Here is a 115343-nt window from a genome sequence, read left to right on the forward strand (position 1 = left end):
CCGTGACTATATTCAAGCAACGTTCCGCCGTGAAGATACTGCGGGTGGTTATACCTACACATTACCAGAGTACCAACAAGGTATTTCACAAGTAGGTACCGTGGTGAGCTGGCCATTAAGTGATAATTGGGGCTTTGTCGGCTCTTATTATTACGATACAAAACAGCAACAATCCGCCAGCCAACTTGTCGGATTACAATACAATGCCTGCTGCTGGGCGGTAAATTTAGGGTATGAACGTAAGATTGTGGGTTGGCAAAAAGAGAAGTTCAACAGCGAATATGACAATAAATGGTCTATCAACGTGGAACTTAGAGGCCTAAATAACAATCATAGTTTAGGTAGTCAGGAGATGTTGAAACAAGGTATTATTCCTTATCAACGTGCTTTCTGATAACAAACAACATAACGATCACGATTAGCCCGCATATGCGGAATAAAAGTCAATTTTATAGGACCATTATGAAGAATTGGAGAACGCTTATTCTGGGACTGATGTTCGCAAGCTCTGCAAGTTTAGCTGCGCCACAGCAAATGGATAAAGTGGCTGCGGTTGTCAACAACGGAGTTGTACTTGAAAGCGACGTCCAGAATATGATCAATACAGTGAAGTTGAATGCACGTAATGCAAATCAACAAGTTCCTGATGATCAAACCCTGCGCCAGCAAATCATCGACCGTTTGGTTATGGATAACATCATGTTGCAGATGGCTAACCAAATGCAGATTAATATCCCTGAAGAAGCCGTGAATGCAACTATTGCGGATATTGCTCGCCAAAACAATTTAACCTTACCGCAGATGGAAAAACGTCTGACTGCGGATGGCATCAATATGGGTAAATACCGCAGCGAAATCCGTAAGGAAATGCTGTTAGCGGAAGTGCGTAACAACGAAGTTCGCCGCCGTATCACCATTTTGCCTCAAGAAGTTGATGCATTAGCTGAGCAAATGGATTCTCAAATGAACGCCCAGAAAGGCGTAAATTTAAGTCACATTCTGATCCCTCTGCCAGAGAACCCAACGCCTGAACAGTTATCAAAAGCAGAATCGTTAGTTGATAAAATCTTAACTGACCTGAAAAAAGGCTCTGATTTCGGTAAATTAGCGATTGCTTATTCTGCTGACCCTCAAGCACTGAAAGGCGGAAACATGGGTTGGTCACGTCTGCAAGAGCTGCCAGTAGTCTTTTCTGACCAACTGAAAAACTCGAAGAAAGGCGATATCGTTGGTCCAATTCGTTCCGGTGTAGGCTTCCATATTTTACGTGTTAATGACGTCACTGGTGATACTCACCAGCCAATTTCCGTCACCGAAGTGAAAGCGCGTCATATCTTACTGAAATCATCACCAATTATGGATGATGCAACAGCAAGACAAAAACTGACTCAACTGGCTCAAGAGATCCGTAACGGCAGAATTTCATTTGAAGAAGCGGCTAAAGAGAACTCCGAAGACCCAGGTAGTGCATTAAAAGGTGGGGAATTAGGCTGGAATATGCCTGATGTTTACGATCCTGCATTCCGTGATGCACTGATGAAACTGAAAAAAGGTGAAATCAGCCAACCTGTACCTTCAAGTTTCGGCTGGCACTTAATTCAGTTAGAAGATACTCGCAGTGTCGATAAAACCGATGCCGCGAAGAAAGATCAAGCGTACCGTTTACTGTTCAATCGTAAGTTTAACGAAGAAGCGCAGACTTGGATGCAAGAACAACGCGCTGCAGCTTATGTGAATATCGTGGATGGTCGCCAAAGCCAATCTAATGATGAACAAGCAAAATAAGCCAATCGTCATCACCCCCGGTGAACCTGCCGGGGTAGGTCCAGATCTTCTGATCCAACTTGCTCAGCAGGCATGGCCTGCCGAGCTTGTGGCTTGCGCAGATCCAGACCTACTTCTTCAACGCGCTAAAACACTCAATTTACCATTAACCTTACGTGGATATGATGCAAAACAGCCACAGACTTCTGTCGCTGGACAATTGTCGATTGTTCCCGTTTCACTGAGTGTACCGGCAGAAGCTGGAAAACTCGACGTTCGTAATGGTGAATATGTTACCGAAACTTTAGCGCGCGCTTGTGATGGCTGTTTGAATGGTGAGTTTTCTGCCATCGTAACGGGGCCTGTTCACAAAGGCATTATTAATGACGCGGGTATTCCATTTAGTGGACATACCGAATTTTTCGCAGATAGAAGCCACTGCGACCGCGTTGTGATGATGCTCGCCACACAAGAATTACGTGTCGCTTTAGCGACTACGCACCTGCCGCTAAAAGATGTCTCCGAGGCAATTACCCAACAAAGCTTGCATGAAGTGATCACCATTTTACATCATGACTTACAAACCAAGTTTGGTATTGAAAACCCGCACATTTATGTTTGTGGGCTTAACCCTCATGCCGGAGAAGGCGGACATATGGGAATGGAAGAGATTGAAACCATCATTCCAGCCCTAGAAATCTTGCGTAAACAAGGCATTACCTTAATCGGTCCTTTACCCGCAGACACGCTTTTCCAACCCAAATATTTAACTGATGCAGACGCCGTATTAGCGATGTATCACGATCAGGGGCTACCTGTGTTAAAATATCAAGGTTTTGGCAGAGCGGTAAATATTACTCTTGGTCTGCCATTTATCCGTACTTCCGTCGATCACGGCACAGCGCTTGAATTAGCAGGTACGGGTCAAGCCGATGCGGGCAGCTTCATCACCGCATTGAAATTAGCTATCCAAATGACACAAAAGAATTCATGAATAATCGAGTCCATCAGGGGCACCTTGCCCGCAAACGTTTCGGGCAGAACTTTTTAACTGACCAATTTATTATCGACAGTATTGTAGATGCAATGCACCCACAACCAGGACAAGCCATTGTAGAAATTGGTCCGGGTCTTGGTGCATTAACTGAACCTGTTGGTAGCCGCATGGATAAAATGACGGTTGTCGAACTTGACCGCGACCTTGCCGCTCGTCTGCACGTCCATCCACAACTGAAAGACAAACTGACCATCATCCAGCAAGATGCGATGACCGTAGATTTTGGTGAACTGGCGAAACAAGCTGGACAGCCAATACGCGTATTTGGTAATTTGCCTTATAACATCTCAACACCGTTGATGTTCCACCTCTTTACATTCACCAACCAAATTTCCGACATGAATTTCATGTTGCAAAAAGAAGTGGTTAATCGATTAGTAGCAGGCCCAGGAAGCAAAGCTTTCGGTCGTTTAAGCGTAATGGCGCAATATTACTGCAATGTTGTTCCTGTGCTTGAAGTCCCACCTACCGCCTTTGCGCCACCACCAAAAGTGGACTCAGCGGTAGTAAGATTGATCCCTCACAAGGAAAATCCATACCCAGTGAAGGATATTAAAGTATTGAGCCGTATTACGACTCAAGCATTTAATCAACGTCGTAAAACTATCCGCAATAGTCTTGGGGATTTATTCAGCGTTGAGCAGTTAACCGAACTGGGTATCGACCCAGGAACGCGCGCTGAAAATATCTCCGTTGAGCACTATTGTAAGATGGCAAACTATCTGTGTAATTTATCGGAATAGAGAATCTGAGGAGGCACTATGCTGAATGATCCCAATGTGAGCATCCAAGTTCAAAGTGTCTACATAGAAAGCCAATCCCAGCCCGACATTGCCCGTTTTGTCTTTGCGTATACTATTTGTATCCGCAATTTAGGGCGAATTCCTATACAGCTAATGAGCCGTTACTGGCTCATTACCAATAGTGATGGCCGTAAAACTGAAGTGCAAGGTGAAGGTGTGGTTGGTGAACAACCCGTAATCCTACCGGGCAAAGAATATCGCTATACCAGTGGTGCAATATTAGAAACGCCAATGGGTACGATGGAAGGCTATTACGTTATGCTGAGCGATCAAGGAAATCACTTTCATGTTGATATTCCTGCATTTCGTCTCGCAATCCCAACACTGATTAATTAATTATGTCCACATATATTGTAGGTGATATACACGGTTGTTATCGTGAGCTGCGAGAGCTTCTCGATAGCGTGAATTTCGATCCACAGCAAGATACATTGTGGCTAACGGGTGACCTTGTTGCTCGTGGGCCCGATTCATTGCAAGTCTTACGCTATGTGAAAAGTTTAGGCTCAGCAGCACGCCTAGTGTTAGGCAACCACGACCTACATTTGATTGGCATCTACTGCAAAATCAGTCGCAATAAGCCTAAAGACCATCTTGATGAGCTACTCAATGCGCCCGATATCGATGAGTTAATCAACTGGTTACGTCGCCAACCACTTTTACAAGTCGATGAAGAGCAAAAAATGGTCATGACCCATGCTGGTATTACGCCGCAGTGGGATCTTGAAACCGCAAAAATGTGCGCTCGCGAAGTGGAAGCCGTGCTTTCTAGCGATGCATATCCGCTGTTTATTGACTCTATGTATGGAGACATGCCAAACAATTGGTCTGAAAGTTTGATGGGACTGGCGCGTTTGCGCTACAGCACCAATGCCCTCACCCGCCTGCGTTATTGTTTTCCAAATGGGCAACTGGATATGATCTGCAAAGAGAGCCCAGCTAAAGCGCCTGCGCCACTGAAGCCATGGTTTTCTCTACCAAGTCAATTCCCTGAAGATTACGCTATTTTCTTTGGCCATTGGGCATCACTGGAAGGAAAATTTACACCAGAACATGTGTATGCAATGGATACAGGCTGCTGCTGGGGAGGGGATTTAACGCTGCTTCACTGGGAAACTAAAACATTCCATAGACAGAAATCTCACCAAAAACGTCGCAAAGAGTGAGTGTTTTATCTAGAAACCAGAATAATAGATAGCAAAATGGCACCTAACAGTGCCATTTTTGTTGACTAGACCAACGACGGTTAAACGCGACGAGTCAGAACTTCAATGCAGAAACCATGGCTATTCGCTTCGTCTGCTTCATGATATTCAGTGAAAATAGAGTCCCATTCATCAGGCTCGTAAGCAGGGAAATGGGTATCCCCAATCACTTCAGCATCCACGTGAGTCAAATAGAGTTTATTCGCCATTGGCAGGAATTGTTGGTAAACCTTACCACCACCAATCACCATAATCTCATCAGCACCTTCAACTGCCTTCGCGGCCTCTAATGCTTCTTCAACTGATTTAACCCAGATAACGCCAGTTTCTGTGCCTGCTTGACTGCTCAAAACAATGTTGACACGCTGCGGTAAAGGACGACCTAACGCTTCATAAGTCACGCGTCCCATAATCACAGGTTTATTCAATGTTTGACGCTTAAACCACGCCAAATCACCTGGTAAATTCCAAGGCATCGCATTTTCCATGCCGATAACCTGATCGAACGCCATTGCTGCGATTAAGCTAATATTCATCTAACCACCTTAGAAACGAAATATAAAAATTGTGCACACTATACGGAAACAGACATACTTCGTCGACTAAATTTAATCTTCCTTAAATACCACTCAATCCCTTATACTCGAACGACTCAAGTCAATGCACTAAACGATGTTTACAACGCTTTTAGTCCCTTATTACTCAGTTTAGTTCAACCTAAAATAAAGAGATTACATTATGTATCAGACCAGTATCATGGTCGCGACGATTGCCGCCCTTGGCATGATCTCACCGGGTCCAGATTTCTTTTTAATTATCAAGAATGCAGCGCGTTACCAACGTTCCGCAGCCATGATGACCGCCCTCGGTATTATCGTTGCTATTGCACTTCATATGTCTTACTGCGTGGCAGGGCTTGCCGTGTTGATCACCACAACACCATGGTTATTTAACATTCTTAAATATGCTGGTGCGGCGTATTTAATCTGGATTGGGATTAAAAGCCTAATGCCGCAAAAAGCTCAAAGCGTAGACTTAACTGCCAATCAGCATGAGCATGTCACATTCAAAAAAGCCTTTATGCAAGGTTTCTTGTGTAACGTCTTAAATCCTAAGGCAACTTTATTCTTCTTAGCGATTTTTACTCAAGTGCTTAATGTGGATTCGACATTCTCAGAAAAGCTCTGGTTCGCCTTTATTATTTGGGGTCTTGCAGTGATTTACTGGCCAATTTTGGTGTGCTTAATTCAAAGTGCGCCCGTTAGAAAAGGGCTAGCGAAAGTACAAAAATATGTGGATAAAGTCCTAGGCGTGGTGCTAGTCGCATTCGGTATACGCGTAGCATTAAGCTAATTTTTAAAGTAAAAAAGCCCGCTAATTGCGGGCTTTTTTACAGACTTTCAATTAGTTGCTACCATCTTCAGGTGTAATAACCAACTGCCCCGCCGAGCCTAAATCTGCTTTTTCGAGGTTTTGGCTATAAAATAGGAATGGGAAATGGTTGTAAGACGGTTGTAGCATCTGCACAAGTAGCTCACAGCGCCCATCAATCCAAACGGTATCTTTCCATCCAAAGTTATCTGGCTGAGCCGGCTGCCCATTACAGTTGATCACTTTAAAGCGAACACCTTCAATGTGGAAAGATTGAGGCTGTTGGCTACTCACATTCCAACGTTCCCAACTGCCTTGGCGAGAAGTAATATCTACACGCCCCGTCTCCAATTTCATGCCATTGATACCTACAGGATCATTTAGCTGGATATCACGGTTAGTAATCGAAGAGGTAATTTGTGTCGTATCCAAGACTAATTGTTTTGGAACATCGTCCGTCACCAATGACATTAATCCCGTCGCTTTAATGGTTAATATGTTGGTGGAAATTAAATTATTCGACGGTTCAAACAACCCTTTAACGCGATCCATCAACGAAGCAGATTCCCCAGCCGTAATGGTCAGCTCAGCCGTTTTCGCCATATCAATCAGTACTTCACGGCGTTCTCCCGGCGCAAGTGAAAGTTCTTGAACGCTGGCTGGCACCGTGAGCAATCCTTGGTCTGACGCTATCATCACGAAAGGACGACCGTCGCTGATTTTCATCACATAGCGTCTGGAGTTAGAGGCATTTAATAATCGTAAACGCACCCAACCGCGAGACACTTCGATATAGGGATCTTGCACCCCGTTAACCACTAATGTATCCCCGAGGAATCCATTCTCATCCATGTGATACTCAGGAACGCCAAAATTATCCAAACGTTTATCTTGAATAATAATCGGGAAATCATCTACGCCGTAATGTTTCGGTAGACGTAACTCTTTTGTGGAATCATCATCAATGATCCACATTCCCAGTAAACCATTGTAGATTTGCTGCCCCATTTTACCTTGGGTATTCGCGTGATACCAAAGCGTGGCCGCATTTTGGCGAATAGGGATCACGGGAGACCAATCTGCATTTGGCGAAATTTGTCTCGCTGCACCGCCAATTTGCGTGCCGGGGATCTGCAACCCGCTAATCGTCATTGAAACAGCATCAGGTAATCTATTGCTATAGATTAGCTTGAGATCATCACCATTTTTTACGCGAATAGTGGGCCCTGGGTAAGAACCATTAATCCCTAAAACTTCCGCAGAATATTTACCATCAAAAGACCAATGGATTTTTTGTAATGTTAAAAAGAGTGGCTGTCCCGAACGGGATTCTAACAAGGGTGGAACAGGGAGTGCGGTCGTTCCTTCTGCACTCGCATAAGTTGATACCTGCAATAAGCACACAGCCAACCCGCTAATCAGCAATGATCGGCAACGACTGAATAACATAGATTCTCCGCTAAATAAAAACCAGCAAATTATTTTAATAAATCATTATAAGTTAGTGATTTATACGAGTATTTTTAGGTATATGCTGGTAATACCACTATTTGGAATTCAATAATTTATCTTGCGACAAATTTGCGAGTCATCATATCGCGAAAGGGCATAGAATTCTAAAAATATATGTATCAATAATTGAAATATAATAAATTTGAATGGTAATAATTACGGATGAGATTAAATAACGGCGGGAATAGTGTAATAAAAGTCTCACAGTGAAAATGACATAGCCAAAATAACACAGAGGGAAGTTTTGAATGAACTTCCCTCTGTCGATACCAGTTAATTTAGTAAAATCATTGAGTTTAGTAAAATTATTGAGATTAGCGTTTATTCAACTCTTCAACTTCTTTATCTAACTCTTTGATCTTCGCTTCCATCAAATCATGGCAATATTCCGATAGCTCACGAACCTGGTCTTTAGAGTATTTCGAGGTATCAATCGGATCCAACATTTCAATAATTACATGACCATTATTCCAACGGTTCAAGCTAATTTTGTTTTGTGTGGTAGACACACACACAGGCACAATTGGTACGCCAGCAGCAATCGCAGCATGGAATGCACCCGTTTTAAATGGCAGTAAGCCACGTCCACGGCTACGTGTGCCTTCAGGAAACATCCAGACTGAAATCTTACGAGATTTAATCTGCTCAGCAACTTGGGAAATGGTGTTATGGGCTTTTGAACGGTTACCACGGTCAATCAAAATATTTCCCGTGATCCAGTATAAGAAGCCAAAGAATGGGATCAAAACAAGGCTCTTTTTACCCACGGTAACGGTTCTTGGTTGAACACCATTCGACATAGTGACCATGTCATAGTTATTTTGGTGGTTACCGATATAAATACTTGGGCCGTAATCCTTCGCTTTTTCCGGAACGCGGTCAATCATTTTAATACCGAACACATGGGACAAACGCCCAAACATACGACCAAACGTCATCACATGTCTTGGATTTCGTGGGCTAAATAGGCAGTAGATACTGCCACCTACACACACACAAATCGTAAATATGATCACAATGATAGCTCTAATTAGCGCTAGCATAATATTCCTTAACTTATGAAAAGGGCTTTAACCAAGCCCTTGAATTATTGTTATTTTTACTCTGTATCCACAGAATCAACATCAATACGTTCAATGTTATGTAAACCACGCGGTAACGATGTTCCTTTACGTCCACGCTCTGCACGGTATTTCTGTAAGTCTTCTGATTTAAATTTCAGTTTACGCTTACCAAAATAGAGTGTGATCGAGGCTCGAGGTGGGATCACCATTAACCAAACCAGTAAGTCTTCACCACTTGCGGCTTGCGCCCCTGTGATGTTAATGATTTTATTCCCCTTCCCTTTGGATAATTGAGGGAGGTCAGACACAGGGAATAATAACATGCGACCGGCTTTCGTGATGGCTAATAACAAATCTTCTTTTTCGTTATTTAGCTCAATCGGCGCCATGACTTTTGCATTTTCAGGCAACGACATCAACGCCTTACCGGTTTTATTCTTCGTCACCAAATCATTAAAGGTGCAAATAAAACCATAACCCGCATCAGACGCCATTAAGTATTTCTGCTCTTCCGGCGCCATCAGCACATGCTCAATCGTCGCTCCAGGTGGAAGTGTTAATTTCCCGGTTAACGGCTCACCTTGACTACGTGCAGAAGGTAATTCCAGCGGGTCGACAGAATAGCTACGTCCTGTGGTATCAAGGAATACCGCCGCTTGATTAGACTTACCACGGGCAGCACCTTTGAAGCTATCCCCTGCTTTGTAGCTCAGATTACTTGGCTCGATATCATGCCCTTTCGCACTACGCACCCACCCCATGTCAGACAGGACGACAGTAATCGGCTCCGATGGCAGAATTTCATGCTCGCTAAGTGCTTTAGCTTCTTCGCGCTCTTGCAGCGGCGAACGACGATCATCACCATAAGCTTTAGCATCTGCCTGAATCTCTTTTTTAATCAAAGTATTCAGACGAGCCTCTGAGCCTAAAATTGCTTGTAACTCATCACGCTCTTTGGCTAATTCATCCTGTTCACCGCGAATTTTCATCTCTTCGAGTTTCGCTAAGTGACGCAGTTTTAATTCTAAAATCGCTTCGGCTTGGGTATCCGTAATATTAAAGCGCGACATTAAGACGGCTTTTGGCTCATCTTCATTACGAATGATTTCAATCACTTCATCGATATTCAAATAAGCGATGAGTAAACCATCCAAAATATGCAGGCGTCTTAATACTTTTTCTAAACGGTGGTTTAAGCGATTACGTACCGTCTGACGACGATACGTGATCCACTCGGTGAGGATCTCCACCAGCCCTTTCACTGCTGGGCGGTTATCTAAGCCAATCATGTTTAAGTTAACACGGTAGCTTCTTTCAAGATCTGTCGTTGCAAATAAGTGGGTCATCACTTGATCGAGATCCACGCGGTTGCTGCGCGGAACGATCACTAAACGCGTTGGGTTTTCATGATCCGATTCATCACGCAGATCTTCGACCATTGGCAGCTTTTTCGCACGCATCTGGTTCGCAATCTGCTCAAGGATTTTAGCGCCGGAAACTTGATGAGGCAGCGCGGTGATTACCGCATTACCATCTTCTTTTTCCCATACCGCACGCATACGCACTGAGCCACGACCGTTTTGATAAACCTTACGGATATCTTCCGGTGAAGAGATAATTTCAGCTTCCGTTGGGTAATCAGGCCCCGGAATAAACTGCATGATCTCATCAAGATTTAACTTTGGTTTTTCCAGTAGCGCCACCAGCGCACTTGCCACTTCGCGGGCATTGTGTGGTGGAATATCGGTCGCCATACCCACGGCGATCCCCGTAGTACCATTTAATAAAATATTTGGCAGACGGGCAGGCAACATTTTCGGCTCATTTAATGTGCCGTCAAAGTTAGGTACCCAATCAACGGTACCGTGACCTAATTCGCTGAGCAGAACTTCTGCATATTTTGATAAACGAGATTCGGTATAACGCATCGCTGCGAAGGATTTCGGATCATCCGGAGCCCCCCAGTTACCTTGACCATCGACCAACGGATAACGGTAGGAGAATGGCTGCGCCATTAACACCATCGCTTCATAACAGGCGATATCACCGTGTGGATGATATTTACCTAATACGTCACCGACGGTTCTGGCTGATTTCTTATATTTTGCCGTGTTGCTCAGCCCCAATTCGGACATAGCATACACAATTCGGCGCTGAACAGGTTTAAGTCCATCGCCGATAAATGGCAACGCTCTATCCATGATGACGTACATCGAGTAGTTCAGATAGGCGTTTTCAGTAAAGGCATGAAGCGGTAAACGCTCCACACCGTCATGAGTAATTTCACTCATTCAATACGTTCCTTACTCTTATTCATCCGATTATGATCAGACCTCAATTTCTGCCGTATCGCCTTTTTCTTGCAGCCAGTTACGACGATCTTCCGAGCGTTTTTTAGCCAGAAGCATGTCCATCTTCGACATAGTTTCTGTGTAATTATCATCATCGATAGTTAACTGAACGAGGCGGCGAGTATTTGGATCTAACGTCGTTTCACGCAATTGTGGCGGGTTCATTTCACCCAGTCCTTTAAAGCGCTGGACGTTTGGTTTGCCTTTTTTACGGCTTAATCTTTCCAATACCGCATTTTTTTCACTTTCGTCTAATGCGTAGTAAGTCTCTTTGCCTAAATCGATACGATACAGTGGCGGCATTGCCATATAGACATGCCCCTCTTTCACCAATTTAGGGAAATGGCGCACAAACAAGGCACACAACAATGTGGCAATGTGCAGTCCATCGGAGTCCGCATCCGCGAGAATACAGACTTTTCCGTATCGTAGCTGAGAAATATCTTCACTATCAGGATCCATACCAATCGCGACAGAAATATCGTGAACTTCTTGGGAGGCTAAAACCTCATCTGAAGAAACTTCCCACGTATTGAGGATCTTACCGCGCAGCGGCATGATGGCTTGATATTCACGATCACGCGCTTGCTTCGCCGACCCGCCCGCCGAGTCCCCTTCCACTAAGAACAGTTCTGTCATGGAGAGATCTTGAGAGCTACAATCCGCTAATTTACCCGGCAATGCTGGGCCACTCGTAAGTTTCTTACGCACCACTTTTTTCGCCGCACGCAGACGACGCTGGGCGCTAGAAATCGCCATTTCAGCCAATTGCTCAGCGACTTGGACGTTCTGGTTTAGCCATAAGCTAAAGGCATCTTTCACCACGCCAGAAACAAACGCTGCACATTGACGAGAAGAAAGGCGCTCTTTCGTCTGCCCTGCAAATTGCGGATCTTGCATTTTCACCGATAAAACATAGGCGCAGCGATCCCAAATATCATCCGCAGATAACTTCACTCCGCGCGGCAAAATATTACGGAATTCACAGAATTCGCGCATCGCATCGAGTAAGCCTTGGCGTAACCCATTAACGTGAGTACCGCCTTGCGCTGTTGGGATCAAGTTAACATAACTTTCCGTCAGTAGCTCACCACCTTCAGGCAACCATAATAGCGCCCATTGAGCGGCTTCAACTTCCGCAGAGAATTCACCGGTAAACGGCTTGGCAGGCAGTGCTTCAAAGCCATCCACCGATTCCATTAAGTAGTCGGTTAACCCATCGCTGTAGCACCAGCTTTGCTCAGTTTCATTGAGCAGATCCTTAAACGTAATTTGTACGCCAGGGCATAAAACGGCTTTAGCTTTTAAGTTATGCGTTAAACGCGAAACAGAGAAACGCGGGCTATCAAAATAGCTTTCATCAGGCCAGAAATGGACACTGGTTCCGGTGTTACGTTTGCCACAAGTACCAATGACTTGTAAATCTTCGACTTTTTCGCCATTTTCAAACGCAATTTGATAAACCTGACCATCACGGCGAACCGTGACTTCAATACGCTTTGATAACGCATTGACCACGGAGATACCTACACCGTGCAAACCACCCGAAAATTGATAGTTTTTATTGGAGAATTTTCCCCCTGCATGCAGTTGCCCTAAAATCAGCTCAACCGCGGAGACTTTCATTTCTGGGTGGATATCAACAGGCATACCACGCCCATCATCAATCACTTCGAGGGATTGATCAGGGTATAAAATCACTTGGATGTGTCCGGCATGTCCAGCTAAGGCTTCATCGACACTGTTATCAATTACTTCTTGAGCCAAATGGTTCGGTCGGCTGGTGTCGGTATACATGCCAGGACGACGGCGAACAGGCTCCAAACCACTGAGAACTTCAATGTCCTCTGCGTTATAACTAGATTGAGTCATGTTGTCATTCTGCGGTAATAGATGATTAATTGAACTATACCCTAAATAATTCAAGAAGATTGGGGTTATTCAATCAGTAGATTACTGTTGATAATAACAGTGTATTGGCGTTTTCGCACTATTTCTCTGCGTTATCAACCAGAGACAAAAAGCGAATGATCTGCGGGAAATAACGTTCAAACCCAGCAAATGCATGATCCCCATCCGGTTCCACCGTTTGCTTACACTCTGAAAGATAGGCAACGGCTTGACGATAATCAAGTACCTCGTCCCCCATTTGCTGCAATAACCAAAGTAAGTTTGGCGAACGTATCTTTTCGAGATGCAGAGCCTTCAACTCATGCATATGTTTGGGTTCTAACACATACGTTTCATGGGTATATGGATTGGTGTTTTCTCCAAGATAGTCACTGAGTAAATCAAACGGGCTCACCGCCGGATTCACTAATACTGCGGGAATTTGATAACGCTCAGAAAAATAAATGGAGAAATAACCACCCAGTGAGGAACCCACTAAACCGATTGTTTCATGCTGATGTTCCGCAAGGATATCATCGAGTAGCTTAGCTGCTTGCTGAGGAAAATTAGGCAATTGCGGAACAATCATGTTGATCTGAGGATAATGCTCTGCCAACCACTGTTTCAGATTATTCGCTTTCTCAGACAGTGGTGAGCTATTAAACCCGTGGATATACAATAATGTTGCCATTAGTAACCATCTGAGTCAAAGTCAGGGCTAAATTCCTGAGTATTTAAACGATAAACTTGGGTTTCAATCACTTTTTCCCCTTGCTCATTCACCGTTAGCTCCAGATAACGCCAGCCCGGAGCAACCGTATCTAAAGCAAAATTGGTGCAGTGAGGCTTGAACTGTACACAGGTCGATGGTGTTGCTAATAAACGGATACCGTGCCAATTCTCATCCATCTCTTGGTGAATATGCCCACACAGCATCGCTTTCACATTAGGGTAGTTTTTAAGATAGTCCGCCAAAATATGTGAATTTCGTAAACTGTGCTGATCTAACCAAGTGCAGCCAGAAGGTAATGGATGATGATGCAGCATAATCAGTGTCGTGCGTGTCGGCTGCTCGTCTAAACACTGTTTCATCCATTCCAGTTGCTGCTCAGAAAGCTCACCGTGAGCAACATCTTGTAATTGGCTATCTAGCATTAAAATTTGCCAGTCATCACCAATAAAGACCTGCTTCGCACTCGAAATACCGGCAATTTTTAAGGTGCCTACCATCGCGGGGGGATAATCATGATTTCCCGGTAGCCAAACGCAAGGTGCAGGAATACGCTCAATCCCAGCCGCAAAATGTTGATAGGCCTTAGGTGATTGGTCTTGAACGAGATCCCCTGTGGCGACGATTAAATCGACAGGTAAGTTTTGTTCTGCAATCGCATCAAGTACCGCCTGATAGCTTCGGTAAGTATTGATCCCTAAAAGGGTGTTTTCCGTATCAGCAAAAAGATGCGTATCAGTAACTTGTAATATTCTAATAACTTTAGGGTTATTAGCAGTCACTTTAAGCTGGCTGTCCAAAGTCTTCCTTTTTCCTTAAAAATAGCGCTAAGTATTATCACCTAAACCATGAAGTGCGTAGGTCACTGATTTTAACCTAACTATCCATTAAATATCTGCTAATCAGCACACACTTCACTAGATTAATGGTTATTTAAATCAGTTTCACCCATTTTTCATGCAGCTTTTGATGATTCAATTGTAGCCATTGAATGGCAATCACGGTGGCCGCATTATCAATTTTACCCTCTTCAACCCATTGATAAGCTTGCTCTCGGCTCACTACATGCACTCGAATATCTTCATTTTCCGAGGCCAAGCCATGAATGCCTTTTGCCAACGAACTATCGACCTCTCCAACAAAAACATGAATCCGCTCGCTAGTGCCTCCAGGGCTTGATAAATAGCTAATCGATTTTTCTATACGTCCAATGGTGAGACCCGCTTCTTCCGTTGATTCGCGGCGAACCACCTCTTCGGGGGATTCATTCTCTTCTATCATTCCCGCCACTATCTCTAGCAACCATGGCGTTTCGCTTGATTCGAAAGCAGGGAATCGAATTTGCTCGATTAACACAACATTATCGGTTTGTGGATCATAAGGCAGTATTGCCCCCGCATGCCCTCTTTCAAACACTTCGCGAACAATTTCTTTACTCCAGCCACCTTCAAATAATCGATGTTTAAATCGGTATTCAATCATTTGAAAAAAACCGTTAAATAATTTACGCTTAGATATAATTTCAATATCATTTTTACTGTATTTAATCGGGTTTTCGATTTTATTATTCATTGATAGTCTCCTAATCCCTTCATTTTTATACTAACAAAGATGGAAGGATGAAATCAGTTTTTAAGGTTTTTTAACCTTAGATGAGGTAATGTTTAAACTAATTGAGACTAAATGGCACAAAAGGCTACCGTTTTCCGTGCCACACCTCTGTTACAATGTGCGCCATTATTCAAATTTATGAGCAACAATAGGGTCTGTTTTGAGAACGGTCTCTCTTTTCAGAGTTCCAACAGCCTATCATCGTCCGTAATATGATAAGTTTTAGACAACAGGCTCCATATAATTTGCTGTTTAATCAAGGAATCCAAATGAAGAAACTGCTTCCCCTTTTTATTGCGATGAGTTTTGTGGGTCTCAGTGCTAATAGTTACGCAGAAGATTTACTTCAGGTTTACCAAAAGTCCAAAGACAGTAACCCGGAACTCAGAAAGTCATTTGCTGAACGTAATCAAGCTTTTGAGAAAATCAACGAAGCACGTAGCCCGCTGTTACCGCAATTAGGTTTAGGCGCTGGAGCAACTTATGGCAGCGGTTACCGTGATGCAAGCAATACCGAAAGCACGGGTCTTAATGCGTCATTAAAATTGACCCAGACTGTGTTTGACATGTCAAAATGGCGTCAGTTGGATCTTCAAGAAAAAACCGCAGGAATTTCTGATGTTACCTATCAGACAAGCCAGCAACAGCTTATTTTAGATACTGCAACGGCTTATTTTAACGTACTGAAAGCCATTGATGCATTATCTTACATCCAAGCCAACAAAGAAGCGGTTTACCGCCAGTTAGACCAAACAACGCAACGTTTTAACGTCGGCTTAGTCGCAATCACTGACGTGCAAAACGCCCGTGCAAATTACGATAGCGTGATTGCACAAGAAGTCGCTGGTCGCAATGATTTAGTTAACGCAGTTGAAAAACTTCGCCAAGTCAGCGGTGTTTACTATAGCCAGTTAGCCTCTTTAAATATCGACCGCTTCAAAACTGCTAATCCAGACGATGTTGAGTCTATCTTAAAAGAAGCTGAGCAACGTAACCTGAGCTTACTGAGTGCTCGCTTAGCACAAGACGTTTCTCGTGAAAACATCCGTTTAGCAGAAACTGGCCATATGCCAACCGTTGGCTTAGATGCATCAACTAGTGTTGCAAACACCTACCAGCATGGTAGTGGTTATGATCGTTCTGGTGGCGCAAATAACAGCTACAATGGCCAAAACAGTATCGGCTTAACATTAAGCCTGCCATTATATTCTGGCGGAGCAGTAAGTTCACAAGTTGAACAAGCACAATATGGTTTCCAAAGTGCTAGCGAACAACTGGAAAGCGTTTACCGTAACGTTATCCAATTAGTTCGTTCTTCTTATAACAACGTGACATCATCAATCAGTAGCATCAACGCTTATAAACAAGTTGTTGTTTCAGCGCAAAGCTCATTAGATGCAATGGAAGCTGGCTACCAAGTAGGAACTCGTACTATCGTTGACGTGTTAACAGCAACAACTGCGCTGTATCAAGCGAAGCAAAACCTGTCTAATGCCCGTTACGATTATATGATCAACCAGCTGAACATCGAATTTGCACGTGGTACGTTAAACGAAGATGATATTGCGCGTTTAAATGCCAGCTTAGGTAAAGAGATCCAAACTTCACCTGACAGCATTATTCGCAACTCGACCGCACCAAAAATTAAATAATCATTTAATTAAGTCGATGAAAATAGCTCGCCCAAATGGCGGGCTATTTTTTTAGCCCTATCATCCAAGCGCTTATTTTGAAATAACGCGAATTTATCTGTCCTCTATATAATGAATAACTTACTGTATTATTTATCCATCTAACTCTTAAAATTCAGTCAATTCTGACTAAACTTAATTGCAACCATAGTCAAAAAATAATCATAATTAATTTATTGATATCAAAGAAAAATAGGAATTACTCAGCATTAGATTTCACCAACAATATGCAAAAATGGAATCAATTTCGCTAAATCCATCATTTCCCATTATTTGTGCAGCATTTGTACTTTAATTTTTATCCTATATCCCCTATTCTAAGGGCAACATCTCGAACCCCTTACTTATTATTCATTCAAGGTAATTACCATGACCATGAAGCGTACCAAAAATATTAATCAGAACGCCTTCCGTAAGTCTTGGCGCTCATACCGTTTAGCCCCTGTCGCTGTGGCGGTCAGTGCTGTATTTATGCTGTCTGCGTGTGAAGAGAGCGATGAAACTGTGTCTCTGTACACTAACGCGCAAGACTGTAGCCAAGCAAATCCATCTCAAGCAGACCAATGTACCCTTGCGTATAACAACGCATTGAATGAAGCCGCTAAAACAGCGCCAAAATACGCAACTCAAGAAGATTGCGTGGCCGAATTTGGTGAAGCGATGTGTACTCAGGCGCCAGCTCAAGCAGGCATCGCAGGTACAAGCACACCAGCAACCGGTGAGCCAGCTGCTCAACCACAAAGCAGTGGCAGCATGTGGATGCCATTAATGATGGGCTACATGATGGGCCGTATGATGGGCGGTAGCGCACCATCTCAACCACTGTTTAGCTCTAAAAACCCAGCCAGCCCAGCAAATGGTAAATTTGTTGATGCGACGGGTAAAAGTTATGGTCCTGCCGTTGCTGGCGGTCGTTCAATGAGCGTACCAAAAACCGCTATGGCACCAAAACCTGCCACCACCTCCACCATTACGCGTGGCGGCTTCGGTGACACAGTCAACAAACAAGCGACAGCGCAACGTTCATCTTCGTCCGCGAAATCCAGCTCATCCTCTTCCCGTTCAATGGGTGGTTGATAAGTAATGAAACGTGTTCCTATTGTAGAGCGTCCTAACTGGCGTGAAAAAGCGGATGAGTTTGGTTTTCACTTTCACACCATGTACGGCGAGCCGTACTGGTCTGAAGATGCCTATTACCAATTCACGCTAGCGCAAGTTGAAGAAATTGAAGAAGCCACCGCTGAAATTCACCAAATGTGTTTAAAAGTGGTTGAGCGCGTTGTTGAAAGCGATGAATTACTCGCTCGCTTCCAAATTCCTAAACACTGTTGGGAATTTGTCCGTAGTTCGTGGAAAAGTGAGCAGCCTTCATTATATTCCCGTCTCGACTTAGCTTACGATGGCGTAAATCCACCTAAGTTACTGGAAAATAACGCAGATACACCAACGTCACTGTATGAATCAGCGTTCTTCCAATGGATTTGGTTAGAAGACCAAATCGAAGCTGGAAAACTGCCAGAAAATGCTGACCAATTTAACAGTATTCAAGAGCAGCTGATTGAGCGTTTTGGTGAGCTTAAAGATCAATACGGTTTCCGCTTGCTACATATGGCTTGCTGCCAAGATACCGAAGAAGATCGTGGCACGGTGCAATATCTGCAAGACTGTGCAAACGAAGCTGGCGTAGCGACCGAATTCCTATATATGGATGAAATCGGGCTGGGTGAAAAAGGTGAATTCACCGATACACAAGATCAGGTCATTAGTAACCTGTTCAAACTGTATCCATGGGAATTTATGCTCAGAGAAATCTTCTCAACCAAACTGCAAGATGCGGGTGTACGTTGGTTAGAGCCAGCTTGGAAAAGTATTATTTCCAACAAAGCGTTGCTGCCAATGTTATGGGAAATGTTCCCTGATCATCCAAACTTGTTACCAGCTTACTTTGCGGATGGTAACAAACCAGAGCTTGAAAGCTATGTGATTAAACCGCTATTTTCTCGTGAAGGTGCGAATATTCGCGTCATCGAAAATGGCAAAGAAATCGCTTCTGCGGATGGTCCTTATGGTGAAGAAGGGATGATTATCCAGCAATTCCACTCACTGCCAAAATTTGAAGGCAGCTACACATTAGTGGGAAGCTGGTTAGTTAACGACCAACCTGCGGGCATCTGTATTCGTGAAGATAAAGAACTGATTACTCAGGATTTATCACGTTTTTACCCACATATTATTATCGACTAATATTTTGTTAGTTTGATAAAACAGGGTGTCTGATAAAAAGAAAGCGGCAACGAGCTATTTCGTGCCGCTTTCTTATTTTTTATTCTCAGTATTAACCAATCTGAAAGCATAAACTGATTCGAAAGTATTAACCGATTTGCACTGACAACATGCTCAGCGATGCAGAAACAATGCCTTCCACAGGCGTACTTATCCCTTCTTCACCATCCCAAGTCCCTAAAATAGGTAAGATAGGTAAAAAGTGTTCTGGAGATGGATTCGATAATTTACCATCTTCACGATCTAACCCTTTTGTGAGTGGATGCGGCTGCTCGTGACTGTGTAAATTGTCATACACAAACTGCTCAAAAGAGGTCGCCCAAGGATAAGGCGCTGCATTAGCATTTTGCCAATCCATCGCTCTTAAATTATGAACCACGTTACCGCTGCCCATAATCAATACCCCTTCATTTCGTAATGTCGCCAGCTTTTTCCCCAGCTCATAATGCCAAGCTGCGGGTTTCGTACCATCAATGCTGAGCTGAACAACAGGGATATCCGCTTGAGGATACATACGGACTAAAATTTCCCATGTGCCGTGATCAAGCCCCCACTCCTCTTTATCTTGATGAATTGGTTCTGGAGACAGTAATTCAGCCACCTGTTTAGCCAGTTCTGGAGAACCCGGTGCTGGATACTCTATTTGGTATAAAGCTTCAGGGAAACCACCAAAATCATGGATAGTTTTCGGTTTAATCATCGCCGTGATCGCCGTTCCACGGGTATACCAGTGTGCTGAGATCACCAAAATCGCACGCGGTCTAGGCAAGGTTTTGCCCAGTTTTTCCCATGCTTCAGTGTACGAATTATGATTAATCGCGTTCATCGGGCTACCATGACCGATAAATACCGCAGGCATTCGATGGGTTAAGTGTTGGTTATTTGTCGACATGATGACCTCAATTCCACTAGAAGGATAATGAATATCAGCATACCCTTTTTTAGAAAAAACACAGTGGGGGAATTATGAGAATGATCATCAAAAAATTTGAAGAGGCCACAAAGGTGTGCAACTTTGTGGCCGATGACTCTGTATGCAAAACGTTTTAAAAACCTAGCAAATTAGCTGGCTTTTTTTTCCACCTGAAGGCGGTAGTTCACTAAGTCTTCGATAGTCACAACGGTCATGTTGTGCTCACGAGCAAACTTCACTACATCTGGCGCACGCGCCATGCTGCCATCATCGTTGGTTAACTCACACAGTACTCCAGCGGGTTTAAAACCTGCCAGTACAGCTAAGTCAATTGTCGCTTCGGTATGACCACGGCGAGTTAATACCCCACCTTCACGAGCGCGCAGAGGGAATACGTGGCCTGGGCGGTTAATATCCGCAGGTACCGCATTATCCGCAATTGCGGTTTTAATCGTCGTGATACGATCAGCCGCAGAAACGCCTGTCGTTACGCCTTTTGCCGCTTCGATAGTGACCGTAAAACCGGTTTGGTTTTGGCTGGTGTTTTTTTCCACCATCATCGGAATATCAAGCTGCTTACGGCGTTCTTCCGTAATACACAGGCACACAATGCCGCTGCTATAGCGAATGGTCATTGCCATTTGCTCTGTGGTCATGGTTTCTGCTGCAAACACTAAGTCACCTTCATTCTCACGATCTTCATCATCGAGAACTAAGATACCTTTGCCTTGGCGCAGGGCTTCAATTGCATTTTCAACACGCTCGGTTGGATTACCGAATTCGGAAAGTAGCGTCTGATTCATGGTAAAAACCTTCTTAAATTAACAATATTTGAGTTACCAGAACCAGGGCAGTCTTAGGAGTACGAGAAATGAATAAACACAACGACTTAACAGCCGTTTCGCCATTCAATATGTAGAACAATGTTGCACCTAAAAGGTACAAGCATGCAGATACAGTGATTCTCTCCCATCCGGACTATAACCGTCGGCTCCAGATTCACACTGGATCTGCTGACCTTTCCTATCCATGACAATAACGCCAAAGATAACAAAGCGCTCGCGGGCTTCATGCGCGATGCATGTTACCGCCGGTGGGGACTTTCACCCCGCCCTGAGATTACGCAATCAATATAACTCCAATAATTCAATGGTGCAACGAACAAACGACAAAGTGGAAACTTACTCACACTTTTCGCCAATAAAAACAAGATGAAAGGCTGGGTTTTTATAATAATGTTAGAAGGTGGTTTATTCGTAACGCCGCAGGTATTACACTACCCCACATTATTTATTTTGAAACTGAAGTTATTTTGAAACTGAAGTTATTTTGAAACTGAAGTTATATTGAAACTGAAGGACCCGCGAATGCTCGATCCGAAAAAAATTGAACAAGTTGCCCGCCAAATTCAAGGTGCATTACCAAAAGGCGTACGTGACTTAGGTGAAGACTTTGATAAAAAGCTTCGTTCACTGCTGCAATCTCAGCTTGGTAAATTAGATTTAGTTAGCCGTGAAGAGTTTGATATTCAAACACAAGTTTTGCTGCGCACTCGCGAAAAACTGATGAAAATGGAGCAGCGCGTTAGCGCACTTGAAGCCCGTTTTTCAGATGAAAAAGTGATTGAAGAAAAACAAGAAGATTGATTCAGTCACAAACAAAAAAGCCTAACTTCTGTACGCATTTAAATGCAGACAAAAAGCTAGGCTTTTATTAAAACCAATTAACTTTTAATTATTTGGTTTTCATAATATTTTTGATGATATTAGTGGTTGAAATACCATCTTCGAAATTCAGAACCATCACTTGCCCACCAGCAGCCCACACTTCCTTGCTACCAGCAATCTCATCTGGTTGATAATCCCCACCTTTTACTAAGATGTCAGGCAGAATTTCTGAGATCAAACGCTGCGGTGTATCTTCCTCGAATGACACAACCCAATCCACAGCACCCAATGCACCCAACACAATCATACGTTGGTCTAATGGATTGACTGGGCGAGTTTCCCCTTTCAAGCGGCGGGTCGATGCATCACTGTTTACCGCAACAATCAGGCGATCACCCAATTTACGTGCATTTGCCAGATACGAAACATGTCCTGCATGCAGAATATCGAAACAGCCATTGGTCATCACTACGCGCTCATCACGAGCACGCGCATCGGCCACTGCTTGCTTCAGCTGGCTTTCGGTCATTACGCCGAAACCATTCTCTGCACGACCACGGATCGCATTTTCTAATTCGATAGGGGAAACTGTTGAAGTCCCTAATTTGCCAACCACAACACCCGCTGCGGCATTTGCTAATGCACAAGCTTCATGCAATGGACGACCTGATGCAATTGATGCCGCCAATACGCCAATGACCGTATCGCCAGCCCCTGTCACATCAAAAACTTCTTGTGCTTCAGTCGGTAAATGTAAAGGTGCTTCATTACGGCGGATCAAACTCATGCCTTGCTCTGAACGAGTAATCAACAGTGCTGATAACTCTAAAGATTCCAGGAGCTGCATCCCTTTTTCTTCAACATCTTTATTATCTTTGCAACGACCCACAATCGCTTCAAATTCAGACATATTTGGCGTTAACAGGGTTGCTCCACGATAACGTTCGAAATTGTTGCCTTTCGGGTCGATAAGAACAGGTACGCCCGCTTTATTCGCCAGCGCAATCATCTTCTCAACTTCGGTTAATGCACCTTTCGCATAGTCCGACAGCACCAACGCGCCAATATGTGGCAGAGCTTGTTCGATGCGCTCTAGCATTGGCTGCGCATCCACATTTTCGAACCCTTCTTCAAAGTCGAGGCGGATCAGCTGCTGGTTACGGGATAAAACACGTAACTTAGTAATGGTTGGGTGGGTTGGAATGGCCACAAAATCACAGCGGACATTTACGCCATTCAGGTTCTCAGTCAGCGCTTTTGCCGCATCATCAATCCCTGTCAAACCTACTAGGCGAGAATTTGCGCCCAGTGACGCAATGTTCATTGCCACGTTTGCAGCGCCGCCCGGGCGCTCTTCCACCATGGTCACTTTAACAACCGGAACCGGCGCTTCAGGTGAAATACGATTTGTAGGTCCATGCCAGTAGCGATCTAACATGACATCACCAACAACCAATACACCTGCTTGCTTATAATCAGGAAGGGTTACTTTCATCCCGCACTCCAGTTATGAAAAGAAAATCTGAAATTAATTGCCGCTAATACTAGCATATTGCGCGATATCGCCTAAATAATTTGCTAGCTAATCAATTACTCAAGCCATTTTTTCCAGCTGGCAAGCACCAAAGCTCGTTGAGTCGCAAATTGCTGGCTATCTACCCGACTCGGTAAAGATTGTAACGCTAAATGGTGTAGCTCGTTACGCATCGTGACATACGCCTGCGTTAAGCCATATGCCTCTTCTTCTGGCATAAAATCATACTGCGCCATTAACTCAAAAATGCGCACATTATCAGACCAGCGAGTCAGCGCTGGATTATCAATAGCAAAACGCAGCACTAAATATTGAGCGATAAACTCAATGTCAGTGATCCCGCCAGGATCGGCTTTTAAATCAAACTCATTCTCCTGATGGCTTCCCAAATGCCGATGCATTTTCAGGCGCATATCCCGCACCTGCTCACGCAGCACATCCGGCTCTCTCGGCAGACATAAGGTTTCATGGCGAATTTGCATGAATTTTTGCTGCAGCGAACTATCACCAAATACCATACGAGCGCGGATCAGCGCTTGGTGCTCCCACGTCCATGCATCATTTTTTTGGTAGTCATCGAAAGATTGGATTGTACTGACCAACATGCCCGATTCACCGGAAGGTCTTAAGCGAGCATCCACTTCGTACAATACCCCAGAAGCCGTGCGGGTGCTAAAAAGATGAATAATACGCTGTGCAACCCGCAGATAAAATTGACGAGCTTCAATGGAACGATCCCCTGTTGTCACCGCATTCATTGGGCAGTCAAACAGAAAAACCAAATCTAAATCTGAGCTATAACCCAGCTCCCAGCCACCTAATTTACCATAGCCCAGTACCGCAAATCCGTACTGTTTTTCATCGAACTTATCTTCATCAAACTTAGCTAAGTGATCTGGTTCCCCATAGCGCTTGACCATCATTTGCCATGCTTGGCGCACCACTGCATCAATAATCGCTTCAGCCAAATACGTTAAGTGGTCACTCACTTTCATCACAGGGAGCACACCCGAAATATCTTCGGCGGCAATACGCAATAATTGTGCCTGTTTAAATTGGCGGAGCGCTTCTAGCAATTGCTCTTCGTCATCTTCTGGCACACGCATTAAATATTGGCGTAATTCATCGCGGTAGGCGGTGAGCGGTAATGGCTGATACAAGGACTGAGGGTCGAGTAATTCATCCAACAAAAGCGGGTGACGAGCTAACTGCTCAGCAATCATTGGCGAAGCCGCACATAAGCGAATAACGTGAGTTAGCACTTCGTCAAATTCGAGCATCAACTCTAAATAAGTTGTTCGGCTAACAATGCTCAACAATAATGGCGTGATGCGTTCAATCACTCGCCCTGCATCTTCGCGCTCACCCACTTTTGCCAACAACTTTGGCATTAACTCATCAAGAACATCACGACCACGGGGGCCAATAGTGCGCTTATTAAGATCATGGCGGAACAGGTTAATTCCGTGGATCATTTTTTCTGCGACGAGTTCATCTTTTGACGGTAAATAACTTGCCAGCTCCTCTTTGGAAAGCTCACTTTGCCAGAGCGTAATGTACGCTTCATGGCACTCTTCCACTTTGTCTTCCTCACCATCGCTACCAATTTGCTCTGCGAAAATTTGGTGTACCGTTGCCATTTTTGCACTCAGTTGCTGATAAAAATCAGCCCAATTCGCAAATCCCATCCCCCACGCTAAACGCGCCTGATTTAAAGCATCATCGGGCAATGTCTGGGTTTGTTGGTCATCGATACTTTGCAATAAATTCTCTAACCGACGTAGGAAGATATAGCTGCCTTGCAGTTGAGTAACTTGCTGTGCTGGTAATAATGCAAGTTCTTCAATGCCTTGTAATGCGGTAAATAAAGATTGTGACTGTAACGCGGGTTCTCGTCCGCCTCGGATTAACTGAAAAACTTGGGAGATAAATTCAATTTCGCGAATACCGCCAGCGCCTAATTTGATGTTGTTGACCAATCCACGACGACGCACTTCTCGCTCAATCATATTTTTCATATTACGTAGGGATTGGATAACACTGAAATCAATATAACGACGATAGACAAACGGGCGTAATAATTTACGCAAGGTATCCGCATAATGGACGCTGTCAGGCCCCATAATACGGGCTTTGACCATCGCATAGCGCTCCCAGTCACGCCCTTGTTCTTGGTAGTAATCTTCCAAAGCAGAAAAACTGAAGACCAATGGGCCGCTATCACCAAATGGGCGTAAGCGCATATCAACGCGATACACAAAACCGTGAATGGTGACTTGGTCAAGAACGCGGATCAGCTTCTGCCCTAGGCGCGTAAAAAACTGCGCGTTATCCAGCTCTTTACGCCCGCCTTGAGTAACTCCATTTTCAGGATAAGCAAAAATCAGGTCGATATCAGACGAAAAATTTAATTCCCTGCCACCCAATTTCCCCATCCCAAGCACTAATAGTGGCTGCGGGTTTCCAGTACGATCACACGGCGTTCCCCACAAGAGGCAATAGGTTTTGTATAGCCAGTCTCGCGCTGCAACAATCAATACCTCAGCCAGTTCGCTAAGTTGCACAATGGTATCGCGCTGGGAACATAATTCTAAGGTTTGCATCCAAGCGATACGCACTAACATATGATGACGAAAAGTGCGTAAAACCTGCATCAAATGATCTTCATCCGTCACCGATGCTAACGCTTCTTCCAGCCATTCCCCATAGCGAGCCCATTCATCACCTACCGGCGGCAGTGTTCGAATATGCTGTAAAAATTGGGAATGGGTGAGAACCTGCTTCAACGCAAAATCACTGAATGCGAGAAAATTCAGTTCAGATTCATTTAACGGAAGCAACTCAGAAGATTGCTCCGTAAACTGCTGAATAATACGTTGGTGTTGGTTCTGCAAAAACTCGGAAGAAAGCGGCATAGATTCAGTACCTATTCGACATCAGTATATGTTAAGGCAGTTAACCACTGAATAAAGGCTAGTTTGCATTTTAGCCATTGGCTACTGTAACAAAAGCCTTCTGCACTGACCGTTTCATCAGTCACATCCAAACGTAATTGTTCCAGAGGGAGATCGTGAACAAAATGCGGTGCAGAGTTTTGGTAATGCACTAAGAAAGCCTGAACAAAGCGTAAAAACTCACTAAGCCCATGACGTGCATGTTCACCACCTGCTAGCCAATACTGTTCATGTTGCTGGCAAAGTTGCTGCATGTGCAACAGTGACTTTTCAATCGGCTGTTCTTCATAATCAAACACAGATTCAGGACGCACTAAAGGTACAGGCTCATTCGCCAATAATGAGTAGCCTCGCGCCGCTTTACTCAGGGAGGATAAACTCAGACCATCGATATCTGCGAATTTCTTCGCTAAATTCAGTACGTCCGCTACAAAGCCTTGTTTTAGTTCCAATTCAAATTCTTGAATCGGTAAATCTTTCGCACCCGCAGAGACTTCCCCTTGGTCGAAAACAATTTCAATTTCACTATCTTCGAATTTCACCAACCATGTTTCGCGAGTGAAATTAGTGCTAAACAAAACTTCTAACTCATCCTCTAGTTGCGCGATATCCGTTCCTTCAGGCCAGATTTCTGCCGGAAATGCCGCAAGATTGATTTCAGGAGAATCAATTTCCACGTTGAACTCTGGGCGCTGGTGTAATCCGCTAATCACTTGCCCAGCCGTTTTCATCGTCATCTCATAACGACCATCACAACCCCGAATACGCAACCCCATATCCCATTGGCGTAGCTGTCTTTGTGCCGTATCAAAATAGATATTAGTCAGCTTGCGAGGCGCAGAGTGTTGTGGTGAAAGCGTCGAAATACACTGACGAACAGCATCAATAGCAGAACTCTGAGCCGCTAACTTGAGTTCAACTTCTATGTGGTTCATACATTTCCTTATTTAATAATTTTACTGCATCCATATTACCCCAATCCCTGAGAGCAGAGAAAAGAAACCGCACGGAAACCAAAAATTCTACAAATATAAATTCCCTTAGAGGGTTGTTTCAATAACATGCTTAAAAATTGTATTATCCAGTGACTTAGGAAGGTTCTCATTCTCATTCAACATTTACACAACTCTATGCTTTAACGTTTGCACCAATAGGCTTTACTTATTAGTATTTAATTAATAAGACACTCATTCACCGTGAAAAGATAAAAACACTATGCGAAAAATTCCACTTTTACTTGTTTCAATCATGGGGTTAGGCCTTTCAATCACAGCAAACGCTGAAACACGCTACGTTTCTGAAGATTTATCGACTTATGTCCGTAGTGGTCCAGGCACCAACTACCGCATTGTTGGCTCGCTAAACGCAGGTGAATCCGTTGAACTGATTTCAGTGGATAATAAATTTGCTCAAATTAAAGATGGCAAAGGCCGCACCGTTTGGATACCAACGGATCAGCTCAGCGACATCCCAAGTATGAAAAGCCGAATTCCGCAGTTAGAAGCTGAAAATCAAAAGCTTCGTCAACAGTTAGATAACATTGACAATACTTGGAATACCCGCACCGCAGACATGCAGCAAAAAGTGGCTGATAATGATAGTGAAGTGCGTCAGCTCAAAGCAGAAAATGAAAAACTGAAAAACGAACTCATCAAAGCAGGTAAAAAGTTAGATATTGCTGAAGTGAATCTGGATGATCGTCGCCGTGAGTTAATTTTACAGTGGTTTATGTACGGTGGTGGCGTGGCAGGTGCTGGCTTAATTTTAGGGCTACTTCTGCCTCACATTATTCCACGCCGTAAAAAACGTAATGATGGTTGGATGTAAGAGAGCCTAAATGAAAGTCTATCTCGTCGGTGGAGCGGTACGTGACAAATTACTTGGATTACCTATCTCAGATAGAGATTATGTGGTGGTGGGTACCACGCCAGAGGCGATGCTAGCCCAAGGCTTTCAACAGGTAGGCAAAGATTTTCCCGTCTTTTTGCATCCAAAGACTCATGAAGAGTACGCCCTTGCCAGAACGGAACGAAAAATCGGTTCTGGCTACACTGGGTTTAGCTGTTATAGCGCACCAGACGTCACTATCGAAGATGATTTACTGCGCCGAGATTTAACCATCAATGCCATCGCCCAAAGCGATACAGGGGAATTGGTCGATCCCCATCATGGTGTGCGTGATCTCAAAAATCGCGTTCTGCGCCATGTCTCTGATGCTTTTTTGGAAGACCCATTGCGCGTATTGCGTGTGGCACGTTTTGCCGCTCGCTATTATGTTCAAGGCTTTCGAGTTGCCCCAGAAACCATGGCGTTGATGCAGTCCATGTCGGAATCAGGAGAGCTATCCCATCTCACCCCTGAGCGCGTCTGGACAGAAACGCACAAAGCGCTGATGTCCAATTCACCGCAAGTTTACTTTGAAGTTTTACGTGAATGCGGCGCACTTGCCGTTCTATTTCCTGAAATTGATAACCTATTCGGCGTACCAGCCCCTGAAAAATGGCATCCAGAAGTAGACACAGGGATCCATATTTTGATGGTAATGCGCGTGGTGGCAACATTATCGAAAGATATTGATGTGCGCTTTGCTGCGTTATGCCATGACCTAGGTAAAGGACTTACGCCTAAAGCGGTCTGGCCGAGTCATCCACAGCATGGGGAAGCCGGGATCCCCCTGATTATCGACTTATGTGAGCGGTATAAGATCCCAACCAGCACCAAAGACCTCGCCTGCCTTGCTGCAAAATATCACGATATGATCCATGTGATTAACAAGCTCAGCGCTGCCGATATTGTGGGGATCTTTGATGGATTAGATAGCTGGCGTAAACCTGAGCGTATTTCTCAGCTTAGTTTAGTGAGTGAAGCGGATGCCAGAGGTCGCGGAGGGTTAGAAAAACAAGCCTATCCTAAAGGGATATTTTTACGTCAATCCTATGAGATAGCCAAAGCGGTTGCAGTAAAATCAATTATTGAGCAGGGCTTTCAAGGCGTACAAATCCGAGAGGAACTGACTAAACAGCGTATTCAAGCAGTTGAAGAGTGGCTAAAAATACAAAAAGTGATGATTTAAAATAGCTGAAAATATTGGCGGTACTTCGACCGCCAACATCCACGATGCAATCCCCATTAACTGGTTTTTGTACCACGTTCAATCAGCACGCCCATATTGGCAGCACGAGCAACAGCCCCTGGTTTAGACACTCGAATACGAACCCAAGGTGTGAAAAATTCATTCATCAGCAGTTGAGCAACCTCTTCTGCAACTCTTTCAACTAACCCAAATTTATTCTGTTCTAAATAGCTAACAACGCGTTCGCTAACTTCAGCGTAATTCAAACATAATTCAACATTATCGCTCATCGCGGCCTGTTTATTGTCCCATCCCATTTCGATATCGAGCAAAAGTTTTTGTTCAATACCTTGTTCCCAGTCATATACACCGATGGTGGTGATGACTGATAATTGTTCAATAAATACGATATCCATCACGTCATTTTCTCGTTTATGTGCTGAATTGATACCACTTCAGGAAAAATGTGCGTATTATCCAAGACTGAAGTGAATTACATATAAATAGCCTAAACCGTTTTTGGAGTTAGTTATGAGTGCTATCGCGCTTGGCATGATAATCTTCGCCTATCTTTGCGGATCAATATCGAGTGCTATTTTGATCTGCCGTCTGGCAAGATTACCCGACCCTCGTCAACACGGCTCTGGTAACCCCGGTGCAACTAACGTCTTACGCGTCGGCGGCAAAGTCGCCGCTGCCTCAGTACTGATCTGTGATGTACTGAAAGGGATGATCCCTGTATGGCTTGCTTATTATTTAAATGTGCAACCATTCTATCTTGGCTTGGTCGCGATTGCAGCCTGCCTTGGACATATTTATCCGGTTTTCTTTCACTTTAAAGGTGGAAAAGGCGTTGCTACCGCATTTGGATCCATCGCAGCAATCGGCTGGGATCTTTCAGGTTTGGTGGCAGGCACTTGGCTGCTCACCGTATTGCTCAGTGGCTACTCATCCCTTGGGGCGATTGTCAGTGCTCTAATGGCGCCATTTTATGTGTGGTGGTTTAAGCCTGAATTCACCTTCCCGGTTGCCATGCTGTCGTGCTTAGTGCTTGTTCGCCATCATGGCAATATTCAGCGTCTATGGCGAGGACAAGAAAGCCGAATTTGGCAAAAATTGAAGAATAAAAAGCAAAAAACCACCAAAGAGATAGCTCAAGAGCAACGTGACGATAAGGACGATTAACATCATTCACGATAATGCCTCTAATAAGTCATTACTTTGATAAACAATAAGGGCTGAATTTCAGCCTTTTTTATTTCTATTATCTTCACTTCCTGTTCAATCACATCCTTCTATACCATCAAAAACTTTCCCTATTTTTTACTGTATTGACTCACACTCACACCCCTAATTTTGGTACGTATTTACACCTATTCATAACGTAGCGCACACTTTTAAAAAATAGTTAAAATATTGCAAATTTATTACTAATGAATAATTAAAAACTGTCGACTATATAAAGGAAAACTTAACTATAAAAGTGAATATAAAATGAGCAGAACTCCATATGTAACCCAAAATGAGCATATCTTAGATGAAGATATCACCTTGATGACCACAAGTGACCTTCAAGGGAATATTATTCACGCTAATGATTTTTTTGTGCAAGTCAGTGGGTATGACCTCGATGAATTAATGGGGCAACCACACAGTATTATTCGTCATCCTGATATGCCTAAAGCCGCCTTTGCGGATATGTGGCGTACCTTAAAAATGGGAGAGCCTTGGACTGGGATCGTCAAAAATCGCCGTAAAAATGGCGACCATTACTGGGTTCGCGCTAATATCATCCCCATGCAGCGAAAAGGTGTCATCACCGGTTATATGTCCATTCGTCTACGCGCGACCCGAGAGGAAATCGCCGCGGTTGAGCCGCTGTATAAAGCTCTAGTCGAAAATCGTAGCAATCGCCGAATTTATAAGGGGATCGTGCTGCCAAAACGCCGTCGATTCTCACTTTCAACCCTGTCTGTTCGCTGGCGTTGCCGTTTAATTTCCAGCAGCTTATTTGTTCTGTGGATGGCGATGGCGGGTTTATCGGGTCTATCCGGCAATACACTGCTACTGACCAGCTTATTCACCTTAATAACCCTGCTACTCGGTAATGTGATGTTAGAGCGTAGTTTTGCGAAGCCGCTCGAAAATATTATGTCCCAGGCATTAAGCGTAGCGCGAGGTAACCGTAATAGCATTGACCACATGAACCGCGTTGATGAAATAGGGCAGATCCTGCGATCCATTGGTCAACTAGGCTTAGTGTGCCGTTGGCTGATTAACGATGTCTCTGAGCAAGTGGATAACGTCCGTAAAGGCAGCCAATCGTTAGTGAGCGATTGTGGTGAACTCGATAGCCATACACAGCGTACCGTAGGCTATATGCAGCAAACCGCCGCTACCATGAATCAAATGGCGGTCTCCGTTAAGATGAATGCGGACAACACGCATAAAGCCGATGTGCTATCGAACGAAACCAGTGAAACGGCCGTTAATGGGGGAGCAATGATGGATGCGGTCGTCACCACTATGGATGAAATCGTCCATAGCACCAGTAAAATTAACTCCATCACCGATGTGATTAAAGATATTGCATTCCAAACCAACATTTTGGCACTGAATGCTGCCGTGGAAGCCGCCAGAGCCGGTGAACAAGGCAAAGGCTTTGCGGTCGTAGCCAATGAAGTGCGTAGCTTAGCGAGCCGCAGTGCCAGTGCAGTCAACGATATTCGCGAACTTATCAATAACTGTGAAAAGAAAGTGAGCTCCGGTAAAGACCAAGTCTACGCGGCGGGGAACACAATGAAAGAGATTGTGGATCAAGTGCAAAACGTAACTCAGCTAATTACCCATATTAGCCATGCTACAACGGAGCAAGCCTCTGGGATCTCTGATATCACACAAGCCGTCAGTGAACTGGAATCCATCACTCAACAAAGCAGCTTACTCGTTGAGCAGAGCACCGAGACCGCAAATCACGTTAAAGATCGTTCCATTCGCTTAGAAGATGCAGTGACCGTTCTACATTAATAATAACTTGCACTAAGCTCGTTTTACAATAAAACAGGGGGCTAGCGTATTACGTTAGCCCCCTGTTTTTATTATGTTTTGAACATAACAGATTAATTATTTAACAGCGCCTTCATCTAACGGTGGCAACTCTGCAAGCGGCCAGCGAGGACGAACGGTTACGCCTAAATCTGCATTTGCACCGCCTTTTAAGCGGATTAAGCCCGCGAGAGCAATCATTGCGCCATTGTCTGTACAAAATTCAGGACGTGCATAAAATGCTTCGCCGCCACGCTGCTTCAAAACGTCTTCCATTTTAGCGCGTAAAGTACGGTTAGCACTCACACCACCGGCCATCACCAAGCGTTTAAAGCCCGTTTGCTCAAGCGCGCGCTTACATTTAATCGCGAGCGTATCCACAACTGCATCTTCGAAAGCACGGGCGATATCAGCGCGAGTTTGAGGATCATCAGGGTTATCGCGGATCGTATTTGCCGCAAACGTCTTCAAGCCGGAAAAACTGAAATCCAGCCCCGGACGGTCAGTCATCGGGCGAGGGAAAACAAAACGCCCTGCAACGCCTTGCTGCGCCATGCGTGATAACACAGGCCCACCCGGATAGTCTAAACCGAGTAACTTCGCCGTTTTATCGAATGCTTCGCCTGCTGCATCATCGATGGATTCACCGAGAAGCTCATATTCACCAATGCCCGTCACGCTAATTAGCTGGGTATGACCACCAGACACTAACAGCGCCACAAACGGGAATTCAGGGCTTTTTTCTTCCAGCATCGGGGCGAGCAAATGCCCTTCCATGTGATGCACAGCAACCGCAGGTACATCCCACGCAAACGCCAGCGCACGACCCACCGTCGCTCCCACCATCAATGCACCCACTAAACCGGGGCCTGCGGTGTACGCAACGGCATCGATATCTTCGCGGGTTAAATTGGCTTCTTTGAGTGCCGCTTGAATCAGCGGTACTGTTTTGCGGATATGATCACGAGAGGCTAATTCGGGTACGACACCACCGTAATCAGCATGAACTTTAATTTGGCTGTATAACTGGTTCGCAAGTAGACCCAGTTTATCATCATAGATTGCGATTCCAGTTTCATCGCAAGATGTTTCGATACCTAAAACACGCATTGCACTACCCTTGTTTGTTGCATGAGGGCAAGTCTATCACTAAATTTGCACCATCGCGCCTAAATTTGCGTCATTGCGCAATAAAATGTCATGAAACCCCACAATTAATCCCAGCAAAAGGCTGACTTTCCAAGTTGTATAGTCTATAATCAGACCCCTGTAATAAAAATTTCGTGTGGCAAATTCTCATTATTATCTGGTTTTTCTCACTTTATTGAATAAAGTTGAGGTGAAACAGGTGATCTTGCGTGATTCAATTTTATACGGCACTTTACAAACCCGTACTCATTGAAGTAAAATTCCGCACCATTTTAAATGACGGCTGGTGAACAAAAACCAGCAACAAACCGATTTCTATTGAGGTGAGAGGCACATGCCGGTAATTAAAGTACGTGAAAACGAGCCATTCGACGTAGCACTGCGTCGTTTCAAACGTTCTTGTGAAAAAGCAGGAGTTTTAGCAGAAGTTCGTCGTCGTGAATTCTATGAAAAACCAACGACTGAACGTAAACGCGCTAAAGCATCAGCTGTAAAGCGTCACGCTAAAAAACTGGCTCGCGAAAACGCACGCCGTACTCGTCTGTACTAATTGATTGCGATTTTAATCGCAACCAATACAGACAAGTAAGTAGTTAGCAGTTAAAGGCCGTGCTTTCCTAACGGAAGCGCGGCTTATTATCGTTCATCAACAGGCGAAAAAGAGGCTTATGGCTGGACGAATTCCGCGTTCATTTATCAATGACTTACTCGCTCGAACCGATATCATTGATTTAGTCGATGCAAAAGTCCCGTTAAAAAAACAGGGTAAGAACCATCACGCTTGCTGTCCTTTTCATAACGAAAAAACACCATCATTTACTGTTAATGGTGAGAGACAGTTTTACTATTGTTTTGGTTGTGGTGCCCATGGTAACGCCATCGATTTTCTGATGAATTACGACAAATTAGATTTTGTCGAAGCCATAGAAGAGTTATCCGCATTACACGGTCTGGATGTTCCTTACGAAAAAGGAACCGGAACCAGCCAAATTGAACTCCATCAGCGTCAAAATTTGTACCAATTGATGGAAAAAATAAATCAGTTTTACTGCGCTGCCTTAAATCATCCATCGGCCAATAAAGCCAAAGATTATTTAAGCCAACGTGGTTTAAGTGCAGATATTATCTCGCATTTTTCGATTGGTTTTGCGCCCGCAGGCTGGGACAACCTTCTCAAGAAATTTGCCGTGAACCCAGAAAGCCGTCAGCAACTTGATGAAGCGGGCATGCTGGTCACTAATGATAATGGTCGCGTTTATGATCGCTTTAGAGAGCGAGTCATGTTCCCGATTCGGGATCGTCGCGGTCGCGTAATTGCATTTGGTGGACGGGTGTTAGGCGATGCATTGCCAAAATATTTAAACTCCCCAGAAACCGATATATTCCATAAAGGTCGCCAACTTTTTGGCCTTTATGAAGCCACGCAAAATAGTAGTGAGCTTGCAAAATTACTTGTTGTTGAAGGCTATATGGACGTTGTAGCACTCGCACAGTATGACATCCGCTATGCGGTTGCATCACTTGGCACCTCTACAACCTCTGAGCATATTCAATTGCTCTATCGCTCAACAGACACGGTAATTTGCTGTTATGACGGAGATAGAGCAGGAAGAGAAGCCGCTTGGCGCGCACTTGAAAACGCCCTTCCCTATCTAACCGATGGTCGCCAACTCCGTTTTATGTTTTTGCCTGATGGCGAAGACCCAGATTCATTGGTACGCAAAGAAGGAAAAGACGCCTTTGAGCAACGCATGGAAAATGCGCAAAGTCTTTCCACCTTTTTGTTTGACTCTTTAGTTCCCCAAGTGGACTTAAAAACCCAAGAGGGTCGAGCAAAAATTAGTAAACTTGCTATCCCATTGATAAAACAGATTCCGGGTGAAACTCTGCGCCTCTATATGGCACAAGAGCTAGGAAATTTCATTGGTATACCGGATATTTCCCAAGTTCTTGCTATGATTGATAGAGAGAGTACTGAGCCAGTTAACTATCAGGCACCCAAACTGAAACCAACAACAATGCGCATACTTATCGCGTTGTTGGTGCAAAATCCGAACTTTTCGGAGCTTGTTCCCTCACTAGAGGGAATTGCCCATATCCAAATGCCGGGGCTTTCTCTATTTCAGGAATTGGTTGAAGTTTGCCGTTCCACCCCCGGAATGACCACTGGGCAGTTGCTAGAACGTTATCGCGATAATAATTTCGCGAAACAACTTGAAAAACTCGCAACATGGAACGATATAGAAATAGAGGAAATAGCGGAAAATACCTTTATAGATGCTCTAAATCATCTATTTAATAGCGCCCTCGATGAGCGTTTCGACTATCTGATAGCGAAAGAACGAACACAAAGGTTGACACCTGAAGAGCGCGAAGAAGTCCGTCTAATCACTCTTTCACGAGTGAAAACGTAAAGCATCCAAAAAATAGTATACAGAACGGCTTAAGTGCCGCAAATAACAAGGCAAATGCCTGTAAATGCTACGAAATATAAAGGGCGTAGCGCGTAGTCAAATGTCCCTTTAAATGTTCTTGTTGGCCGTTAGTTTCGCCGACCGACACCAATTTAAATACTCAGAAGTGTGGATACCGTCTTATGGAGCAAAACCCGCAGTCACAGCTTAAGCTACTCGTCACCAAGGGTAAAGAGCAAGGTTATTTAACCTATGCTGAGGTAAACGACCATCTGCCGGAAGATATCGTCGATTCGGATCAGATTGAAGATATCATCCAGATGATTAATGACATGGGCATCCAGGTCATGGAAGAAGCACCTGATGCCGATGATTTAATTTTGGCTGAAAATACTTCCGACACGGATGAAGATGCAGCTGAAGCTGCAGCTCAAGTATTGTCCAGTGTTGAAAGTGAAATCGGCCGTACCACTGACCCAGTACGCATGTATATGCGTGAAATGGGGACTGTCGAACTTCTTACCCGTGAAGGTGAGATCGACATCGCAAAACGTATCGAAGATGGTATTAATCAGGTTCAGTGCTCTGTTGCTGAATATCCTGAGGCTATCACCTACTTACTTGAACAGTATGACCGCGTCGAAGCTGGCGAAAGCCGCTTATCTGACCTCATCACTGGGTTCGTTGACCCAAATGCGGAAGAAGATTTAGCCCCTACAGCAACCCACGTAGGTTCTGAACTTCCACAAGAAGAGTTAGATAAAGACGATGAAGACGAAGAAGATGAAGACGGCGATGACAGCGATAGCGATGACGATAACAGCATCGATCCTGAGTTAGCGCGTCAGAAATTCTCTGACCTTCGTGAACAATATGAAAAAACTCGCACCCATATTAAACAATATGGTCGTAGCGATGCGAAAACTGCGGCTGCTATCGAGCAATTATCCGAAGTTTTCAAAGAGTTCCGTTTAGTACCTAAGCAGTTTGACTATCTGGTCAACAACATGCGTGAAATGATGGACCGCGTTCGTATGCAAGAACGTACCATCATGAAACTGTGTGTTGAACAGTGCAAAATGCCTAAGAAGAACTTCATCACCTTATTCAGTGGCAATGAAACCAGCGAAACTTGGTTAACCGCAGCAAAAGCGATGAACAAGCCGTGGTCTGAAAAACTGCTGGAAGTGGAAGAAGAAGTTCTGCGTTGTCTGCAAAGACTGCGTCAAATCGAAGAAGAAACTGGCCTGACAATCGAACAGGTTAAAGATATCAACCGTCGTATGTCTATCGGTGAAGCTAAGGCTCGTCGTGCGAAGAAAGAGATGGTTGAAGCAAACTTACGTCTGGTTATTTCTATCGCGAAGAAATATACCAACCGTGGTCTGCAGTTCCTTGATTTGATTCAAGAAGGTAACATCGGTCTGATGAAAGCGGTTGATAAGTTTGAATACCGTCGTGGTTATAAGTTCTCAACTTATGCAACATGGTGGATCCGTCAGGCTATTACCCGTTCTATCGCTGACCAAGCACGTACAATCCGTATTCCGGTTCACATGATTGAGACTATCAACAAACTGAACCGTATCTCTCGTCAAATGCTGCAAGAGATGGGCCGTGAGCCATCGCCAGAAGAACTGGCAGAACGCATGCTAATGCCGGAAGATAAAATCCGTAAAGTACTGAAGATTGCAAAAGAGCCAATCTCCATGGAAACGCCAATCGGTGATGATGAAGATTCACATTTAGGCGATTTCATTGAAGATACCACATTAGAGTTACCGTTAGATTCTGCAACGTCAGAAAGCTTACGTTCGGCAACTCATGAGGTTCTGGCTGGCTTAACCGCACGTGAAGCGAAAGTCCTGCGTATGCGTTTCGGTATCGACATGAATACTGACCACACCTTAGAGGAAGTGGGTAAACAGTTTGATGTTACCCGTGAGCGTATCCGTCAGATTGAAGCGAAAGCGCTGCGTAAATTACGTCACCCAAGCCGCTCAGAAGTTCTGCGCAGCTTCTTAGACGAATAAGCCGTAAACGTCTTCAAGTCTACAAAATCAAACACCTGCTTCGGCAGGTGTTTTTTTATCGGTCACTTACTCTCAATTTTTGCTGGCGTTTAAACATTAACGCTAATGAAAGCAAAATGGCTAATGCTCCACCAAACATCGCTAAATTAAAACCCGAAACAAAGGCTGAGCGGGTTGCTTGCTCAATTATCGTCGACGAAAAAACCCCATGATGATTAACTAATTCGACAATCTGCTCAGTGGAAAGCTGAGTATTAATCTGTTGATTACTCAGGAGTAAATCAACGGCTCGATGAGTCATTAGCGTGCCCAGTAAGGCGATACCCAGAGTCATACCTGTTTGTCTCAATGCATTCATCACCGCAGATGCCATCCCTGAATAAGCTTTTTCTACACTCGACATCACCAATGCGCCTATTGCCGGTGTTGCCATTCCCATGCCCGCCCCCAAAATAAATAACGTGGCCGCAATAGTGAAATAGTCGGTATCCGCATTCACTCGCGTCAATAACATGGATGAGAGAGCTATCAGCAAGAAGCCAATAATCATAATGTTACGGACACTGTATCGCCCGGAAAGCCGGCCGAAACTGAATGAAAACAGTGCCATCGCGATAAATTCTGGCGCCATCCGTAAACCCGCTTCAAACGCCCCCCAACCTTGCCCTTTCTGTAAGAACAGCGCGATAAAAAACACATTACTGTAGGTGGCAAACCCGAGGGCAAATGACGCCATATTATATTGAAAAAAATCAGGGTTTTTCTTGAATAGATACAGCGGTAATAAAGGGCGTGGCACTTTCATTTCCACAGCAACAAAACCTAATAATGCCACTGTGCCAAGCGCTAAGCTTCCCAAAGTCGATGGGTTATTCCAACCCAGATCCCCGGCTTCAATTAACCCATAGGTGATTCCCCCAAGAGCAACGATACTCAACAACTGGCCAACCGGATCCAACGCCGCTTTATCCGGATCAGCACTTTCCATAATCCCTAAGCCTCCCAGCACCAAAGTCAGCAAGCCAATCGGAATATTGATGATAAAGATGGTTGTCCAATCAAAGGTATCCACTAGAAAACCACCCAAAATCGGACCGATGATCAGTGATAACGCACTAACTGCCGACCAAATACCAATGACTTTAATTCGCTCAATGTCATTACTAAATGCCTGCGTAATAATGGATAACGCCCCTGGGATCAGCGCCGCGGCGGCAATGCCTTGAACAGCTCTTCCAAATAGCAACCACTGAATATTTGAGGCTAACGCACAGATTAACGACCCTAACGTAAAAATTGTGATCCCAACCAGCCAAACTTTCTTACGCCCATAACGATCGCTTAGCGGCCCGACGGAGAGGATCAATGCTGATAAGCACAACGCATATGCATCTATAACCCATTGTAACATTGATAGATTCGTGGAAAGTTCTTGCCCTATTGCAGGGAGAGCGACATTCACAATGCTGATATCGAGCGTCGCCATAAACGTTCCCAAGCACACCGCGATAATCAAAAAAATTCGTTTCATTCTCTTATTCCCATTATCTTTCTTTTCCGCATGTTAGATCGAAACTGACCGACGGTCAATCAATATTGAGAATAAAAATCATTTGTAATTAAAATGAGGGATTCTTTGTTAGCTAACCATAAAAAAACGGTCTATTGACCGTTTCATATTCCACTAAGTAACTATTCTTTCAAAACTTGGGTTATTTCACCGGTGTTTCATGCAGGTATTTCCAAGTGCACTTTTCATTTTCAACATGGATACACGCAGTTGAGATTCGTAACGACGAAATGCCTTCATTGGTCTGCAATTCTTGGTATTGTATCCAGCAATCACTCCCTACCTGCTGTATTGGCACTATATTCTGAATTGCGATAGTCAAATGAGGCTTTTTGCCAACAAGCTGACTAAACAGCGCAGTGACATCGTTGTGGGTGATCCCCTGCCCTTGGATCGTGACCATTTTAAAATCAGGAGCAAAGCTATTCAGTAAAAGCGGTAAACTCTCCCCCTGATTGCGCCCTGTAAATACATCCTCAATGACCACATGTAAATCAATCACACTTTGTACTGCCAGCGACATTTTAGAGTCCATTTATTTTCCCCTAATAACTGAAATTAACGATAGCAGCCCCAGAATAGCTGCAATGAAAAACGTATATTGATAACGAACTAACTCTGATGAAAATGAAATAAGGTTAAAGAGGGAAATTAATACCACCGTCCCCACACTAAAGGCCACCTGACGGTTAATATTCCACAGCACGCTACCTTGCAATAAATCCTTATCTTTAAAGTCTATTAATGCACTGATTTGCGCCGTATTCGCACTGATCCCACCGCCTGTTCCCATTAATAAATAAGCTATAATGAGCAACATTAATTGGCTTTGGTTATCGACCCAAAACAGAGTCAAGATCCCAATGCTATGCACAACGATACCTGTAATAAATAGGCTTCGCTTACCCAGACGATGATAAAAATAGCCGCCAGTTACCATGGAAATCAGAGCACCCGCCGCATACACCAACATAAACATGCCCGTTTGTTGTGCATTAAATCCGATGTTATTTTGGAGATTAAATATGTTCAGTAAATTAACACCCGTAAAAATTCCCGGCACCGCGTAATAAACAATAAAACCATTACGTAAATTATAATTTTTGAGTAATTGCAGGTTTAAAATCGGTGCTCGGCATTTCTTTGCGTACTGTAAATAGACAATCAGCAAAGCGGCAGAAAGCGAAAAACTCAATAATCCGAGAGCTAAACTTTGATAATCATTATAAAGAGAGAATGACATCAATAAGCTCAGTAAACTGAAACTGACTAACAGCAAACCAATAATATCAGGCTTTTCTCGTACCTGTTTTTCACTGGATTTTACCCAGCCCCAAGCCAACAGTGCCGCCAGCAATGAAAACGGAAGATTAGCAAAGAATACCCATCGCCAAGAAAGAGAATCGATAATCATGCCACCAATTGCCGGAGAAAATGCTGGGGCAATTAAAGCAACCGTCATAATCATCGTCGATATCTTTTGGCGTTCTTGATTAGGAAATAGAGCAAATACTAAAGCCTGCCCAACAGGAATTAGTAATCCCCCTGCAATTCCCTGAATAAAGCGCCAGAAAATCAAACTATAAATAGAATCACTAAATCCACATAGCCCAACGGAAAGGGAAAATAGCAGCATCGAATAAGCCAGTAACTTACGCTCCCCCAAACGACCCGCTAACCACAGGCTAACTGGCATAATGAGCACAAGTCCTAAAATATAGGCATTCGCCACCCAAGAGACCATCGACTGGCTCGCCGAAAATGCCGAAGCGATGTCTGGCAATGCAATGGCAGACATAAAAATATTAATACAATCAATGAAAAAGCCGAGAAGAAATACTGTAGCGATTTGATAACGGTATGACATAGCTACCTCCGGTCGCAAAGAGTAGAGTGCAACCCTTCTCCTGTCGATGCAAAGGAAGTAAAATCATTGTTTAACACAACCAAACAATCGAGCGGATTATGCAAAAAAATCTCAAGCAAATTACCAGCTTTCTTCAAGTTGTCGATTCTGGTTCATTTACCAAAGCCGCAGAAGTCTTAGAGCTAAGTCGTTCGATGGTCAGTATTGATGTTAAACAGCTCGAAAAAAACTTAAATGTCAGCTTATTGGTGCGAAATACCCGCAATATTGCGCTCACTGAGGTGGGAAAATATTTCTACGATGATTTTAAACGGATTCAATTACAGATAGAGGAAGCCTTTGAGAGAAGTCAAAATTTAGCAACCAACATAACTGGCACATTACGTTTCTCTTCAACCAATGAATTTGGCCAGCGTTACATTTTGCCTTTGCTCCCAGCATTTTGCCGGCAATACCCTCAACTGCGCCTACAATATAGCTTTAACTCTTCTTTTGATGATTTATTAGCTGAAAAGCTCGATATTGCAATTCGATTAGGGAATTTAAAAAACTCTTCATTAAAATCCCGTAAGCTCGGAGAATATGTAATTTATTTGGTCGCCACACCCCAGTTTGCCAATCAATACTCCATTAGAAATATCGAGGATTTGGCGCATATTCCGTGGGTCACACATTCGCTACTGAATTTGCAAGATAGCCAATATATTCTGCAGAACCGCCACGGCGAAAAGTTTGGTTTGCCCTTATTAAACAGCCAGTATGAATCCAACTCCGCAGAGACTATCCGTCAACTGGCACTCGCTTCATTAGGTGCCGCGATTTGCCCCGCATGGCTGATTGAAGAGGATTTAAAAACGCACCGATTAGTGCGCTTGTTACCTGAATTCGAGCTACCGAAACAAAACATTCAATTGCTCTATCCCAATACCCAAACTCTACCCGCCAAGACACGGGCATTTATTGAATTTCTGGTGGGGAAATTAAAAGGATAATTAATATCTACGATGAGATTTAGAAATGACACCTATAATTTCATCTATTCTTTTGACTAAAATAAATTGAGATTTTGATTTTTTAAAAATCATAGCTGTTTTACTAAAACTCTCTTCATGCCCACATTCATGATAATTATAATTTAAACTCAATTCCTTGCAGATATTTTTAAATTTATAGTCAGTTAAATCTATAGCGATACTTTTTCCATCAATATCGATTAAATTTATTATAAAAGTAAAAATATCCTTATGTTCTAGAACTGATAAAACTTTACCTTCTTTGTTCTTCACTAAAATAAATCTTGCTTTAGGTATTTCTGATAAAAATATATTCTCATTTATTTCAATAAAGTCATTATCACATCGTTCACTAAAATGTGGTCTAGACTCACCGGTCGGGCTAGGTGATGTACGCAGCATTTCATTCACAGTGGAATAGTGCTTAACCCATCTACTTGTTTCTAGAGAGATCCAATTAATAACGTCAATTACTTGAGAGTGTAATGTTGAAATATCTAAATCATGAATAGGCTCATAGTGAGCAATTCTATTTCTAAGCTTATTAATATTTTTAATTATCTTTTGAAATTCTTTTCTTGTTGTTAAGTGATGAGGCATTAATATTTTCATGTTTTTCTGCCAAAACACTCTATCATATTCTGCTCTAAATAAATTAGACCAAAAATCGAAAGATAATTCAGCAATGACATTTTCAGTATGCTTCATATCACACCGTCTAAATGCGGTATCAAGACTATTTAAACTTTCCGATGTTAGATTAGAACGAAACGCCTGTTGATTAGCCCAATCATCGCCATATGTAATTTTAAATATTCTATTAATTCGATTTCTTAATGACACCTCTAACATATGCAATGGAAATAAAAAGGCTTTAGAAATTCTGGCATTATATAAATATAAATTAAATGCATATATTTCATTAAAGCCCGCTTTCTTTAAATAAGCCGAAAATCTATTATCCGAAATATTTTCTTTTATTGTATTTATATTACTATCATAAATATAAGTGACTTGACTTTCCGCCATATCCCTCTAGAATCCCTATCAGAGCAGTTGATGTGGTCCCTCTGTAAAACATGCACCCTCAACAATCTATTTAGAGCCCCGAGATAGGCATATTGTCCCTCTCGGGGTTTCGCATTTCTAGGGCATCATAACCTTTTTAAAATAAACCAATCAATATCGAAACCACTAATACCGCTATTGTGGAGCCACCGCCCACACCTTGGTACAAACCTTCTCCAGCAGCGCTTTATTGTGGCTAAAAATAATCATCGCGAGGGGGCGTTGCTGTGAAATACGGATCAAATGCTGCCACACTTCCTTTTGAAGATGGGCATCTAATTGAGCCGTGATTTCATCGGCGATCAACACTTTAGTACGAGGATCGAGAGCACGAAGTAAAGCTACCCGCGCCAGTTCTCCGCCCGATAACTCGCTGGGGCGTCGCTCTAACCATTGCGGTTTAATAGAAAGGTAATCTAACCATTGGGCATCCGGTTCCCACGCATCACGAACACTGGAACCTACGGTACGATAAGGATTAAAGCTTTTTTCTGGGTGCTGCGGGACTAGCTGAATAGGGCAATAACCGCGATGAGGAACAGGTTCACCATTCAATAAAACTTGCCCATCAGTGGGCTTTTGCCACTGCCCAAGCACACGTCCTAGCGTCGTTTTCCCAAATCCACTGGGAGCGGAAATCCCCAGTCGCTCATTGTCTGCCAATGACAAATTCAGGTTATCCCACAGTACCCTACCCGCTTGCTCAATACGCAGATTTTGAATCTCTAGCATCTGGCTACCTCCACTCATCCAACATCATAAATTGATGTTCAGGCAAGGCATTCCATAGCGATTGGATCCATTGCCCACCACCACCTTGTTTGAGTTTTTGGCTACTCAGTACTTCTTCAAGCGCACCATTACGCAGTAGTGCCACGCGATCGGCGAAACGCACTGCCATAGAAAGGTCATGGGTTACCCATAACACACCGCGACCATCGCGACACAGGGATTTAATATTATCGAGCAATTGCATCGCATGCTCATCATCCAGCCATGAAGAGATCTCATCAGCGAGAATATATTCCGCGCGAGAAAGCGTGGCGCTGCTCGCCAGTACCCTTTTAGCCATTCCCCCTGATAGCTGGCTTGGGTAGTGATTCACAAGGCTCGATTGCAAACTGTACTCTTGTAGGTGTCGTGCGACATCGTGCATTTTTATATGCTTCCCGCTAAGTACCGCGGCGCGTTCTAGCTGAGGGCCAATCTGAATTAATGGATTTAACGCGCTCACACCTTGAGGCACGTAACACAACGAATTCCCGCGATACTGGGATTTGGTTTTCTCTGTCAGGGCTTGACCATTCAGTTCGATATTCCCTTTACAGCGCATATTGTCTGGCAATAATCCTAATGCGCTTTGTAGCAATAAGCTTTTACCTTCACCACTACCGCCAATCAGCGCCACCATTTCACCAGGTTGAATATCTAGCGAAATATCTTGCAGTAATGGAGACCATTGCTTTTTACCCAACCAACGATATTGCGCCACATCAATGGTCAGATTTTCAAATTTCAGCATGTTGCTCCCCTTAACCACAATTGTTGAGCCGATTTCGCAAATTGGTCAAATAGCAGGACTAACCCCATCAATGCCGCACCGGGGAAAACCACCATCCACCACGCACCTGTACTCAAATAACGTAACGCTTCAGAAAGCAAAATACCCAGCGATGGCTCATGGGGTGCGAGCCCAAACCCTAGGAAACTTAATGCCGCGCTGTGTAACACGGAATGCGGAAACATCAATAATGTTCCGACCATCCATTGAGGAAGCAGCATCGGTAAATAATGGTAGCGTAAACGCTCAAATGCGCTGTTGCCAATACGATGGGATAGCATGATGTAATCCGTTTGCTGAACCCGCAGCAGTTCAGAACGTAGAATCAGCGTTAATTTAGGCCAATGGGTTAATGCCACCGCCCAAATCACCCCCATTTTCCCGCCGCCTAGCGTAAAGCAAATCAGTACCAATAACAGTAAATGTGGTAGAGCGAGTAACGCGTCAATAATGCCGCGCACCACATAATCCATGCTTTTATTGAGCGAAGATAACCCCGCCATCACCAAGGCGATAATGCCACTGGTGATCGAAGCGGTTAAACCAATTTGTAAACTGGTGGCCAGCCCTTGAAATGTACGTTCAAATAAATCGCGCCCTAAATTGTCTGTTCCAAATAAATGCAACAATGACGGCGCTTGTCGCCTATCGAGCAAGCTCATTTCAATATCAGAAGAGAGCAGCCAAAAGGCGTAGCTACCTAATAAAATCAGGCAACTTAATGAAAGGAGTAGTTTGATCAGAGCGCGATTCGGATTATAGGTCATGATTCTCTTATCACTCCCTTATTCACCCGTTTTAATAGCAAATCTGCCATCGTATTACTGAAGAAAATCAGTACGGCGCAGAGCATCACAATCCCCATTAACAATGGTACATCTCCACGTAAGCCCGCATCAATAGTGGCTTGTCCTAACCCTGGGTACGCAAACACTTTCTCTGCTAATAATGCACCACTAAAAAGCTCGCCAACAGAGGCAAACTGCAAGCAAATCGCAGGTGTGATAGCGTGTTTAAGCACATGGAAGCCCATCATTGACCAGCCTTTATCCCCTTGCGCTTGTGCATAATGAATAAACTCGCTGTTCATCACTTCAGCCACTTTTGCGCGGGTATGTAAGGCAATGGTGCCCACGCCCAACATGCCAAGGGCAATGACGGGTAAAATTAAATGCTGAATTTTTTGTGAAAATGTGGCGGTCTGTTCATCGAGGCCAATCGGCCATGCACAGCAAATTGGCGCCCATTTTAGGGAAACCGCAAACAAGGAAAGCAGCAATAAACCTATCCAAAAGACGGGAATTGAAGCGAGTAAATAACAAAATGCCGAAATGATTTTGTCAGGCCAGCGGTTTAAGTAGCGCCCTGCGACTAATCCAAGCCCAAACCCGACCACACCGGAAAATACCCACGCACTGCCGAGCAATGCGAGTGAAGGAACAATACGGTCAGAAATCACTTGTAAAACAGGGGTATTGTATAGCATCGAATACCCCAAATCCCCTTGAAGCATTTGTGAAAACCAGCGCCAGAACTGCATCCAGAGCGGTTGATCAAGCCCCCAACGCGCCGCAATCAGCGGGTATTGCTCCGGGGGCACATGCATCAAGTCGTTACCAATATAGGCTTTGATCGGATCAATCGGCGAGTAACTTAGCAGGATAAAAATCCCCAGCGCGGTTACCGTTAATAAGCAGATAAATCGCAATAAAAGCCCAAAGGTTGTTCGCATTACTTACAAGTCCACTTCCATTCATCGACGTTATTTAACACAGACCAAGAGCCGTGAATTTCAGGGGCACTTTTACCTAAATCAACGCATTGATTTGATAAGTAAATATGCTGAACATTCATCAACCATGCCCATGCTGCATCCCCTTGGATACCAACGCCTACTTTGCCATTCCAGTCCACTTGCTGCCATAGCGGGATAGCGGCATCTTGGTCAGGTTGGCGTAGCGCTTCTTCGATAATTTCATCCACCGCTGGGTTTTTATAGTAACCCGCATTGTAGAAGCCGACACCAGCGGCTTTGCTACTGTAGTTATGGACTAACTCCATTGGGTCGAGGCTGCCCCAACCAAACAATGTCGGATTGGCATGCATATGCAATTCAACCGTTTCCCAACTGCCTGATTTCAAATCCATTTCAATACCGAGCGGTTTTAAGCTTGAGCGGATCGCTTGAGCTAAATCGCGACGAGTTGTGTCCCCACTGGCGTACCACAGAGTGAGTTTCGCTACTTTGCCATTTTTCTCTCTCAAACCGTCTTTATTCAGTTTCCAGCCAGCCTCTTCCAAAATGGCTTTCGCTTTGTCTAAATCTCCATCTTTGAATGACGACTTAGGGTTATTCCAAGGTAACCCAGCGACACCGGTATAAGCAGGGACAGCAAAACCTTCAAGAACAGATTCCGCCAACAGCTTGCGATCTAATGCATAGTTAATGGCTTTACGAATAGCTACATCGGAGGTGATATCGTTACCAATTGGGTTGCCCTGAGCATCTTTTTCGCCAGCAGGTGGAATAGGGAATGAGATCCCACGGTTTTCCACGCTGTAACGCTCAATCAGCTTCATGTTAGGGACATTATTGGCATTGCTTGCCACGGCGGGAGGAATACGTACAACCTCAAGCTGAGCGCTCTGTGCAGCAGCAAATGCGGCATCTTCATCAAGGAACACAAACACCATTTTGCCGTAATCATTTTTAGGGCCGGCATAGTATGGGTTTTGCTCAACAATCAGTTGTTGACCCGGTTGGAAAGCCACTAAACGGTATGGACCAGCCCCAATCGGCTTATGCGCGTAAGTTTTTGCATCGTACTTATCCGCAGAGACAATCCCTAACGATCCCAACACATTGATAAACGTACTTTGCGGGGAGGATAACGTGATTTTCACGGTCAGCGGGTCGATTTCTTCTGCTTTCGCGAAGTTACCCATATCCACTTTACCGCCGCTCGCCGCCGCATTGTTGTAGCTGAAGACCACATCCTTTGCCGTTAACGGTGAGCCATCCGAGAATTTCAGATCCTTTTTCAAGGTCAGTATCCACTCTTTACCATCTGCATTATGCGTGTAGCTTTCGAGCATATAACTGTGCCAAGAAAGATCCGCTTTTTGCTTTAAGAGCGGGCTATGCAGGAGCAAGTAACTACCGTGGCTCCAACCCAACATTGGGTCAAAACCTTCTGTGGGTTCTGCGCCAATGGCAAGTCGTAAAGTGTGTGTCGATGATGCGGGCTCAGCCGCTTGTGCTTGCAGGGTTAATCCCATTAAACACATGGCAACCGCTAATTTTTTAATCATATATCCCTCTAATCGGTGATTTTTTCATTTCGGTACCGTTTTCAGGTACCGTTTATTAGGGTACAAATAACTAACAAATTCGAGGTAATGGCTCGCTATGTGGCAAATCTAACAGTCGGGAAGCGCCAAAAATACCCACCAGCTTCACCTGTTTATTCTCTGTCACACAACCAATGGTTTTGGCATTAACGCCTAATGGATGTTGATGTAATGCGGCTAAAACTTGCTGTTCAGCTTCAGGTTTCACCACAATCACTAATTTGCCTTCGTTGGCAAAATTAAGAGGTTCTAAGCCTAATAATTCGCACACTCCACGAACGGCGGAAGAAACGGGTAAATCCCCTTCGTTGATGGAAATACCGCAGCCACTGGCCTGCGCAAACTCATGCAAAATGGCATTCACACCACCACGAGTGGCATCACGGAGTGCACGAACACCGTCAATATCACGTAGTGGCTCAATAATCGGAGTTAAAACCGCACAATCGCTGCTGAGTTGCCCTTCTAAGCCGAGCTGTTCACGCAAGTTTAAAATGGTCGCACCATGATCGCCCAGTGTTCCACTGACAATCACTTTATCTCCCGCTTGAATTTGCTGAGCGCCCCAATGAATTTCGGTTGGGATCACACCAATGCCCGCAGTATTGATAAACACTTTATCCGCCGCGCCACGCTGTACAACCTTGGTATCCCCTGTCACGATCTGCACTCCCGCCGCTTTAGCGGTTACCGCCATGGATTCCACAATGGTTTGCAAATCTGACAGTGGCAAACCTTCTTCAAGGATAAAACCACAAGAGAGGTATTTGGGAACAGCACCGCTAACCGCGACGTCATTCACCGTACCGCAAACTGCCAGTTTCCCAATATTGCCACCGGGGAAAAAAATAGGGTCAATAACATAGCTATCGGTACTGAATGCTAAACGGTCACCTAATGCGGTCATTTCTGCCAGAGAAAGGCGCGCTTGGTCTTCACGTTCATCGAGAGCTTGGTTAGCAAAAGCCTGTAAAAACAGCTGTTCAATCAGCTGCTGCATGGCTAGGCCACCGCTACCATGAGCCATAGTAACCACATTTTTAGAATCCGAGCTCATTTTACGCCTCCCGACGATATTGGTAATACGCGGCGCAGGCTCCTTCAGAAGAGACCATCAACGCGCCAAATGCCGTTTGTGGTGTACAACGTTGCCCAAACAGCGGGCATTCATTTGGTTTACAGCGCCCCGTAAGCACATCACCACAACGTGCTTGAGGGTCATCCGACACTTGATGAGGCTGGATATTAAAACGCAGCTCCGCATCAAAGGTTTGGTAATCAAGAGTTAACTGCACTCCTGAACCCGCAATTTCGCCTAATCCGCGCCACTCACTGGTGGCTTTCAGTTCAAACACGTCATCCAAGGCTTTCAGTGCCAACAAGTTGCCTTCATCCGCCACAATGCGCTTATATTGGTTTTCTACCTCACAGCGATCATCCGCAATTTGATCCACCAGCATGGCAAGAGATTGCAAAATATCGAGGGGTTCAAACCCTGTAACTACCAGAGGTTTATGGAATTCTTGGGTAATAAATTGATAAGGATGGGCGCCAATCACCATACTGACGTGACCCGGCGCAAGGAAGCCATCAATTCGCACATCAGGCTGTTCAAGCAGGCTACGAAGGGTTGGGATAATAGTGATATGTTGGCAAAATACCGAAAAGTTTTTCACTTGGCGTAAACGCGCTTGTTGTAGTGTCAGTGCGGTACTCGGCATGGTGGTTTCAAACCCCAAACCGAAAAACACCACTTCACGTTCAGGGTTTTGCTGGGCAAGATTTAACGCGTCTAAAGGTGAATAAACGATCCGCACATCCGCCCCGCGGCGTTTCGCATCCAGCAAAGAGCCATTTTTACCCGGCACACGCATCGCATCGCCATAAGTGCAGAAAATCACTTCAGGACGTTCAGCAATTTCAATGCAGCCATCAATTCGTCCCATCGGCAGTACACAGACAGGGCAGCCTGGTCCGTGCACAAATTCAATTTCAGGAGGAAGAAGCTGGTCGATACCAAACTTAAAGATAGCGTGGGTGTGACCACCGCACACTTCCATTAACTGCAATGGGCGCTGCTTGGCTCTTGGGATATCCGCAATACGCTTGCGGATATGCGCCAATAAGGCTTTTGCCAAGGCTGGGTCGCGAAACTCATCGACGTACTGCATCTGTTGCTCCCGAATTTAGCCCTGTAAAGTCCCCCACTTCATGGTCTAACTGGCTCATCGCCGTTAGCGCATCAAGGGTGGCTTGAGCCTCTTCTTCGTTAATCACACTCATTGCAAAGCCAACGTGTACCAAGACCCATTGGCCTAGCAGATCCGCCGTGTCACCTTCACAAATTAGCCCAATGTTCACGTCGCGTTTTACGCCACAAACATCAACTTGCGCCAATTGGTGGACATCTTCGCCCACCGCAACGATTTTACCCGGTATTCCTAAGCACATAGCTGAGTCTCCAGCCATGCTAACCAAGCATCCATCCCTTCACCGCTAGTGGCAGAGACTTTGATCACTTGGATATTCGGATTCACCCGTTTTGCATTGGCAATGCATGCTTCGACATCAAAATGCAGGTACGGCAGCAAGTCGATTTTATTGAGGATCATAATGTCAGACGCCGCAAACATATGCGGGTATTTCAAGGGCTTGTCTTCACCTTCAGTGACAGACAGCACCGCAACTTTATGACGTTCCCCCAGATCAAAACTCGCCGGACAGACTAAGTTCCCAACGTTTTCAATGAATAGCAGGCTGTTCTCATCTAAACCTAAACGGTCAACCGCATCATGCACCATTTGCGCATCTAAGTGGCAGCCTTTACCGGTATTAACCTGAATGGCAGGTACACCCGTTTCACGAATACGCTGAGCATCATTGGTGGTCTGCTGATCCCCTTCAATCACCGCGCAGTTCAATTTGTCACGCAGACGCAACAAGGTTTCAGTCAGTAAGGTAGTTTTACCGGAGCCAGGGCTTGAAACGAGGTTCAATGCCAAAATATTTTTTGCCGCAAAATCTTCGCGGTTATGCTCGGCTAGATGGTTGTTTTTATCAAGAACATCCATCTCAATTTGTAACATGCGTTTTTGGCTGATACCCGGTGCATGAGTTCCCGCTTCACCTTGTCCATAATCGAGATCATGGTGGTCACCTGCGGGGGCAAAAGTGGATTCCGCTTCATGGCTATGGTCATGAGCATGATCATGGGAATGCGGATGCTCGTGCTTATGTTTATGCTTATGTTTTTCAATCTTCACGCCACAGGTTTCGGGCTCAGATTGATAGTAGTGGTTCACATCACCTTGGTGGTAATAATGGTGATGAATAATCACCGTTTTACCACTATGTTCTGCTGCATGACTGTGGTCATGGTGATGATGATCGTGGTCATGATGGTCATGCCCATGAGAATGTTGATCGTGGTGATGATCATGGTCATGAGAATGAGGGTGGTCATGTCCATGGTGGTGGTCACTTCCATGGTGATGTTGGTGCTCATCACCTTCAATTCTGCGCTCTCCCGAAGCACAGCCACAAGTACTACACATAATGATTACTCCATAAGTGAGTGATGAAGTTAGCTTAGTGCAACATCAGAAAAATAGGTTGATTCACCGCAAGGTCAATTCACAATTTTCGCTCTAAATCACACAAAAGGTTCTTAGATCAAAAATCTATTCGATTTCTAATTCTTTGATTCGCAGGCTGTCACCGTTCTCAACTTTAAGATTAAAACCGTGACATTTAGGACAAGCGGCGTCGTGAGTGTGAACATCAACACTTTCACTACAATCCCAACACCATGCTTGAGCAGGACGATACAGGATATGCAATTGACTACCGTGTGCCACAGTTCCGCGGCACGCGATATCAAAACAAAAACGAAGGGCGCTCTCTTCAATACAAGAGAGCGCGCCAATTTCCAACCAAACGCCGGTCACCTTTTTCACCTGATGCTGTCTTACTTGCTGTTCAATGATCTCAACAGCACTTTGGCATAAAGAGACTTCATGCATTATTGGTCTCCCAGATAACGAGCGAACACAGCGCGACGTTCCGGTGATTTAGGGACATTGGGATCCGTCACAGGCAAAGAAAGCAACATCCGCGCGCAGTCATCAGCCAGATGTTCACCCTGCGTTGCAGTTAGCTTTCTGTCTAATGGCGACATTAATGAACACGCCAAATATTGAGTTAGTCCTTCCAGTTCCCCAACGGTGTAAGTCATTTCGCCATAAGGGAGAATCAAACCGAGTTTCTCCCCAACAACACGATGCTCCCAATATTGGTCAGGACCCGGCAGGATGATCGCACTCAACATCCAAGGGGTGATAACCGCCCCTACCCATTGATTTTCAAATAACGAAAATGCACTGGCATAGATGCCCATCGTCGGATGCAAGAAGGACAAATCATGCATCGATTGCTGAGCAACTCGTTCAAAAGCAGCCTGAACTAACGGCTGCGGATTTTGAGAGTAACCTTGGATTTCTTTTGGCATGGATTCATTAGGCATGGAGACACTCTTCTTTTGCGATAATCTCTAACCCTTCACTGCGTAGCACTTCGATCACTTTCTGCAGTGCAGGCTCTAATGCAGCTTGCCCCGTCGCCGTTAAACCGATCTTCGGTTCTAACGATTCAGGCACAATCCCCACCAGTGTCAGACGCTTTGGAAACTCATCGGTTAGGTGCAGCGCCGATAACACATCGGAAAGCCCTAACTGATGGGGTGAGATTTTACGGGTAAACAGCGCGGGTACTTCGGCATCGCGCAGAACTAAAATGCTGCCAGGCTGCTGACTCGACAGCACCACATCCGCAATAATCAGATGGTCGCGATCCGCCATGGCGCCAATCAGCTCCATACCAGCCGTTCCACCATCCAATACCTCAACACATTCTGGTAAGTGATAACGTTCTTCGAGTGCTTCAACAATGCGCACACCGATGCCTTCATCACTCAGCAAAATATTACCAACACCTAAGACTAATATACGCATTACAGCACCTTCACCTTGGTCACTTCGGAGCCTTCTGTATCGACAATATGCACGGCACAAGACATGCATGGGTCGAAGGAGTGGATCGTTCTGACGACTTCCAATGGTTTAGATGGGTCTGCCACCGTAGTTCCGACTAACGCTTGCTCATAAGGGCCCGGCTCATCATTGAAATTACGTGGGCCTGAGTTCCATGTGGATGGAACAACGGCTTGATAGTTTTCGATTTTACCGTCTTTTACGACAACCCAGTGGGATAACAGACCGCGAGGCACTTCACCAAAACCAACCCCTTTAATCACCGTATCTTGTGGGAAGTTTGGCTTGATAAAAGTGGTGTGATCGCCTTTACCAATGTTATCTACCAGTGCTTGCCATTGAATCGACAGGGTTTCGTTTAATACGCAGCAACGAACAGTACGACCGATAATACGACCTAATGTTGATTCGAGTTGGTCTTTGGTGATCGTGTTGCCTGTTAAGGTTTGATATAAACCGACGACATCATTAAAGTGTTTTTCAGTTGGTTCATGTTTCGCTGCCAGTTTGCACAGCAAGTCAGCTAATGGGCCCACTTCCACGGTTTTATCATAGAAAGTTGGCGCTTTAACCCAAGAGTATTTACCGTCATCTTCCCAGCCAGTGTAGTCAGGAATAGTGGTACCTTCCCAAGGGGCTTGCGGCTCATTATCTTTGTACCAAGCGTGCTTGCTGCTCTCTTTAATACCGTTAATCAGGTATTCGTCAGTGTGGCTAGTGATTGGGCGATAAGTACTGAAATCCCCATTTTCCAGATAACCACCCGGTAGCAAGAAGCTGCCATTTTTGTTGTCCATTGGCATTTCAGGCACGCACATATAATGTTTGGCACCTTTACCCATTTCTAACCATTCAGGATAACCCGATGCAATCACTGCTGCGTCGATTTTGTATACTTGCTCGATAAAATCCCCTAAACGGTCAATAAAGGATTTCACGTACATTAAGCGCTCAAGGTTAAGCACCCCAAGACCATCAAGGTTGATTGGGTTAGCAACACCGCCCACCGCTAAGTTTTGAATATGCGGTGTTTTACCGCCCAGCAGTGCCACGATGCGGTTAGCATCACGCTGGCATTCCAGCGCTTGCAGGTAGTGAGCCACCGCAATTAAGTTCACTTCAGGCGACAATTTCATCGCTGGGTGACCCCAATAGCCGTTGGCAAAAATACCTAACTGACCACTGGCAACTAGATCTTTAATTTTGTTTTGAACGCGGGTGAACTCTTCAGGGCTGTTTAGCGACCATGTTGAGACCCCTTTAAGCATATTCGCCGCTTTGGTTGGATCAGCTTTTAATGCAGATGTAATGTCTACCCAGTCCAATGCAGATAATTGATAGAAGTGCACAATATGGTCTTGGATAGTGTGCGCCGCCAAAATCATATTACGGATATATTGCGCGTTAACAGGCACTTCAAGATTTAGTGCGCTTTCAATAGTACGCACAGAAATGATCCCGTGAACCGTGGTACATACCCCACAAATACGCTGCATGATCATCCATGCATCGCGGGCATCTTTCCCTTTTACGATCTCTTCCATACCACGCCACATGGTGCCGGATGCCCACGCTTTAGTGACTTTTCCATCTTCGATTTCGCAATCAATGCGTAAGTGACCTTCGATACGAGTTACCGGGTCGATAGTTATACGTTGGCTCATGCTTTACCTCGGGCCTGAGAAGGACTTGAATTAGATTTTTTTATTGCTGGAATAATCGGTAATAGGCGAACTAACAAGATGTATGCGCACACCTCGATGGCCACAAAACCGATGGAAATTAATATCTCTTCTGCGGTTGGGAAATAGTCATATCCACCGCCAGGATTGAAGGCGATCAGTGAGTAGCTCATACGCCATAGCGCAGAGCCCAGTAACATGCTTAATCCACTGATATATAACCATCTTGAGTCAGTACGCAGGGATGGCATACGGAAGATAATCAGCGGGATCACCATTAATGCAGTCTCAATCCAGAACATCATGGCGTAGAAATCCATCGCCATCACATAGTGCATCTTGCCGCGGTAAATCAACTCACCGAAACGGCAAACCAAAAACAGCACTAAGAACACTTGAAGGATATTGGTTAACTTAACAAACAGAGGTCGTTCATCAGCCCCTTGCCCTTTTAACGCTGACTGCAATAAAGAGCCTTCAAAAATCACAATGGAGAAACCCATAATGAAGGCGGTCAGTAGCGATAATAGCGGCAACATTTCATAGCTTTGCCAAATCGGATGAACCTTATGCCCTGCGGCAATCATCAGTGACCCCATGGAAGATTGGTGCATCATTGGCAGTAACGCACCCAATGCGATGATGAAAAACATCACTTTATTCAGGCGTTTTAATGACACTTTCCAATTAAAGCGTTCACAAATTGCAGGGGCAAACTCCAGCGCCATCACACCGATGTAGATAGTCATACACACCGCGGTTTCAAACAGCACGGAGTTAGTATTAAAGTACCCTGGAATATAGAAGTAAGGCAGGTTCCAGTAGCGACCCACGTCGATAGTGATAGACAAACCACCGAGAGAGTAACCAAACAGACTTGCCAGCAGTGCAGGACGCACTAACGGATGATATTCACCGCGGTTAAAGACATACACTGCCCACGCTAACGCCCATCCACCACAGGCAAAACCAGTACCAATCAGTAAGTCGAAGGCAATCCAGATCCCCCATGGGTATCCACCGTTCAGATCAGAAACTGAACCCAGCCCAAAGACTAAACGTTTTACAATCAAAATCAGGCACAGGATGACAAACGGTCCGAAGACAATCACTGGCCAACTGACTAAACGCCCACCTAGCGGCTGCTCTTTATCATGCGTTGCCATTAGAGTCGTCCCCCTTGTCCTTATGATTTTGGTCGTCATGATTTTGGTCGTCATGCGTTTTATTGCCATGAGACTTGTCGTCATGAGAATCATGATTCTTGGTATTGCGATACACTAAGAAACTCAGTCCCGCTAATGCCGCGAGAGGCAGAACCATGCCTTTATACAAGGTGTGCTGAACATTCTCAGAACGTGCACCAGTTGCCAGTTCGTCTAACTCTGGCAGTCCCAGATTTTGATATGGCACGCCAGAAAGCACCATGACCTGAGTACCACCGCCTTCCAATTCACCGTAAATATGTTGCTGGTATTTTGGTGCTGGCATCACGTTCGGGTCATTGTGATGGACGGTTTGGCGAGGGAAGCCGTACTCTTCGCCCACTTTCAGCGATAAACGTTTTTTCGCCTCGGCGAGAAGCTCTTCACGGGTACCAAAAATCACCGCACCAGTTGGGCACACTTCAACACAACCCGGTAAACCGCCTTTATCTAAGCGTTCTACGCCTTTTTGGTTACACAGTTCACATTTATGGATGGCACCAAATTTGTCGTCATAAGCATATTTAGGAATGTTGAATGGACAACCCACCATGCAATAACGGCAACCCGTACAGATATCTGGGTCGTAATGCACGATGCCTGTTTTCGGATCTTTGGTGAGCGCAGAAACAGGGCAAACAGAGACGCAGTTAGGATCAACACAATGCATACACTGTTTTTTAATGTAGGCGTAACCGTCTTTTTCCTGATCTTTATGCAAGCCTGAACCATCGCTCCAAACTTGAATCACGTTGTTGGTGTATGGCGTCAGTTTGTCATTATTTGACCATGTTTGAGGCCCAACAGGATTGCGCTCAGGATGGTTAATATCCTGACACTTGGTGACGCACGCCTGACAACCGACACAGAGTGTCGAGTCATACAACATACCCAACGCATTCGGAATTGGCGGCCTATTTTCCGCTCCCGCCAAGCTCGGCGAAGTGGTGCTTGCAAGCAGCGCTCCCCCTGCTGAGAGCTTAAGGAAATTTCGTCTATCCACGGTTATTCTCCCCGTGAGTTGGTATCATTTTGACGCTTTTGACGCCCTAACTCACGTACAGCCATCACACTGACACCCGCCACCAGACCGACTACACCACCGATTAAGCCCACGGCAGTTGCAGAAACTTGTCCACCTTCTTTGTTATTCAAATCCGGTTTTTCGGAACGTGGTGTTTGGTTTTCCACATTCGCTAATTGGTGGATACCTTTGTGGAAGCCCACATTTTCTTCGTTACAGCCGTAGCATGGATGCCCGATAGCCACTGGCCACACGCCGCCAACGTCGCAAAATTGCAAGGTTGAACAGTTACCGTAAGTTTCTGGCCCTTTACAGCCTAAATGGTATAAACACCAACCTTCACGGTGACCAGCATCACCGAACTCTTTTGCGAAGCGCCCCGCATCAAAGTGTGGACGGCGTTCACAGTGTTCATGAATTAATCGACCGTACGCGAACATTGGACGATTTTTGCTATCCAATGCTGGTGGACGGTTATAGGTGATCAGGTGGGCAACTGTTGCTAAGAAGTTATGTGGGTTTGGCGGGCAACCCGGAATGTTGATAACGGTTTTATCTTTGATAACTTCATTTAAGCCAACCGCGCCGGTAGGGTTATCCCCAGCTGCCGCAACCCCGCCCCAAGAAGCGCAAGATCCGATAGCAATAATCGCAGCCGCACCTTCAGCAGCCATACGGATATGCTCAACGATAGGTTTTCCGGCCACCATGCAGTAGATGCCATCATCTTTCAGTGGAATCGAACCATCGACCACTAAAACATATTTACCTTTATATTTTTCAATAGCATTGTGCTTGTTCTCTTCAACCTGCTCACCAAAAGCCGCAGAGAGAACTTCGTGATATTCGAGAGAAATGGTATCGAGAATTAAATTTTCGAGGGTTGGGTGAGTCGCACACAGCAACGATTCTGTGCATCCTGTACACTCTTGAGCACCAATCCAAATGACGGGTGGACGTTCTGGATCACTCACCGCATCAGCCATTTGAGCGGCGGCTTTTCCACTTAACCCCATTGTCGCAGCAAGCGCTGTACACAACTTCATAAAGTCACGGCGATTAATGCCATGGGGAGAAAGAATAGAGTTATCTCCTGCCATTTCTATTTCCTATTATGAGTGGCTTAGAGCCTATTTATTAGGCTATTTTTCTTTACGATTTTGCATTCAAAAAATAAATAAAATCCGCCACATATTAGAAATATGCATAGGAATTTAGGTATTGTTTGTATTCAAAGTCGCTTTACCAATTACACCTAATAAGCTGAGGCCTTATTAGAATTACCTGATGTGTAAATATAAATGAGATCCTAGTCCTACCGCTTTTTAATCACTTGATCTTCATCAAGAGCCAATAAGAAATTTGGTCTTTTTTAAATTTATGATAGAAAAATCGATTCAGCGATGAGTTAAAAGATTATTTAACTTTTCATGCTGTTTTCAATTTGTTTAAAAAAATGGGAGTTGAAATGTTAAAAAAAGATAACAAAACGTTGTTATATCATGATGTTAAAATAAAAATCACTAGTAAGGTCTTATAGGCAGGTATAATTAATCGAATTTCGAGTAACGCCTTATTTCAATAATATCCACTTTAGTAAAAACAAATAAGAATTAATATCAATTATATTAAATACGAATGAATATCAAAAATAAATAAAGCTAAATTTATTCATTAATATATATCTAATGAAAACAAATAAAGCCTGACTATTATTCTCAGTTATTTTTCTTCAATATTGCGGCAGCGATCGCAACTTGCCCCAATGCAAGTCCACCATCCCCCATCGGTAATTGACGAGCATGCAATACCTCAAGAGGCTGTAGATTCTCTATTAGCAAAAGGCGCAATAATTGGTTGTGCAGAACACCACCAGATAACACCACTTGTTGAATGCCATACCGCTTCGCTTGTTGTAGCGCTAAATCTGCAAATCCTTGCGCCAAGGCTTGATGAAAAGCATGGGCTCGTTCGGCTCTCGGTGCATTATAAGCCAGCCATTCATGCCAGAAAGTGGTTAGATCCAATTGATTACCCACCACTGGCATTGTGACAGGATGCTGCTGAACTGAGCTTTGCAATGCTAACGCTTCTAACTGACAAGCGCCCTCACCTTCCCAACTGGTTTGCGCAGGGCAGATCCCTAACGCAGCTGCGACAGCATCAAATAATCGTCCGGCCGACGAAGCGGTTGGGCAGTTCAGCTTTTTAGCAATCGCTTTTTGTAATAGTGGGTAAGCAAAAGGAGCGAGCGCCGAAGCAATGGGCTTCGCTTGCCAATCAGGCACAAATTTTTCTAGGTGAGCCAATAAATTACGCCATGGTTGGCGAGATGCTAAATCCCCACCCGGCATAGCAACAGGCGGTAATCCACCAAGGTGTTGATTAGAGGCATAATCGACAAGTAAGCACTCACCGCCCCACAGCCGGTTATCATCACCGAAACCGAGACCATCCAGTGCCAAACCAATCACTTTTTCATTACCTAACGGGATACCATGCTCCACCATCACCGCCGCAATATGGGCATGATGATGCTGAACGTGGATCATCGGGATATTCAGCTGCTCACTTAACGAATTACCGTAACGGTGGCTCACATAATTGGGATGCATATCCCCGACTAAATATTCAGGCTTAAATCGATAAATCGACTCAAACAGCGCAATAGATTGCTGATATTGTTGGTAAATATCGATATCGTCTAAATCACCTAAATGCTGGCTCATTACCGCACTTTTATCTCTAAGCAAACAAAAGGTATTTTTTAAATCCGCACCTAGCGCCAAAATAGACGGTGAGTTTTCAAAGCCCGCCGGAAGGTCAATGGCATCTGGCACATAACCTCGGGCTCGGCGTAACATTTCTGCTTTTCCGGCATGGTAACGCACTAAAGAGTCATCCGCCCGTTGAACAATATCGCGATTATGCATCAGCCAAATATCTGCGATATTCGCTAAATCCGTGAAAGCCGCTTGCTCCGCGAGTACCGGAGGTTTGCCCGATGCATTCCCAGAAGTCATCACTAATGGCTTATTCACTTGTGCCATCAGTAAATGCTGCAGTGGGTTGGAAGGCAGCATCACCCCGACTTCTCGTAGATGTGGAGCTATATTTTCACTTAAGACACTATTTTCCCATGCCTGAATAAGCACAATCGGTGCGGCCGCACTTTCAAGTAACGCACGTAGACTTTCTGTGACCTCGACGCCTTGGTCTTTTAGCCAGTCTAGGGATGGGATCATTACCGCCAGAGGTTTGCTGGGACGGTGTTTGCGTTGACGCAATTGTTCAACTGCATGGAAATTAGTGGCATCACAAGCAAGATGAAAACCGCCAAGACCTTTAATGGCAGCAATTTTGCCATTCAATAAATCATTTGCCGTTTGTTCTAAGGCTTGATGGTGAACCGCCAGAACCTTGCCATTATTGTCACACTGCTGGATTTCAGGACCACAGGTTGCACAAGCATTTGGCTGTGCATGAAAACGTCTGTCTGCTGGGTTTTCATATTCTTGCTGACATTCCGGGCATAAAGGAAATGCCGCCATTGAAGTATTGGGTCGGTCATAGGGCATTTGACGAATAATCGTAAAACGGGGGCCGCAATGGGTGCAGTTTGCAAACGGATAATGATAGCGACGATTCGCAGGGTCAAACAGTTCGTCGCGGCAGGCTTTGCAAGTTGCAGCATCGGGGATAACTTGAGTATCCATGCGTCCTGCGCCACTGTGGCGAATCGTGAATTTTTCGGGTAACTCATCCCATTGAAAAGGCAGGGATTGAATAGACTCAATATGTGCAAGCGGTGGGCAATGTTGGTATAAAAGTTGGGTAAATAAAGGAATATCCGCAGTCTCTAATAGGCGCACCAGTACACCTTCTCCATCATTACAGACGTCGCCGTTCAAGGCACATTGATGGGCGAGCTGCCAGACATAAGGTCGGAATCCAACCCCTTGAACCTTTCCTTTAATACGTAACTGTATGCCGTTTTTCACTCGAATGCCCTCTGGTGATTGAGACACTATTCTCGCGCTTCTACGTATAAATAACCTGAGTTCAGATCAAAAAATGGCAGGGTTTCAGTCTCGATATATTGACCAAAACCCTGCCATTGTCTTTTATGCTTGAATACTAAGGAAGCTCAACCGATAACAGGAAAATACCTGAATACTCATCCGGAGCGAGATCTTTGGTTTTTCTTAATGTGCTGGAAACATCAAAAGTTTGTTTTACAAACGACTCTACCGAAAGTACGGTTGATGGTGCGCCATTGACTTTAATTTCAGACTCTAGCCCATCCGCCATAAAAATAAAATTATCGTTATCTAGTCCTGCGACAGCAGAAATTTTAACATCCGTTGGATTTGTGCAGCTGATCGTAAAGTTTTCTCTCACAGTATGACCATTCATCGAGCTATTGGATAATGTGCCGTGGTCGATATAGTCTGGACCTTCAATATCACAGTTAGTAATAGCAGGGTCTAACGGTGAACAGAGAATTATTGGGTTATCTGCGGTTTGCTCACGCTGCATTTTTTGTCGATACAAAATACCTAGATTGAAGCAATATCCAACTCCAGGCCTTCTCGGATAAAACTGCCAACGTCCCGGAATTTGCCTATTTAAAACGTTATCTTTTTCTAATGCTCTAGCCACTTCACTGAACGTAACGGGGCTTTCGTCCCACGAACTTCGCTCTCTTAATCTAACTGAGTGAGTATCAAAGTTAACAATGTGTGAGTTACCCGCACCATACCCACCATCTGCATAGGTACCCCAAGATCCTAACTCTATATCACAAGGACAACTGCCTGTCGTTTGCACAGCCATCGGGCGATTATCGTGTTGTAAGTCCCCGCGTAAAATATATCGTGTGTCCATCCATGCGCCATGGTCAGTAACAAGCTCCCCTTGCGCCGCAAATTCAGCACGCGCAAATTGAAAAGGCGATATAGCCAGTAAACAGATAAGAATAAGTTTTTTCATAATATCCTTAACAACCGAGTTATTCGTAATAGATATTAAAAGTGGTGGTAGCGCTAAAATCCCCGAGTTTAATACTTTTATTTTTGATTGCGTCTTCTTCCCCCAAAATGGAGGCTTTAAGCGGGATTACGCTAGGGAATTTATTACCGTTCATTCCAACAATAGGGTATTGGCTATTAATATCCACATTGCCATTATCGCTACTCAATACGATGGCATAGCCCAAATCACCGGGGTCACCATCAATTCGCAACGAACCTTTAATTTTCGGGTTACTACTCCCCGTAAACGACATCGAAAATGAAAAATCAGGCAAAAACTCACACTCAGAGAGTGTAATTTCAAAGACTTCGGAGATATCTCTTTGACGATAAAGGTCTTTATCATTGACCTCATGAAATGGCACCACAAGCTCCTCGCCACCATTGACTATACAAGGAATGGCGTGTCTCAATACTCCAGAAAAATTCACCTCATCCGCGAACGCATTCCCAGAGAAATAAAGTAATAGAGTAAAGAAGATTATCTTCATGGATAAGCAACCGTTAATGTCGCACTGGCAGTAAACTCCCCCGGCTCGACAGAGGCTGAACTTGAGCTACTTTTCACTAATGCCGCCTTCAAATCAGGTGTTCTATAGTCAGATTCATAGGTGTATACAAACGTATCGTTCACTCTTAATGTTTTTGAATCATGATAAATTTGCAGTGCAATGTCTCTTTGCTCATTAATTGCTAATAAATCATTATCAAAGTAAGATTTTTTGCCTTCAAAACTAAAAACCACATCCGTTCCTGAAGAGATGTTGTCACATTCCCATTCAAAATCGATATCTTCTATATATTTTGTACCATCTTTGGTCGGCACTAACGAAACCACCAAGTCATCACCAAAATCCACCTCAATCGGGCGATTATTATTGATGACACATGGCGTTCCCTCTATCAAATTTCCTCTAAAGCTCACTTTGACAGCCTGTGCCGTACTTGTGTATGCCAGAAATAAAACGAATGATAATAAGAGCTTTTTCATAAGATAATACCTTAATGATATCCTACAGTTAGTGTTGCAGCAGTAGAAAACTCACCTCCAACAGGTCTTATCCCATTAGCCAGTGCCAGTTTTGCGGTTAAAGAGGGTAAGGACTGAATATTATCAATCTCATATCGAGAACCAATATTCATCGGTTGATCACCAATATATAACTTGATATTCAAACCTGGTGTATCCGCGACTTTCAAGCTATTTAAATCTTCGCCCTTATCCCCTTCAAAAGCGAGGTACAGCTCATCAAATCGCGAATCACAACTTAAACTATAAGGAATTGCTTCTGTGTATTTACCTGACTCAATTTGCCCAATAACGATGTCATCGCCAAAATCTACATAGATATCTTCGTTATCATTCAACACACATCCGCCAGACAAAACATTCACTCTGACCGTCACAAACTTCCCATCCGCAAATGCAGTCACAGATAAAAAAAACAGTAAACTAAGACAAAACAGGTTCTTAAATTTAAACATTCGATTTATCCATTTCTCTCATTTGCTTATGGAATTAGTTAGCCGCTTGCGCGTGACACTCTGTTGCAGAACAGACAAACGGAACATCAACCTGACCGCCGTAGTCATTGATATAGTTAATCACTGGCGATGAACCTAATTGATCTGCAGTAATTGACAGTTTTTGCTCAGCAAATGGAGCAACGTCTACAGCAACAAAGCTTTTTGCTTTCTCTGCGTTAGCACTTTTTCTAATGTTGTTTAATACCACGTAGTAAGCCGTTGGGTTTTTGGCATAAATAGCGCCATCTTTTTTGACTAACACTAATTTATTCTGCCACGGTGCATTTTTCATTTGAGTGGAATCAACCGCTAAAGAAGCTGGACGATAGAACAACTTCACGCGTGTTTGTAATGCAATTTGCAGTACGTTAGATTTTTTACTTGTAGGTGGAATTTCTCTTAAATTAAAGAAAAATAAACTTTCTCTATCTTGAGGTAATTTCACTATGTCTGGTAAAGCTTCAATACGTAATTGGCTTGTTTGTCCTGCATTAATTCTTTGGATTGGTGGCAAAATCGTAAAATAAGAGGTTAGTTTTTCGCCTTTCACATCTTGAAACCAACCCTGTGCCAAATAAGGCAGTTGGTTATTTTTATTACTTACCGTTAATGAAACAGAATTGCTATCGCCATTATAAATAATACGCGTTCTATCCATTGAAATTGCAGAATAAGCATTCGCAGTCACGAAGCAGCTAAGTAATAATACGGATAATTTTTTCATCATAAACATTAGCCTTCTTTTAAGATTATTATTAATTAATTACATGGTAAGAGCAGTTTGTCGTAAATATTATGCTCTTCGATATTTTGTGGGAATGTAATCGTACATTCAGAACCTTGCCATGATACTGTCATTGTCTCACCCGGCTTTATTCCACCGATGTAAGCTTCACCTTGGTCACCCACAATACCTGTTGTCTTGCCTGCATTATTTTTAATATCCGCAGCAAATGGTGGGTAATTTCCATCTTGTAGTCTCAACGTCACCATCATTTTGATCCCAGAAATAACATCAAAACTACGATAACCTATTGCACCTTCAGTGAGTGTGGTTTGTGTTACGGAATCCGCAATCTCAACATTCTTAGGTAATTTATTAATATCAACAACAACGTCTGTCTTATAGTAGCTATTAATATCAGGAACAACGACTTTTCCAGAACCACTTGAGCGTAAATGTGTACCATTATATTTTACTGGTACATCTTTAACGCCATTTGTATCAACAAAAACTCGTGTTCCCCCTGTTGATGTGACAGGGTGCATGCCTATTCCGTACCCCGTCAATGTCATGCCGCCTTGAACATTCGCAGATAATGACATTGAGTTATTACTTATATAGTTATAGCTGGTATTAAAGTCATTCATATTACCTTTATGGCTATAATAACTACTAAATATTCCGCTATGTCGATTATTACCGACAGAAAGTGAAAGGTTATCTTTATTTTCAAGACGCTCATTCATTGTCACTTTATTCGTATTATCATTCTTACCGTTATACGTTGAATAATTGACATAAGTTCCTGATGCTAATGGAACTGAAAGGCTGACATAAACTCCATTATCTTGATAACCCTGCATTTTGCTATTAAACATATTGATAGACAGACCGATATTATGAAACTTGCTAGTATCAAAATACTTCGAGAACGTCATGTTATAGCGATAACTATTTGGGCGGTTCCAATAGGTTTGGTGCGTGTAATTTAAATTTACGGATGAACGCCAATCAGTAAAGTTTTTACTTAGTGATGCAGAATAAGAGCCTTTATTGTGTCCTGCATACATAATATCTTTTTGGTCATTATAAGTGAGGAAATCACTCATCGTCATAAATTCACGATCCATAAAACGGTAAGCGGATAATTGAATTTGACTATTACTTCCTTCGAAACTTTTATAATAATCGACTTTAAATGCTTTGCCTTTTAAGGTCGGCCCATCTGTCAGTGCGGCGATTGAATGATTGAATGAGAACGAAATTGCACCAAATCGAAATAAATCACGTCCAACACCAGCAGCAAAAGAGTTAAATCGACTACTATTTAGCGCACCACCAAAAACTGACCAACCATTGCTAATACCCCATGAAACCTCGCTTTGCGTGAAAGCATCCCCCATGACATGACGATCCATATCTGTTGGTCTACCCGCACTCACTTTATAGCGCACAGAACCTGGACGAGATAAAAAAGGAATATTTCCAGCTTCAACTTCAAACTCCGAAACGCGCCCGTCGCTCTCTTCAACTCTGACTTGTAAAGTCCCTGAAATACCGCTATTTAAATTTTGAATTCTAAATGGACCCGCAGGAACTAAACTTTCGTAAATAACGCGTCCATCTTGGCTAATTTTGACTACCGCGTTCGTTTCTGCAAAACCCGTTACCTCTGGCGCATATGAACGTAAGCTTGGTGGCAACATATTGTCGTCAGAACGTAATGAAACCCCAATAAACTTGAAGCTATCAAACAAATCTGTTTGCAGAAAATCCTCACCGAGGGTTAATTTCGATTTTAAGCTGCGAATAGCTCGATAAGCATAAATATTGGTCCATTTAATCTCGTGAGCATCATCAACTCGACTATTCTGCGCATGGTTATATGAACCTTGCCAAAAACCTCGTAAACGCCAGCTATCAAAGTTAGCGCCGACGGCCCCTAATCCTGAAAGGAAAAAAGTATTGTTCGATTTGTTATCACCTAAACTACGGTTATATTGTGAGGTCAGATTATAGTCAAAAATAATACCTTTAATGCCATCTTCCCAACGAGATGCTGATTCCCAGTCGTTGGCGGAATATTCCTGATAGCTTTTCGGAATATTAATAATTAATGTTCCGGTCGATAAATTAGGTGTTACTGACATTCCTTCTAGGCTAGCAATATCTAAACACTCTAAGCCATCAATTGTATTCCACTGTAATACACTTTCAGCTTCCGAATTTAAGTCAAATTTCTCGACAATTTCATCCGTTAAACACGCTTGCGATTTTTCTTCATAACTCACAACGGTTATTTTCTGCTCAGGTATATATGCGTTATTTATACTTAGTTTAAAGGGGTAAATGCCAGGAACAATATAAAGATCTTGTGAAAAAACTGCCAAATTAATATTTTCTCTATCTTCTGCGTTCAATATATTAATATTGAAGTCCACTGCTTCTTCAGAGAGAGCAATTAATGGATTCAGCAGTAATAAAGATACCGTAATGAGTTTTTTCATGAATTTATTTTTTATTAACATTTAAAAACACAGAACACATAATTTTATTATTAACTTTTTTCATTACGATGTCCTTAAATTTTAATAAATTTTCTAAGCTGAAGTAATGATTGGTCTCATTACTTCAGCTTACCGTTAATAACTAATGCATTAAATTAGTTATACGACAATACGAAATCAGTTACCGCTTGGAATTCACCCGCAACGATATCAACTGGAGCTTCTGGTTTACCTTGGCTACCTAAACCTTTCACGTATGCAGCAAATTGCAGGGTGTTAGTTGTGCCTTGCAGTTTGTGCTCAGATTTAGTGACTTCATTTAATACGATTGGGTCATTATTGCTATCTACGATCTGGATACCCGCACCTGCAGCAGTACCTGTAATAGCTAATAGTGATTTAGGGTCATTTGTAGCGGCCGCACCTGAAAATGTAATATTCACGGAATCACCTGTTTCTACAGTACAGTCAATTAATTTAATATCGAACATAACTGGTGAAGATTGACCGTCTGAAGTACCACCATTTTTTAATACCACATCAGCGATTTGGCCTAAATCTACAGTTTGGTCAATAGAAGATGGGTCAATAGAACAAGGTGCAGTGATGATGCTACCAGTGAAAGTGACTTTACCATTACCGTGGTTAACTGGCGCTGCGTTCGCACCAAAACCAATTAATGTCGTTGCTGCGATAGCCATAAGAGTTTTATTTAATTTCATTAGGTGAATCCTCGATTAAGTCGTAATTTAAAGAAAAAAGATAATAAGAAGTCCTGTAATTAATTATTAATTACAATAGAAGCTTAAATTTCAGATACGAAATATAGTTAAATATACTTAGGTAAAACCACGATATATTTATGAATACGGTAATTAAATCTTTTTGCCTTTTGAGCTTTGGTTCACACAAATACTATAATTACACTTAAAAGCTGTAAAGTCGCCATCACCTATCGAAAACAAGAGGTTCAATAGGCAGTTATTTTTTGACACATTTACTCATATTACGATTATTTTGATATGTTAAAAATCAATGAGTTACAAATAATGTGTCATTGATTCATACTTAACAACATTTCTTTCACATATATCGGACATTACTTTTTTGCAATTCGTTACATCTTTGACGCGTATTATTATCAGCAATTATCCAATTACCACAATTTAGCGTAATAGTTTTTTGCATTTTCAATCCAAATTTATATGTATCAAAAAGAAAATGGTTAATTCTAATTTATCTCCATCCGCTATTTTTTCTAATAAATAAGAACTCAGTCTCATTTATTATACATAATGAGAATTATTCAATGTGGATAAAATATATTCTGGTCTAATCAGTGATTCATTAAGGTACTATTTCACACTCAAATATGATGCCATAGTGATTATTTCAGGGATGGATTGACTGGTATATAAGAATAGCTAGGTAGGAAATTAGAATGGCAAATGCTCTTTAGGTAAAAAGAAACACAAAGGCTCAAATGCATTCATTGAGCCTTTGCTAAAACAGTGGTTAGCCTTTCATGCTAGGTTCACTATCTTCATTGATGGCAGGTTGTTTCACTTCAAACTTCTTCGGTTGCTCAGCTGGCTTAGTGGTTTGTAGGTCGCGAATATTCTTTTGCACCGCGATAGAACCAAACATACATAAAAAGAAAGCAATGCCGTAAAAACCTTTTTCACTTGGTAATAGTTCCGCGTTGTACAGCCCCACAGCCATTAAGGCGATAGATGCAAAGAACGCCACCATACAAGCAATGTAATACGCTTGGGTCGTTGGGATATTATCCATTTTATCTCGCACTGTTTTCTGGACTGAAATTGAAGAAAACAGTCCCAGTAATAAGATTGCAAAGTAATACCCTTTTTCATTTAACTGCATCTCAGAGCGCCATAGCCCAATAAGATACACTGCAATCCCACCAATCACCGCAATCCAAGAAATCAGATGAAATGCATTAAAGCCCGAAAATTCATTATCTAGTGAAGTATTATCCTTCATATGAGCAACCTTTCCATAAGTTAAATTGGAACTCATCCTACCTTAGATAATTTGACTTTAATAGTCATTACAAGGTGACAATCATAGTGTGTAGTTAAAATAGGATTAACTGCAATACATTGATTTTATTTTTAATTATTTATTACAAACTCATAAACAACGCATTAAATGCGTTAAAAACAAAACCATCAGAAGCTATTTCGTATTATTCCGAATGGCTTACTTAAATAACATTTTGATTTAACGCTAGCCGATAAATTGCTAGCTAACTTTAGTTCACACCGATTAAGATTGAATTCTCCCAGACAACCTGAGAAGCAAGATGACTACCACTTTTATAATTGTTCCTGGATATACCAATTCCGGTTCTCAACATTGGCAATCCTATATAGAAAGAAAATACCATAATACTGTGCGCGTCATTCAGGATGACTGGAATGCCCCTAACCATAAATGGATAGAGCGCCTAAACGAGGTGGTTCAAAATACAGAGGGTGAATTGGTACTGATTGGACACAGTTGCGGAGCTGTTTGTGTGGCGCAATGGGCGAGCCAATTTCCCAACCATCGAGTAAAAGCGATGATCCTCGCTACCCCTGCGGATGTTGATTCCCCTTCTGCCCTACTCGATATTCAACAGCAGCGACCGCTACCCAATAACAAGCTTCCAAGCCCTTCTTTGCTTATTTATACCGATAATGATCCACACCTTGGCACCGAAAAAGCTCATCAGCTTGCAAAAATATGGGGTAGCCAACTTATGTTGGTTAAAGGCGGTGAGCATTTAAATACTGATGCAGGATATGGCGAATGGCATGAAGGCGAGCGGTTGATTGAAGAGTTTGTGGGGAGAGAGTTTGTTGGCAGGTAGTTTATTTCCGGTGCTCCAGATACAAAAAAGCCACTTGCTATGAAGTGGCTTAATGCACTGATTTAACAGCTAAAATTTGGTGGCCCCTACTGGACTTGAACCAGTGACCAAGCGATTATGAGTCGCCTGCTCTAACCAACTGAGCTAAGGGGCCAAAGTGGTGCCGATTATACGTGCTGTTTTGGTGAAGGTCTAGTATTTCAAAACTATATGGTGAATTTGTATCCAAGCCATAGCATCACCCTATAATTCAATGGCATGGCATCATCAAAAGCCATCATTCCCATCTTAATTATCGGATTTTAATCTAGGATTCCATTCTTTATTAGAACGCCATTTATGAACAAACCTGCGTTAACAACTACCCTATAGTAAATAATCGGGCGTAAAGATTGAGTTTTCCCATTCTAATTTATTAAGCATTCTTTGTTCAATTGATTGATATAAAACAATAATTTTATACTTCATATAGAACATGATGATATTAGACAAATAGTTATAGGACGATAATGATGAAAAAAGTACGTGCAGTTCAATATGGTTGTGGAAAGATGGGCAAATTTCTCATCCGTTACCTACAAGAACACGGTGCTGAAGTTGTGGCGGCTTTTGATATCAACCCTGCCGTGATTGGCAAAGACATTGGTGAAATCGCAGGCACGGCGCTAACTGGTGTGAAAATCCAGCCTCTGAATGAAGCCGATAAAGCCCTAGAAACCTTAAAACCCGACGTGGGAATTATTGCTACCCTCAGCACCATGGCCGACTTAGAAGATGCATTCTCCCTCTTCGCTCGACATGGCGTGAATGCAATCTCAACGGGTGAAGAAGCTCTTTATCCGTGGAACTCTTCCCCTGAAATCACTGAAAAACTCGATGCTTTAGCGAAAGCGAATAACTGCACTTTAGCGGGCAGCGGATACCCAGATATGTTCTGGGGCGTGCTTATCGATACCTTGGCAGGTTCTATGCACAAACTGGTCAAAATCAAAGGCTCTAGCTGCTACAACGTGGAAGATTACGGCATCGCGCTGGCAAAAGGTCACGGTGCAGGCTTAACCGTCGACGAATTCAATCAGCAAATTGGTAACTATAACGACCTGCCATACGCAGTTATCGCTGAGAAAATTGAGAGCGGGGAATATGCGCCACCATATATGTGGACACAAAATGGTTGGCTGTGCAGCCGTTTAGGTCTGACTATTACCAATCAAACTCAGCGCTGCGTACCGCAAATTGCCAAAGAAGATATCTATTCAGACACCTTAAAAATGACGGTGAAAAAAGGCGATGTATTAGGATTGTCTGCGGTGGTAATCACTGAAACAGCGGAAGGCGTCACCTTAGAAACGGAATGTATCGGTAAAATTTTAACGGTGGATGAGTGCGACAAAAACAGCTGGCAGCTAATTGGTGAGCCAGATACGGCGATTGAAGTGAATAACCCTGCAACCGTGGAATTAACCTGCGCAAACTTGGTTAACCGTATCCCAGCGCTGATCAACAGCCCTGCGGGCTACACCACCACGGAAAAAATGCCAAATAACGTGTATATGACCAAACCAATGCACGAATATTTATAATTAAATGATTTAATCAAACATTAATCATATAGCCCACATCCCGTGGGCTATTTTTTTAACTTAGCGAGGCTTTGTCATCTGCCATTCCAAGTGGCGACGCACTGCCGGCCACTCATTATTTAAGATGCTATAAACGCAGGTATCTCGTAGCTCACCCGTACGAGTTAGCATATGGTTACGTAAAATCCCATCGAGTTTTGCCCCTAAACGCTCAATCGCTTTACGGCTTTGATGATTTAAAAAGTGCGTTCTTAGCTCCACGGCAACACATTCTAATTCTTCAAACGCATGTTTTAATAACAAGTATTTAGCTTCTGTGTTGATCGGTGTGCGCTGCGCTTCCGTCCCATACCATGTCGCCCCGATTTCTACACGGCGAACCCCTTGATCGATTCGCATATACGACGTCATACCAACGGCTTTGCCTGTCCGCTTGTCAATAATCGCGAATGGCACCATCTCTTTTTGCTCAAAACGCGCAAGGCGCATGTCGACATCTTTCGCGACATTTTCCGGTTCAGGTACCGAGGTATACCACAGGTGATGCAGCTTATCTCGTTCAATAATCTCAGCATAAACAGCATCATGGTGATGGGTTAATGGTTCTAATCGAACATGGTTGCCTTCTAAGGTGACAGCTTGGCAAATCTCTTTCATCGGCGTATTTCCTGAATAACTCGGTTGTGTGGAGTGAAAAACCATCAAATTATGATGTAAATAACCATTCTTCTTTGTTGTAACCATTTTTTATGACAGAAAAATAAAACAAAAGAAATAGTACTGTAAGTTTAATTATTCCTCGTAAAACATATGATAAAAATCACAATTTTTTAACATTATTCTTAATTCAATTGTCCATTAGGCTACAGTTAACTCATCTGACCTGTTATTAATAGTCCCAAATGGGAGCCAATATGAGCAATTTTCCACATCTTTTTACCCCACTTGATTTGGGGCATACCGTTCTTAAAAACCGTATTTTGATGGGTTCAATGCACACCGGCTTAGAAGAGCATCCTCAAGGAAGCCAGCGCCTTGCCCACTTTTACCGACTTCGTGCAGAGAATGGGGTCAGCCTGATTATTACTGGCGGGATAGCCCCGAACCCTGAAGGGGCTTTAGCATCTCATGGCGCTATATTGAATCATCAAAACCAATTGCCATTTCATCAGCAAATCACCGATGCGGTGCATCAGGCGGATGGCAAAATTGCGTTGCAGATCTTGCACGCAGGTCGTTATGCCCTGCACCCAGCGTTGGTGGCACCTAGCGCGATTAAATCCGAAATTACCCCATTTCCCCCTCGCGAATTAACTGCCGATGACGTCCAGAGAACCATCGATGACTTCGTGAACACCGCTAAACTTGCCCAGCAAGCGGGCTACGATGGGGTCGAAGTGATGGGATCGGAAGGTTATTTAATCAATCAATTTATTACATCCCGCACCAATCATCGAACTGATGAATGGGGTGGAAGCTACCAAAATCGTATCCGTTTTCCGCTAGAAATCGTTAAACGCATTCGCCAAACGGTTGGGAAAAATTTCATTATTATCTATCGTTTATCCATGCTTGATCTTGTCGAAGGAGGATCAACGTGGGATGAAATCGAGCTATTGGCTAAAGAGATTGAAAGTGCGGGAGCCACCATGATCAATACGGGGATCGGCTGGCATGAAGCCCGTGTACCGACCATTGCGACGTTGGTTCCCCGCAAAGCCTTCAGTTGGGTGACGGAAAAATTAATAGGTAAGGTGAATATTCCGCTAATTACCACCAACCGCATCAATGACCCGTTTGTGGCGGAGCAAATCATTGCTAGCGGTCAAGCTGATATGGTGTCCATGGCGCGCCCTTTCCTTGCCGATGAAGCGTTTGTGTTGAAAGCCCAAGATGGTCGCTTTGATGAAATAAACACCTGTATTGGCTGCAATCAAGCCTGCCTTGACCAGATTTTTAATGGCAAACTGGCTGGCTGCTTGGTCAATCCACAAGCAGTACGCGAGATGGACTATCCCAATGAATTAGCAGATAAACCTAAAAAAGTGGCGATTGTCGGCGCGGGTCCAGCGGGACTTTCTTGTGCAATCTATGCCGCCAAACGAGGCCATCAAGTCACGCTATTTGAACGCAGTAACCAAATTGGTGGGCAATTTAATCTCGCTAAACAGATCCCTGGCAAGGAAGAGTTTTATGAAACTTTGCGTTATTTTTCTCGCCAACTGCAACTGCTCAATGTGGATGTTAGACTCGAGCAGCTTGCGCAAGCCAGCGATTTAACGCAATTTGATGAAGTCATTATCGCCACGGGCGTTATCCCCCGCGCTATCAACCTAGCTGGCGCTGATCATCGCAAAGTGATGTCCTATATTGAGGCTTTAAAACAACCCGATAATGTCGGTAAAAACGTAGCTATTATTGGTGCCGGAGGGATTGGGTTTGATGTTGCGGAACTTCTGACCCAACAAGGGATCAGCAGCAGTTTAGATGATAATAAATTTAACCATGAATGGAATATTGATACCGCCATCACCACTCGAGGCGGGCTTCTCCCGACGAAAAAACAGTTAGAACCAACACCTCGCCACCTCTATTTATTGCAGCGTAAAAACAGCAAAGTCGGTGCTGGGCTTGGAAAAACGACGGGATGGGTACATCGCTTGTCATTAATGAAGCGCGGCGTCCAAATGTTTAATGGTGTCGAATATATGAATGTGGATGATGATGGGCTGCATATTCGCTATCAAGATGAAAATATCTGCCTTGCCGTTGATAATGTCATCCTTTGTGCTGGGCAAGAACCTTATCGCCCACTGAAAGAGCAACTAGAAGAAATTGGCATTCACCCTCATGTGATTGGAGGGGCAGATGTGGCTGCCGAGTTAGATGCCCGCCGTGCCATTGAACAAGGCATGAAAGTGGCTTATCAGTTGTAAGTTTTACTGTCCCATAAAAAAACCCGCTAATTCAGCGGGTTTAGGTTAATGACAAAGAGGGATAAAAGCGTGGTTTTTCCCTCTTTGTGTTATCAGGCGAAAATCAATAAATTGATTTTCCTTGTTAGTTTTACAACCCAAAAGAGCCATTTCCAAACCTGATGGGTTTGTCAGCTTAGTCTTGAGTTTGAGATAACTCAGCATCCGCTTGAGCCAGTTTATCGTCTTCCGATAAACATACCGCCGCAGTGAAAAGCACGTCCGTTGAAGAGTTCAGTGCAGTTTCCGCAGAGTCTTGCAGTACGCCAATCATCACGCCCACTGCAACCACTTGCATCGCTACTTCGTTCGAAATACCAAACATATTACATGCCAGTGGGATCAGTAATAATGAACCGCCTGCCACGCCAGATGCGCCACACGCACAAACCGCCGCAACCACGCTTAATAACAGCGCCGTCGGGATATCAACAGGGATCCCCAGAGTATGCACCGCTGCCAGTGTTAATACGGTGATGGTTACCGCAGCACCGCCCATGTTAATGGTTGCACCTAGCGGGATAGAAACAGAATAGGTGTCTTCGTGCAGATTCATACGGCGACACATCCCCATGTTCACCGGAATGTTAGCTGCGGAGCTACGAGTAAAGAAGGCTGTGACACCGCTTTCACGTAAGCAAGCGAACACTAGTGGGTATGGGTTACGTTTAATTTTCCAGTAAACAATCAGTGGGTTAACCACTAATGCTACGATGATCATACAGCCCAGTAATACCGCCAATACGTGGAAATAGCCTTTTAAGGTTTCAAAACCGGTTGTTGCAATTGTTGAAGACACTAAACCGAAAATACCTAATGGCGCTAAACGAATGACCACACGAACCAGCTGAGTCACGCTTAACGAAAAATCGTGGATCATGGTTTTGGTGGTTTCATTGGCATGACGCAATGCAATGCCTAAACCAATCGCCCATGCCAAGATACCGATATAATTCCCTTTGAGCAGTGCATCGACTGGGTTAGCGAAAATATTAATCAGTAAGCCTTTAAGCACTTCGGCAATATTACCCGGAGGCGTCAGTTGAGTATCGCCGACAGCTAAAATCAAGCTGGATGGAAACATAAATGAGCCAATCACCGCCACAACAGCCGCGAAGAATGTCCCTAAAATATACAGTACTAAAATTGGGCGAATACTGGTTTTTTGCCCTTGGCGATGGTTAGCAATGGACGCCATAACCAACACCCAAACAAGTATTGGGGCAACGGCTTTTAACGCACTAACGAACAGATCACCCAGTAAGCCTACGTTTTTTGCTGCCGACGGCCATAACCATGCCAATAAGATACCTGCAATCAAGCCTGCTAGGATTTGTTTGACCAAACTACCTTGACTAATTACTCGCCATAACCCTGCTTTATTTGTATCCATAATAGACCTTTATAATTTATCTTTTTTAGGAATTAAATGTGTTTGCCGAGCCAGTATAAGGAATATTAATCTCCTGAAAAGGCTATTATTCAAAATATACACAATGATTGATTACAGTTAACATTAATTTTACATATCTGTGATCGCAATAGAGTTTTGTTTCTTATAGGAAACAGAGGACATAGAAAATGAGTGAGGATTTTCAGATAGTTAAAATAAAAAAACACCTCAGATAAATCCAAGGTGTTTTTTAAAATTGTATGGATTACTGCGAGTAAGATTTAACGATTGATTAAATAGCCACCAAAATAATCTGCTATTTTTGCCTCGTCTACTTTTAAATTTCCTTTCCAACCGGCCCAAGGCATTTCCATATCAGAACGCCCTTTCGTATTGTTAAGTTGATTTTCTGCGCTAGTTATATCACCAAAATCGTGCCAACTATCAAGAGACAAAGAGATAAAAGTATTCGGAATAACGCCAATCAATGCGAGTGAATGCAATATCCCGCGTAATGTGTATTTATCACCTTTAATTAATTTTGCCTCAGATAAACGCTTTTCAAATTTTCCAGGAGTTTCATCTTCAGGCGCATTACGTAATAAATCTAATAGTTGATTAAAGACTTTTTTGTCTTCATCGGTAGGCTTTACAGCATCAACATTCAATAAATGTCGTAAATTCAAATACGCATAGCTTGGATTTCCGGTATAAGAATTTCCGTAATATAAGCAGTATTGAAAGTAGCTATCATTAATACAAATATGTTTGTTATAGCTGCTACAGATCCAGCAACAAGCATACTGCGGTTTTTCTATATATTCATGTTCGGGTAAAGTATTCAACTGATGATAAGCCCCTAAGACCGAACGTCCCCGCAAATAACTCCCCCCTACACCAGCAACAAAAGCATCCAAACAGCGCTGGCGGGTTAATGCACTTTCATGCTTTAAGCTGTGGAGCTTATTCATAATATCTTGATGGTCTGTAAAACATTCAATCTGATTAGCTTGCCATCGAGTATCGTTTAAAAGTGTACGTTCTTTGTCAGATAACAAATCTAATGAGTAATTGGAAACAGCTCGTTCTCCATCATATTGGCTATTTTCGTATTTATAGAGTTTTCGTAAGACCCGCATGACTTGTTGCACAGAACCTCCTCATCTTTACGCCTATAAATCATTAGATATAAAAAAACTCCCAAAGTCATGATGAACTTATGGGAGTTTTTCTAATTAGGAAAAAGATTATTCGTTAATCAATTTTTTTGCTTCATTGCGCTTATTCACGATGGTGTTAATCACCAGTGTCAGAGCTAAAATCGCAGCAACGGTACCTAACGAAACCGCGGTAGGAATATGGAAAATATCCATCAGCAACATCTTCACGCCGATAAAGCTTAAAATGATAGCTAAACCGTACTTAAGCATTGAGAATTTCTCAGCAACACCCGCTAATAAGAAGTACATTGCACGTAAGCCTAAAATTGCAAACAGGTTAGACGTTAATACGATAAACGGGTCAGTGGTCACAGCAAAGATAGCGGGAATACTGTCTACCGCAAAGATAACATCGCTGATTTCCACTAAGATCAGAACCAAAATTAATGGGGTAGCAAACAGCAATCCATTCTTTTTAATAAAGAACTTTTCTCCGTGTAACTCATCGGTCATCCGTAAATGTGAACGCACCCATTTAACTAATGGCTTTTCATTTATCGGTGAATCATCTTCTTTAGCAAACGCCATTTTGATCCCCGTAAACAGTAAGAACGCACCGAAAATATAGAGGATCCAGCTAAATTGCGTGACTAACCAGCTACCTGCAAAAATCATAATCGTACGCAGGACGATAGCCCCAAGCACCCCGTAAACAAGTACGCGACGCTGTAAGTTTGCTGGAATAGCGAAGTAACCAAATAGCATTAACCAAACAAACACGTTATCCACGGCAAGGGCTTTTTCTAACAGATAACCGGTTAAGAACGCCATAGTTTGCGTGTTCGCGACTTCAGGTCCAACGGTATCATTAAAGTACCACCACAGACCGCCCGCAAAAATCAGCGATAGAGTCACCCACAAGATGCTCCAGCCCGCAGCTTGCTTCATCGACATCGCCTGACCTTTATGTTTTCCTTGCCAAAACATATCGATGAGTAACATCACAAGGATCATGACAGCAAAGCTGCCCCATAAAACGGGATTTCCAACAGAGTTCATTTTGATTCCTTTAAAAAACAAAAAACGGCTGATATCCAGAAGACATCAGCCGCTTAAACTGTTTTCACCCTAAGTTATCACTATACGGTTGTAAACGATGAGCAAACCTCGCCTTCTGGCAAGGTCTCACTTACAACACAGATAACCTAAGATAAGGAAATTGTGGTGCTCGGTTACCGGGTACAATTGTGTGCACCGTAATGACGATAATCCGACAGAAGAAGTTACTCCCCTTTGCTATGCGCACACAATAAGGTAATTAATCTTAAAAAGCAATGATTAGCTACCAATATGTTCATGCTATTTTTCGTTACCTAAACGTAAATAAACTGGTAAATAGTCAGATTAAATCCTCTTATTCAGCGCCATTCCCATTTTTTGTTATTTTAGAAAGGCAGTGGTTAAGAACCTAAAATGTAAAAATCAGCCGCAATTTAAATGAATTCTCAAAATAAGCTTAAAATTTACTGTTTAGTTATTTTCTGTTTTGTTAAAGTGATCGGGTTTTACACTAACAGCCCGAAGAAACAGCCGTTTTCTTCCGGCATTTACTTAATCCATTTCTGCCCAACAACATGTTTGTTGCTGTGATTGCCGTTTAGGAAACATTAATGGAATTAGTTAGAGAACTTTTTTTCGCCCTTTGGCACCAAGATTACGAAACCTTATCTAACCCATCGTTGATATGGTCGATTTATTTCATGCTGTTCATGATCCTATTATTGGAGAACGGCGTGCTTCCAGCTGCATTCTTACCCGGTGATAGTTTACTGATCCTTGTTGGCGTACTCATCGCAAAAGGTGCTCTTAGCTACCCATTAACCTTAGTGATTTTAACTGCAGGCGCCAGTATTGGTTGTTGGGTGGGTTATATCCAAGGTCGCTGGCTAGGTAATACAAAAATTGTCAAAGGCTGGTTATCACACCTCCCCGAACACTATCACCAGCGTGCCTATGGGCTATTCCATCGTCACGGCTTAGCTGCGCTACTGATTGGTCGATTCCTTGCATTTGTCAGAACATTACTACCAACCATCGCAGGGCTTGCAGGCTTGCAAAATGGGCGTTTCCAACTGTTTAACTGGTTAAGTGGGCTCCTTTGGGTACTAATTTTGACCGCTATCGGCTACGGATTCGGTAAAAGCCCTATTTTCCAGCAATATGAGCATCAAATTATGAATGTCTTGATGCTTATTCCAGTTGGGTTATTAATTTTGGGTCTGATCGGCAGCATTGGTGTTGTCATCAAGAAAAAATTCGCCCGCAAATAAATAGCCGTCACTGAATCAAATCGAACAGCGGGAATATTTAGCGATTCCCGCTTTCCTCTATCTCAATTCGAAATCTATGCCAATTAGTGATTGCACTTAAGCTAAAAAAAGCTATTGTACTATTATTAATGTCATCGGCTATTAAGGTCATACGTTATTAAGGTATTGCGTTATTTTTCTATTGATAGGAGGTTCTACTATGTCGTCCAATCATTCTTCTGAAGATCTACGTGCTGAACTTAAATCACTCGCAGACTCTCTCGAATCCATTCTGAATAGTACTCAAGATAAATCAAAAGAAGAGATCGAAAACTTAAAGGCTAAAGCCCGTGAAGCCCTCTCCTCTTCAAAAGCTAAACTCGGTCAAGCCAGTGATAAAATTACCGAGCAAACCAAAGAAATTGCAGGCCAAGCAGATTGCTATGTGCGTGAAAATCCATGGAAAAGCGTGGGTATCGGTGCAGCCGTCGGTGTAGTCTTAGGCATGCTACTTAGCAAGCGCTAATCATCGCTTATGGAACAGTCGCCACGTCAAGGACCCACTAAGCGGGTTCTAGATTCTCTGCAAAGAATTGCGGGTATCACCGTTAATATGGTTGAAACCCGCATTCAACTTATTGCAGTAGAATTAGAAGAAGAGAAACTCAACCTTGTTCAGTTATTATTACTCGCAGGGCTGACTCTTCTATTTTCTGCATTTGGTCTGATGTGCCTTATCGGGCTTATTTTTTGGTCTGTGGATCCCGTCTATCGTTATCAAGCTTTCGCGATCACGACCGGAACACTGATTTTACTCGCGATTATCTTTGCTATTTGGACGTTAAAAAAAGCGAAACAGTCCACGCTGCTAAGCGCAACCCGTGAACAACTTCGTAATGACGCTAAAGCACTGGCAGGAACCGATGATGAGCAAAAGTAAACGTCAGTTACTTGCAGAAAGAAAATCACGCTTAATCTCTGATATTGAGCAGCAGCGCATCCAGTTATCGGCCAGTAAGAAAGAGTGGCTACAAGCCACAGCTCCTTATGACCGAGCTTGGCAAACCCTGATGACCTTTCGCCCAATTGTTATCGCTGCGACGGGTCTTATCTCTATTTTTACCTTAAAGCACCCCAATCGATTTATTTCACTGAGCAAGAAAGCCATTGCAACTTGGGGACTTATTCGTACCCTAAGAAGCAGCTTAAACAGTTCAAGTCAGAAATAACCCATCTCCTTAAGATAAAAATAATCATTATTTGTCAATATGATAGATAAAAGTTCCCTTTGGCACTTTTTTTCGCACCCAATTATACACATTCAATTTTTTTGTCTATCTTTGTTAATAAGCTTAGCTTTTTATTGAATGAGCTAAGTAATAAGATACGCACATCCAAGATTTCTAGCCTTTTCGTGCTGAAACTTAGCTTATAACGCGATATATATCGCACTTTATTTATATTTAATGACCGTATTATCTGGAGAGACTCAATGAAAAATTTAGAAAGTGGAGCTATTTTATTAGCACGTATTATGATGCCAATTCTGTTCATCGTTGCAGGTTACGGTAAATTAGGCGGGGCATATGAAGGCACTCAGCAATATATGCAAGCAATGGGCGTCCCAGGCTTTTTACTGCCACTGACAATTTTACTTGAGTTAGGTGGTGGTCTGGCGGTGTTATTCGGTCTGTTAACACGTACAACCGCAATTTTCACTGCTGTGTTCACATTCTTAACTGCAATGCTGTTCCACACGAATTTCAGCGTTGAGCCAAACAGCTTGATGTTTATGAAAAATATGACCATTGCAGGCGGCTACATTCTGTTAGCAGTGACTGGCCCAGGCAAATTCAGTATCGACCATTTATTAAATAAAAAATGGTAATGAGCTCCAACCTCCTCGCCTATAGCGACCTATAGGCAGGGAGTCAACAGTACCCTCAAGTCAACATCCTTTTCCATAAGTTAAATGCCTTTGCACCTCCCATCCGAGGTGCTTTTTTTTTTGCTTTTATCTTTGCTTTCTTTTTATTTTCGCTTTTCGCTTTTCGCTTTTCGCTTTAAAAAAGAATTAAAGAATAGGTTACGAGCGATCTCTAAATAATTTGTATTGTAGGTAGGCGGTCAACGAGGATATCTCGGGGAGCATACACAAGTATGTGACTCGAGTAGCCGAGAGCAACCAACACCCCTACAATGCAAAGTATGACGAGATCACCCCCTAAATAATTTAGGGATTTCTCGGAGACACCACGACTTCGCCTCCCCCATGCTATCCCGTCGCCACGCCATAATCATATTCGACTCATGACTAAACTCCGCCCCCACCACTTGCAGGCGCCCTTCCTTAATATCTTGCTCCACCAGCGGATATGGCATTGTCGCCACCCCTAGCCCTGCAATCAGCGCCTTGCGCTTATCTTCGATGCTCGATACCGTCAATCTTTGCTGCTTATCCAGCAGTTGCACGGTGATCACCGGGCGCTCACGGGCAGTATCTGCCACCGCAATACCTCGGTATTTCACACGTGTAGTTTCAGAAAGCGGCTCGGGCTCTTGGTGAATAGGATGGTTTGGGCTTGCCACATAAATATGGTTCAGGGTATACAGCACTTTGGAGTTAATTTCAGAGGATGAACGAAAATGCATATCTGGTGCGATAACAATATCCGCACGCCCGGATTCGAGTCGCTCCCATGCTCCTGCTAGCACCTCAGTAATTAAAGAGAGTTGGGTGTCGGATTTCTCAGCCAGTTTATCCACCAGCGGGAATAAAGACTCTGCCGGAACCAGCGCTTCACACACAATCGTCAGGTGAGTTTCCCAACCTTTAGCCAGCGCCTCCGCATCCGAGGTGAGTTTATCGGCGGCTTCAAGTAACACCCGCCCACGCTCTAACAGCATGCGCCCCACATTGGTAAATTTAGTTCGATGTCCTGAACGGTCAAACAAAATAACATCAAGTTCTTCTTCTAACTTCTGCATGGTATAGCTCAATGCCGAAGGAACGCGACCCAGCTCTTCCGCCGCTGCCGCGAAGCTGCCACGCCTATCGATTGCATCCATCACCCTTAACGACTCAAGTGTTAATGCTCTCTCTTTGCTCATGATGTATCTCTTTCAGGAAATTTGAATGATGGAAACAGATTAACTGGCTAACAATTCAACGTCCAGATATTTATTATAACAATATATTACTAGCTATATATTTTGAGTGAGGGTTAACCATTATGATGAAATTAAGATCAGTTAACCATTGTGGGAAAGCAGACTACGGTTGGTTACAGGCACGCTATACTTTTTCGTTTGGTCACTATTTTGATCCAGACTTAATGGGCTTTAAAACCCTAAAAGTGCTAAATCAAGAAGTGCTTGCGCCAGATAATGCTTTTCAACCAAGAGTTTATCCTCATGTTGATATTGTGAACATCATCCTGCAAGGTCAAGCTGAATACCGCGATAACGTAGGTAATACCGTCAGTGCCAAAGCGGGGGAATGCGTCAGTTTTTCGCCTCGTCCTGACCTGAGCTACAGTGAACACAATATCAGTGAGACAACACCATTAACACGGCTTCAGTTGTGGCTAAATGCGTGCCCACAACAGGAATCTATGCCTCCCCAAAAGTTGGCATTAGCGGAGAAAGATAACAAGCTTATCGCATCACCCGATGGGGATGATGATAGCCTACAACTTCGCCAAAAAATTTGGATAAGCCAGATTTATCTTGAGCCTAATGAGTCGAAAACCCTCGTATTACGAGGTAAAAGTGCCTACCTGCAATCCATTCATGGTGGTTTACAGGTTAGCGGGAAAGAATCGCAATCTTTATCAATGAGCTGTAACGATGGCTTATTTATCCAAGATGAAAATTCCCTAACGCTCACCAGCGACCGAGCATTTAGAGGTTTGTTAATTGATTTAGGTGAATCGTTTTAATTCTATTCAGGGGCGGAAAAAGTGAATTTAATCCGTAGATCGCGCAAAATTTGCGAATAGATTCGCAAATTTCATCATTTCTATTTCCGCAATCCTGATACCACTGTGTTAGAGTCCAGCCATAAGACAGTTAAAAAACCATCAGTTTTTAACTCCGAACTTTATTTTTTGATTTTAAAGGGGTTCTTGTGGCTTTATTCATTTTGCAGCGACACAATCAAATTTTCTCTCGGATCCTCAATGAGGTTGTCCCTCAAGATGAATTAGCGAAACAGTTTTCCGTTTCCACCCGCACCATTCGCTCAGATATCAATGAAATCAACGAATTAATTAAAGATCATAGCGCTCATATTGTGTATGAGCGCGGGCGGGGGTATCGATTAAAAATCGAAAATGATGAGATTTTTTCTACATTTACCAAACTTAATGATAAAAACAGCCAAATCCCACGCACCAGCAAAGAGCGTATTGATGCCCTATTGCTCAAGCTGCTAATGCTGTCCCTACCCGTCAAGCTCGATGATATTGCCGAAGAGTGGTTTGTTAGCCGCAGTACCATTCAGCAAGATATGGGAGCTGTTCGTGAACATCTTCATCGCTATCAAGTTCAACTGGAAAGCATTCCCCATCAAGGGATCCGCTTAAATGGCAGCGAGTGGGCTATTCGTGCTTGCATGACTGAAGCACTCTGGCGGCAGTTTAGCGAGCAAATCACTCCCGACCTCGCCACATTCACGCCGGAAAGTCTGGATAATCTCGATTTAACCTACATTGATAAAGTGGTTCATAACAGCTTGAATCGCTTTGATATTCGCATCAGCAATGAAGGCCATCTTTATCTTGTATTTAACTGTGCCGTCACCATTTTACGTATTACCCGCGGCCATGAACTCACTGCCAGCGTCAACAACGAAGAATTAGAAGAAGTCATTACTCAAGCCTGTGATGAAATTTCTAAAGGGCTAATTTACTTCCTTGGCAATGATTTATCCCCAGCTGAATTGAGCTTTTTGCACGACCAAATCATCGCACAGCGTATCAGTAACCAACACGCATCAACACAGAAGCATAATCATCACAATGAGTTATCTGAATATATCTTAAATTATATCAACGAGTTGTATAACTATGATTTGCGGAATGATGAAAAGCTAAAGAAAGATCTGAATACCCATCTTTCAGCCTTAATGACTCGCCTTCAATACCATATTTCCACCCCAAACCCGCTGCTTTCAGACATTAAACAGTATTATCCGTTTGCTTATGATGTCACGTTAAGCGCCTTAACCAGTGCCAGTAAGCAGCTGCTTCCACATCCCATTAATGAAGATGAACTGGGTTACTTAGCGGTACACATTGGGGTTAGCCTTGAACGAAATTATGGGGCAGGCTCCGCACGCCAGACGGAAGTGTTAGTGGTCACGGATGCAGGTAACTCCACCTTTCGCGTGGTGGAATCCAAAATTATGCGTGAATTTCCACAGCTCAAATTTAGCCGAGGGCTAACACTGCAAGAGTATGAATCGTTGGATGAAGTCGCAGAAGACTTTGTGATCACCACAGTACGGATCTCAGAGAAAAATAAACCCGTTATTAAAATTGCGCCCTTTCCAACCCCCTACCAGCTCGAACAAGTGGGTCGCTTAGCGATGGTGGATCAGACCCGTCCCTATATTATTGAGCGCTTCTTCGATGAACGTTTCTTTATGGTTATCAATGAAAAAATTAGCCAAGAGACGCTATTCAAAACTGTCTGCCAGAAACTGCAACTAGAAGGCTATGTCACCGCAGATTTTTATCCGTCATTACAAGAGCGTGAATCCATTGTCTCGACATTGCTGGGTGAAGGGATCGCCCTTCCTCACTCTTTAGGGTTACTCGCCAATAAAACCGTGGTAACGACCATCCTTGCCCCGCAAGGCATCGAGTGGAACAAAGAGACCAAAGAGAACGCCTATGTGATTTTCTTATTGGCAATCAGCAAAACTGACTATGAAGAAGCGATGGCGATTTATGATTTATTTGTCACCTTCGTCAAAGAGAAAACCACCCGCCGCCTTGTGAATGTCAAAAATTTCAATGAGTTCCAAGCTATCGCCAAAGATAGTCTCGCGCGAATTTTGTAGTTTCCTTTTATTTCCACCTCCTTGTGGAAAAAGGGAGGTGAGGACTATTTACGTGATCCTAACCACAACTCCACCAAATGATTTTTAGTCCAAATTGTCCACTTCATGCATAAACCAACGTAAGTGGAAGTGAAGATTTCCACTCTATATAGATTTCCACAAATTCATTTCCACTTTTATTTATTAACCTGAGAGCTATTTCCACTATCTCCAAAATATCTTTAATAGGTTGAAATATAATAAATTTATTATATTACTCATTATCCAGTCATCCCAAATCACCCTCTTAATGTGTTAGTTTTTCCAGTTAGCTTCCTCTTAGATCGAAAATTAACCGCCGCCCTTCCAGTTTCACTTCCAAAATATTTCCACTTTGAACTGGAAATTCCCTGTCTGCAAAATTATTCAAGAAGCGATTAAGGTATTAGTCATGAAGAAAAAAGTGATTTGATTTGAAATATTACCTTGGATTTTAAACAGTTATGAATGAATCAGTTGTAGTTTTCAAAATGTTAGAAGACGACCTTGATATCCATCAGGTCACACAAGAACTGCTAGCAGTGATTACTGACTGGCTCAAACTGGAGGGTTGCTATACCACGGATGTACAGCAACAAATGCTGGAGTCTCATCTACGTGCCATGGTCGCTCGAGCCAAAACCGGTGAAGCCTTACCGGAAGTGGATATCAGTTTGTTTGATGAAATCTCGGACCACTCCATTGCATTAGCGCAACGCGTTGTCGATACCTTGCCAGGGCTTGCGCCAGAAGAGACTTATTTGCTCTCCGTTCACTTTGAAGTTGCCCGTTCTAATGATTAATTTTTAGCACCTTATTTTTAGCACTCTATTTTTAGCATTCGGTCTTGGAGAATATTTTATGAAACAGATAGTTATTGTTATCGGCGATCGTTTAGGTAAAGGGCAAAAAGTGGCTGCAGGCGTTGAAGCTGCCGGCGGAAAAGCCATCGTTGTTCCCGGTGTCGCTGCTGACATGAAACTGGGGGATGTGATGAACCAAGAACAAGCTGATCTTGGCATTTCATTCTGTGGTAGCGGTGGTGCAGGCGCCATTACAGCTCAAACCAAATATGGCTACAAAGCGCGTTATGGGATGCGTTCGATTGAAGAGGGAGAAACCGCGATTGCTGAAGGTTGCAATGTTTTAGGTTTCGGTTTTATGGACAAGGAAGAGTTAGGCGAGCGCTTAGTTAAAGCTTTTAATAAAAAATACGGCAACGCTTAATGAAAAAATCTATCGAAACGACCGTACGGGTGACAGGGCAAGGCGACACAAAGCAAAAAGCGATTGCTGACGCCTTAAATTCGATTCAAAAAACCGTACTTAAGAACAGCACCGACATCATTCTGCGGATAGAACCCAAGGATGTTGAGGTTGTTAGTGCTCACTCTCATTCGCGGACAGAAAAGTTTCTCTTTCTCTTTTTGCCACGCAAACGTGAACATTTTCGCGTTGTTCTCGACGTTTCGCTGGATGTTACCTTACTTTCTGTCAACGAAATTCCATTTACAGAACAATAAAAGCAATCAGGTCTGGAGTAAATTCCATGAGTGAAACTGCATCTTTCTTAGAAATATTGGGCATGTCCCTCATTATCGGCGGTCTCTGCGGCTTTGGTTTAGGCGCAGGGGCGGCACGTATGTTCCACGCGCCAACCGTTCAAGGTATGGGTGCATTCCGTACCCTTGGTGAGTTAAACGCGTGTGAGGGCGACCCCGCATCACACTTCTCGTTCGGTTTAGGATTCTTCTTCAACGCATGGGCATCATCGGTCGCTGCGGGTGCCTTCACCCAAGACGTTGACCACCGCATCATCCCTAACTGGGGTGCCGCTGCTCTATTAACTAAAAACCGCAGCGTGGCAGATACCCTGCATAACCCGAAAAAAATGGCGATTGCCTGTGCCATTATCGGGGCATTAGTGGTCGCCTTCTTAAATACCACGGCGTCCGCGGTACCAGCCGCGCTACAAACCACCGCGATCAACGTACTGGTTCCTGCTGCTAACTTACTGGTTAACACCGTGATGCCCGTTATTTTCTGGTTAGCCGCGATGGACGCAGGTCGTCGTTCCGGTTTCTGGGCAACCTTATTTGGTGGTTGCGCCCAATTAATCATGGGTAACGCTATCCCAGGTTTAGTGTTAGGGATCTTGATTGGTAAAGGCGTAGATGACAATGGCTGGAACCGTATCACTCGTACCATGATGATCACCGTTGTTCTGCTGTTCGTTCTCAGTGGCTTCTTCCGTGAGTTTGACCTGAAGATGATCACCTCTTTCAACTTAGACAAACCACTGTGGCTTGAATATGTCCACGGACTGCTGAGCGGGAAATAATCATGACAACTGAAATCAATAAACAAGACTTTTGGTACGCGGAATGGTCTTTCCCTATCTTTGTTGGGCTGTTATCTGCAGGGATCTTCGCAGGTACCCATATGTACGTCGTGTACGGGTTCGGCGCATTTAACGAAGTGGCTTTCGTCGCTATGTTACGCGCTGGGCTAGATACAGGGGTTTACGGTGCCGTCGCCGCCTTCGGTGCAAGCTTCCTGTTTGCGCGGATTATCGAAGGGTCATTAGTGGGGATTTTAGATATCGGTGGCGCACTGCAAACCGGTATTGGTTTAGGAGTTCCCGCACTCTTTTTAGCCGCAGGCTGGGATATTTTAGTCACCAACTTCTGGATTTCCCTGATCACTGGCTTATTCCTTGGGGTACTTATCGGCTTAATTATCGTGTTCGCCCGTAAGTTTACCATTGCACAAGCGAACTCAACATTTGGTGCGGACGTCATGATGGGCGCAGGTAACACGTCAGGTCGTTTCTTGGGTCCATTGATTATCCTTGCCGCAATGGCCGCGTCTATTCCGATTGGTATTGGCGCACTAATTGGCTCACTGATTTTCTATGTATGGCAAAAACCAGTCGCCGGGGGCGCTATCTTAGGTGCGATGTTGTTTGGGTATTTCTTCCCACTCGCCGCCTAATTAGCATTCCTCCCCCCATACCAATTGGGAGGAGGTAACAAAGAGAGACGTTATGTACACCTTAATAATCAAACAGGGCAAACGTATCGATGGTTCAATCATCGATATTCTAATCAAAGACGGAAAAATCGAAGCTGCAGGTCCTGAGCTTTCCCACAATCAGCACGCTGAGAAAATCATTGATCTTGAAGGTAAGCTGTATGTTAGCGCTGGATGGATTGATTCTCACGCCCACTGTTTTGCCGAGTCGCCGATTTACTTCGATGAACCTGATCTCGCTGGTGCCGCTGGCGGTGTCACTTCACTGGTTGATGCGGGCAGTGTGGGCGCTGATGATATTGACAGGTTTTATCGGCTCACCACTCAATCCAAAACTAATGTCTTCTCTCTGCTAAATATTTCACGCATTGGCATTATTGCTCAGAATGAGCTGTCCAACATGGACAATATCGACGATGCGAGTTTTCAAGCCGCACTTGAGCGCCATCCCGGCTTTGTGGTGGGCATGAAAGCGCGTATGAGCAAAAGTGTAGTTGGTGAGAATGGTATTGCGCCTTTGGTTAAAGCCAAGGAGATGCAGAAAAAACACCATCTTCCATTAATGGTACACATTGGAAATAACCCGCCAAATATTGATGAAGTCGCCGACTTACTCACCCGTGGGGACATCATTACCCACTGTTTTAATGGCAAACCGAATAAAATTTTAGGGGATGATGGCTACCTAAAACCATCTATTGCCCGCGCCCTCGCCCGTGGCGTGCTCCTCGATGTGGGTCACGGCGGTGAAAGCTTTAGCTTCAAAGTCGCAGAGCAAGCCATGCGAATTGGCACCTATCCAGACATTATCAGCTCAGACATCTATCACCGTAACCGTGTGAATGGCCCTGTTTATAGCCTTGCATTCGTGATGACGAAATTCCTGTGTATGGGCTTTAGCGCCGAACAAATTTTACGCTGTGTCACTGAGAAAGCCGCGGATTTACTGTCGCTTCCAGCTAAAGGTTATTTAAGACCAGGCTTTGATGCTGACATCACGCTATTTGACCTCAAAGAAGAGGCAACCGAGCTGACGGATGCCGACGGCGAGCATCGCATCGGTACCCATCGTTTTGTTCCTGTTGCTGCCATCGTTGGTGGAAAGCACATTATTCCTGCACAAGGCGAATCTGAACATGCAATCAATCTATGAAAAATATCAGTTAAAACACGTTATTAATGCCTCCGGTCGTATGACTATTTTAGGCGTTTCGACCCCAACACCTGAAGTGGTCGAGCGCGTAGCGTATGGGCTGAACCATTATTTTGAAATTAAAGACTTAGTAAACAAAACTGGGGAGTACATCGCTCAACTGCTCAATGTTGAAGCTGCGGTTGTGGTTTCCTGCGCCTCTGCGGGTATTGCTCAAGCGGTGGCGGCGGTGATTGTGCAAGATGATGAGGATTTACTGCTTAACTTGCACTCCTCCAGCAAATCCGTTCCTCGCGAAATTATTTTGCCAAAAGGGCATAACGTGAACTTTGGCGCTCCCGTGGACACGATGGTCACGTTAGGTGGCGGTAAAGTGGTTGAAGCCGGTTTTGCGAATGAATGTAGTGCTGCGCAGCTAGCGGCAAAAATCACCCCGCAAACCGCCGCCATTTTGTATATCAAATCCCACCATACGGTACAAAAGAGCATGTTAACCGTGGCTGAAGCGGCCAAAGTGGCGCATGCCCACCAGCTTCCGTTGATCGTGGATGCGGCCGCGGAAGAAGATTTAACTGCCTATTACCAAGCGGGTGGCGACCTTGTGATTTACAGTGGCGCCAAAGCAATTGAAGGGCCGACCAGCGGCTTGGTTGTTGGTAAAAAACAGTATGTTGAATGGGTTAAACGCCAATCTCAAGGTATTGGCCGAGCCATGAAAGTGGGTAAAGAAGGCATTTTGGGCTTAACACTGGCTATCGAGCAGTACCTCACCGCCACCAAAGAAACTGGGGCACAGATGGTTAGCCGTATGGATAAATTCCTTAAAGATTTAAATGCGATAGCCGGTATTTCAGCCCGTATTGTTTGGGATGCCGCTGGGCGTGATATCGCCAGAGCCGAGATCAGTTTCGATGAAAAAGCGATTGGCAAAACCACTTACCAAATCATGGATGAGCTGAAGCAAGGCAATACCGCGATTTATTTTCGTGAGTACAAAGCCAATGAAGGAAAGGTTGAGGCCGATATTCGCAGCGTCAGTACTGAGCAACTTGACGTCATTTCGCAGCAAATTCGTACGCTAGTAGAAGGAATTTAACATGAAGTTGTCACCAAATTTTTACCATGACCGTGTGTGCCTGAACGTCCTAGCAGGGAGCCATCAAAACGCAAAAGATATTTATGCCGCGGCGGAGAGTTTTGTGGTTGTTGGAGTGTTATCCAAGAATTACCCTGATCTTGAAAGTGCCATTGCGGATATGAAGGTGTACGCCAAAGAAGTGGATAATGCGTTGTCTGTTGGTTTAGGTGCCGGCGACCCTAAGCAGTCCACCATGGTGTCTCTGATTTCAAAAGAAGTTCAACCTCAGCATGTGAATCAAGTGTTTACGGGCGCACCGATTAGCCGCGCGCTACTGGGTCAGAATGAAACGTTTGTGAATGCGTTGATTTCCCCAACGGGTACAGTGGGAATGGTGAAAATTTCAACAGGCCCATTAAGTGCTCAAGCGCCCGATGGTATCGTGCCGATTGAAACCGCCATTATGATGCTCAAAGATATGGGCGCAGATTCTGTGAAGTTCTTTAATATGCAGGGCTTGAAGTACATTGAGGAATACAAAGCTATCGTAGAAGCTTGCGCGAAGTTTGATTTTTCTTTAGAGCCAACGGGCGGTATTGATTTAGAAAATTTCGCCGAGATCCTGCAAATCGCCCTCGACGCTGGCGTGAAGAAAATCATCCCGCATATTTACAGTTCTATTATCGACAAAACTACTGGTGATACCCGCCCAGAGGATGTCCGCCAATTGCTAAACATGGTTAAAAACGCGGTAAATTGATGTGGTAATAAGCTGCACATAAGAAAATAAATATTAGCGAGACGTTAAAGTACTTACCGCCATAACCATGACAAAGCAACCAATGCCTCACTCACTTTTGTGCCGTGGGGCATTTTTAGTTTTTAATTTTGAATCAATGACCTATTCCTTTGGCATTCGGTATGATATGAAACCAGTAGTTATCCGGTACAGGGCTATCCCAAACACCTAGGTAAGCCGCAACCGCGATAGTGGCGAATAAAATACCTAGGGTCAAAATGGCCATCATCATTCCCGATAACGGAATTTGGCGTTTTTTAGTCGGCGCTTGTAATGAGAAAGTCAATGTTGACGCCACTGGACAAGATTCAACGCACGTCATGCATCCCGTACATTCTACTGTTCTGACATTGATTAATTGATCAACAGGAATACGTGATGGGCAATTTTTGGCACATTTTCCGCAATCAATGCAGCTTTCTACATTACGACGAATTTTAACGGGTGAGAATAGAGAAAATATCCCTAGCAATGCACCATAAGGGCAGAGATAACGACACCACGCGTTACGAATAAACAGGCTAGCGACGACAAGAACAGAAACCGTGATGAGTGAGGCGCTACTAATATAGCGAAAGAAATCCAGCATTTTGACATCGATGATGATCCCATAAGGCGACATCATAAAGTATTGGATCATTTGCGCCGGCATGGAGAGCGAGATATAGAGGAAGAAAGCTAACAGTAGGTATTTTAATCCTCTTAAGGGAATATCGAGCCATTTAGGTACGTTGATTTGGAAACGAAACAGTTTCTGCCCTATTTTCCCGATATATTCCGATATTGTGCCTATCGGGCACAGCCACGAGCAAAAGGATTTTTTCAGCAGTAAGCTAATGATAATAAAAGAAACTAAGAGAAACATTGCTGCCGCATGGATGGGAGGCAATCCACCCGTTTCAATGGTGTATTTTAAGTTCATTAACCCCGCTATAGGCAGCCAGCCTTCGATACCTCCCGGACGAGGAAGATGGAACGTCGCACCGCCCGTTTCGTAATAGCGCACCCAGTAATAGAAGGTAATGCCGATATAAATATTGATCGCCAAAAGCGTGATTTGCACGACTTTCCGCCATGTCGAGGCGTTGCGCCAATCATTCCAAGGGAGTTTTCCGCCAACGGTTCCCGGACGACGTGGGTATCGTACTGAGGGTTTCTTTGCCATGTCCGCCTATCTCTTTAACATGCATTTCAAATACCATTATTGTATTTAAGTCCCCAGCACTCGTATTGATTTGCATCACTGCCTTGCGATGTTGACGGTGGATATGGCGTGTTGATAGGAAGATAAGTAAATAGAAGGTAGTCAATGAAAAATAATAAACTCAGATTTTTTCTAAATAATTTGAGTGAAGCTAACGCCGTTACACCACTAAATATGACGAAAAAATTTTTTCTAAATAATTCGAGGTGTGCCAAGGCGGCAAAATGAGGAAATCCCTAGGAGCATACACAAGTATGTGACTAGGGTTGACGAGTGAAGCCAACGCAGTCACAACTTGAAGTATGACGAAAAAAAACAGCTCTAAATAGTTCGGCTTGTAGGTAGGCGGCAAACGAGGATATCCCTAGAAGCATACACAAGTATGTGACTAGGGTAGCTGAGAGTAGCCAACACCCCTACAGGTCGAAATATGACGAGTAATAAAAAAGGTCTATAGCGAACGCTATAGACCTTTTCTATTTATCTGTGGAGTTGGTCGGTAAGCCGGGTTCTGTCGTGGACAACCATTCATCTAGGCCAGCACTTGCGCACTGGCTCCAGCAACCTACCCGAGTTCAATGCGGGCCGCACCATATGAACCCCTATTTGGTCTTGCTCCGGGTGGAGTTTACCATGCCACGAACTGTTGCCAGTCGCGCGGTGCGCTCTTACCGCACCCTTTCACCCTTACCTGATCCTGTAAACAGGCCATCGGCGGTTTGCTCTCTGTTGCACTTGTCGTAGGCTCGCGCCTCCCAGACGTTATCTGGCACCCTGCCCTATGGAGCCCGGACTTTCCTCCCCTCTACCCGTCTCCCGAAGGGACTACGATAAAGCAGCGGTTGTCTGACCAACTCCGCGGCGAATTATAGGCACTTTACACTAGCTTGTACAGACTCAATGACAGGCAAATTACGTCAAAACGGGCACTTGGACAAAAATCACTCGCCGTCTTGCTGGTCTAGCATTAATTTGTAGAGCTGGTTTTTCTTCAGACCATAAATTTCTGCGGTGATCGCGGCCGCTTTTTTCGGTGGCAACTCTTTTTGCAGTAGACCCAACGTACGAATAACATCTGGCGTAATCGCCGATTCATCCGTTTGTGGCTTATACCCTTCCACAATGAGTACCATTTCACCGCGATGACGGTTTTCGTCTTCTTTTACCCATTCAAGTAATTCACCAACTGGGCGCCCTTCAATCGACTCCCAGGTTTTGGTCAATTCACGGGCTAAAACTACTCGGCGCTCTGGCCCCCACACTTCCACCATGTCTGCTAAACTGTCTAACAAGCGATGAGTGGATTCATAGAAAATAAGTGTTCGAGTCTCTTGTTCTAAGGATTGCAAAACATCTTTGCGTCCCTTAGTTTTTGCAGGTAAGAATCCTTCATAACAGAAACGGTCTGAAGGTAAACCCGCTGCGGACAAGGCGGTGATGGCCGCACAAGCGCCCGGTAATGGGACAACGCGGATCCCTGCTTCACGGCAGCGATTGACTAAGTGATAGCCAGGATCATTAATTAAAGGTGTACCTGCATCCGAGACTAATGCGATACTATCCCCTTGTTGAAGCTTGCTAATTAATTGATCTGCTTTTTGCTGCTCGTTATGATCATGTAGCGCAAACATGCGCGCATTGATGGCAAAATTCTGTAAGAGAATGCCTGAGTGCCTTGTGTCTTCCGCAGCAATTAGGTCAACATGTTTAAGCACATCTAACGCGCGTTGCGTGATATCTCCCATGTTACCAATTGGGGTTGGCACGATGTACAGCGTAGATGCCATAACCACTGCTTGATTAGGTTGATTCATTGTTTCATCCGAATAGCCGGTTTAAAATTAAGCAATTGAAAAATACACCATTGGATACAGTATGCGTCCTTCAATTTTTTTGCATTTGAAAAAAAGATTAATCTGCACTGCGATGTTGTCCACGTTGGCATTAACAGGGTGCCAAATCGAATCATCGACAACCTCGACAACAACCCAGCAGCCTAGCGTTTCTGATGCCAGCCATTACCAGTCCGTTATCGATGCCGCTCAAGGCAAACCATCAATGGATGTCCTGCGTGCTTTTATCAGCCAAGAACCTCTGCTAACCGATCCCGCACAACATCAAGCGAATATTGATTCTCTGTGGCAGATGTTAACACAGATGAAGCCAGAACAGATTCAAGGAATCGAAGCTGACGAAAATATTCTACTGGGCTGGGTCGACCTTCTGGATATCTACCAAAATAATAAAGATGACCCAGAAGCACTACGTACTGGCATCGAAGACTGGAAAACTCGCTACCCACATAATCCGGGCGCCAAAAATCTGCCAAGCGCATTAGTTCAAGGAACCGTCACCAAAGTCGGTGCTAATCCACGTATTGCGCTATTTTTACCGATGAGCGGACAGGGGCAAGTCTTTGGTCAAGCCATCATGCAAGGCTTCCTTGATGCACAAAAAGGTTTACCTTCAGGCCCTGCATCTCAAGCTGCCGCAGCACCGACTGCGCCACAAAGCTCCGGTAATGATGTGCTAGACCAGATTTACCAAGAAGTAGCTGCGACGGTTAATGAAAATGCCAATTCTGAAGTTGCTGCATCCAGCGTGCGCATTGATGCAACGCCAACCAATACCCAAAGCGTTAAAGTCTTTGATACCCAAGGTAAAGCGATCCCTCAGTTAGTCGCTCAAGCCACTTCTGAAGGGTATAACTTAATTGTTGGACCTCTACTAAAATCAGAGGTGCAAGCTATTGCTCAAATGAATGCACCCGTCAATGTACTGGCACTGAATGAATTAGACGCTAATCAATTACAGCCGCGTGCAAATTTATGTTATTTCTCTTTATCCCCTGAAGATGAAGCGAAAAATGCCGCTAACCAAATGAAATTAGACGGTAAGCAGATGCCGTTAGTGTTAGTGCCTGCATCCCCATTTGGTGATCGCATCGCAAAAGCGTTTGCCGAAGAGTGGCAAGCAAAAGGCGGTGGCACTGCACTGATGCAAACATTCGGTTCTACTGCATCTTTAAAAGAATCAATCAACCGTGGTCAAGGGATCCGCATGACGGGTACCCCGATCAGTGTCGATACCCAAGGGATGGCACCAACCAGTGGCGGTGTTGATGCGGTTTATATCGTGGCAACACGCGATGAATTAACCCTCGTCAAACCGATGATTGATATGGCAATCAGTTCCCGTCAACGCCCTGCTTTATATGCCAGTTCGCGCAGTAACCAAGGGAACTCAAATGCCGATTATCGTTTCGAAATGGAAGGCGTGAAATTCAGTGAAGTTCCATTACTTGCTGGTGCAAACAACAACTTACGCAAACAAGCTCAGGGCAAAGTGAATAACGATTATTCGCTGTTCCGCCTGTATGCGATGGGTATTGATGCATGGTCACTGGCGAATAACTACGATAACTTGCAGCAACACAGTGGCCAATTCCGTGTTAACGGTGCATCTGGTACGCTAAGTGTGCATGATAACTGTGTTATTTATCGTGAATTGCCGTGGCTGCAATTCAAGCAAGGGCAAGTAAAGCCTGCGCAATAAATTAAACGAGGTCGCTTTATTGCTGCCTATTTTTCAGACAAGGATGTCATGAAAACCATTAAAAAATCATTAAAATGGTTGACTGGTCGATATTACGAAAACCAAGCGCTCTCCTATTTAAAGCAGCAAGGGCTCGCTTTTGTCGCACGCAATGTTCGAAATCGTGCGGGAGAAATCGATTTGATCATGCGAGATAAATCAGGCTGGGTATTCGTAGAGGTTCGTTTTCGCAAGAATAGTGATTACGGAGACGCACTTTTATCAGTAAACTGGCACAAACGCAGAAAAATATTGTCCACCGCACAATATTGGCTTGCTCAACGACAAGAAAGTTTTGAAACAACACCCTGCCGCTTTGATATCTGTGCAATCACCGGCAAGCAATTTCAGTGGATTCAAAACGCATTTAATCTTAGTGAACAGGAATATAAGTAAGTGCTAGATAGAATAAAAGTTTGCTTTACTGAAAGCATCCAAACTCAAATTGCCGCAGCAGAAGCCCTGCCCGATGCAATTTCTCGTGCTGCTATGATGATGGTGCAGTCACTGCTTAATGGTAATAAAATTTTGTGTTGTGGCAATGGCGCATCCGCAGCAACAGCACAGCGTTTTGCGGCGAGCATGATCCACCGTTTTGAAACCGAGCGCCCAAGTTTACCCGCCCTCGCGCTAAATACGGATAATACCGTGCTCACCGCGATTTCAGGAAGCAAGCAACCAACTGAAATTTATGCAAAACAAGTTCGAGCGCTAGGCCAGCATGGCGATGTATTAATGGCTATCTCAACCCATGGTAACAGTGCCGATATTATTAAAGCCGTAGAAGCTGCAGTAACGCGCGATATGACTATTGTCGCACTTACTGGCTATGATGGTGGTGAGTTAGCGGGTCTTTTAGGGCCACAGGATGTTGAAATTCGCATTCCATCCCAGCATAGTGTCAGAATTCAAGAGGTACACTTACTCACAGTGAATTGTCTGTGTGACCTTATCGATAACACGCTCTTTCCTCATCAGAACGACTAAGGAGACAAAATGCGATTACTTCCGATTTTTGCCATAGTGTTTAGCGCGGTTCTTTTACAAGGCTGTATTGGTGCGGCTGTTGTGGGTACTGCCGCAGTAGCCACCAAAAGCGCTACAGACCCTCGTTCTGTTGGTCAACAAGTTGATGATGGCACATTAGAAGCCCGAGTCAGTGGTCAACTTAACAAAGACAAAGATATCACCAGTAAAGCCCGTATTATTGCAACGGCGTATAAAGGTAATGTCTTGTTAACTGGACAATCTCCCGATATGTCATGGGCAGATAAAGCCAAACAAATCGCCAGTAACGTCGATGGTACAGAAAAAGTGTATAACGAGGTTCGACAAGGTCAGCCTGTTGATTTAGGTACCGCGTCAAAAGACACTTGGTTAACCACCAAAGTAAAATCTAAGATTTTAGCCAGTGACGAAGTGAAGTCCGGCAGCGTTAAAGTCATCACTGAGAATGGTGAAGTCTTCTTATTAGGAGTCCTTACTCAGCAAGAAGGTGCTGCGGCGGCAAAAATTGCCAGTGAAACGGATGGCGTTCGTCGCGTAACGACGGCATTTACTTATCTCAATTGATTATAATTAGTAACCTATTGTTACAAAGAGCCAAGCCATGAAGTCAAATTCATGGCTTTTTTCTTATTCCTCACCTATACCGTTATTTTTCAGATAATTCCTATCTCCTAATAAGCTCATCTGATTAAGTATCCACGCCTGCCTTTTCAAAACATATGAAGATGGATTTTTCACATGGAATCGATGAGGATTAGGTAAAACAGCTGCTAAAAGTGCAGCTTCCTGCCTGGAAAGCTTGCTGGCAGGTTTATTAAAGAATTTATTTGAAGCCTCTTCAACGCCAAAAACCCCCTCTCCAAACTCTGCAATATTAAGATAAACAGTAATGATCCGAGTTTTTGACCACATCAACTCCATAATTGGTGTCATTGCTGTCTCAAGCCCTTTTCTTACCCAGCTTCTTCCATCCCATAACCATAAGTTTTTTACCGTTTGCTGAGAGATTGTTGATGCCCCTCTAACTGTCTGTTTATTACTCGAATTATGTTTATATGCTCGCTCAATTGCATCAAGATCAAATCCCCAATGATGAGGAAAATTTTGATCTTCAGAAGCAATGACAGCGAGATAAAGATAGGGAGAAATCTGTTTTTCACTCACCCAAGTCGAATGAGAAACATAAGAAAAATTAAAGTTTACCCATGCAGAGAGCTGCCTTTCGACCATCACTGCAGAAAAGGGAACAGGGATAAATTTGAAGATCACAACCGACACTAGCCAGAGGGCAAGTAATGAAAGTGTGATCTTCTTTAACCAATACCACAAGCGAGAAACAAACTTTTGCATTGAGTTAATTACGCCATTTCTAATACTTTCTCAACCAACTTATTGATACCTATATTTGCCTCAGCAATGGATTGAGCCAGCATATAAGCAGGTGTTGTAACAACTTTGTTATATTCATCAACCACAATGTTATCAACCGTGCAAACAACATGCTGCCCACCCATCTTTTCAATTTGGGCAATCGTTTCAGTATCATTGCCAATCGTCAATTTCACTGATATATTTAACATCTTCGGTAGCATGACAGGAGCAATACACATCAGCCCTAGCGGCTTTTTCTGATGGTGCATTGCCTGTACTAAACTTAATAGTTGTTTATTAATTTCACATTCGCTTCCTTTTACCGCAAAATCGCATAAATTTTTTGCCACACCAAAACCACCAGGAATTATAAGGGCATCTAGCTTAGAGGCATCTGCTGATGACAAAGGCGCTATTTTCCCACGAGAAATACGTGCAGACTCTTCCATTTGGTTACGCTTTTCTGTTTTTAACTCACCATTAATATGATTAATTACAGTAGCTTGATATTCATCTGGTGCATAAAAGTGAACTTCTGCGTTATTTTTACTTAAAGCAAGCATAGTTAATACTGATTCATGGATCTCGCTTCCATCAAAAACACCACAGCCACTTAAAATTACCGCAATTGATTTCATATCTTCGTCCTTTTGTAGTAAATTACTCCCCAGAGCGAAAGCAGACAAACATCAATCTTCATCACAGATTTTAATGAATCTTGTAACAGGTTCGATAAATTTTGGTATCTTGATAACGTCTGAGTCGTGACAAATGTATTTTAATGATTCGCCTAAGATAAAAATTATAAGCGAATCAATGATTTCCCTGGTGTTGGCGCAGTATTCGCGCACCCCAACTTAGGTTGGGGTTATTTTTTTGTGCGGCCATCCACCCAGTTTCTTAATGTTTCTATATCTGATTTCCAATCCTGTTTTAACTCATCAACCCACTCTTGCACATTGTCCCACCATGCTGGTAATTCAGGGGATTGGATCTGCTGAGCGAGTTTCTGTAAATTTTTCAGTCCCACTGAACCCGCGGCACCTTTAATTTTGTGAGCTTCCTCAACAATTCCCTTCTGATCTTTAGCCACCATATTGGAATCGAGAATCGCTAAATAGCCCGGTAGCATTTTTTCAAATACCTCTAAGCCGTCATAAATTAGTTTTGGTCCAACTAATTCAATGTATTGCTCTAACATTTCACAATCTAAAATTGACTCATCAACTTCTGCCATATCCACTTGCTCCTCATGCTTGTCATTTGAAGATGCATTCTCGCCCCAGAATTGCTCAATCACTTGAGTGAGCGCAGGAACCGATAATGGTTTGCTCAGAACACCGTCCATTCCCGCATCAAAGTACTCTTTCTTATCTTTGAGGACATTCGCGGTCAAGGCGATTAATGGTGGTAAATCATCCTTATCATACTGTTGTTTAAGCTGTTTAGAGATATCTAACCCCGTCATATCAGGAAGTTGGATATCCAGTAGAACTAAGTCGTATTCCCCAGGTGCGAACATCTCTAACGCGTCCTTACCTGTCATTGCGACATCAACCGTGTTACCAAGGTTTTCTAGCACAGAACACGCCACAACCACATTTAGTTCAATATCTTCTACTAGTAAGATATGGAGCGCTGGTAATGGATAATCATCTTCGTGCTGTTGCTGCTCTTCGATTTCAGCCTCAACTTCAGGGGCTATAATCGACAATGTAAATGTTGAACCATGCCCAATATCGCTTTCCACGCGAATATCGCCCCCCATACTTTGTGCTAACCTACGGGATACAGAAAGCCCAATCCCCGTTCCCGTTGCAGGACGTCCACCAGCGGAATCGCGAACTTGATAATACATAGCAAAGATTTTATCTAATTCATCTTTAGGAATACCGATGCCGCTATCTTTGACTTGGAAAAATAGCTTGTCATCCGCTTCACGCCAGATGCTCAATTTAACTTCACCTTTTTGAGTGAATTTCACCGCATTACCGATTAAGTTCCACAGAATTTGGCGTAAACGCGTGCCATCCGTCAGAATAGTTTTCGGTAAACCGTGTGCGACATCCATAACAAACTTCAAGCCTTTCGGCTGAACCAGTAGCCCGCTTAAGTTTTCTAAATCGTTCACAAACTCGGGCAATGTCACAGGTTGGTTATCCAATTGGACTTTGCGACGCTCGATTTTGTCCATTTCAATTACATCATTAAAAATATTGCCTAAGGTGACGGCACTGACGTGAATGGTTTTTAAATAGCTCGATTGTTCTTTGGTAAGCTTGGTATCCAGTAAAATACGGCTAAGCCCCACAATGCCATTAAGCGGCGTACGAAGCTCGTGGCTGATAGTAGAGATAAAGGTGGTCTTCTCTCTACTAGCGTTCTCTAACGCCTCCTGGTAGCGCTTACGCTCGGTAATATCACGCCCGAACCCCATTAGCCCGTGGCGTTTCCCTACGCGGTCATAAAATGGCACTTTTCGCAGCTCAAAACAGGCTTTTCTCCCATCAGGGTAAACTAGCCACTGCTCATAGGTTAATGCCACATTGTGTCTGAAAACTTTCTCGTCCGTTTCCATTACTTTTGCGGCAATTTCTTCATCATAAATGTCCAGTGGCGTTAAACCGACTAGCTGTTTTTCACTCTTACCAGTGAGCAGCTCCATTGCACGGTTACAACCAGAAAATTCATTGTTTTCATTACGATAATAAACAAGGTCAGGGGAGGCATCGAGGAATGAACGCAGTAAAACAGATTGCTGTTCGAACTCAATTTGAGTCTGTTCTCGGTATTTCATTTCTTGTTTGAGTTGCTCTAACAACTCAAGATGGGCACTTTCGGCTTTTTCACGCTCTAAAATTTCTAAGTTAAGTTGCTCAATATTGCCTTGAAGCTGAGTATTCAGTTCCGCATCACGCTTTCGCATCACTTCGAGCTTATCAACCATGCGCGTTAAACGCTGGCGAGATTCTTCTAATTGTTCTACCACCACCGAAAGAAAATAAACTGCTAATGGCGTAATAATTAAGCCAAAGAAAATGGAGCCGACCATATCGAGGCTATCGACTTGTCCTCGAAGAAAAATCGCTACCGCCATTTGCATTATCATGGCAAGCACAACTAACGCTGACGCGAGAAGCAAAGAGAAACGCACTAAGCCTAGCTTCATCATCAGGTCAACATAGTATTGTGCAAGACCGCGAAGTACTTTCATAACCACCCCTTAGTTAAATTCTCACTGAATCATATATCAAACAGGGCTGTTTCGGATGGGGTTTCATACGAAATATCGATCCTGCTCATTAAATCGTCTGTCACAATGGGATATTCACCCGCGTATTAGTAACTTTATTACGATAATCACTATTTATATCAATGCTATCAAAGTAAACTTTAATTTATATCATTCCCGTAAAAGAATTTGGCAGGAAAGGTGCCTATGTCCTCTTCAAATATGGGTTCGCCCCGTATTGAACCTCGAAAAAAAGCGCTGACGATCCGCAAAATTGAGTTTGTGGAAATTTACCAGCCAATGAGCGGCATTGAAGCTCAGCATCAAGCCCAGCGTTGCTTATCTTGCGGGAGCCCCTATTGTGAGTGGAAATGCCCGCTCCATAACCCTATCCCGAATTGGTTAAAACTAGCTGGAGAAGGTCGAATTCTTGAGGCGGCAGAGCTTTGTCATCACACCAACAGCTTGCCAGAAATTTGCGGTCGAATTTGCCCGCAAGAACGGTTGTGTGAAGCCGCTTGTGTCCTGAATGAAACCTTTGGTTCTGTCACGATTGGGCATTTGGAGCGCTATATTACCGATACTGCGTTTGAACAAGGTTGGCGCCCTGACCTTTCCCATGTTAGGGAAACCAATAAACGAGTCGCGATTATCGGTGCGGGCCCCGCAGGTCTTTCCTGTGCCGATGTGTTGGCTCGCCACGGCGTTCAAGCAACGGTGTTTGATAAACATCCTGAAATCGGCGGGTTACTCACTTTTGGTATACCTGCCTTTAAGTTAGAAAAGTCAATAATGCAGCATCGTCGACGCATTTTTGAAGAAATGGGGATTATCTTCAAACTCAACACCGAGATTGGGCAACATATCCCGTTAGAAACGTTACTCAATGAATTTGATGCGGTTTTTATTGGAACCGGCACCCATCACCCAGTTTCAGGCAATCTCCTCAACGAAGACGTTATAGGTGTTTATCAAGCACTTCCTTATTTAGTGGGCAATGCACGTCATTTATTAGGTTACGCTGACGATCCCCGATATCCTTACGTATCACTGGAAAATAAGAATGTGATTGTGATGGGCGCAGGAGATACCGCGATGGATTGTGTCCGTAGCGCTATTCGCCAAGGAGCCAACCAGGTCAGTTGTGTCTATCGAGGTGACTCTTCAGAAATGCCAGCAACACCGCGAGAAGTCCTACACGCCCAAGAGGAAGGCGTACAGTTTCATTTTCACTTACAACCCATTGGGGTTAACACTAACTCCGAGGGGCAACTTATCGGTGTTCATTTCACCAGCACACTATCGAATTCCACTAAATTGGAAGAAATTACACACTCTGCTGATGTGGTCATTATTGCGTTTGGTTTTGAATCTGACGATATGCCGTGGATTAGCACACATTCCATACAGCGCGATACGAGCGGTAGAATAATTGCCCCTCGTCATCATCATTATGCTTACCAGACTTCACACCCTAAAATTTTTGCAGGGGGGGATGTGGTACACGGTTCTGATTTAGTGGTAACAGCAATTGCCGAAGGGCGTGGAGCCGCAGAAGGAATAATGAGTTTTCTTCAGGTATAAAAAAAGAGGAATTTCTTCCTCTTTTCAGCATTGACTATATCAATCTTCATTGCCACGATTTGTGTTTATTTCACAACCCGTAACGCTGGACGACCTTTCGGTGGTCTTGGTGGCTCATCATCTGGGAATGAAGGCTCTTCAGTTTGAGTGGCTTCATCATGAACCAATACGATGTTGTCAGACAGTGCTTCATCAGTTGTGTTCTCTTCCCCATCAAAGTGCTCATCATAAGCTGCTTCCGGTTCAAACATCATACCAGCGCCATTTTCACGCGCATATACCGCCATGATAGCCGCCATTGGTACATAAACCTGACGAGGTACACCACCGAATCTCGCATTAAACCGCACTTCTTCGTTGGTAATTTCAAAGTTACCAACTGCACGTGGAGCAACATTTAAAACAATTTGCCCATCACGCGCAAATTCCATTGGAACATTCACCATGGGAAGAGTGACATCAACCACCAAATGCGGAGTCATATCGTTATCCAGCAACCACTCATAGTGGGCGCGCAGCAGATAAGGGCGACGTGGTGTCATTGGTGCCATTTCCATCATCCGACTTAGCCTCGTGCTGACTGGCGCATTTCACGCTCTAATTCAGTTAATGATGCTAAAAATGAATCGCGTTCAAATACACGCTGCATGTACATCTGTAAATGTTTGCTGATTGCAGGCTTTAATTCGATCCCTAACACAGGTAAGCGCCATAACAGCGGTGCTAAATAGCAATCGGCTAAGCTGAATTCATCACTCATAAAGTATTGCATGTGTTCAAATGTCGGAGAGACTGCGATCAGCTCTTCAGCTAATTGACGACGCGCACTTTCAGCTTCTTGTGCAGTTCCTTTCTCGATTTTTGTCATCAGTGAATACCAGTCTTTTTGGATACGGTGCATCAGCTGACGGCTAATACCACGTGCAACGGGATAAACTGGCATTAACGGTGGATGAGGGAAGCGCTCATCAAGGTATTCCATGATGATATGTGGGTCATACAAAGTCAGATCGCGATCCACCAGCGTTGGTACGCTTTGATACGGGTTAAGATCAATAAGGTCTTGAGGCAGGTGACCAGGCTCGACATGTTCAATCTCAACACTAACACCTTTTTCAGCGAGTACGATGCGTACTTGATGGCTAAAAATATCAGTAGGGCCTGAAAACAATGTCATTACCGAACGTTTATTAGGAGCAACAGCCATTAAAACCTCCAAATGATAAAAATAATGATCCTTAAATAAGGATTAATTCATTATTTCCATTTTTAAAATCCCATGTACTTAACCTTCAAGATCCATTTTGAAAGTCAGCACAACCCTCTCGCTTCATGGAAGCGAGAAATAATCAAATAAAAAACTGGGGCATAGTCTAACAGATTTTGTACAGCTTAGGGGGCTAACCTAGAGAAAATCATCGGTTAATTTTATTAGAGGAGAATATCCACATTAAAATCAGCATTATCAGCTTTTGGTTTTTGATAATTAAAAATTAAAACCTTAAAGCCAACTCCATGGTTAATGAGTTGTATTTTTACTGTATTTGAGATATGACGCAAAATGAGAGTGGAATAATAGAATAATATTTTCTGCCTGTCTTTATTTTAATTAAATCATGATGGCTCAATATTTGATTTATTTTAGGCAATAAAAAACCCGCCATAAAGACGGGCTTTTTCATCAATTTTATGCCCAGAAGGCAATAAATTAACGTTTGGAGAACTGTGGACGACGACGTGCTTTACGCAGACCCACTTTCTTACGTTCAACAGAACGCGCATCACGGGTAACGAAACCAGCTTTACGCAGATCAGAACGAAGAGTCTCGTCATAAGCCATCAGTGCACGTGTAATACCGTGACGGATTGCGCCTGCCTGACCAGAGATACCACCACCTTTAACAGTGATGTACAGGTCCAGTTTTTCTAACATTTCAACCAGTTCTAACGGCTGACGAACTACCATGCGCGCAGTTTCGCGACCAAAGTATTGTTCCAGTGTACGTTGATTGATTGTGATGTTACCGCTACCCGGCTTAATAAAGACACGAGCAGATGAGCTTTTGCGGCGACCAGTGCCGTAGTATTGATTTTCAGCCATTGCTATAATCCCGATTAAATGTCAAGAACTTGCGGTTGTTGTGCCGCGTGGTTGTGCTCATTACCTGCGTAAACTTTCAGTTTACGGTACATTGCACGACCCAGAGGTCCTTTTGGCAACATGCCTTTAACCGCGATTTCAAGCACACGCTCAGGACTACGAGCAATCATCTCTTCGAAAGTTGCTTGCTTGATTCCACCAATATGGCCAGTGTGGCGATAGTAGATTTTGTCTTCGCGTTTTTTGCCGGTAACAGCAATTTTTTCTGCATTCAGAACGATGATGTAATCACCAGTATCCACGTGCGGAGTATATTCCGCTTTATGCTTACCGCGCAGACGGCTAGCAATTTCAGTTGCAAGACGGCCTAAAGTTTTGCCATCTGCATCAACAACATACCAGTCGCGTTTTACGGTCTCTGGTTTAGCTGTAAAAGTTTTCATTAAAACTTACCCAATATTGAAGTTACACGTTGTGTGAACACTCATGTTCGTAAAATATAGCGAGGTTCACGCGACTCATTGTCCAGCAAACCCACCCCTTCGAGCAGCCTAGCTGGCATTAATGCGTTATTTTTTGGGAAATAAAAAACAACGCCGTAACGTGGGGTCGCAAGATTATAGAGAAGTCAGCAACAAAAATCGACCCCAAATGCATTTTTTTTACGTTCAAATAAACAATTAGTACCGCATGTTCAAAAAGCGCGCATAAATCTGGAGAGAAAACGACGTCCTTGAGACTCATTTCCTCTTTGGCTTCTATGATAAATGCGGGATTTTCAAATATTCTTCACTTTGCATTTCTTGCAAGCGAGAAAGGCAGCGCTGATATTCAAACGCCAAAAGTTGCCCTTGATAAAGTGAATCCATCGGCACCTGTGCATTGATCATCAATTTTACCTTACGTTCATAGAACTCATCAATAAGTGCGAGAAAACGTCTGGCCGGATTTTCATCCTTCATTCCCATTACAGGAACGTCATACAGCAATACCGTATGATAACAATTTGAGAGGTAGATATAGTCGTTTTGGCTGCGAGGCTCTTCACACAAAACCTTAAAGTTGATTGCCAATACCCCTTCAGCGGAACGAATTGCCTGCATTTTCCGGTGGTTAACTTCTAATACAGGATTTTGCTGCCCTTCTTTACCCGCCAGTTTTACAAACACTTCATCTAAATGATGGCGATTTTGTTCATTAATTGGCGATAAAAATAGATGAGCTTGAGTCAGAGTACGCAAGCGATAGTCAATCCCCGCATCCACATTCATTACATCGCAATATTTTTTTATCTGTTCGATAGCAGGCAAAAAGCGAGCGCGTTGCAAACCGTTGCGATAAAGGTTGTCAGGAATAATGTTGGATGTCGCGACTAACGTGATACCCCGCGCAAAGAGCCCTTCTAATAGGGTTCCTAGAATCATCGCGTCGGTAATGTCCGAGACAAAAAACTCATCGAAACACAAAATATCTGTCTGTTTTTTGAATTCATCAGCAATAATGTCGAGCGGATTTTCCTGTCCTTGCAGCGCCATTAAGTCTTCCTGCACTTTCTTCATAAAGCGATGAAAGTGTAAACGCAATTTGCGATCTCCTGTTAAACTGTCGTAGAACATGTCCATCAACCACGTTTTACCGCGACCTACGCCCCCCCACATATATAACCCCTGAACTGGCTCGCAGGTTTTTGTGGATGATTTCCCTAACAAGCGTCCAAAGCGCTGTTTTAGACCGTTTGTTTTTTCATTTGGGATGCAAGGCGTAGCACTGCAAAGTTGCTGATAAATCTTGTCTAATCGCTCTACGGTTTGTTTTTGTACGTCGTCAGGCTGGTAATTGCCTTGTTCAAGAGCTTGTTGGTAACGCATAGTAGGGGTCATCGGTGACATCAACTCAGTGATCCTTAAAATTTTCGGTTTTTTTTACCGTTATATGATATACACTGCCTTTATTATAACCAGATTCTGTTAGCATTTAACTTTCGATTAACTATTCGGCATAGAGTAAGGAATTTCGCTTTATTATTCCACTCTTTAGCATTAACAGATTTGCTATTAGCAGGTATAGTTAGGGTAATCGAGCTAAATTTTGGCGACCATTTTCTGTGAATTTTGATTGAAGTAAACGAAGGAGTTAGCATGACTTGGGAGTATGCACTAATAGGATTAGTTGTTGGCTTTATCATCGGCGCATTGGTTGTGCGTTATGGCAATCCAAAACTTCGTCAACAAAAAACAGCACAGGCTGAATTAGACAAAAAAAGCACTGAGCTGGAAGAGTATCGTAAAGAACTCGTTAGCCATTTTGCTCGCAGTGCAGAGTTATTGGATAAAATGGCACGCGACTATCGCCAACTGTATCAACACATGGCGCAAAGCTCTTCCGAGTTAATGCCGGATATGCAAGATAACCCATTCCATTATCGTTTGACTGAATCTGAAGCCGATAATGACCAAGCACCGGTTAAAATGCCACCTAGAGATTACTCTGAAGGTGCTTCAGGGCTGTTCCGCCCTCTCGATGAAAAAGAGAAGTAATTTTTTGATTATGCCACCAGTAGCGCCTGTTACTGGTGGTGTTATTTACCCCGCCGTATCATTCCAATTCCGAATAAAATCTTATAGTTAGTTTAGCTACTGTATAGAAGTTAGCGTTTCACCTAAACATCATGTAAATGGATGTAAAATTGTGGATAAGTACTATCCGTATAGGGAACTTTTCCGCATAATCCGTGGTCATAGTCATCAGTAAAATATTATTTGAGACCCCAAAATACCTCCGCCCATATGACCTTAGTGTACCGTTTATAGGTACCATTCATATGAGCTGATATTTTCTATTGAGAGAATCTACGGAATGATGAAAAGAAAAAATTTCTTTCTGACAGCAGTCGCAATGAGTTTAGGTTTAACCCTGTCCACGATCCCAGCAATCAGCAGCGCCGCATTACCGGCCACATTACCAGCAACCGCACAAAGCCAAAACATGCCGAGCTTAGCACCAATGCTGGAAAAAGTGCTGCCTGCCGTCGTGAATATCCATGTTTCAGGCACTCGTGTACAAAATCAACAAATTCCCGAAGAACTGAAATTCTTCTTTGGTCCAAATGCACCTTCACAACAACAAAGCGTGCGCCCATTTGAAGGTTTAGGTTCTGGTGTCATCATTGATGCGACACAAGGTTATGTTTTAACCAACAATCACGTTATTGATGGTGCTGATAAAATCCAAATTCAGCTGAATGACGGTCGCGAAATTGACGTCAAACTGATTGGTAAAGATCCACAAACTGACATTGCTCTATTAAAAATCAGCAATGCGAAAGATATCAAAAACCTCACCGCGGTTTCTATTGCAGACTCCGACAAACTACGTGTTGGTGATTTTGCCGTTGCCGTGGGTAACCCATTCGGTTTAGGACAAACTGCCACATCTGGGATTATTTCTGCGTTAGGTCGTAGCGGATTAAATCTGGAAGGCTTAGAAAACTTTATCCAGACCGATGCCTCAATCAACCGTGGTAACTCCGGTGGTGCGCTGGTTAACTTAAACGGTGAGCTGATTGGGATTAACACCGCAATTTTAGCGCCTGGTGGCGGAAATATTGGTATCGGCTTTGCTATCCCAAGCAATATGGCGAAAAGCCTGAGCGAGCAGCTGATTAAACACGGTGAAGTTAAACGCGGAATTTTAGGTATTAAAGGCACAGAGATGAACTCTGATATCGCTAAAGCCTTCAATATCGATGCACAACGTGGTGCCTTCGTCAGTGAAGTCATTCCAAAATCATCAGCGGCAAAAGCGGGCATCAAATCGGGTGACGTTTTAGTGTCTGTAGATGGTAAACGTATTAATAGCTTCGCGGAATTAAGAGCGAAAATTGGTACCAGCCAGTTAGGTAAAGAAATCACCCTTGGCCTGATCCGTTCAGGCAAACCAATGGAAGTGAAAGTGGTGCTAGAAAGCGATGAAGGTTCAGCGACCAACGCGGAAAAACTGAGTGAATCCTTATTAGGCGCCACCATTTCCAATGCGGTTGTTAGTAATACCAAAGGGGTACAAGTTGACAGCGTAGCACCTAAGTCTCCGGCTGCTGCGGTTGGTTTAGCGAAAGGCGACCTAATCTTTGGCGTGAATGACACTCGCGTAGAAAGTATCGACCAATTCCGCAAAATCATCGATAGCAAACCGCCAGTATTAGCGATGAAAGTGCTGCGTGGCGGTGAAACACTCTACTTATTAATGAAAAACTAATTCATTAAGTTACCGCACATAAATCAATAAAACGGGTACAGTATCACTCTGCTGTACCCGTTTTTTTATGTTATGCTCAAGCATCTCTCTGTCTGTCATTTCCATCATAGCGAACTTGGTAACCTTTAACATGGTCAAAAAGCTGCTTGTGTCTGTCCTGCTTGGATTGGTCACTGCCTCAATCATTATTGTGGCTGTCCCCTCATTGCGCCCACAGGGACTGGCTGATTTACTGTATGGGAAAACCAATAGCGAGCCTGTAAGCTATAACAAGGCCGTACGCCGTGCCGCGCCTGCGGTGGTGTATGTCTATAGCAGCTCTAAAGGGAGTTTTTCCCAATCGGGTCGGGAATTACAATCTCTTGGATCAGGGGTGATATTAAGCGCTAATGGCTACATAGTGACCAACAAACATGTGGTGGATAACCCAGATCAAATCCTTGTTGCTTTACAAGATGGTGCCATTTTCGATGCGCTTTTAGTCGGCTCAGACCCTCTCACCGACCTCGCCGTCTTAAAGATAGACGCTGAAAATCTCCCCGTTATCCCCATTAATACCAAGCGCATCACCCATGTTGGAGATGTCGTTTTAGCCATTGGAAACCCTTATAACCTTGGACAAACAGTCACCCAAGGAATTATCAGCGCGACAGGTCGTGTCGGGTTAAGCTCCACACGCCGCCAAAATTTCCTACAAACCGATGCCTCGATTAACTCCGGTAACTCCGGTGGTGCCCTCATCAATACTGAAGGGGAATTGGTTGGTATAAACACCCTTTCATTCAGTGCAGGGCAAGGCGTGAGTTCTGAAGGGCTGAGTTTTGCTATCCCTACGGCTCTAGCAACCAAAATCATGGAAAAATTGATCCGTGATGGTCGTGTTGTTCGAGGCTACATCGGCATTACGGCTCGTGAGTTACCGCAAATTCGCACAAATACAAATAATATCAATCAAATTCAAGGATTAAGGATTTTCCAAGTCTCAGCCAATGGGCCCGCTGCAAAATCAGGCATTGAGCAAGGAGATATTATTTTATCCTTAGATGGAAAACCTGCCGTTTCTGCCGCAGAAACGATGGATTATGTTGCCGAAATTCGCCCCGGTACAAAAATCCCCGTTCAAATTTTACGTGATGGTAATGTGCAAAACATCGATATCGTGATTGAAGAACTTCCTGAAGGGCAAGCGAACTAAATCCTCAATTCCGCCCAGTCAAATCTTCCACTCAAAATAAGCCCGAAAAAAAAGGTTGTTCCGATGAAGAACAACCTTTTTGTTTTTTTTGAAATCTCGCTTTTGCGATGATATCAACGCAATCTGGAATTAGTCTTCAGATTTAACGCGTTGAATATTAGCGCCTAACGCATTTAATTTCGCTTCGATATTTTCATATCCACGATCGATATGATAGATACGGTCAACTGTCGTTGTTCCACCCGCGATACAACCAGCAATCACTAAGCTTGCGGAAGCACGTAAATCTGTTGCCATCACTTGCGCACCAGTCAGTTTTTCAACGCCATGGCACACGACTGTATTACTTTCGATATCCGCATGCGCACCCATACGAATTAACTCTGGAATATGCATAAAACGGTTTTCGAAAATAGTTTCAGTGATAACACCCGTACCTTCAGCCACCAGGTTTAATAAGCTAAATTGTGCTTGCATATCAGTAGGGAAACCAGGATGTGGAGCAGTACGCAATGTAACCGCCTTTGGACGTTTACCGTGCATATCTAGACTAATCCAATCTTCACCCGTTTGAACATCAGCCCCAGCTTCTCGTAATTTTGCCAGCACCGCATCCAGCGTATCTGGACGTGCATTACGGCAAACCACTTTACCGCGAGAAACCGCAGCCGCGATTAAGAATGTGCCTGTTTCAATACGGTCTGGCAGAACGCGATACACACCGCCACCTAAGCGAGCCACACCTTCAATGACAATACGGTCAGTTCCTGCACCAGTGATTTTCGCACCTAACGCATTTAAGAAATTAGCGGTATCTTCAATTTCGGGTTCACGAGCGGCGTTCTCGATGGAAGTTGTTCCTTCAGCAAGCGCTGCGGCAGTCATGATGCTGATAGTGGCACCCACGCTCACTTTGTCCATCACGATATCAGCGCCCTTCAGACGCCCATTCACCGTTGCCTTAACATAACCATCTTCAAGGACAATTTTCGCGCCTAGTTTTTCTAAACCGCTGATATGTAAATCCACTGGACGAGCACCAATGGCACAACCACCTGGTAGAGAAACTTCACCGTGACCAAAACGTGCAACCAGCGGCGCTAATGCCCAAATAGAGGCACGCATGGTTTTCACCAGATCATACGGCGCACAATATTCAGTCACATTGCTAGCATCAACAAAAATCGAACCATTACGCTCGATTTTGACGCCAAGTTGGCTCAGTAACTTAATTGTGGTGTCGATGTCTTTCAGCTTAGGGACATTCTGTAATTCAACTGGCTTTTCAGCCAGTAAAGCAGCGAACAGGATTGGCAGTGCGGCGTTTTTAGCGCCTGAAATAGAGACTTCACCCTCTAAGCGGGTTGGCCCTTTAACTAAAAATTTATCCATTCTGGTATTCTCGTGTGTCAGATTTTTACAAACTGTCCGCTTACATATTCAAACTTATAGGCCGCTCAGCTTACGATCACGCTCCCACTGCGCTGGGGTATAAGCTTTAATTGAAAGCGCATGAATTCGGTTGTCCGCAATATATTCCATTAGCGGCGCATAGACTGCTTGCTGCTGTTTAACACGGCTCATGCCGTCAAAAAGGCTGCCAACAGCGATAACTTGAAAATGACTGCCATCGCCATTCACTATCACTTCATCCAGTGACAGCTTTTCCATTAAGACTTGTTTAATTTCGTTGGTATCCATAATGACTCAATTTTGTAATTAATTATGATAATAAATATAGCCATCTATCCTAAAGGATTCAGCTTAACACTTAAACTAAAGAAAACGCTTCTGGCGTATAAAAACACTCAGAAGCGCTATTTTTTACATAACTTGACTTAATCCATCAGCAGAGGCTTTACCCCGTACAATTCCATCAAGGTATTGAGATTATCGCTCACACCAACAAGGCCAAAATGACGTTGCTGGGATTGATACTCCCCTTTCAGACGCACTAGCATGGCGAGTCCGGTAGAATCCACATGGGTTAAATCAGAAACATCAATTTGCTCAACTTGGGTCAACAAGGCTTGGCGCTTATCCCAAAATTCAACCAGAGAATCGCGATTTAAAATACCGGAAAACGCCAATGTTTTGTTATTTTTCGTCCAAGATAACAAACTACTCATCTTACTTGCTCTCTTCTAACGTAATCGGCACCTGAGCACTACGTTGTAATTGAGCTGTCAATCCATCAATACCTTGCTTACGCAGAATATCACCCCACTCATTTTGCTTGGTGGTGATCATGCTAACGCCTTCAGCAATCATGTCATACGCCTGCCAGTAACCTGTTTTACTGTTTTTACGCCATTGGAAATCCAAACGTACTGGAGGGCGGCCATTAGTGTCATTGATGGTCACTCGGATAGCGACAATATTCTTGTCACCAATCGGCTGTTCAGGAGCGATGGTGTACGTTTGACCGTGATACATCGCCAGCGCTTGGCCATAAACTTGCTCAAGATAAGACTCAAATGCTTTAAAATAGGCATCGCGCTGCGCTGGAGTGGCATCTTTATAGTAAGTGCCTAATACCAACGCACCCGCATACTTAATTTGCACATATGGCAGTAACTCTTCACGCACGATAGTACGTAAGTAATCTGGGTTTTGTTTGATTTGAGGTTGTTCCGCTTTTAAGCGATCGAAGGTTTTCGCTGCGGCTTCTTCCATAAGCTTATACGGGTTAGTTTGGTCAATCGCCATCGCAAATGGCGCAACCACTAACATAGCTATCATTATTAAACGTTTAAACATAATTCATTCCTTTTAAGTTCACAGGGAATTACAACTTAGTGAGCAGCAGGCTCTGACGGTGCTGCCACATGAGTCTCTGGCGCGGATGCCGGTGCTGCAGGTGCGGCTGCTTCAGTACCTTGGCTATCACCACTCTTATACAAGAATTGACCGATTAAATCTTCCAGCACCATAGCCGGTTTGGTGTCTTCTAAACGACCGCCATCTTTTAACATCGCAATCCCCATATCTTCGTCATAAGGACCGATATTCATGGCGATATACTGTTCACCAAGCAGGCCTGAAGTCCGAATTGATAGCGAGCTGGAATCAGGAATATTGTCATATTCACTGAGCAAATCGATTTGAACGTCAGGAATATAGTTCTTTTTATCTAAAGAAATATTCGCAACCCGTCCCACGACAACGCCACCGACTTTGATTGGAGAGCCAACTTTTAAGCCACCCACGTTTTCAAAAGAGGCGGAAACTCGGTAAGTTGACTGACTACCAATCGATTGTAAATCCGCTACTTTTAAGCAGAGGAACACAATTGCGGCTATCGCCAGCAACATAAAACAACCCACCCATATTTCACTTTTTTTACTTTGCATGACTTAGTTCCCAAACATCAGTGCTGTCAGTACGAAATCTAACCCTAGAACCGATAATGATGCATGCACAACAGTTTTCGTCGTTGCACGGCTAATTCCTTCCGAGGTTGGAATCGCATCATAACCATTAAATAGTGCAATCCACGTTACTGTAATTGCAAAGACTAAACTTTTGATAAAACAGTTCACTAAATCGAGTCGCCACTCGACAGAAGACTGCATGGATGACCAGAAGAAACCTGGGTCAATCCCTTTCCAATCCACACCGACAATGGCCCCACCAATAATACCGACGGCGACAAAAATCAGTGATAACAGCGGCATGCTAATGAATCCCGCCCAAAACCTTGGGGCGACAACACGGCGCAGAGGATCCACCGCCATCATTTCTAAACTCGAAATCTGCTCAGTGGCTTTCATCAAACCAATTTCTGCAGTTAATGCCGAGCCTGCTCGTCCCGCAAACAACAGCGCAGTGACCACTGGCCCCAGTTCACGCAATAGAGAAAGCGCGACCATCATGCCAAGGCTAGCTTCTGCACTGAACGTCGTCAGTACCAAATAACCTTGCAAACCGAGCACCATGCCGATAAACAGACCCGACACCGCCACGATAAGTAGAGACTGAACCCCTACCGAATAAAGCTGTTTAACTAACAGTGGCCACTGTTTGCCAAACTCAGGTTTGCCAAATAGTGCACCAAATAATA

At 43.8% G+C, this 115343-nt stretch carries 110 protein-coding genes, 1 tRNA gene, 1 other RNA gene and 1 riboswitch (2 of these 113 cut by a window edge); of the genes, 45 read left to right on the forward strand and 67 right to left on the reverse strand.

Features of this window, described 5'->3' with window-relative positions; all coding sequences use genetic code 11:
* The 6 genes from lptD to apaH form a co-directional block, all read left to right on the forward strand.
* Nucleotides 1-394: the 3' end of an LPS assembly protein LptD gene (gene lptD, locus H0913_RS15045; RefSeq protein ID WP_181478811.1), read on the forward strand. It extends 1976 nt beyond the left edge of the window; only the last 394 of its 2370 coding nucleotides appear in the window; its start codon lies off the left edge, out of view; its stop codon occupies nucleotides 392-394.
* 68 nt (nucleotides 395-462) lie between these two features.
* The gene (gene surA / locus H0913_RS15050; RefSeq protein ID WP_036956295.1) at nucleotides 463-1785 is read left to right on the forward strand and encodes a peptidylprolyl isomerase SurA; all 1323 of its coding nucleotides are present in this window, start codon (nucleotides 463-465) and stop codon (nucleotides 1783-1785) included.
* On the forward strand, nucleotides 1766-2758 hold the full coding sequence (pdxA, locus tag H0913_RS15055) for a 4-hydroxythreonine-4-phosphate dehydrogenase PdxA (RefSeq protein ID WP_154603378.1): 993 nt from the start codon (nucleotides 1766-1768) through the stop codon (nucleotides 2756-2758). Before surA ends, pdxA begins: the two co-directional genes overlap by 20 nt.
* Nucleotides 2755-3564, forward strand: coding sequence for a 16S rRNA (adenine(1518)-N(6)/adenine(1519)-N(6))-dimethyltransferase RsmA (gene rsmA / locus H0913_RS15060; protein ID WP_036956293.1), 810 nt, complete (start codon nucleotides 2755-2757; stop codon nucleotides 3562-3564). The genes pdxA and rsmA overlap by 4 nt, the downstream gene beginning before the upstream one ends.
* 18 nt (nucleotides 3565-3582) lie before the next feature.
* Complete coding sequence (apaG, locus tag H0913_RS15065) at nucleotides 3583-3960, forward strand: Co2+/Mg2+ efflux protein ApaG (protein WP_036956291.1); 378 nt, start codon at nucleotides 3583-3585, stop codon at nucleotides 3958-3960.
* A gap of 2 nt (nucleotides 3961-3962) precedes the next feature.
* Nucleotides 3963-4790 (forward strand): bis(5'-nucleosyl)-tetraphosphatase (symmetrical) ApaH, encoded by an 828-nt coding sequence (gene apaH / locus H0913_RS15070; protein ID WP_154603379.1) that lies wholly within the window; start codon nucleotides 3963-3965, stop codon nucleotides 4788-4790.
* Between the two features lie 80 nt (nucleotides 4791-4870).
* On the opposite strand, the gene folA is transcribed toward apaH, so the two are convergent.
* Nucleotides 4871-5365, reverse strand: a complete 495-nt coding sequence (gene folA, locus H0913_RS15075; protein ID WP_036956287.1) for a type 3 dihydrofolate reductase — start codon at nucleotides 5363-5365, stop codon at nucleotides 4871-4873.
* Between the two features lie 202 nt (nucleotides 5366-5567).
* On the opposite strand from folA, the gene H0913_RS15080 reads away from it, so the two are divergent.
* On the forward strand, nucleotides 5568-6182 hold the full coding sequence (locus H0913_RS15080; protein WP_154638760.1) for a LysE family transporter: 615 nt from the start codon (nucleotides 5568-5570) through the stop codon (nucleotides 6180-6182).
* A gap of 51 nt (nucleotides 6183-6233) precedes the next feature.
* On the opposite strand, the gene ftsP is transcribed toward H0913_RS15080, so the two are convergent.
* From ftsP to nudF, 7 genes are all read right to left on the reverse strand, one after another.
* Nucleotides 6234-7649, reverse strand: coding sequence for a cell division protein FtsP (gene ftsP / locus H0913_RS15085; RefSeq protein WP_181477530.1), 1416 nt, complete (start codon nucleotides 7647-7649; stop codon nucleotides 6234-6236).
* Between the two features lie 377 nt (nucleotides 7650-8026).
* Entirely contained in the window at nucleotides 8027-8755 is a 729-nt protein-coding gene (locus tag H0913_RS15090; protein WP_154603382.1) for a 1-acylglycerol-3-phosphate O-acyltransferase, read from the reverse strand.
* 56 nt (nucleotides 8756-8811) lie between these two features.
* The gene (gene parC / locus H0913_RS15095; RefSeq protein ID WP_181477531.1) at nucleotides 8812-11067 is read right to left on the reverse strand and encodes a DNA topoisomerase IV subunit A; all 2256 of its coding nucleotides are present in this window, start codon (nucleotides 11065-11067) and stop codon (nucleotides 8812-8814) included.
* 36 nt (nucleotides 11068-11103) lie between these two features.
* Nucleotides 11104-12999, reverse strand: a complete 1896-nt coding sequence (gene parE, locus H0913_RS15100; RefSeq protein ID WP_036956276.1) for a DNA topoisomerase IV subunit B — start codon at nucleotides 12997-12999, stop codon at nucleotides 11104-11106.
* A 118-nt stretch (nucleotides 13000-13117) separates the two neighbouring features.
* Nucleotides 13118-13708: an esterase YqiA gene (yqiA, locus tag H0913_RS15105; protein WP_154603384.1), complete on the reverse strand. Its 591-nt coding sequence runs from the start codon at nucleotides 13706-13708 to the stop codon at nucleotides 13118-13120.
* Complete coding sequence (gene cpdA, locus H0913_RS15110; RefSeq protein ID WP_154638763.1) at nucleotides 13708-14547, reverse strand: 3',5'-cyclic-AMP phosphodiesterase; 840 nt, start codon at nucleotides 14545-14547, stop codon at nucleotides 13708-13710. Before cpdA ends, yqiA begins: the two co-directional genes overlap by 1 nt.
* A gap of 133 nt (nucleotides 14548-14680) precedes the next feature.
* Nucleotides 14681-15319 (reverse strand): ADP-ribose diphosphatase, encoded by a 639-nt coding sequence (nudF, locus tag H0913_RS15115; protein WP_154603385.1) that lies wholly within the window; start codon nucleotides 15317-15319, stop codon nucleotides 14681-14683.
* Between the two features lie 308 nt (nucleotides 15320-15627).
* On the opposite strand from nudF, the gene tolC reads away from it, so the two are divergent.
* From tolC to H0913_RS15130, 3 genes are all read left to right on the forward strand, one after another.
* A complete protein-coding gene (gene tolC, locus H0913_RS15120) occupies nucleotides 15628-17010 on the forward strand; it encodes an outer membrane channel protein TolC (protein ID WP_154603386.1) in 1383 nt (460 codons plus the stop codon).
* A 408-nt stretch (nucleotides 17011-17418) separates the two neighbouring features.
* Nucleotides 17419-18126, forward strand: a complete 708-nt coding sequence (locus tag H0913_RS15125; RefSeq protein ID WP_154603387.1) for a DUF1190 family protein — start codon at nucleotides 17419-17421, stop codon at nucleotides 18124-18126.
* Between the two features lie 6 nt (nucleotides 18127-18132).
* Nucleotides 18133-19293 carry a glutathionylspermidine synthase family protein gene (locus H0913_RS15130; RefSeq protein WP_154603388.1) on the forward strand — a complete coding sequence of 387 codons (1161 nt, stop codon included), beginning with the start codon at nucleotides 18133-18135 and terminating at the stop codon, nucleotides 19291-19293.
* Between the two features lie 127 nt (nucleotides 19294-19420).
* Here H0913_RS15130 and ygiD read toward each other — a convergent pair whose 3' ends face one another.
* Nucleotides 19421-20224 (reverse strand): 4,5-DOPA dioxygenase extradiol, encoded by an 804-nt coding sequence (gene ygiD / locus H0913_RS15135; RefSeq protein WP_181477532.1) that lies wholly within the window; start codon nucleotides 20222-20224, stop codon nucleotides 19421-19423.
* 170 nt (nucleotides 20225-20394) lie between these two features.
* Complete coding sequence (gene ribB / locus H0913_RS15140) at nucleotides 20395-21048, reverse strand: 3,4-dihydroxy-2-butanone-4-phosphate synthase (protein WP_154603389.1); 654 nt, start codon at nucleotides 21046-21048, stop codon at nucleotides 20395-20397.
* A 154-nt stretch (nucleotides 21049-21202) separates the two neighbouring features.
* Nucleotides 21203-21370: riboswitch (FMN riboswitch) on the reverse strand.
* A 242-nt stretch (nucleotides 21371-21612) separates the two neighbouring features.
* Between ribB and ubiK the strand changes: the two genes are divergently transcribed.
* Nucleotides 21613-21891 (forward strand): ubiquinone biosynthesis accessory factor UbiK, encoded by a 279-nt coding sequence (ubiK, locus tag H0913_RS15145; RefSeq protein WP_006662951.1) that lies wholly within the window; start codon nucleotides 21613-21615, stop codon nucleotides 21889-21891.
* A gap of 88 nt (nucleotides 21892-21979) precedes the next feature.
* Here ubiK and hldE read toward each other — a convergent pair whose 3' ends face one another.
* The 3 genes from hldE to H0913_RS15160 all read right to left on the reverse strand — a co-directional run bounded on the left by hldE (nucleotide 21980) and on the right by H0913_RS15160 (nucleotide 27335).
* Nucleotides 21980-23407, reverse strand: coding sequence for a bifunctional D-glycero-beta-D-manno-heptose-7-phosphate kinase/D-glycero-beta-D-manno-heptose 1-phosphate adenylyltransferase HldE (gene hldE, locus H0913_RS15150; RefSeq protein ID WP_181477533.1), 1428 nt, complete (start codon nucleotides 23405-23407; stop codon nucleotides 21980-21982).
* Between the two features lie 95 nt (nucleotides 23408-23502).
* On the reverse strand, nucleotides 23503-26361 hold the full coding sequence (gene glnE / locus H0913_RS15155; RefSeq protein ID WP_181477534.1) for a bifunctional [glutamate--ammonia ligase]-adenylyl-L-tyrosine phosphorylase/[glutamate--ammonia-ligase] adenylyltransferase: 2859 nt from the start codon (nucleotides 26359-26361) through the stop codon (nucleotides 23503-23505).
* Between the two features lie 11 nt (nucleotides 26362-26372).
* Nucleotides 26373-27335, reverse strand: coding sequence for an inorganic triphosphatase (locus H0913_RS15160; RefSeq protein WP_181477535.1), 963 nt, complete (start codon nucleotides 27333-27335; stop codon nucleotides 26373-26375).
* A 280-nt stretch (nucleotides 27336-27615) separates the two neighbouring features.
* On the opposite strand from H0913_RS15160, the gene H0913_RS15165 reads away from it, so the two are divergent.
* Both H0913_RS15165 and H0913_RS15170 read left to right on the forward strand, forming a co-directional pair.
* Nucleotides 27616-28227, forward strand: coding sequence for a TIGR04211 family SH3 domain-containing protein (locus tag H0913_RS15165; RefSeq protein WP_154627691.1), 612 nt, complete (start codon nucleotides 27616-27618; stop codon nucleotides 28225-28227).
* 10 nt (nucleotides 28228-28237) lie between these two features.
* Nucleotides 28238-29473 carry a multifunctional CCA addition/repair protein gene (locus tag H0913_RS15170; protein ID WP_181477536.1) on the forward strand — a complete coding sequence of 412 codons (1236 nt, stop codon included), beginning with the start codon at nucleotides 28238-28240 and terminating at the stop codon, nucleotides 29471-29473.
* Nucleotides 29474-29529: 56 nt separating this feature from the next.
* On the opposite strand, the gene folB is transcribed toward H0913_RS15170, so the two are convergent.
* Nucleotides 29530-29889, reverse strand: a complete 360-nt coding sequence (gene folB, locus H0913_RS15175; RefSeq protein ID WP_154603536.1) for a bifunctional dihydroneopterin aldolase/7,8-dihydroneopterin epimerase — start codon at nucleotides 29887-29889, stop codon at nucleotides 29530-29532.
* Between the two features lie 115 nt (nucleotides 29890-30004).
* Here folB and plsY point away from each other — a divergent pair, with 115 nt between their 5' ends.
* Together plsY and H0913_RS15185 are read left to right on the forward strand one after the other, a co-directional pair.
* Nucleotides 30005-30658: a glycerol-3-phosphate 1-O-acyltransferase PlsY gene (plsY, locus tag H0913_RS15180; RefSeq protein WP_154603394.1), complete on the forward strand. Its 654-nt coding sequence runs from the start codon at nucleotides 30005-30007 to the stop codon at nucleotides 30656-30658.
* A 309-nt stretch (nucleotides 30659-30967) separates the two neighbouring features.
* Nucleotides 30968-32500, forward strand: a complete 1533-nt coding sequence (locus tag H0913_RS15185) for a methyl-accepting chemotaxis protein (protein ID WP_181477537.1) — start codon at nucleotides 30968-30970, stop codon at nucleotides 32498-32500.
* 96 nt (nucleotides 32501-32596) lie between these two features.
* On the opposite strand, the gene tsaD is transcribed toward H0913_RS15185, so the two are convergent.
* Nucleotides 32597-33628 (reverse strand): tRNA (adenosine(37)-N6)-threonylcarbamoyltransferase complex transferase subunit TsaD, encoded by a 1032-nt coding sequence (gene tsaD / locus H0913_RS15190; RefSeq protein ID WP_154603396.1) that lies wholly within the window; start codon nucleotides 33626-33628, stop codon nucleotides 32597-32599.
* A 373-nt stretch (nucleotides 33629-34001) separates the two neighbouring features.
* Between tsaD and rpsU the strand changes: the two genes are divergently transcribed.
* The 3 genes from rpsU (at nucleotide 34002) to rpoD (ending at nucleotide 38114) form a co-directional block, all read left to right on the forward strand.
* Nucleotides 34002-34217: a 30S ribosomal protein S21 gene (rpsU, locus tag H0913_RS15195; protein ID WP_001144069.1), complete on the forward strand. Its 216-nt coding sequence runs from the start codon at nucleotides 34002-34004 to the stop codon at nucleotides 34215-34217.
* A 118-nt stretch (nucleotides 34218-34335) separates the two neighbouring features.
* Complete coding sequence (dnaG, locus tag H0913_RS15200; protein ID WP_036956253.1) at nucleotides 34336-36081, forward strand: DNA primase; 1746 nt, start codon at nucleotides 34336-34338, stop codon at nucleotides 36079-36081.
* A gap of 182 nt (nucleotides 36082-36263) precedes the next feature.
* On the forward strand, nucleotides 36264-38114 hold the full coding sequence (gene rpoD / locus H0913_RS15205; protein WP_036956252.1) for an RNA polymerase sigma factor RpoD: 1851 nt from the start codon (nucleotides 36264-36266) through the stop codon (nucleotides 38112-38114).
* Between the two features lie 55 nt (nucleotides 38115-38169).
* Here the strand turns inward: rpoD and H0913_RS15210 are convergent, their stop codons facing one another.
* From H0913_RS15210 to H0913_RS15220, 3 genes are all read right to left on the reverse strand, one after another.
* Nucleotides 38170-39645, reverse strand: a complete 1476-nt coding sequence (locus H0913_RS15210) for an MFS transporter (protein ID WP_181477538.1) — start codon at nucleotides 39643-39645, stop codon at nucleotides 38170-38172.
* Between the two features lie 181 nt (nucleotides 39646-39826).
* A complete protein-coding gene (locus H0913_RS15215) occupies nucleotides 39827-40219 on the reverse strand; it encodes a hypothetical protein (RefSeq protein ID WP_181477539.1) in 393 nt (130 codons plus the stop codon).
* The gene (locus H0913_RS15220) at nucleotides 40220-41551 is read right to left on the reverse strand and encodes an MFS transporter (RefSeq protein ID WP_181477540.1); all 1332 of its coding nucleotides are present in this window, start codon (nucleotides 41549-41551) and stop codon (nucleotides 40220-40222) included.
* Nucleotides 41552-41649: 98 nt separating this feature from the next.
* Between H0913_RS15220 and H0913_RS15225 the strand changes: the two genes are divergently transcribed.
* A complete protein-coding gene (locus tag H0913_RS15225) occupies nucleotides 41650-42543 on the forward strand; it encodes a LysR family transcriptional regulator (protein WP_181477541.1) in 894 nt (297 codons plus the stop codon).
* Here the strand turns inward: H0913_RS15225 and H0913_RS15230 are convergent, their stop codons facing one another.
* From H0913_RS15230 to yiaA, 26 genes are all read right to left on the reverse strand, one after another.
* Complete coding sequence (locus H0913_RS15230; protein ID WP_181477542.1) at nucleotides 42544-43593, reverse strand: Abi family protein; 1050 nt, start codon at nucleotides 43591-43593, stop codon at nucleotides 42544-42546. It lies immediately after the preceding gene.
* A gap of 174 nt (nucleotides 43594-43767) precedes the next feature.
* On the reverse strand, nucleotides 43768-44364 hold the full coding sequence (locus H0913_RS15235; RefSeq protein WP_181477543.1) for an ATP-binding cassette domain-containing protein: 597 nt from the start codon (nucleotides 44362-44364) through the stop codon (nucleotides 43768-43770).
* Nucleotides 44365-44368: 4 nt separating this feature from the next.
* Complete coding sequence (locus tag H0913_RS15240) at nucleotides 44369-45154, reverse strand: ATP-binding cassette domain-containing protein (RefSeq protein ID WP_181477544.1); 786 nt, start codon at nucleotides 45152-45154, stop codon at nucleotides 44369-44371.
* Entirely contained in the window at nucleotides 45148-45960 is an 813-nt protein-coding gene (locus H0913_RS15245; protein WP_154627700.1) for an ABC transporter permease, read from the reverse strand. Before H0913_RS15245 ends, H0913_RS15240 begins: the two co-directional genes overlap by 7 nt.
* Nucleotides 45957-46925 carry an ABC transporter permease gene (locus tag H0913_RS15250; RefSeq protein ID WP_154603404.1) on the reverse strand — a complete coding sequence of 323 codons (969 nt, stop codon included), beginning with the start codon at nucleotides 46923-46925 and terminating at the stop codon, nucleotides 45957-45959. Before H0913_RS15250 ends, H0913_RS15245 begins: the two co-directional genes overlap by 4 nt.
* The gene (locus H0913_RS15255) at nucleotides 46925-48505 is read right to left on the reverse strand and encodes an ABC transporter substrate-binding protein (RefSeq protein WP_154603405.1); all 1581 of its coding nucleotides are present in this window, start codon (nucleotides 48503-48505) and stop codon (nucleotides 46925-46927) included. The genes H0913_RS15250 and H0913_RS15255 overlap by 1 nt, the downstream gene beginning before the upstream one ends.
* 70 nt (nucleotides 48506-48575) lie before the next feature.
* The gene (gene hypE, locus H0913_RS15260) at nucleotides 48576-49601 is read right to left on the reverse strand and encodes a hydrogenase expression/formation protein HypE (RefSeq protein WP_154603406.1); all 1026 of its coding nucleotides are present in this window, start codon (nucleotides 49599-49601) and stop codon (nucleotides 48576-48578) included.
* 1 nt (nucleotide 49602) lies between these two features.
* Nucleotides 49603-50715 carry a hydrogenase formation protein HypD gene (gene hypD / locus H0913_RS15265; RefSeq protein WP_181477545.1) on the reverse strand — a complete coding sequence of 371 codons (1113 nt, stop codon included), beginning with the start codon at nucleotides 50713-50715 and terminating at the stop codon, nucleotides 49603-49605.
* The gene (gene hybG / locus H0913_RS15270) at nucleotides 50699-50995 is read right to left on the reverse strand and encodes a hydrogenase maturation factor HybG (protein ID WP_036956233.1); all 297 of its coding nucleotides are present in this window, start codon (nucleotides 50993-50995) and stop codon (nucleotides 50699-50701) included. The genes hypD and hybG overlap by 17 nt, the downstream gene beginning before the upstream one ends.
* Nucleotides 50986-52098, reverse strand: a complete 1113-nt coding sequence (gene hypB, locus H0913_RS15275) for a hydrogenase nickel incorporation protein HypB (RefSeq protein ID WP_181477546.1) — start codon at nucleotides 52096-52098, stop codon at nucleotides 50986-50988. Before hypB ends, hybG begins: the two co-directional genes overlap by 10 nt.
* Nucleotides 52099-52224: 126 nt before the next feature.
* Nucleotides 52225-52566: a hydrogenase maturation nickel metallochaperone HypA gene (gene hypA, locus H0913_RS15280; RefSeq protein ID WP_154603408.1), complete on the reverse strand. Its 342-nt coding sequence runs from the start codon at nucleotides 52564-52566 to the stop codon at nucleotides 52225-52227.
* Nucleotides 52566-53051, reverse strand: coding sequence for a hydrogenase-2 assembly chaperone (hybE, locus tag H0913_RS15285; RefSeq protein WP_108478511.1), 486 nt, complete (start codon nucleotides 53049-53051; stop codon nucleotides 52566-52568). Before hybE ends, hypA begins: the two co-directional genes overlap by 1 nt.
* Nucleotides 53052-53058: 7 nt before the next feature.
* On the reverse strand, nucleotides 53059-53553 hold the full coding sequence (locus H0913_RS15290) for a HyaD/HybD family hydrogenase maturation endopeptidase (protein ID WP_154603409.1): 495 nt from the start codon (nucleotides 53551-53553) through the stop codon (nucleotides 53059-53061).
* Complete coding sequence (gene hybC / locus H0913_RS15295) at nucleotides 53553-55256, reverse strand: hydrogenase 2 large subunit (protein WP_108478454.1); 1704 nt, start codon at nucleotides 55254-55256, stop codon at nucleotides 53553-53555. Before hybC ends, H0913_RS15290 begins: the two co-directional genes overlap by 1 nt.
* A complete protein-coding gene (gene hybB, locus H0913_RS15300) occupies nucleotides 55253-56440 on the reverse strand; it encodes a Ni/Fe-hydrogenase cytochrome b subunit (protein WP_036956223.1) in 1188 nt (395 codons plus the stop codon). Before hybB ends, hybC begins: the two co-directional genes overlap by 4 nt.
* Nucleotides 56427-57482: a hydrogenase 2 operon protein HybA gene (hybA, locus tag H0913_RS15305; protein WP_181477547.1), complete on the reverse strand. Its 1056-nt coding sequence runs from the start codon at nucleotides 57480-57482 to the stop codon at nucleotides 56427-56429. The genes hybB and hybA overlap by 14 nt, the downstream gene beginning before the upstream one ends.
* Nucleotides 57483-57484: 2 nt before the next feature.
* Nucleotides 57485-58603 (reverse strand): hydrogenase 2 small subunit, encoded by a 1119-nt coding sequence (gene hybO, locus H0913_RS15310; protein WP_036956217.1) that lies wholly within the window; start codon nucleotides 58601-58603, stop codon nucleotides 57485-57487.
* A gap of 618 nt (nucleotides 58604-59221) precedes the next feature.
* Entirely contained in the window at nucleotides 59222-61504 is a 2283-nt protein-coding gene (hypF, locus tag H0913_RS15315) for a carbamoyltransferase HypF (RefSeq protein ID WP_181477548.1), read from the reverse strand.
* Nucleotides 61505-61640: 136 nt separating this feature from the next.
* Nucleotides 61641-62495 carry a hypothetical protein gene (locus tag H0913_RS15320; RefSeq protein WP_181477549.1) on the reverse strand — a complete coding sequence of 285 codons (855 nt, stop codon included), beginning with the start codon at nucleotides 62493-62495 and terminating at the stop codon, nucleotides 61641-61643.
* Nucleotides 62496-62514: 19 nt separating this feature from the next.
* Nucleotides 62515-63027: a fimbrial protein gene (locus H0913_RS15325; protein WP_154603411.1), complete on the reverse strand. Its 513-nt coding sequence runs from the start codon at nucleotides 63025-63027 to the stop codon at nucleotides 62515-62517.
* On the reverse strand, nucleotides 63024-63527 hold the full coding sequence (locus tag H0913_RS15330) for a fimbrial protein (protein ID WP_154603412.1): 504 nt from the start codon (nucleotides 63525-63527) through the stop codon (nucleotides 63024-63026). The genes H0913_RS15325 and H0913_RS15330 overlap by 4 nt, the downstream gene beginning before the upstream one ends.
* Before the next feature lie 11 nt (nucleotides 63528-63538).
* Nucleotides 63539-64021 (reverse strand): fimbrial protein, encoded by a 483-nt coding sequence (locus H0913_RS15335; RefSeq protein ID WP_154603413.1) that lies wholly within the window; start codon nucleotides 64019-64021, stop codon nucleotides 63539-63541.
* Nucleotides 64022-64055: 34 nt separating this feature from the next.
* Nucleotides 64056-64790 carry a fimbria/pilus periplasmic chaperone gene (locus H0913_RS15340; protein WP_420720231.1) on the reverse strand — a complete coding sequence of 245 codons (735 nt, stop codon included), beginning with the start codon at nucleotides 64788-64790 and terminating at the stop codon, nucleotides 64056-64058.
* Between the two features lie 32 nt (nucleotides 64791-64822).
* A complete protein-coding gene (locus H0913_RS15345) occupies nucleotides 64823-67294 on the reverse strand; it encodes a fimbria/pilus outer membrane usher protein (RefSeq protein WP_181477551.1) in 2472 nt (823 codons plus the stop codon).
* A 155-nt stretch (nucleotides 67295-67449) separates the two neighbouring features.
* Nucleotides 67450-68016 (reverse strand): fimbrial protein, encoded by a 567-nt coding sequence (locus tag H0913_RS15350; RefSeq protein WP_036956196.1) that lies wholly within the window; start codon nucleotides 68014-68016, stop codon nucleotides 67450-67452.
* A 793-nt stretch (nucleotides 68017-68809) separates the two neighbouring features.
* Nucleotides 68810-69298, reverse strand: a complete 489-nt coding sequence (yiaA, locus tag H0913_RS15355) for an inner membrane protein YiaA (protein WP_154603416.1) — start codon at nucleotides 69296-69298, stop codon at nucleotides 68810-68812.
* Nucleotides 69299-69620: 322 nt separating this feature from the next.
* On the opposite strand from yiaA, the gene H0913_RS15360 reads away from it, so the two are divergent.
* Entirely contained in the window at nucleotides 69621-70169 is a 549-nt protein-coding gene (locus H0913_RS15360; RefSeq protein WP_181477552.1) for an RBBP9/YdeN family alpha/beta hydrolase, read from the forward strand.
* A 77-nt stretch (nucleotides 70170-70246) separates the two neighbouring features.
* On the opposite strand, the gene H0913_RS15365 is transcribed toward H0913_RS15360, so the two are convergent.
* Nucleotides 70247-70323 (reverse strand) — tRNA-Ile (locus tag H0913_RS15365).
* A gap of 355 nt (nucleotides 70324-70678) precedes the next feature.
* Here H0913_RS15365 and H0913_RS15370 point away from each other — a divergent pair.
* Nucleotides 70679-71752 carry a dihydrodipicolinate reductase gene (locus H0913_RS15370; protein ID WP_181477553.1) on the forward strand — a complete coding sequence of 358 codons (1074 nt, stop codon included), beginning with the start codon at nucleotides 70679-70681 and terminating at the stop codon, nucleotides 71750-71752.
* Between the two features lie 60 nt (nucleotides 71753-71812).
* Here the strand turns inward: H0913_RS15370 and H0913_RS15375 are convergent, their stop codons facing one another.
* The gene (locus tag H0913_RS15375) at nucleotides 71813-72409 is read right to left on the reverse strand and encodes a GNAT family N-acetyltransferase (RefSeq protein ID WP_154627718.1); all 597 of its coding nucleotides are present in this window, start codon (nucleotides 72407-72409) and stop codon (nucleotides 71813-71815) included.
* A gap of 257 nt (nucleotides 72410-72666) precedes the next feature.
* On the opposite strand from H0913_RS15375, the gene H0913_RS15380 reads away from it, so the two are divergent.
* A complete protein-coding gene (locus H0913_RS15380) occupies nucleotides 72667-74688 on the forward strand; it encodes an NADPH-dependent 2,4-dienoyl-CoA reductase (protein ID WP_181477554.1) in 2022 nt (673 codons plus the stop codon).
* A gap of 175 nt (nucleotides 74689-74863) precedes the next feature.
* Here the strand turns inward: H0913_RS15380 and sstT are convergent, their stop codons facing one another.
* From sstT to H0913_RS15395, 3 genes are all read right to left on the reverse strand, one after another.
* The gene (gene sstT / locus H0913_RS15385; RefSeq protein ID WP_181477555.1) at nucleotides 74864-76120 is read right to left on the reverse strand and encodes a serine/threonine transporter SstT; all 1257 of its coding nucleotides are present in this window, start codon (nucleotides 76118-76120) and stop codon (nucleotides 74864-74866) included.
* 281 nt (nucleotides 76121-76401) lie between these two features.
* Entirely contained in the window at nucleotides 76402-77271 is an 870-nt protein-coding gene (locus H0913_RS15390; RefSeq protein ID WP_232368796.1) for a hypothetical protein, read from the reverse strand.
* Between the two features lie 96 nt (nucleotides 77272-77367).
* Nucleotides 77368-78339: a TerC family protein gene (locus H0913_RS15395; RefSeq protein ID WP_154638786.1), complete on the reverse strand. Its 972-nt coding sequence runs from the start codon at nucleotides 78337-78339 to the stop codon at nucleotides 77368-77370.
* A gap of 611 nt (nucleotides 78340-78950) precedes the next feature.
* Here H0913_RS15395 and H0913_RS15400 point away from each other — a divergent pair.
* The 5 genes from H0913_RS15400 to H0913_RS15420 all read left to right on the forward strand — a co-directional run bounded on the left by H0913_RS15400 (nucleotide 78951) and on the right by H0913_RS15420 (nucleotide 81477).
* Nucleotides 78951-79610 carry a DedA family protein gene (locus tag H0913_RS15400; RefSeq protein ID WP_154603423.1) on the forward strand — a complete coding sequence of 220 codons (660 nt, stop codon included), beginning with the start codon at nucleotides 78951-78953 and terminating at the stop codon, nucleotides 79608-79610.
* Nucleotides 79611-79809: 199 nt separating this feature from the next.
* Entirely contained in the window at nucleotides 79810-80115 is a 306-nt protein-coding gene (locus H0913_RS15405) for a DUF883 family protein (protein WP_154603424.1), read from the forward strand.
* A 9-nt stretch (nucleotides 80116-80124) separates the two neighbouring features.
* The gene (locus H0913_RS15410; RefSeq protein ID WP_181477556.1) at nucleotides 80125-80529 is read left to right on the forward strand and encodes a phage holin family protein; all 405 of its coding nucleotides are present in this window, start codon (nucleotides 80125-80127) and stop codon (nucleotides 80527-80529) included.
* Nucleotides 80513-80818: a YqjK-like family protein gene (locus H0913_RS15415; RefSeq protein ID WP_181477557.1), complete on the forward strand. Its 306-nt coding sequence runs from the start codon at nucleotides 80513-80515 to the stop codon at nucleotides 80816-80818. The genes H0913_RS15410 and H0913_RS15415 overlap by 17 nt, the downstream gene beginning before the upstream one ends.
* 263 nt (nucleotides 80819-81081) lie before the next feature.
* Nucleotides 81082-81477, forward strand: a complete 396-nt coding sequence (locus tag H0913_RS15420) for a DoxX family protein (RefSeq protein WP_132496578.1) — start codon at nucleotides 81082-81084, stop codon at nucleotides 81475-81477.
* A 329-nt stretch (nucleotides 81478-81806) separates the two neighbouring features.
* Here the strand turns inward: H0913_RS15420 and H0913_RS15425 are convergent, their stop codons facing one another.
* Complete coding sequence (locus H0913_RS15425; protein ID WP_154599776.1) at nucleotides 81807-82700, reverse strand: LysR family transcriptional regulator; 894 nt, start codon at nucleotides 82698-82700, stop codon at nucleotides 81807-81809.
* 122 nt (nucleotides 82701-82822) lie between these two features.
* Here H0913_RS15425 and H0913_RS15430 point away from each other — a divergent pair, with 122 nt between their 5' ends.
* From H0913_RS15430 to dagF, 10 genes are all read left to right on the forward strand, one after another.
* Nucleotides 82823-83530 carry a pirin family protein gene (locus H0913_RS15430; protein ID WP_181477558.1) on the forward strand — a complete coding sequence of 236 codons (708 nt, stop codon included), beginning with the start codon at nucleotides 82823-82825 and terminating at the stop codon, nucleotides 83528-83530.
* A 188-nt stretch (nucleotides 83531-83718) separates the two neighbouring features.
* The gene (locus tag H0913_RS15435) at nucleotides 83719-85656 is read left to right on the forward strand and encodes a BglG family transcription antiterminator (RefSeq protein WP_181477559.1); all 1938 of its coding nucleotides are present in this window, start codon (nucleotides 83719-83721) and stop codon (nucleotides 85654-85656) included.
* 482 nt (nucleotides 85657-86138) lie between these two features.
* On the forward strand, nucleotides 86139-86477 hold the full coding sequence (locus H0913_RS15440) for a transcriptional antiterminator (protein WP_154603428.1): 339 nt from the start codon (nucleotides 86139-86141) through the stop codon (nucleotides 86475-86477).
* Between the two features lie 58 nt (nucleotides 86478-86535).
* Nucleotides 86536-86901 (forward strand): SFCGS family glycine-rich protein, encoded by a 366-nt coding sequence (locus H0913_RS15445; RefSeq protein WP_036956157.1) that lies wholly within the window; start codon nucleotides 86536-86538, stop codon nucleotides 86899-86901.
* Nucleotides 86901-87197, forward strand: a complete 297-nt coding sequence (locus H0913_RS15450) for a DUF4312 family protein (protein ID WP_006659132.1) — start codon at nucleotides 86901-86903, stop codon at nucleotides 87195-87197. The genes H0913_RS15445 and H0913_RS15450 overlap by 1 nt, the downstream gene beginning before the upstream one ends.
* Before the next feature lie 26 nt (nucleotides 87198-87223).
* Complete coding sequence (locus H0913_RS15455; protein WP_004258184.1) at nucleotides 87224-88015, forward strand: DUF4311 domain-containing protein; 792 nt, start codon at nucleotides 87224-87226, stop codon at nucleotides 88013-88015.
* A gap of 2 nt (nucleotides 88016-88017) precedes the next feature.
* A complete protein-coding gene (locus tag H0913_RS15460) occupies nucleotides 88018-88668 on the forward strand; it encodes a DUF4310 family protein (protein WP_036956154.1) in 651 nt (216 codons plus the stop codon).
* Nucleotides 88669-88720: 52 nt separating this feature from the next.
* Nucleotides 88721-89860, forward strand: coding sequence for an amidohydrolase/deacetylase family metallohydrolase (locus tag H0913_RS15465; RefSeq protein ID WP_181477560.1), 1140 nt, complete (start codon nucleotides 88721-88723; stop codon nucleotides 89858-89860).
* A complete protein-coding gene (locus tag H0913_RS15470) occupies nucleotides 89844-90956 on the forward strand; it encodes a DgaE family pyridoxal phosphate-dependent ammonia lyase (RefSeq protein WP_181477561.1) in 1113 nt (370 codons plus the stop codon). The genes H0913_RS15465 and H0913_RS15470 overlap by 17 nt, the downstream gene beginning before the upstream one ends.
* Nucleotide 90957: 1 nt before the next feature.
* Nucleotides 90958-91698 carry a 2-dehydro-3-deoxy-phosphogluconate aldolase gene (dagF, locus tag H0913_RS15475; RefSeq protein ID WP_181477562.1) on the forward strand — a complete coding sequence of 247 codons (741 nt, stop codon included), beginning with the start codon at nucleotides 90958-90960 and terminating at the stop codon, nucleotides 91696-91698.
* A gap of 133 nt (nucleotides 91699-91831) precedes the next feature.
* On the opposite strand, the gene H0913_RS15480 is transcribed toward dagF, so the two are convergent.
* The 3 genes from H0913_RS15480 to rsmI form a co-directional block, all read right to left on the reverse strand.
* Nucleotides 91832-92902, reverse strand: coding sequence for a 4Fe-4S binding protein (locus H0913_RS15480; protein ID WP_154603432.1), 1071 nt, complete (start codon nucleotides 92900-92902; stop codon nucleotides 91832-91834).
* Nucleotides 92903-93425: 523 nt separating this feature from the next.
* Nucleotides 93426-93799, reverse strand: an RNA gene (rnpB, locus tag H0913_RS15485) — RNase P RNA component class A.
* Nucleotides 93800-93882: 83 nt separating this feature from the next.
* Nucleotides 93883-94755: a 16S rRNA (cytidine(1402)-2'-O)-methyltransferase gene (gene rsmI / locus H0913_RS15490; RefSeq protein WP_036956141.1), complete on the reverse strand. Its 873-nt coding sequence runs from the start codon at nucleotides 94753-94755 to the stop codon at nucleotides 93883-93885.
* Between the two features lie 61 nt (nucleotides 94756-94816).
* Here rsmI and H0913_RS15495 point away from each other — a divergent pair, with 61 nt between their 5' ends.
* The 4 genes from H0913_RS15495 to dolP are packed head-to-tail and all read left to right on the forward strand — an operon-like array spanning nucleotide 94817 to nucleotide 98107.
* Nucleotides 94817-96496: a penicillin-binding protein activator gene (locus H0913_RS15495; protein ID WP_181477563.1), complete on the forward strand. Its 1680-nt coding sequence runs from the start codon at nucleotides 94817-94819 to the stop codon at nucleotides 96494-96496.
* 48 nt (nucleotides 96497-96544) lie between these two features.
* Nucleotides 96545-96931 carry a YraN family protein gene (locus H0913_RS15500; protein ID WP_154638792.1) on the forward strand — a complete coding sequence of 129 codons (387 nt, stop codon included), beginning with the start codon at nucleotides 96545-96547 and terminating at the stop codon, nucleotides 96929-96931.
* Nucleotides 96932-97522, forward strand: coding sequence for a DnaA initiator-associating protein DiaA (gene diaA / locus H0913_RS15505; RefSeq protein WP_006659121.1), 591 nt, complete (start codon nucleotides 96932-96934; stop codon nucleotides 97520-97522).
* A gap of 9 nt (nucleotides 97523-97531) precedes the next feature.
* Complete coding sequence (gene dolP / locus H0913_RS15510) at nucleotides 97532-98107, forward strand: division/outer membrane stress-associated lipid-binding lipoprotein (RefSeq protein WP_036956134.1); 576 nt, start codon at nucleotides 97532-97534, stop codon at nucleotides 98105-98107.
* A gap of 63 nt (nucleotides 98108-98170) precedes the next feature.
* Here dolP and mtgA read toward each other — a convergent pair whose 3' ends face one another.
* The 3 genes from mtgA to arcB form a co-directional block, all read right to left on the reverse strand.
* Nucleotides 98171-98893: a monofunctional biosynthetic peptidoglycan transglycosylase gene (mtgA, locus tag H0913_RS15515; protein WP_154638793.1), complete on the reverse strand. Its 723-nt coding sequence runs from the start codon at nucleotides 98891-98893 to the stop codon at nucleotides 98171-98173.
* 8 nt (nucleotides 98894-98901) lie between these two features.
* Entirely contained in the window at nucleotides 98902-99552 is a 651-nt protein-coding gene (gene elbB / locus H0913_RS15520) for an isoprenoid biosynthesis glyoxalase ElbB (RefSeq protein ID WP_181477564.1), read from the reverse strand.
* Between the two features lie 230 nt (nucleotides 99553-99782).
* On the reverse strand, nucleotides 99783-102128 hold the full coding sequence (arcB, locus tag H0913_RS15525; protein ID WP_154603440.1) for an aerobic respiration two-component sensor histidine kinase ArcB: 2346 nt from the start codon (nucleotides 102126-102128) through the stop codon (nucleotides 99783-99785).
* Nucleotides 102129-102353: 225 nt separating this feature from the next.
* On the opposite strand from arcB, the gene H0913_RS15530 reads away from it, so the two are divergent.
* Nucleotides 102354-103730 carry an FAD-dependent oxidoreductase gene (locus tag H0913_RS15530; protein ID WP_181477565.1) on the forward strand — a complete coding sequence of 459 codons (1377 nt, stop codon included), beginning with the start codon at nucleotides 102354-102356 and terminating at the stop codon, nucleotides 103728-103730.
* Nucleotides 103731-103795: 65 nt separating this feature from the next.
* Here the strand turns inward: H0913_RS15530 and sspB are convergent, their stop codons facing one another.
* The 5 genes from sspB to zapE all read right to left on the reverse strand — a co-directional run bounded on the left by sspB (nucleotide 103796) and on the right by zapE (nucleotide 107720).
* A complete protein-coding gene (gene sspB / locus H0913_RS15535) occupies nucleotides 103796-104290 on the reverse strand; it encodes a ClpXP protease specificity-enhancing factor (RefSeq protein WP_154603442.1) in 495 nt (164 codons plus the stop codon).
* A gap of 5 nt (nucleotides 104291-104295) precedes the next feature.
* Complete coding sequence (gene sspA, locus H0913_RS15540) at nucleotides 104296-104937, reverse strand: stringent starvation protein SspA (protein WP_154603443.1); 642 nt, start codon at nucleotides 104935-104937, stop codon at nucleotides 104296-104298.
* 501 nt (nucleotides 104938-105438) lie between these two features.
* Nucleotides 105439-105831, reverse strand: coding sequence for a 30S ribosomal protein S9 (gene rpsI / locus H0913_RS15545; RefSeq protein WP_004258235.1), 393 nt, complete (start codon nucleotides 105829-105831; stop codon nucleotides 105439-105441).
* 14 nt (nucleotides 105832-105845) lie between these two features.
* Nucleotides 105846-106274 (reverse strand): 50S ribosomal protein L13, encoded by a 429-nt coding sequence (gene rplM, locus H0913_RS15550; RefSeq protein WP_006659112.1) that lies wholly within the window; start codon nucleotides 106272-106274, stop codon nucleotides 105846-105848.
* Between the two features lie 315 nt (nucleotides 106275-106589).
* Nucleotides 106590-107720, reverse strand: coding sequence for a cell division protein ZapE (gene zapE / locus H0913_RS15555; protein WP_181477566.1), 1131 nt, complete (start codon nucleotides 107718-107720; stop codon nucleotides 106590-106592).
* A gap of 249 nt (nucleotides 107721-107969) precedes the next feature.
* Here zapE and zapG point away from each other — a divergent pair, with 249 nt between their 5' ends.
* The 3 genes from zapG to degS all read left to right on the forward strand — a co-directional run bounded on the left by zapG (nucleotide 107970) and on the right by degS (nucleotide 111280).
* Nucleotides 107970-108368 (forward strand): Z-ring associated protein ZapG, encoded by a 399-nt coding sequence (gene zapG, locus H0913_RS15560; RefSeq protein ID WP_036956122.1) that lies wholly within the window; start codon nucleotides 107970-107972, stop codon nucleotides 108366-108368.
* A 322-nt stretch (nucleotides 108369-108690) separates the two neighbouring features.
* Nucleotides 108691-110085, forward strand: coding sequence for a Do family serine endopeptidase (locus H0913_RS15565; RefSeq protein WP_036956406.1), 1395 nt, complete (start codon nucleotides 108691-108693; stop codon nucleotides 110083-110085).
* Nucleotides 110086-110215: 130 nt separating this feature from the next.
* Complete coding sequence (gene degS / locus H0913_RS15570) at nucleotides 110216-111280, forward strand: outer membrane-stress sensor serine endopeptidase DegS (protein ID WP_154603446.1); 1065 nt, start codon at nucleotides 110216-110218, stop codon at nucleotides 111278-111280.
* A 129-nt stretch (nucleotides 111281-111409) separates the two neighbouring features.
* Here degS and murA read toward each other — a convergent pair whose 3' ends face one another.
* From murA to mlaE, 6 genes are all read right to left on the reverse strand, one after another.
* On the reverse strand, nucleotides 111410-112672 hold the full coding sequence (gene murA, locus H0913_RS15575; RefSeq protein ID WP_154638798.1) for a UDP-N-acetylglucosamine 1-carboxyvinyltransferase: 1263 nt from the start codon (nucleotides 112670-112672) through the stop codon (nucleotides 111410-111412).
* Between the two features lie 54 nt (nucleotides 112673-112726).
* Nucleotides 112727-112981, reverse strand: a complete 255-nt coding sequence (gene ibaG, locus H0913_RS15580) for a BolA family iron metabolism protein IbaG (protein WP_036956119.1) — start codon at nucleotides 112979-112981, stop codon at nucleotides 112727-112729.
* Nucleotides 112982-113118: 137 nt separating this feature from the next.
* On the reverse strand, nucleotides 113119-113409 hold the full coding sequence (gene mlaB / locus H0913_RS15585; protein ID WP_154603448.1) for a lipid asymmetry maintenance protein MlaB: 291 nt from the start codon (nucleotides 113407-113409) through the stop codon (nucleotides 113119-113121).
* A gap of 1 nt (nucleotide 113410) precedes the next feature.
* The gene (mlaC, locus tag H0913_RS15590) at nucleotides 113411-114040 is read right to left on the reverse strand and encodes a phospholipid-binding protein MlaC (protein WP_154603449.1); all 630 of its coding nucleotides are present in this window, start codon (nucleotides 114038-114040) and stop codon (nucleotides 113411-113413) included.
* A gap of 35 nt (nucleotides 114041-114075) precedes the next feature.
* Entirely contained in the window at nucleotides 114076-114633 is a 558-nt protein-coding gene (gene mlaD / locus H0913_RS15595) for an outer membrane lipid asymmetry maintenance protein MlaD (RefSeq protein WP_181477567.1), read from the reverse strand.
* 3 nt (nucleotides 114634-114636) lie between these two features.
* Nucleotides 114637-115343 carry the 3' portion of a lipid asymmetry maintenance ABC transporter permease subunit MlaE gene (mlaE, locus tag H0913_RS15600; RefSeq protein ID WP_036956115.1) on the reverse strand. It continues 76 nt past the right edge of the window, so only the last 707 of its 783 coding nucleotides appear in the window; its start codon lies beyond the right edge, outside the window; it ends in the stop codon at nucleotides 114637-114639.

The organism is Providencia rettgeri, assembly GCF_013702265.1.
Classification (GTDB): domain Bacteria; phylum Pseudomonadota; class Gammaproteobacteria; order Enterobacterales; family Enterobacteriaceae; genus Providencia; species Providencia zhijiangensis.

Bases quoted from the DNA above. Each gene is read 5' to 3' on its own strand.
- dnaG (WP_036956253.1), top strand. From the start codon at position 34,336: ATGGCTGGACGAATTCCGCGTTCATTTATCAATGACTTACTCGCTCGA.
- ftsP (WP_181477530.1), bottom strand. From the start codon at position 7,649: ATGTTATTCAGTCGTTGCCGATCATTGCTGATTAGCGGGTTGGCTGTG.
- H0913_RS15500 (WP_154638792.1), top strand. From the start codon at position 96,545: ATGAAAACCATTAAAAAATCATTAAAATGGTTGACTGGTCGATATTAC.
- degS (WP_154603446.1), top strand. From the start codon at position 110,216: ATGGTCAAAAAGCTGCTTGTGTCTGTCCTGCTTGGATTGGTCACTGCC.
- H0913_RS15130 (WP_154603388.1), top strand. From the start codon at position 18,133: ATGAAACGTGTTCCTATTGTAGAGCGTCCTAACTGGCGTGAAAAAGCG.
- sstT (WP_181477555.1), bottom strand. From the start codon at position 76,120: ATGGATACAAATAAAGCAGGGTTATGGCGAGTAATTAGTCAAGGTAGT.
- H0913_RS15215 (WP_181477539.1), bottom strand. From the start codon at position 40,219: ATGGACTCTAAAATGTCGCTGGCAGTACAAAGTGTGATTGATTTACAT.
- H0913_RS15380 (WP_181477554.1), top strand. From the start codon at position 72,667: ATGAGCAATTTTCCACATCTTTTTACCCCACTTGATTTGGGGCATACC.
- H0913_RS15090 (WP_154603382.1), bottom strand. From the start codon at position 8,755: ATGCTAGCGCTAATTAGAGCTATCATTGTGATCATATTTACGATTTGT.
- murA (WP_154638798.1), bottom strand. From the start codon at position 112,672: ATGGATAAATTTTTAGTTAAAGGGCCAACCCGCTTAGAGGGTGAAGTC.
- plsY (WP_154603394.1), top strand. From the start codon at position 30,005: ATGAGTGCTATCGCGCTTGGCATGATAATCTTCGCCTATCTTTGCGGA.
- rplM (WP_006659112.1), bottom strand. From the start codon at position 106,274: ATGAAAACTTTTACAGCTAAACCAGAGACCGTAAAACGCGACTGGTAT.
- H0913_RS15230 (WP_181477542.1), bottom strand. From the start codon at position 43,593: ATGGCGGAAAGTCAAGTCACTTATATTTATGATAGTAATATAAATACA.
- H0913_RS15210 (WP_181477538.1), bottom strand. From the start codon at position 39,645: ATGAAACGAATTTTTTTGATTATCGCGGTGTGCTTGGGAACGTTTATG.
- mlaD (WP_181477567.1), bottom strand. From the start codon at position 114,633: ATGCAAAGTAAAAAAAGTGAAATATGGGTGGGTTGTTTTATGTTGCTG.
- H0913_RS15245 (WP_154627700.1), bottom strand. From the start codon at position 45,960: ATGACCTATAATCCGAATCGCGCTCTGATCAAACTACTCCTTTCATTA.
- H0913_RS15455 (WP_004258184.1), top strand. From the start codon at position 87,224: ATGAGTGAAACTGCATCTTTCTTAGAAATATTGGGCATGTCCCTCATT.
- hldE (WP_181477533.1), bottom strand. From the start codon at position 23,407: ATGAAAGTAACCCTTCCTGATTATAAGCAAGCAGGTGTATTGGTTGTT.
- mtgA (WP_154638793.1), bottom strand. From the start codon at position 98,893: ATGCAAAAGTTTGTTTCTCGCTTGTGGTATTGGTTAAAGAAGATCACA.
- hybO (WP_036956217.1), bottom strand. From the start codon at position 58,603: ATGGCAGGAGATAACTCTATTCTTTCTCCCCATGGCATTAATCGCCGT.
- H0913_RS15330 (WP_154603412.1), bottom strand. From the start codon at position 63,527: ATGAAAAAGCTCTTATTATCATTCGTTTTATTTCTGGCATACACAAGT.
- apaG (WP_036956291.1), top strand. From the start codon at position 3,583: ATGCTGAATGATCCCAATGTGAGCATCCAAGTTCAAAGTGTCTACATA.
- H0913_RS15350 (WP_036956196.1), bottom strand. From the start codon at position 68,016: ATGAAATTAAATAAAACTCTTATGGCTATCGCAGCAACGACATTAATT.
- sspA (WP_154603443.1), bottom strand. From the start codon at position 104,937: ATGGCTGTTGCTCCTAATAAACGTTCGGTAATGACATTGTTTTCAGGC.
- hybG (WP_036956233.1), bottom strand. From the start codon at position 50,995: ATGTGCTTAGGAATACCGGGTAAAATCGTTGCGGTGGGCGAAGATGTC.
- folB (WP_154603536.1), bottom strand. From the start codon at position 29,889: ATGGATATCGTATTTATTGAACAATTATCAGTCATCACCACCATCGGT.
- ribB (WP_154603389.1), bottom strand. From the start codon at position 21,048: ATGAATCAGACGCTACTTTCCGAATTCGGTAATCCAACCGAGCGTGTT.
- hybC (WP_108478454.1), bottom strand. From the start codon at position 55,256: ATGAGCCAACGTATAACTATCGACCCGGTAACTCGTATCGAAGGTCAC.
- hypE (WP_154603406.1), bottom strand. From the start codon at position 49,601: ATGAGCTCGGATTCTAAAAATGTGGTTACTATGGCTCATGGTAGCGGT.
- zapE (WP_181477566.1), bottom strand. From the start codon at position 107,720: ATGTCACCGATGACCCCTACTATGCGTTACCAACAAGCTCTTGAACAA.
- ibaG (WP_036956119.1), bottom strand. From the start codon at position 112,981: ATGGATACCAACGAAATTAAACAAGTCTTAATGGAAAAGCTGTCACTG.
- yqiA (WP_154603384.1), bottom strand. From the start codon at position 13,708: ATGGCAACATTATTGTATATCCACGGGTTTAATAGCTCACCACTGTCT.
- folA (WP_036956287.1), bottom strand. From the start codon at position 5,365: ATGAATATTAGCTTAATCGCAGCAATGGCGTTCGATCAGGTTATCGGC.
- zapG (WP_036956122.1), top strand. From the start codon at position 107,970: ATGACTTGGGAGTATGCACTAATAGGATTAGTTGTTGGCTTTATCATC.
- H0913_RS15240 (WP_181477544.1), bottom strand. From the start codon at position 45,154: ATGCTGAAATTTGAAAATCTGACCATTGATGTGGCGCAATATCGTTGG.
- H0913_RS15325 (WP_154603411.1), bottom strand. From the start codon at position 63,027: ATGAAGATAATCTTCTTTACTCTATTACTTTATTTCTCTGGGAATGCG.
- mlaB (WP_154603448.1), bottom strand. From the start codon at position 113,409: ATGAGTAGTTTGTTATCTTGGACGAAAAATAACAAAACATTGGCGTTT.
- H0913_RS15495 (WP_181477563.1), top strand. From the start codon at position 94,817: ATGCGTCCTTCAATTTTTTTGCATTTGAAAAAAAGATTAATCTGCACT.
- H0913_RS15165 (WP_154627691.1), top strand. From the start codon at position 27,616: ATGCGAAAAATTCCACTTTTACTTGTTTCAATCATGGGGTTAGGCCTT.
- H0913_RS15290 (WP_154603409.1), bottom strand. From the start codon at position 53,553: ATGCGTATATTAGTCTTAGGTGTTGGTAATATTTTGCTGAGTGATGAA.
- nudF (WP_154603385.1), bottom strand. From the start codon at position 15,319: ATGAATAATAAAATCGAAAACCCGATTAAATACAGTAAAAATGATATT.
- H0913_RS15340 (WP_420720231.1), bottom strand. From the start codon at position 64,790: ATGATGAAAAAATTATCCGTATTATTACTTAGCTGCTTCGTGACTGCG.
- H0913_RS15160 (WP_181477535.1), bottom strand. From the start codon at position 27,335: ATGAACCACATAGAAGTTGAACTCAAGTTAGCGGCTCAGAGTTCTGCT.
- ygiD (WP_181477532.1), bottom strand. From the start codon at position 20,224: ATGTCGACAAATAACCAACACTTAACCCATCGAATGCCTGCGGTATTT.
- parE (WP_036956276.1), bottom strand. From the start codon at position 12,999: ATGACTCAATCTAGTTATAACGCAGAGGACATTGAAGTTCTCAGTGGT.
- tolC (WP_154603386.1), top strand. From the start codon at position 15,628: ATGAAGAAACTGCTTCCCCTTTTTATTGCGATGAGTTTTGTGGGTCTC.
- H0913_RS15400 (WP_154603423.1), top strand. From the start codon at position 78,951: ATGGAATTAGTTAGAGAACTTTTTTTCGCCCTTTGGCACCAAGATTAC.
- H0913_RS15450 (WP_006659132.1), top strand. From the start codon at position 86,901: ATGAAAAAATCTATCGAAACGACCGTACGGGTGACAGGGCAAGGCGAC.
- H0913_RS15460 (WP_036956154.1), top strand. From the start codon at position 88,018: ATGACAACTGAAATCAATAAACAAGACTTTTGGTACGCGGAATGGTCT.
- H0913_RS15220 (WP_181477540.1), bottom strand. From the start codon at position 41,551: ATGTCATACCGTTATCAAATCGCTACAGTATTTCTTCTCGGCTTTTTC.
- pdxA (WP_154603378.1), top strand. From the start codon at position 1,766: ATGATGAACAAGCAAAATAAGCCAATCGTCATCACCCCCGGTGAACCT.
- H0913_RS15170 (WP_181477536.1), top strand. From the start codon at position 28,238: ATGAAAGTCTATCTCGTCGGTGGAGCGGTACGTGACAAATTACTTGGA.
- rsmI (WP_036956141.1), bottom strand. From the start codon at position 94,755: ATGAATCAACCTAATCAAGCAGTGGTTATGGCATCTACGCTGTACATC.
- hypA (WP_154603408.1), bottom strand. From the start codon at position 52,566: ATGCATGAAGTCTCTTTATGCCAAAGTGCTGTTGAGATCATTGAACAG.
- mlaC (WP_154603449.1), bottom strand. From the start codon at position 114,040: ATGTTTAAACGTTTAATAATGATAGCTATGTTAGTGGTTGCGCCATTT.
- sspB (WP_154603442.1), bottom strand. From the start codon at position 104,290: ATGATGGAAATGGCACCAATGACACCACGTCGCCCTTATCTGCTGCGC.
- H0913_RS15405 (WP_154603424.1), top strand. From the start codon at position 79,810: ATGTCGTCCAATCATTCTTCTGAAGATCTACGTGCTGAACTTAAATCA.
- H0913_RS15225 (WP_181477541.1), top strand. From the start codon at position 41,650: ATGCAAAAAAATCTCAAGCAAATTACCAGCTTTCTTCAAGTTGTCGAT.
- H0913_RS15565 (WP_036956406.1), top strand. From the start codon at position 108,691: ATGAAAAGAAAAAATTTCTTTCTGACAGCAGTCGCAATGAGTTTAGGT.
- H0913_RS15440 (WP_154603428.1), top strand. From the start codon at position 86,139: ATGAATGAATCAGTTGTAGTTTTCAAAATGTTAGAAGACGACCTTGAT.
- rsmA (WP_036956293.1), top strand. From the start codon at position 2,755: ATGAATAATCGAGTCCATCAGGGGCACCTTGCCCGCAAACGTTTCGGG.
- H0913_RS15480 (WP_154603432.1), bottom strand. From the start codon at position 92,902: ATGGCAAAGAAACCCTCAGTACGATACCCACGTCGTCCGGGAACCGTT.
- yiaA (WP_154603416.1), bottom strand. From the start codon at position 69,298: ATGAAGGATAATACTTCACTAGATAATGAATTTTCGGGCTTTAATGCA.
- H0913_RS15445 (WP_036956157.1), top strand. From the start codon at position 86,536: ATGAAACAGATAGTTATTGTTATCGGCGATCGTTTAGGTAAAGGGCAA.
- H0913_RS15250 (WP_154603404.1), bottom strand. From the start codon at position 46,925: ATGCGAACAACCTTTGGGCTTTTATTGCGATTTATCTGCTTATTAACG.
- rpoD (WP_036956252.1), top strand. From the start codon at position 36,264: ATGGAGCAAAACCCGCAGTCACAGCTTAAGCTACTCGTCACCAAGGGT.
- hypD (WP_181477545.1), bottom strand. From the start codon at position 50,715: ATGCAGTACGTCGATGAGTTTCGCGACCCAGCCTTGGCAAAAGCCTTA.
- H0913_RS15320 (WP_181477549.1), bottom strand. From the start codon at position 62,495: ATGAAAAAACTTATTCTTATCTGTTTACTGGCTATATCGCCTTTTCAA.
- H0913_RS15235 (WP_181477543.1), bottom strand. From the start codon at position 44,364: ATGCTAGAGATTCAAAATCTGCGTATTGAGCAAGCGGGTAGGGTACTG.
- H0913_RS15335 (WP_154603413.1), bottom strand. From the start codon at position 64,021: ATGTTTAAATTTAAGAACCTGTTTTGTCTTAGTTTACTGTTTTTTTTA.
- H0913_RS15080 (WP_154638760.1), top strand. From the start codon at position 5,568: ATGTATCAGACCAGTATCATGGTCGCGACGATTGCCGCCCTTGGCATG.
- H0913_RS15430 (WP_181477558.1), top strand. From the start codon at position 82,823: ATGATGAAATTAAGATCAGTTAACCATTGTGGGAAAGCAGACTACGGT.
- H0913_RS15360 (WP_181477552.1), top strand. From the start codon at position 69,621: ATGACTACCACTTTTATAATTGTTCCTGGATATACCAATTCCGGTTCT.
- apaH (WP_154603379.1), top strand. From the start codon at position 3,963: ATGTCCACATATATTGTAGGTGATATACACGGTTGTTATCGTGAGCTG.
- H0913_RS15125 (WP_154603387.1), top strand. From the start codon at position 17,419: ATGACCATGAAGCGTACCAAAAATATTAATCAGAACGCCTTCCGTAAG.
- H0913_RS15415 (WP_181477557.1), top strand. From the start codon at position 80,513: ATGATGAGCAAAAGTAAACGTCAGTTACTTGCAGAAAGAAAATCACGC.
- hypB (WP_181477546.1), bottom strand. From the start codon at position 52,098: ATGTGTAGTACTTGTGGCTGTGCTTCGGGAGAGCGCAGAATTGAAGGT.
- arcB (WP_154603440.1), bottom strand. From the start codon at position 102,128: ATGAAAGTACTTCGCGGTCTTGCACAATACTATGTTGACCTGATGATG.
- H0913_RS15185 (WP_181477537.1), top strand. From the start codon at position 30,968: ATGAGCAGAACTCCATATGTAACCCAAAATGAGCATATCTTAGATGAA.
- H0913_RS15345 (WP_181477551.1), bottom strand. From the start codon at position 67,294: ATGAAAAAACTCATTACGGTATCTTTATTACTGCTGAATCCATTAATT.
- H0913_RS15465 (WP_181477560.1), top strand. From the start codon at position 88,721: ATGTACACCTTAATAATCAAACAGGGCAAACGTATCGATGGTTCAATC.
- H0913_RS15255 (WP_154603405.1), bottom strand. From the start codon at position 48,505: ATGATTAAAAAATTAGCGGTTGCCATGTGTTTAATGGGATTAACCCTG.
- H0913_RS15410 (WP_181477556.1), top strand. From the start codon at position 80,125: ATGGAACAGTCGCCACGTCAAGGACCCACTAAGCGGGTTCTAGATTCT.
- H0913_RS15470 (WP_181477561.1), top strand. From the start codon at position 89,844: ATGCAATCAATCTATGAAAAATATCAGTTAAAACACGTTATTAATGCC.
- glnE (WP_181477534.1), bottom strand. From the start codon at position 26,361: ATGCCGCTTTCTTCCGAGTTTTTGCAGAACCAACACCAACGTATTATT.
- tsaD (WP_154603396.1), bottom strand. From the start codon at position 33,628: ATGCGTGTTTTAGGTATCGAAACATCTTGCGATGAAACTGGAATCGCA.
- parC (WP_181477531.1), bottom strand. From the start codon at position 11,067: ATGAGTGAAATTACTCATGACGGTGTGGAGCGTTTACCGCTTCATGCC.
- H0913_RS15370 (WP_181477553.1), top strand. From the start codon at position 70,679: ATGATGAAAAAAGTACGTGCAGTTCAATATGGTTGTGGAAAGATGGGC.
- H0913_RS15375 (WP_154627718.1), bottom strand. From the start codon at position 72,409: ATGAAAGAGATTTGCCAAGCTGTCACCTTAGAAGGCAACCATGTTCGA.
- rpsI (WP_004258235.1), bottom strand. From the start codon at position 105,831: ATGGCTGAAAATCAATACTACGGCACTGGTCGCCGCAAAAGCTCATCT.
- H0913_RS15395 (WP_154638786.1), bottom strand. From the start codon at position 78,339: ATGAACTCTGTTGGAAATCCCGTTTTATGGGGCAGCTTTGCTGTCATG.
- hybB (WP_036956223.1), bottom strand. From the start codon at position 56,440: ATGGCAACGCATGATAAAGAGCAGCCGCTAGGTGGGCGTTTAGTCAGT.
- H0913_RS15425 (WP_154599776.1), bottom strand. From the start codon at position 82,700: ATGAGCAAAGAGAGAGCATTAACACTTGAGTCGTTAAGGGTGATGGAT.
- dolP (WP_036956134.1), top strand. From the start codon at position 97,532: ATGCGATTACTTCCGATTTTTGCCATAGTGTTTAGCGCGGTTCTTTTA.
- H0913_RS15530 (WP_181477565.1), top strand. From the start codon at position 102,354: ATGTCCTCTTCAAATATGGGTTCGCCCCGTATTGAACCTCGAAAAAAA.
- surA (WP_036956295.1), top strand. From the start codon at position 463: ATGAAGAATTGGAGAACGCTTATTCTGGGACTGATGTTCGCAAGCTCT.
- elbB (WP_181477564.1), bottom strand. From the start codon at position 99,552: ATGAAATCAATTGCGGTAATTTTAAGTGGCTGTGGTGTTTTTGATGGA.
- H0913_RS15420 (WP_132496578.1), top strand. From the start codon at position 81,082: ATGAAAAATTTAGAAAGTGGAGCTATTTTATTAGCACGTATTATGATG.
- dagF (WP_181477562.1), top strand. From the start codon at position 90,958: ATGAAGTTGTCACCAAATTTTTACCATGACCGTGTGTGCCTGAACGTC.
- hybE (WP_108478511.1), bottom strand. From the start codon at position 53,051: ATGCCAAAAGAAATCCAAGGTTACTCTCAAAATCCGCAGCCGTTAGTT.
- ubiK (WP_006662951.1), top strand. From the start codon at position 21,613: ATGCTCGATCCGAAAAAAATTGAACAAGTTGCCCGCCAAATTCAAGGT.
- rpsU (WP_001144069.1), top strand. From the start codon at position 34,002: ATGCCGGTAATTAAAGTACGTGAAAACGAGCCATTCGACGTAGCACTG.